General features: G+C 32.3%; 104 protein-coding genes and 3 pseudogenes (2 of these 107 running past the window's edge). 32 read left to right on the forward strand and 75 right to left on the reverse strand.

What is annotated here, in order from left to right; translation table 11 throughout:
• From JG554_RS10340 to fakB1, 15 genes are all read right to left on the reverse strand, one after another.
• Positions 1-1,443, reverse strand: partial view of a tetratricopeptide repeat protein gene (locus JG554_RS10340; RefSeq protein ID WP_046207437.1) — the 5' portion only. Its footprint begins 6 nt before the window's first position; 1,443 of the gene's 1,449 nt are visible here — the first part of the coding sequence; the start codon lies at positions 1,441-1,443; its stop codon lies beyond the left edge, outside the window.
• A 23-nt stretch (positions 1,444-1,466) separates the two neighbouring features.
• A complete protein-coding gene (locus tag JG554_RS10345) occupies positions 1,467-1,943 on the reverse strand; it encodes an acyltransferase (RefSeq protein WP_064209499.1) in 477 nt (158 codons plus the stop codon).
• 9 nt (positions 1,944-1,952) lie between these two features.
• Positions 1,953-2,789: a prolipoprotein diacylglyceryl transferase gene (gene lgt / locus JG554_RS10350; RefSeq protein ID WP_107360127.1), complete on the reverse strand. Its 837-nt coding sequence runs from the start codon at positions 2,787-2,789 to the stop codon at positions 1,953-1,955.
• Positions 2,786-3,724, reverse strand: coding sequence for an HPr(Ser) kinase/phosphatase (gene hprK, locus JG554_RS10355; protein WP_046207434.1), 939 nt, complete (start codon positions 3,722-3,724; stop codon positions 2,786-2,788). Before hprK ends, lgt begins: the two co-directional genes overlap by 4 nt.
• A gap of 336 nt (positions 3,725-4,060) precedes the next feature.
• Entirely contained in the window at positions 4,061-6,898 is a 2,838-nt protein-coding gene (gene uvrA / locus JG554_RS10360) for an excinuclease ABC subunit UvrA (protein WP_070039117.1), read from the reverse strand.
• Positions 6,899-6,903: 5 nt separating this feature from the next.
• Positions 6,904-8,889 (reverse strand): excinuclease ABC subunit UvrB, encoded by a 1,986-nt coding sequence (gene uvrB / locus JG554_RS10365; RefSeq protein ID WP_176745312.1) that lies wholly within the window; start codon positions 8,887-8,889, stop codon positions 6,904-6,906.
• A gap of 308 nt (positions 8,890-9,197) precedes the next feature.
• Positions 9,198-9,428, reverse strand: a complete 231-nt coding sequence (locus JG554_RS10370; RefSeq protein WP_019469490.1) for a CsbA family protein — start codon at positions 9,426-9,428, stop codon at positions 9,198-9,200.
• A 5-nt stretch (positions 9,429-9,433) separates the two neighbouring features.
• The gene (locus tag JG554_RS10375) at positions 9,434-10,075 is read right to left on the reverse strand and encodes a YfbR-like 5'-deoxynucleotidase (protein WP_019469491.1); all 642 of its coding nucleotides are present in this window, start codon (positions 10,073-10,075) and stop codon (positions 9,434-9,436) included.
• Positions 10,076-10,428: 353 nt separating this feature from the next.
• Positions 10,429-11,349 carry a COG3942 and LysM peptidoglycan-binding domain-containing protein gene (locus tag JG554_RS10380; protein WP_107360126.1) on the reverse strand — a complete coding sequence of 307 codons (921 nt, stop codon included), beginning with the start codon at positions 11,347-11,349 and terminating at the stop codon, positions 10,429-10,431.
• 412 nt (positions 11,350-11,761) lie between these two features.
• Positions 11,762-12,887 (reverse strand): peptide chain release factor 2 gene (prfB, locus tag JG554_RS10385; RefSeq protein ID WP_107360125.1). Its coding sequence is split into 2 segments (ribosomal slippage): positions 11,762-12,814 and positions 12,816-12,887, totalling 1,125 coding nucleotides; the frame shifts between segments, so codons are not numbered across the junction.
• Positions 12,888-13,129: 242 nt separating this feature from the next.
• The gene (gene secA / locus JG554_RS10390) at positions 13,130-15,661 is read right to left on the reverse strand and encodes a preprotein translocase subunit SecA (protein ID WP_046207429.1); all 2,532 of its coding nucleotides are present in this window, start codon (positions 15,659-15,661) and stop codon (positions 13,130-13,132) included.
• A 278-nt stretch (positions 15,662-15,939) separates the two neighbouring features.
• Entirely contained in the window at positions 15,940-16,506 is a 567-nt protein-coding gene (gene hpf / locus JG554_RS10395; RefSeq protein WP_046207428.1) for a ribosome hibernation-promoting factor, HPF/YfiA family, read from the reverse strand.
• Positions 16,507-16,572: 66 nt separating this feature from the next.
• Positions 16,573-17,133: a ComF family protein gene (locus tag JG554_RS10400; RefSeq protein ID WP_238394763.1), complete on the reverse strand. Its 561-nt coding sequence runs from the start codon at positions 17,131-17,133 to the stop codon at positions 16,573-16,575.
• Between the two features lie 110 nt (positions 17,134-17,243).
• Positions 17,244-18,512 carry a DEAD/DEAH box helicase family protein gene (locus tag JG554_RS10405; protein WP_107360124.1) on the reverse strand — a complete coding sequence of 423 codons (1,269 nt, stop codon included), beginning with the start codon at positions 18,510-18,512 and terminating at the stop codon, positions 17,244-17,246.
• A 255-nt stretch (positions 18,513-18,767) separates the two neighbouring features.
• Positions 18,768-19,631 carry a fatty acid kinase binding subunit FakB1 gene (fakB1, locus tag JG554_RS10410; protein ID WP_064209507.1) on the reverse strand — a complete coding sequence of 288 codons (864 nt, stop codon included), beginning with the start codon at positions 19,629-19,631 and terminating at the stop codon, positions 18,768-18,770.
• Positions 19,632-19,769: 138 nt separating this feature from the next.
• Between fakB1 and JG554_RS10415 the strand changes: the two genes are divergently transcribed.
• Positions 19,770-20,411 (forward strand): YigZ family protein, encoded by a 642-nt coding sequence (locus tag JG554_RS10415; RefSeq protein ID WP_046207424.1) that lies wholly within the window; start codon positions 19,770-19,772, stop codon positions 20,409-20,411.
• Positions 20,412-20,624: 213 nt separating this feature from the next.
• On the opposite strand, the gene JG554_RS10420 is transcribed toward JG554_RS10415, so the two are convergent.
• Positions 20,625-21,683 carry a glycosyltransferase family 4 protein gene (locus tag JG554_RS10420; RefSeq protein ID WP_070039105.1) on the reverse strand — a complete coding sequence of 353 codons (1,059 nt, stop codon included), beginning with the start codon at positions 21,681-21,683 and terminating at the stop codon, positions 20,625-20,627.
• 408 nt (positions 21,684-22,091) lie between these two features.
• On the opposite strand from JG554_RS10420, the gene gdpS reads away from it, so the two are divergent.
• From gdpS to pepT, 4 genes are all read left to right on the forward strand, one after another.
• A complete protein-coding gene (gene gdpS, locus JG554_RS10425; protein WP_046207422.1) occupies positions 22,092-23,162 on the forward strand; it encodes a GGDEF domain-containing protein GdpS in 1,071 nt (356 codons plus the stop codon).
• Between the two features lie 367 nt (positions 23,163-23,529).
• Entirely contained in the window at positions 23,530-24,291 is a 762-nt protein-coding gene (locus JG554_RS10430; RefSeq protein WP_046207421.1) for a threonine/serine exporter family protein, read from the forward strand.
• A 14-nt stretch (positions 24,292-24,305) separates the two neighbouring features.
• Positions 24,306-24,806, forward strand: coding sequence for a threonine/serine exporter family protein (locus JG554_RS10435; protein WP_046207420.1), 501 nt, complete (start codon positions 24,306-24,308; stop codon positions 24,804-24,806).
• A gap of 11 nt (positions 24,807-24,817) precedes the next feature.
• Complete coding sequence (gene pepT, locus JG554_RS10440) at positions 24,818-26,056, forward strand: peptidase T (RefSeq protein WP_046207419.1); 1,239 nt, start codon at positions 24,818-24,820, stop codon at positions 26,054-26,056.
• 143 nt (positions 26,057-26,199) lie between these two features.
• On the opposite strand, the gene JG554_RS10445 is transcribed toward pepT, so the two are convergent.
• The 4 genes from JG554_RS10445 to JG554_RS10460 all read right to left on the reverse strand — a co-directional run bounded on the left by JG554_RS10445 (position 26,200) and on the right by JG554_RS10460 (position 29,234).
• Complete coding sequence (locus tag JG554_RS10445) at positions 26,200-26,358, reverse strand: hypothetical protein (RefSeq protein ID WP_157948033.1); 159 nt, start codon at positions 26,356-26,358, stop codon at positions 26,200-26,202.
• Positions 26,359-26,512: 154 nt separating this feature from the next.
• Positions 26,513-27,637, reverse strand: a complete 1,125-nt coding sequence (locus JG554_RS10450) for a glycerate kinase (protein ID WP_203265299.1) — start codon at positions 27,635-27,637, stop codon at positions 26,513-26,515.
• Positions 27,638-27,872: 235 nt separating this feature from the next.
• The gene (gene ytxJ, locus JG554_RS10455; protein WP_019469507.1) at positions 27,873-28,193 is read right to left on the reverse strand and encodes a bacillithiol system redox-active protein YtxJ; all 321 of its coding nucleotides are present in this window, start codon (positions 28,191-28,193) and stop codon (positions 27,873-27,875) included.
• A 153-nt stretch (positions 28,194-28,346) separates the two neighbouring features.
• Positions 28,347-29,234 (reverse strand): EMYY motif lipoprotein, encoded by an 888-nt coding sequence (locus tag JG554_RS10460; protein ID WP_203265300.1) that lies wholly within the window; start codon positions 29,232-29,234, stop codon positions 28,347-28,349.
• A gap of 127 nt (positions 29,235-29,361) precedes the next feature.
• Here JG554_RS10460 and JG554_RS10465 point away from each other — a divergent pair, with 127 nt between their 5' ends.
• The 3 genes from JG554_RS10465 to JG554_RS10475 all read left to right on the forward strand — a co-directional run bounded on the left by JG554_RS10465 (position 29,362) and on the right by JG554_RS10475 (position 31,279).
• A complete protein-coding gene (locus tag JG554_RS10465; protein ID WP_107360121.1) occupies positions 29,362-29,904 on the forward strand; it encodes a GrpB family protein in 543 nt (180 codons plus the stop codon).
• Between the two features lie 124 nt (positions 29,905-30,028).
• A complete protein-coding gene (gene murB / locus JG554_RS10470) occupies positions 30,029-30,952 on the forward strand; it encodes a UDP-N-acetylmuramate dehydrogenase (protein ID WP_064209514.1) in 924 nt (307 codons plus the stop codon).
• Between the two features lie 12 nt (positions 30,953-30,964).
• On the forward strand, positions 30,965-31,279 hold the full coding sequence (locus tag JG554_RS10475) for a CHY zinc finger protein (protein ID WP_046207414.1): 315 nt from the start codon (positions 30,965-30,967) through the stop codon (positions 31,277-31,279).
• Between the two features lie 128 nt (positions 31,280-31,407).
• On the opposite strand, the gene JG554_RS10480 is transcribed toward JG554_RS10475, so the two are convergent.
• The 5 genes from JG554_RS10480 to JG554_RS10500 form a co-directional block, all read right to left on the reverse strand.
• Complete coding sequence (locus tag JG554_RS10480; protein ID WP_107360120.1) at positions 31,408-31,737, reverse strand: PH domain-containing protein; 330 nt, start codon at positions 31,735-31,737, stop codon at positions 31,408-31,410.
• A 256-nt stretch (positions 31,738-31,993) separates the two neighbouring features.
• Entirely contained in the window at positions 31,994-33,043 is a 1,050-nt protein-coding gene (locus JG554_RS10485; protein WP_046207412.1) for a ferrated catecholamine ABC transporter substrate-binding lipoprotein SstD, read from the reverse strand.
• Positions 33,044-33,149: 106 nt separating this feature from the next.
• Positions 33,150-33,950: an iron ABC transporter ATP-binding protein gene (locus tag JG554_RS10490; RefSeq protein WP_046207411.1), complete on the reverse strand. Its 801-nt coding sequence runs from the start codon at positions 33,948-33,950 to the stop codon at positions 33,150-33,152.
• Positions 33,947-34,906 (reverse strand): iron chelate uptake ABC transporter family permease subunit, encoded by a 960-nt coding sequence (locus JG554_RS10495; RefSeq protein ID WP_107360119.1) that lies wholly within the window; start codon positions 34,904-34,906, stop codon positions 33,947-33,949. Before JG554_RS10495 ends, JG554_RS10490 begins: the two co-directional genes overlap by 4 nt.
• Positions 34,896-35,864, reverse strand: a complete 969-nt coding sequence (locus JG554_RS10500) for an ABC transporter permease (protein ID WP_046207409.1) — start codon at positions 35,862-35,864, stop codon at positions 34,896-34,898. Before JG554_RS10500 ends, JG554_RS10495 begins: the two co-directional genes overlap by 11 nt.
• A 139-nt stretch (positions 35,865-36,003) precedes the next feature.
• Between JG554_RS10500 and JG554_RS13235 the strand changes: the two genes are divergently transcribed.
• Complete coding sequence (locus JG554_RS13235) at positions 36,004-36,159, forward strand: hypothetical protein (RefSeq protein WP_186297061.1); 156 nt, start codon at positions 36,004-36,006, stop codon at positions 36,157-36,159.
• A 170-nt stretch (positions 36,160-36,329) separates the two neighbouring features.
• On the opposite strand, the gene nrdF is transcribed toward JG554_RS13235, so the two are convergent.
• The 3 genes from nrdF to nrdI form a co-directional block, all read right to left on the reverse strand.
• On the reverse strand, positions 36,330-37,298 hold the full coding sequence (gene nrdF / locus JG554_RS10505) for a class 1b ribonucleoside-diphosphate reductase subunit beta (protein ID WP_019469517.1): 969 nt from the start codon (positions 37,296-37,298) through the stop codon (positions 36,330-36,332).
• Positions 37,299-37,536: 238 nt separating this feature from the next.
• Complete coding sequence (gene nrdE, locus JG554_RS10510; RefSeq protein WP_107360118.1) at positions 37,537-39,642, reverse strand: class 1b ribonucleoside-diphosphate reductase subunit alpha; 2,106 nt, start codon at positions 39,640-39,642, stop codon at positions 37,537-37,539.
• The gene (nrdI, locus tag JG554_RS10515) at positions 39,605-40,003 is read right to left on the reverse strand and encodes a class Ib ribonucleoside-diphosphate reductase assembly flavoprotein NrdI (protein WP_046207407.1); all 399 of its coding nucleotides are present in this window, start codon (positions 40,001-40,003) and stop codon (positions 39,605-39,607) included. The genes nrdE and nrdI overlap by 38 nt, the downstream gene beginning before the upstream one ends.
• A 710-nt stretch (positions 40,004-40,713) precedes the next feature.
• Between nrdI and JG554_RS10520 the strand changes: the two genes are divergently transcribed.
• The 5 genes from JG554_RS10520 to JG554_RS10540 all read left to right on the forward strand — a co-directional run bounded on the left by JG554_RS10520 (position 40,714) and on the right by JG554_RS10540 (position 46,741).
• A complete protein-coding gene (locus tag JG554_RS10520; RefSeq protein WP_046207406.1) occupies positions 40,714-41,601 on the forward strand; it encodes a DMT family transporter in 888 nt (295 codons plus the stop codon).
• Between the two features lie 13 nt (positions 41,602-41,614).
• Positions 41,615-42,115, forward strand: coding sequence for a preQ(1) synthase (gene queF / locus JG554_RS10525; protein ID WP_046207405.1), 501 nt, complete (start codon positions 41,615-41,617; stop codon positions 42,113-42,115).
• Positions 42,116-42,297: 182 nt separating this feature from the next.
• The gene (locus JG554_RS10530; RefSeq protein WP_064209518.1) at positions 42,298-43,812 is read left to right on the forward strand and encodes a peptide MFS transporter; all 1,515 of its coding nucleotides are present in this window, start codon (positions 42,298-42,300) and stop codon (positions 43,810-43,812) included.
• 260 nt (positions 43,813-44,072) lie between these two features.
• Positions 44,073-45,581 carry a peptide MFS transporter gene (locus JG554_RS10535; protein ID WP_070039070.1) on the forward strand — a complete coding sequence of 503 codons (1,509 nt, stop codon included), beginning with the start codon at positions 44,073-44,075 and terminating at the stop codon, positions 45,579-45,581.
• 206 nt (positions 45,582-45,787) lie between these two features.
• Complete coding sequence (locus JG554_RS10540; RefSeq protein WP_073343207.1) at positions 45,788-46,741, forward strand: diacylglycerol/lipid kinase family protein; 954 nt, start codon at positions 45,788-45,790, stop codon at positions 46,739-46,741.
• A 238-nt stretch (positions 46,742-46,979) separates the two neighbouring features.
• Here JG554_RS10540 and JG554_RS10545 read toward each other — a convergent pair whose 3' ends face one another.
• From JG554_RS10545 to JG554_RS10570, 6 genes are all read right to left on the reverse strand, one after another.
• Positions 46,980-47,528 (reverse strand): 5' nucleotidase, NT5C type, encoded by a 549-nt coding sequence (locus JG554_RS10545; protein ID WP_046207401.1) that lies wholly within the window; start codon positions 47,526-47,528, stop codon positions 46,980-46,982.
• A 230-nt stretch (positions 47,529-47,758) separates the two neighbouring features.
• Positions 47,759-48,814: a histidinol-phosphate transaminase gene (gene hisC, locus JG554_RS10550; protein ID WP_107360117.1), complete on the reverse strand. Its 1,056-nt coding sequence runs from the start codon at positions 48,812-48,814 to the stop codon at positions 47,759-47,761.
• Positions 48,815-49,001: 187 nt separating this feature from the next.
• Complete coding sequence (locus JG554_RS10555; RefSeq protein ID WP_046207399.1) at positions 49,002-50,516, reverse strand: ABC transporter permease/substrate-binding protein; 1,515 nt, start codon at positions 50,514-50,516, stop codon at positions 49,002-49,004.
• Entirely contained in the window at positions 50,513-51,475 is a 963-nt protein-coding gene (locus JG554_RS10560; protein ID WP_107360116.1) for an ABC transporter ATP-binding protein, read from the reverse strand. Before JG554_RS10560 ends, JG554_RS10555 begins: the two co-directional genes overlap by 4 nt.
• A 287-nt stretch (positions 51,476-51,762) precedes the next feature.
• The gene (recQ, locus tag JG554_RS10565; protein WP_046207397.1) at positions 51,763-53,541 is read right to left on the reverse strand and encodes a DNA helicase RecQ; all 1,779 of its coding nucleotides are present in this window, start codon (positions 53,539-53,541) and stop codon (positions 51,763-51,765) included.
• Positions 53,542-53,554: 13 nt separating this feature from the next.
• Complete coding sequence (locus JG554_RS10570; RefSeq protein WP_107360115.1) at positions 53,555-55,435, reverse strand: ABC-F family ATP-binding cassette domain-containing protein; 1,881 nt, start codon at positions 55,433-55,435, stop codon at positions 53,555-53,557.
• Positions 55,436-55,547: 112 nt separating this feature from the next.
• Between JG554_RS10570 and JG554_RS10575 the strand changes: the two genes are divergently transcribed.
• Entirely contained in the window at positions 55,548-56,366 is an 819-nt protein-coding gene (locus tag JG554_RS10575) for a ZIP family metal transporter (protein ID WP_203265301.1), read from the forward strand.
• Positions 56,367-56,887: 521 nt separating this feature from the next.
• Here JG554_RS10575 and ltaS read toward each other — a convergent pair.
• The 7 genes and pseudogenes from ltaS to JG554_RS10610 form a co-directional block, all read right to left on the reverse strand.
• On the reverse strand, positions 56,888-58,828 hold the full coding sequence (gene ltaS / locus JG554_RS10580; RefSeq protein WP_046207394.1) for a polyglycerol-phosphate lipoteichoic acid synthase LtaS: 1,941 nt from the start codon (positions 58,826-58,828) through the stop codon (positions 56,888-56,890).
• A 1,081-nt stretch (positions 58,829-59,909) separates the two neighbouring features.
• The gene (locus JG554_RS10585) at positions 59,910-60,914 is read right to left on the reverse strand and encodes a 5-oxoprolinase subunit C family protein (protein ID WP_046207393.1); all 1,005 of its coding nucleotides are present in this window, start codon (positions 60,912-60,914) and stop codon (positions 59,910-59,912) included.
• Positions 60,902-61,609 carry a 5-oxoprolinase subunit B family protein gene (locus JG554_RS10590; protein ID WP_046207392.1) on the reverse strand — a complete coding sequence of 236 codons (708 nt, stop codon included), beginning with the start codon at positions 61,607-61,609 and terminating at the stop codon, positions 60,902-60,904. The genes JG554_RS10585 and JG554_RS10590 overlap by 13 nt, the downstream gene beginning before the upstream one ends.
• 22 nt (positions 61,610-61,631) lie before the next feature.
• Entirely contained in the window at positions 61,632-61,835 is a 204-nt protein-coding gene (locus JG554_RS10595) for a hypothetical protein (RefSeq protein ID WP_071562148.1), read from the reverse strand.
• A gap of 197 nt (positions 61,836-62,032) precedes the next feature.
• Positions 62,033-62,641, reverse strand: coding sequence for an aminotransferase class IV (locus JG554_RS10600; RefSeq protein ID WP_107360212.1), 609 nt, complete (start codon positions 62,639-62,641; stop codon positions 62,033-62,035).
• A complete protein-coding gene (locus tag JG554_RS10605; protein ID WP_107360213.1) occupies positions 62,641-63,780 on the reverse strand; it encodes a chorismate-binding protein in 1,140 nt (379 codons plus the stop codon). Before JG554_RS10605 ends, JG554_RS10600 begins: the two co-directional genes overlap by 1 nt.
• A pseudogene (locus JG554_RS10610) lies at positions 63,764-64,358 on the reverse strand (anthranilate synthase component II). Before JG554_RS10610 ends, JG554_RS10605 begins: the two are co-directional and overlap by 17 nt.
• A 250-nt stretch (positions 64,359-64,608) precedes the next feature.
• Between JG554_RS10610 and queC the strand changes: the two are divergent.
• The 5 genes from queC (at position 64,609) to JG554_RS10635 (ending at position 67,570) form a co-directional block, all read left to right on the forward strand.
• Positions 64,609-65,280: a 7-cyano-7-deazaguanine synthase QueC gene (gene queC, locus JG554_RS10615; protein WP_046207388.1), complete on the forward strand. Its 672-nt coding sequence runs from the start codon at positions 64,609-64,611 to the stop codon at positions 65,278-65,280.
• 1 nt (position 65,281) lies between these two features.
• Entirely contained in the window at positions 65,282-65,707 is a 426-nt protein-coding gene (gene queD, locus JG554_RS10620) for a 6-carboxytetrahydropterin synthase QueD (protein ID WP_046207387.1), read from the forward strand.
• Entirely contained in the window at positions 65,700-66,416 is a 717-nt protein-coding gene (queE, locus tag JG554_RS10625; RefSeq protein ID WP_046207386.1) for a 7-carboxy-7-deazaguanine synthase QueE, read from the forward strand. The genes queD and queE overlap by 8 nt, the downstream gene beginning before the upstream one ends.
• 242 nt (positions 66,417-66,658) lie before the next feature.
• On the forward strand, positions 66,659-67,252 hold the full coding sequence (locus JG554_RS10630) for a hypothetical protein (protein ID WP_070039048.1): 594 nt from the start codon (positions 66,659-66,661) through the stop codon (positions 67,250-67,252).
• A 63-nt stretch (positions 67,253-67,315) separates the two neighbouring features.
• Positions 67,316-67,570, forward strand: coding sequence for a GlsB/YeaQ/YmgE family stress response membrane protein (locus JG554_RS10635; protein WP_046207384.1), 255 nt, complete (start codon positions 67,316-67,318; stop codon positions 67,568-67,570).
• 539 nt (positions 67,571-68,109) lie between these two features.
• Here JG554_RS10635 and JG554_RS10640 read toward each other — a convergent pair.
• The 7 genes from JG554_RS10640 to JG554_RS10670 form a co-directional block, all read right to left on the reverse strand.
• The gene (locus tag JG554_RS10640) at positions 68,110-69,210 is read right to left on the reverse strand and encodes a glycosyltransferase family 2 protein (RefSeq protein WP_107360215.1); all 1,101 of its coding nucleotides are present in this window, start codon (positions 69,208-69,210) and stop codon (positions 68,110-68,112) included.
• 526 nt (positions 69,211-69,736) lie between these two features.
• A complete protein-coding gene (locus tag JG554_RS10645) occupies positions 69,737-70,576 on the reverse strand; it encodes an aldo/keto reductase (RefSeq protein ID WP_064209531.1) in 840 nt (279 codons plus the stop codon).
• A gap of 256 nt (positions 70,577-70,832) precedes the next feature.
• Positions 70,833-72,185, reverse strand: a complete 1,353-nt coding sequence (locus JG554_RS10650; RefSeq protein WP_046207381.1) for a hemolysin family protein — start codon at positions 72,183-72,185, stop codon at positions 70,833-70,835.
• A 298-nt stretch (positions 72,186-72,483) separates the two neighbouring features.
• Positions 72,484-73,644: an N-acetylglucosamine-6-phosphate deacetylase gene (gene nagA, locus JG554_RS10655; protein ID WP_070657636.1), complete on the reverse strand. Its 1,161-nt coding sequence runs from the start codon at positions 73,642-73,644 to the stop codon at positions 72,484-72,486.
• Positions 73,645-73,814: 170 nt separating this feature from the next.
• A complete protein-coding gene (locus tag JG554_RS10660; protein WP_073343251.1) occupies positions 73,815-75,752 on the reverse strand; it encodes a PTS fructose transporter subunit IIABC in 1,938 nt (645 codons plus the stop codon).
• A gap of 1 nt (position 75,753) precedes the next feature.
• A complete protein-coding gene (gene pfkB / locus JG554_RS10665; RefSeq protein ID WP_046207378.1) occupies positions 75,754-76,677 on the reverse strand; it encodes a 1-phosphofructokinase in 924 nt (307 codons plus the stop codon).
• Entirely contained in the window at positions 76,674-77,432 is a 759-nt protein-coding gene (locus JG554_RS10670) for a DeoR/GlpR family DNA-binding transcription regulator (protein ID WP_046207377.1), read from the reverse strand. The genes pfkB and JG554_RS10670 overlap by 4 nt, the downstream gene beginning before the upstream one ends.
• A gap of 964 nt (positions 77,433-78,396) precedes the next feature.
• Here JG554_RS10670 and dfrG point away from each other — a divergent pair.
• Positions 78,397-78,894, forward strand: a complete 498-nt coding sequence (gene dfrG, locus JG554_RS10675; RefSeq protein ID WP_000868795.1) for a trimethoprim-resistant dihydrofolate reductase DfrG — start codon at positions 78,397-78,399, stop codon at positions 78,892-78,894.
• A gap of 71 nt (positions 78,895-78,965) precedes the next feature.
• Here dfrG and JG554_RS10680 read toward each other — a convergent pair whose 3' ends face one another.
• The 6 genes from JG554_RS10680 to norA form a co-directional block, all read right to left on the reverse strand.
• Positions 78,966-80,918, reverse strand: coding sequence for a hypothetical protein (locus JG554_RS10680; RefSeq protein WP_000163792.1), 1,953 nt, complete (start codon positions 80,916-80,918; stop codon positions 78,966-78,968).
• A gap of 6 nt (positions 80,919-80,924) precedes the next feature.
• Positions 80,925-81,161, reverse strand: coding sequence for a hypothetical protein (locus JG554_RS10685; RefSeq protein ID WP_001159903.1), 237 nt, complete (start codon positions 81,159-81,161; stop codon positions 80,925-80,927).
• A gap of 351 nt (positions 81,162-81,512) precedes the next feature.
• The gene (ybaK, locus tag JG554_RS10690) at positions 81,513-81,992 is read right to left on the reverse strand and encodes a Cys-tRNA(Pro) deacylase (protein WP_107360216.1); all 480 of its coding nucleotides are present in this window, start codon (positions 81,990-81,992) and stop codon (positions 81,513-81,515) included.
• A 75-nt stretch (positions 81,993-82,067) separates the two neighbouring features.
• Positions 82,068-82,940, reverse strand: coding sequence for a UTP--glucose-1-phosphate uridylyltransferase GalU (gene galU / locus JG554_RS10695; RefSeq protein WP_064209537.1), 873 nt, complete (start codon positions 82,938-82,940; stop codon positions 82,068-82,070).
• Positions 82,941-83,104: 164 nt separating this feature from the next.
• Positions 83,105-83,767, reverse strand: coding sequence for a hypothetical protein (locus JG554_RS10700; RefSeq protein ID WP_238394764.1), 663 nt, complete (start codon positions 83,765-83,767; stop codon positions 83,105-83,107).
• A gap of 515 nt (positions 83,768-84,282) precedes the next feature.
• Positions 84,283-85,443 carry a multidrug efflux MFS transporter NorA gene (norA, locus tag JG554_RS10705; RefSeq protein WP_046207372.1) on the reverse strand — a complete coding sequence of 387 codons (1,161 nt, stop codon included), beginning with the start codon at positions 85,441-85,443 and terminating at the stop codon, positions 84,283-84,285.
• 205 nt (positions 85,444-85,648) lie between these two features.
• Here norA and JG554_RS10710 point away from each other — a divergent pair, with 205 nt between their 5' ends.
• The 3 genes from JG554_RS10710 (at position 85,649) to JG554_RS13240 (ending at position 87,741) form a co-directional block, all read left to right on the forward strand.
• The gene (locus JG554_RS10710) at positions 85,649-86,068 is read left to right on the forward strand and encodes a PPC domain-containing DNA-binding protein (RefSeq protein WP_107360218.1); all 420 of its coding nucleotides are present in this window, start codon (positions 85,649-85,651) and stop codon (positions 86,066-86,068) included.
• Positions 86,069-86,803: 735 nt separating this feature from the next.
• Complete coding sequence (locus tag JG554_RS10715; RefSeq protein ID WP_081254279.1) at positions 86,804-87,469, forward strand: DUF1361 domain-containing protein; 666 nt, start codon at positions 86,804-86,806, stop codon at positions 87,467-87,469.
• Positions 87,466-87,741 carry a hypothetical protein gene (locus tag JG554_RS13240; protein ID WP_070657624.1) on the forward strand — a complete coding sequence of 92 codons (276 nt, stop codon included), beginning with the start codon at positions 87,466-87,468 and terminating at the stop codon, positions 87,739-87,741. The genes JG554_RS10715 and JG554_RS13240 overlap by 4 nt, the downstream gene beginning before the upstream one ends.
• Positions 87,742-87,817: 76 nt before the next feature.
• Here the strand turns inward: JG554_RS13240 and mdh are convergent, their stop codons facing one another.
• The 5 genes from mdh to JG554_RS10740 form a co-directional block, all read right to left on the reverse strand.
• Complete coding sequence (gene mdh / locus JG554_RS10720) at positions 87,818-88,756, reverse strand: malate dehydrogenase (protein ID WP_107360219.1); 939 nt, start codon at positions 88,754-88,756, stop codon at positions 87,818-87,820.
• 239 nt (positions 88,757-88,995) lie between these two features.
• Positions 88,996-89,613 carry a DedA family protein gene (locus tag JG554_RS10725; protein WP_107360220.1) on the reverse strand — a complete coding sequence of 206 codons (618 nt, stop codon included), beginning with the start codon at positions 89,611-89,613 and terminating at the stop codon, positions 88,996-88,998.
• 43 nt (positions 89,614-89,656) lie between these two features.
• Entirely contained in the window at positions 89,657-89,956 is a 300-nt protein-coding gene (locus tag JG554_RS10730) for a hypothetical protein (RefSeq protein ID WP_064209544.1), read from the reverse strand.
• 25 nt (positions 89,957-89,981) lie between these two features.
• Positions 89,982-90,890 (reverse strand): aldo/keto reductase, encoded by a 909-nt coding sequence (locus tag JG554_RS10735; RefSeq protein ID WP_046207366.1) that lies wholly within the window; start codon positions 90,888-90,890, stop codon positions 89,982-89,984.
• A 37-nt stretch (positions 90,891-90,927) separates the two neighbouring features.
• Positions 90,928-91,854 (reverse strand): CobW family GTP-binding protein, encoded by a 927-nt coding sequence (locus JG554_RS10740; RefSeq protein WP_070657618.1) that lies wholly within the window; start codon positions 91,852-91,854, stop codon positions 90,928-90,930.
• 226 nt (positions 91,855-92,080) lie between these two features.
• Between JG554_RS10740 and JG554_RS10745 the strand changes: the two genes are divergently transcribed.
• Entirely contained in the window at positions 92,081-92,524 is a 444-nt protein-coding gene (locus JG554_RS10745) for a global transcriptional regulator MgrA (RefSeq protein ID WP_046207364.1), read from the forward strand.
• A 307-nt stretch (positions 92,525-92,831) separates the two neighbouring features.
• Here the strand turns inward: JG554_RS10745 and cydC are convergent, their stop codons facing one another.
• Positions 92,832-94,508, reverse strand: a complete 1,677-nt coding sequence (gene cydC, locus JG554_RS10750; RefSeq protein ID WP_107360221.1) for a thiol reductant ABC exporter subunit CydC — start codon at positions 94,506-94,508, stop codon at positions 92,832-92,834.
• Positions 94,505-96,130, reverse strand: a complete 1,626-nt coding sequence (locus JG554_RS10755; protein WP_203265302.1) for an ABC transporter ATP-binding protein/permease — start codon at positions 96,128-96,130, stop codon at positions 94,505-94,507. Before JG554_RS10755 ends, cydC begins: the two co-directional genes overlap by 4 nt.
• 387 nt (positions 96,131-96,517) lie before the next feature.
• Between JG554_RS10755 and JG554_RS10760 the strand changes: the two genes are divergently transcribed.
• The 4 genes and pseudogenes from JG554_RS10760 (at position 96,518) to JG554_RS10775 (ending at position 99,293) form a co-directional block, all read left to right on the forward strand.
• The gene (locus tag JG554_RS10760; RefSeq protein ID WP_107360223.1) at positions 96,518-97,393 is read left to right on the forward strand and encodes an undecaprenyl-diphosphate phosphatase; all 876 of its coding nucleotides are present in this window, start codon (positions 96,518-96,520) and stop codon (positions 97,391-97,393) included.
• A 160-nt stretch (positions 97,394-97,553) separates the two neighbouring features.
• Positions 97,554-98,253: pseudogene (locus JG554_RS10765) on the forward strand (hypothetical protein).
• 5 nt (positions 98,254-98,258) lie between these two features.
• Positions 98,259-98,723: a YaiI/YqxD family protein gene (locus JG554_RS10770; protein WP_107360224.1), complete on the forward strand. Its 465-nt coding sequence runs from the start codon at positions 98,259-98,261 to the stop codon at positions 98,721-98,723.
• A 3-nt stretch (positions 98,724-98,726) separates the two neighbouring features.
• Positions 98,727-99,293 (forward strand): LOG family protein, encoded by a 567-nt coding sequence (locus tag JG554_RS10775; protein ID WP_046207358.1) that lies wholly within the window; start codon positions 98,727-98,729, stop codon positions 99,291-99,293.
• A 59-nt stretch (positions 99,294-99,352) separates the two neighbouring features.
• Here the strand turns inward: JG554_RS10775 and JG554_RS10780 are convergent, their stop codons facing one another.
• A complete protein-coding gene (locus JG554_RS10780) occupies positions 99,353-99,970 on the reverse strand; it encodes a LysE/ArgO family amino acid transporter (RefSeq protein ID WP_064209551.1) in 618 nt (205 codons plus the stop codon).
• Between the two features lie 305 nt (positions 99,971-100,275).
• On the opposite strand from JG554_RS10780, the pseudogene JG554_RS10785 reads away from it, so the two are divergent.
• Positions 100,276-101,706 (forward strand): annotated as a pseudogene (locus JG554_RS10785) (aminotransferase-like domain-containing protein).
• A 202-nt stretch (positions 101,707-101,908) separates the two neighbouring features.
• Here JG554_RS10785 and JG554_RS10790 read toward each other — a convergent pair.
• The 4 genes from JG554_RS10790 to JG554_RS10805 form a co-directional block, all read right to left on the reverse strand.
• Complete coding sequence (locus JG554_RS10790) at positions 101,909-102,463, reverse strand: GNAT family N-acetyltransferase (RefSeq protein WP_064209553.1); 555 nt, start codon at positions 102,461-102,463, stop codon at positions 101,909-101,911.
• A gap of 94 nt (positions 102,464-102,557) precedes the next feature.
• The gene (locus tag JG554_RS10795) at positions 102,558-102,854 is read right to left on the reverse strand and encodes a hypothetical protein (protein WP_046207354.1); all 297 of its coding nucleotides are present in this window, start codon (positions 102,852-102,854) and stop codon (positions 102,558-102,560) included.
• A gap of 250 nt (positions 102,855-103,104) precedes the next feature.
• A complete protein-coding gene (locus JG554_RS10800; protein ID WP_046207353.1) occupies positions 103,105-103,317 on the reverse strand; it encodes an SA0632 family lipoprotein in 213 nt (70 codons plus the stop codon).
• Between the two features lie 53 nt (positions 103,318-103,370).
• Positions 103,371-103,832: a GNAT family N-acetyltransferase gene (locus tag JG554_RS10805; RefSeq protein WP_107360324.1), complete on the reverse strand. Its 462-nt coding sequence runs from the start codon at positions 103,830-103,832 to the stop codon at positions 103,371-103,373.
• Between the two features lie 98 nt (positions 103,833-103,930).
• Here JG554_RS10805 and JG554_RS10810 point away from each other — a divergent pair, with 98 nt between their 5' ends.
• Positions 103,931-104,614, forward strand: a complete 684-nt coding sequence (locus JG554_RS10810) for a DUF1129 family protein (protein WP_046207554.1) — start codon at positions 103,931-103,933, stop codon at positions 104,612-104,614.
• Between the two features lie 76 nt (positions 104,615-104,690).
• Here the strand turns inward: JG554_RS10810 and JG554_RS10815 are convergent, their stop codons facing one another.
• From JG554_RS10815 to JG554_RS10835, 5 genes are all read right to left on the reverse strand, one after another.
• On the reverse strand, positions 104,691-105,851 hold the full coding sequence (locus tag JG554_RS10815; RefSeq protein ID WP_046207351.1) for an MFS transporter: 1,161 nt from the start codon (positions 105,849-105,851) through the stop codon (positions 104,691-104,693).
• A 158-nt stretch (positions 105,852-106,009) separates the two neighbouring features.
• Positions 106,010-106,498 carry a DUF456 domain-containing protein gene (locus JG554_RS10820; protein ID WP_107360323.1) on the reverse strand — a complete coding sequence of 163 codons (489 nt, stop codon included), beginning with the start codon at positions 106,496-106,498 and terminating at the stop codon, positions 106,010-106,012.
• Positions 106,499-106,504: 6 nt separating this feature from the next.
• Positions 106,505-107,713: a sugar efflux transporter gene (locus JG554_RS10825; protein WP_046207349.1), complete on the reverse strand. Its 1,209-nt coding sequence runs from the start codon at positions 107,711-107,713 to the stop codon at positions 106,505-106,507.
• Positions 107,714-107,801: 88 nt separating this feature from the next.
• Positions 107,802-108,656: a LysR family transcriptional regulator gene (locus tag JG554_RS10830; RefSeq protein ID WP_046207348.1), complete on the reverse strand. Its 855-nt coding sequence runs from the start codon at positions 108,654-108,656 to the stop codon at positions 107,802-107,804.
• Between the two features lie 170 nt (positions 108,657-108,826).
• On the reverse strand, positions 108,827-109,543 hold the full coding sequence (locus JG554_RS10835; protein WP_064209555.1) for a ribonuclease FAU-1 family protein: 717 nt from the start codon (positions 109,541-109,543) through the stop codon (positions 108,827-108,829).
• Positions 109,544-109,753: 210 nt separating this feature from the next.
• Here JG554_RS10835 and JG554_RS10840 point away from each other — a divergent pair, with 210 nt between their 5' ends.
• On the forward strand, positions 109,754-110,866 hold the full coding sequence (locus JG554_RS10840; protein WP_064209556.1) for a 5-methyltetrahydropteroyltriglutamate--homocysteine S-methyltransferase: 1,113 nt from the start codon (positions 109,754-109,756) through the stop codon (positions 110,864-110,866).
• Positions 110,867-110,934: 68 nt separating this feature from the next.
• Here the strand turns inward: JG554_RS10840 and JG554_RS10845 are convergent, their stop codons facing one another.
• The 4 genes from JG554_RS10845 to JG554_RS10860 all read right to left on the reverse strand — a co-directional run.
• Entirely contained in the window at positions 110,935-111,438 is a 504-nt protein-coding gene (locus tag JG554_RS10845; protein ID WP_064209557.1) for a cupin domain-containing protein, read from the reverse strand.
• A gap of 1 nt (position 111,439) precedes the next feature.
• Positions 111,440-112,156, reverse strand: a complete 717-nt coding sequence (locus JG554_RS10850; RefSeq protein ID WP_046207344.1) for a YebC/PmpR family DNA-binding transcriptional regulator — start codon at positions 112,154-112,156, stop codon at positions 111,440-111,442.
• An 823-nt stretch (positions 112,157-112,979) separates the two neighbouring features.
• Positions 112,980-113,303, reverse strand: coding sequence for a transcriptional regulator, SarA/Rot family (locus JG554_RS10855; protein ID WP_274380051.1), 324 nt, complete (start codon positions 113,301-113,303; stop codon positions 112,980-112,982).
• Positions 113,304-113,500: 197 nt separating this feature from the next.
• Positions 113,501-115,343, reverse strand: partial view of a helix-turn-helix transcriptional regulator gene (locus JG554_RS10860; protein WP_107360326.1) — the 3' portion only. 308 nt of this gene lie beyond the right edge of the window; 1,843 of the gene's 2,151 nt are visible here — the last part of the coding sequence; its start codon lies beyond the right edge, outside the window; the stop codon is at positions 113,501-113,503.

A 115,343-nucleotide genomic window follows, 5' to 3' on the forward strand; every position in this document is an offset into this window, starting at 1 on the left:
GCTTACCAAATAATCTATCGTTTTATTCAAACGATAAGCTGTTATATCAAACCATTCCAATACTTGTTGCTTCGTAATCTTAGCATCCATACTACGATAATACATATAAACAAAAGCTGCCACATAATCATCTACATATGTTAAATCTGCTTGTTCTGCTATAATTGCCTCTGCTTTATCAATCCATACAATAAATAATTCTGCGTTATTTTTCAAATATTCAATATTATACAACATTAACATGCCTCTATGAATGAAATCTAACTTATTTAACTGTAAACCTTGAATAAGATAAGTTAAATATAGTTTTTCATAATCATTCATATCTTCTAAGACAGCCCATATATCTTGTGTGAGTAGTACTTCACGACCCTTTAATTGATTTAACAAGAAAATCCCGTATAACCTATGATGACTATCATCACTTAATAATAGTGGTAACACTTGCTCGTTAAAGTACGACTTGCTTTGTTCAATGACCCAAGGTGCATAACCTACATCTACCTTAGATATTTCTTGTAACTTGGACCAAAAAAATTTGCTATCTTCAATATGATTGAGATGATAATGATTATGGCTCAACGCATTATACATTTGTATAGAAAGAAATTTCCCTTTTCTATAAAGAGGTTGTAACAATTTTTGGGAAGCTTCATATTGTTTTAAATAACATAGGACAATACCTAATTTGAATGATTCATCATCATTCATAGGTACAACTTTACTTAAAATATTTAAATACCGTTGATACTTTTCTTGTTCATTAGTGTTATACAATAATAATGTGTAATGGCAAAGCGCATGTACATCGGTATTGTCCTCATTAAGCAAACGTTCAAACATTACTTTAGCAGTATCATATTCATTGAGATAAAGGTAACACATAGCTAATAAATTTCTAACCACTCGATGATCTTGAATCGCTTCATTTTGATTCAAAATAAAATTTCTTGCTTCAGGTAGTCTACCTTGTGAGAATAAATATTGAAAAATGAGTTGAACAGCAAATAATTGACATTCAATCTCAATCTTTTCTTCTGAGTTATAAGTAACTTCAAACATTTCTTCTAGCTCTTCTTGGTAATCATCATCTTCTGCTAAAATGACGTAATTCATTCCAAATAAAAAGGCTTTATTTGCTTCATTTAGTGTAATATTCAGTTGACTGAGTTGATAGTAACTATCCATGACTGATTCTTGCTTTGCAATCATTTCATAAAAAATATGTTCTGCTCTATTGTTATAACCAAGATGTGCGAGACACTCTGATAATTTTACTTTAATTTCAAAAACATCAAATTCCTGGGGTGACATTTCAAGCACTTTTTCATAGTATTCTGCTGCCTTTTTATAATCTTGTTGTTGATATTTTTGGTCCGCTAATTTCCTATAAAAAGGACTGTCAAGCTTCATTGAAATAATTTTATTGTTGTTTTGCGCCATCCATGTTCACCTCCTGTATTTAGTCATTGTTTCAGTTGCATTGGATTTCCGTACGCCAATGTGTGATTTGGGATATCTCTAGATACTACAGTACCAGCACCAACTTTCACATAATCCCCAATTTTTACACCAGGCAAAATGGTTACATTGGCTCCGATTAACGTATGATTTCCAATATCAACATGCCCTGTTCGAAATTCATCTACTAAAAATTCATGCGTCAAAATAGTTGTATTATAACCTATGACACAGTTTTCACCAATCGTGATATATTCAGGATGCAATAAATCAGGTACGACTTTAAATGCAAATGCACTATGTCTACCTATATTCATATTTAATAAATTGCGATACATCCAATGCTTTAATTTCACATTAGGTAAGTAGCGACAAACTTCAACAATCACTGTTTGCTTAAACATTTTGACGCGGCTTATATAACGATACATATGCCACAACGGATTTTCACCGTCAACTTTTAACTTTTTTAAGTCACGCATTATATTCTATCACTTCACCTTTTGCTTTGACCATGTTAAAGGGCCAACATCTTTATATCGTGGTGCATTATATTTCAATCTTCTAACTATCATAAGGACAATTCCAGCAACTATAAGCACGACAGACATCAGTTGAGCAACACGTATATCTCCAGTGAGCATTAAACTATCTGTGCGCAAACCTTCTACAAAGAATCTACCTATAGAATACCAGATAAGATATAGTGCGAAAGTATCACCTATACGTAAGTGTTTTCTTAATGAGATTAATATAACAAATCCTAGAATATCCCATATAGATTCGTATAAAAACGTCGGTTGGTAGTATTGGCCATCAATATACATATTGTCAATAATAAAGTCCGGTATATGGATATTTTCTAAAAATGATTTAGACACAGGACCACCATGGGCTTCATGATTCATAAAGTTACCCCATCGACCAATACCTTGTCCTAAAATCAAACTTGGCGCAATCACATCACCAATTTGAAATGGATTGATATTTTTTTGTTTACACACGAAAATACCTGTGATAAAACCACCAATTAGACCACCGTGGATAGCGATACCACCATACCAAATCATTGGTATTTCTACTGGATGTTGTGCATAGTATGGCCATTGAAAAATAACAAAATAGATTCTGGCTGCGATAAAACCAAAAATCGCACTCCAAAAGATGATATCAATCAATATATCTTTATCAAAACCTATGCGTTTAACACTTTCTTGAGCGATAAAATATCCTAATAGTATACCTACGGCGATGATAATGCCATACCAATGAACCGAAATAGGACCAAGCTCAAATGCGATTGGATCAATATAATTCAATAACATCATTGATTCTCCTTATTGTTGCTACCGTTACGCATAATTTCAGCATTTAAGCGTTCATTGAATTCTTCTGCAGTGTTAATGCCCATAATATTAAGTCTGTAGTTCATGGCTGCAACTTCAATAATCACTGCTACGTTACGACCTGGTCTAACCGGTATCGTCTTTTTAGTAATCTCAGTATCTAAGATGCGCAATGTTTCCTCATTCAAGCCAACACGGTCATACAATTTATCTTTATGCCAATTTTCCAAATGAATATTTAAACGTAAACGCTTTTCAGTCAAAATGGAACCTGCACCAAACAGTGTCATGACATTAATAATACCTAACCCTCTAATTTCTAATAAATGCTCTATTAATTTAGGTGGCCTACCAATCAATTCATCTTTACTTATTTCTCTAATTTCTACGTTGTCATCCGCGACAAGTCTGTGACCACGCTTGATTAATTCAAGTGCTGTTTCACTTTTACCAATACCTGAGTCTCCTGTTATAAGCACACCGACACCATACACATCTACCAACACACCGTGCAATGAAGTTGTTCTTGCCAGCTCATGTTCTAAGAAAGTCGTTAAACGACTCATTAATTGCGTTGTTGCAACTGTTGATGTGATAAGCGGTGTATCAAACTCTTTAGCTGATGCTACAAGCTCTTCTGGCGGTTCTAAATCTCTTGTCACAATAATGGCTGGTGTTTCTGGCCGGCATAATTTTTTCATACGTCCTTTGCGCTCTTCATCAGGTAGTAGGTTATAAAATGACAACTCTGTTGTCCCTAACAATTGAATGCGGTCGGATGCATAGTGAGAAAAATATCCAGCCATTTCTAATCCTGGTCTTGATATATCTGTGTTTTTTATTTGTTTATTTAAGCCTGACTCTCCAGCTATAAGCTCAAGGTTAAAGCGTTCAATTAAACTCTTTGTTGTTAACATAGGTTCACCTCTATTAATATTTCTCCTGAAATTACATATGTCATTATCATATCAAAAAGGACTGATAATCTATATAAAAAAGTACAGAAGTCCAAAATAAATCCCATCGTAAACATCATACCTTATATTATTTATGAATGAAATTACTGTTACTGATTTAAACATTTAATTTATTTTAAATCATTTTAAATTATTGCGTTGACCACCCAACATGTCTAAATAAATTAAAATATTAGGTATCAAAAAATACTCCATACATTCTGACATATGATGATGTCTACTTGTATGGAGTAACTAATATTTTATATGTTATTACAAAGTTTATTCAATATAACGTTATGCTTGAACAGTATCTCTTTCTAAAACTGGTTTTAAATATTGACCAGTATAGCTGCCCTTCACTTTTGCGATATCTTCTGGTGTGCCTGTTGCAACAATTGTGCCACCACCATCACCGCCTTCTGGACCTAAATCAATAATGTGATCAGCCATTTTTATAACGTCTAAATTGTGCTCAATGATAACAACTGTGTCACCATTATCAACCAATTTATTTAGTACTTTTAATAATCGACTAATATCATCAACATGCAAACCAGTGGTTGGTTCATCTAGGATATAGATAGAACGACCTGTAGAGCGTTTATGCAATTCTGAAGCAAGTTTAACACGTTGTGCTTCACCACCAGATAATGTCGTAGCCGGTTGTCCTAAAGTAACATAACCTAAACCAACATCAACTAATGTTTTCAATTTACGATGTATTTTAGGCACATTTTCAAAAAAGTTTGTTGCTTCTTCGGCAGTCATAGCCAAGACATCTGCAATGTTTTGACCTTTGTATGTTACTTCAAGCGTTTCACGATTGTATCTAGTACCACCACAAACTTCACAAGGCACATAAACATCTGGTAAAAAGTGCATTTCTATTTTAATGATACCGTCACCTTTACACGCTTCACAACGACCACCTTTAACATTAAAACTAAAGCGACCTTTAGAATAACCTCTCACTTTTGCTTCATTCGTTTGTGCAAAAATATCTCGTATATTATCAAAAACACCAGTATAGGTTGCTGGATTAGAACGTGGGGTTCTACCAATCGGCGATTGATCAATATCAATAATACGATCAAGTTGGTCTATACCGTTAATTTCATCATAATCTCCTGGTTTGACTTTAGATTTATTAATCTTCTTAGCTAATGACTTATACAATACTTCATTGACTAATGTACTTTTACCAGAACCAGACACACCTGTAACAACATTCATCGTTGAAAGCGGAAAGTCTACACTAACATCTTTCAAATTATTACTTCGTGCACCTTTAACACTAATCTTTCTATCCGTAACTTCACGACGTGATTCTGGCACCTCAATTTTTTTCTTACCACTCAAATATTGACCTGTTAATGAATTTGTATTTGCCATAACTTGTTTAGGCGTACCACTAGCAACAATTTCACCACCGTGTTCACCAGCACCTGGTCCTACGTCTACTAAGTAATCTGCAGCACGCATCGTATCATCATCATGTTCAACAACGATTAAAGTGTTACCTAGATCGCGCATTTCTTTTAATGTGCTAATTAACCGATCATTATCACGTTGATGCAAGCCTATAGAAGGTTCATCTAAAACATATAATACACCAGAAAGCCTAGAACCAATCTGAGTTGCCAAACGTATGCGTTGCGCCTCACCACCTGATAAAGAGCCAGATGCACGATTTAAGGTTAAGTACTCTAAACCTACGTTATATAAAAATTCTAATCTCGAATTAATCTCTTTTAGAATTTGATTGGCAATTTTTCTGTCTTGTTCTGACAATGTGATATGTTCATAGTTATATAATGCATCTTTAATTGAACGTTCTACTACTTCACCAATGTTTTTCCCATCCACATATACTGATAAGGCTTCACGGCTTAATCGTTTACCGTGGCAAGTTTCACAAGTGAGTTCTGTCATGTATTTGCTCATCATTTCTCTTACAAGTTCTGAAGGAGAATCATGATAACGTCTATTGATATTATTAATCACACCTTCAAACGCCATTGTACGTTTTCTCGTTTGGCCATTTCGTTGCTTGAATGTAAATTCAATTTCTTTATCTTTGGAACCATAAAGAATAATATCCTTTTGACGTTCAGTTAATTTTTTGAATGGTTTGTCCATATTTATTTTATAGACTTCACAAACACGATTTAATAATGTTGGATAAAAGTCTGAACTTGATGATTCCCAGGCAACGATTGCACCTTCATTCAATGATTTTTCTTTATCAGGAACGACTAAGTCTAAATCGACCATCAGTTTTTGTCCTAAACCATCACAAGTTGGACAAGCACCGAATGGGCTGTTAAAGCTAAACATTCGTGGTTCTAATTCTCCGATTGAGAATCCGCAAATGGGACAAGCATGATTTTCGGAAAATTTTAACTCATCGCCACCAATAATATCTACGATTAAGTTACCTTCAGCTAATTGCAACGCCGTTTCTATAGAATCTGCTAGACGTGTTTCAATACCTTCTTTGATTACAAGGCGATCTATGACAACTTCTATCGTATGATTCTTATTTTTATCTAAATTCGGCACTTCATTAACATCAGTAATTTCGCCATCAACACGCACACGTACATATCCCTTTTTACTAATATCATCAATTAATTTTTCGTGCGCACCTTTTCTATGAGTTACTACAGGCGCCAGTAATTGAATCTTACTACGCTCTTCAAGTTGTAAAACTTGATCGACCATTTGTTGCACAGTTTGAGATTCAATTTCGATACCATGATTTGGGCAAAATGGCTTCCCAACACGCGCATATAACAGACGAATATAATCATAAATTTCAGTAACTGTTGCAACTGTAGATCTTGGGTTTTTACTCGTTGTTTTTTGGTCTATTGAAATCGCAGGAGATAAACCTTCAATCGTATCGACATCTGGCTTGTCCATTTGTCCTAAAAACTGTCTTGCATAAGCACTTAATGACTCTACATATCTACGTTGACCTTCTGCATAAATCGTATCAAAAGCCAATGAAGATTTGCCTGATCCAGATAAACCTGTCATAACTATAAGTTTATTTTTAGGTATTTCAATATCAACATCTTTTAAATTATGGGCACGTGCCCCTTTAACTACAATGGATGGTTGTTTCATTTTCGTCACCCTTCTGCTTTTAATTCAAACAACATATCTCTGAGTTCAGTTGCTTTTTCAAAGTCTAAGTCTTTAGCTGCTTGCTTCATTTCTTTTTCTATATTATCAATCGTTTTCTCACGCTCTTTTTTCGTCATTTTCTTAGGTACTTCCGTACGTTTTGCTTCGTTTGTTTCATCTGTTTCAACAGTAGCACTGATTACATCATGAATTTTTTTGTTAATAGTAGTTGGTGTAATATTATACTTTTCATTATATGCTTGTTGAATCGATCTACGACGCTCTGTTTCATCAAGTGCATAGCGCATTGAATCCGTAATTTTATCACCATACATAATCACTTCACCACCACTATTACGGGCTGCACGACCTACTGTTTGGACAAGTGATCTCTGAGAGCGTAAGAAACCTTCTTTATCTGCATCTAAAATAACGACTAGTGATACTTCTGGTATATCAATACCCTCTCTTAATAAGTTAATACCAACGATCACATCGTAGGTACCCACACGTAAATCTCGAATAATTTCAATTCGCTCTAAAGTTTTAATTTCTGAATGTAAATAATTCACTTTAATTCCTGCTTCTTTCATATACGTGGTTAAGTCTTCACTCATCTTTTTAGTCAATGTCGTTACTAAAACACGTTCATTTCGTTCAATACGCGTTTGTATTTCGCCAAGCAGATCATCAATTTGATTTTCTGTAGGTCTCACTTCAATTTTAGGATCTAATAATCCTGTTGGACGAATGATTTGCTCCACCATTTCATCTGTATGTTCTAATTCATAAGGTCCTGGTGTAGCAGATACATATACGAGTTGTTTCGTTTTTTCTTCAAATTCTTCAAATTTTAACGGTCTATTGTCTAAAGCACTTGGTAGCCTAAATCCATGATCCACAAGCACTTGTTTACGCGCACGGTCACCATTATACATACCTCTAATTTGTGGTAATGTCACATGTGACTCATCAATCATCACAAGCCAGTCATCTCCAAAATAATCAAGCAATGTATAAGGCGTGGAACCCATGGGTCTAAGTGTCAAATGTACAGAATAATTTTCAATACCTGAACAAAATCCCATCTCTCTCATCATTTCCAAATCATAATTCGTTCTTTGTTCTAAGCGCTGAGCTTCAAGCAATTTATTCTCAGAACGCAATTCTGATAATCGTTCTTCAAGTTCATTTTCAATACGTTGGATGGCAGATTTCATTTTTTCTTCTCGTGTAACGAAGTGAGAAGCTGGGAAAATAGCAAAATGATCGCGCTCTCTCAACACTTCTCCAGTTAAGTAATTAACCTCACGTATTCTATCTATTTCATCTCCGAAAAATTCAACGCGAATACACATTTCTTCACGAGAGGCAGGAAATATTTCTACAACATCTCCTCTAACTCGGAACGTACCACGTCTGAAATCTATATCATTTCTTGTGTATTGCACATCTACTAATTTTTTAAGTAACTCGCTTCTGTCCATTTCCATACCTACACGAACACTAACCACTAAGTCCCGATATTCTTCTGGATTACCTAAACCATAGATACAGCTCACACTAGCTATGATAATAACGTCATCTCTTTCAAATAGTGCACTTGTCGCAGAGTGACGCAATTGGTCAATTTCATCATTAATTGACGCATCTTTTTCAATAAATGTGTCAGTTGATGGTACATACGCCTCTGGTTGATAATAATCGTAGTAACTGACAAAATACTCGACTCTATTTTCAGGAAAGAATTCTTTAAATTCACTATATAATTGTCCTGCTAACGTTTTGTTATGGGCGATGATTAAAGTCGGTTTACCAACTTGTTGAATCACATTACTCATTGTAAATGTCTTACCTGTACCCGTAGCTCCAAGTAAAGTCTGATGTCTCTTACCCGCATTCACACCATCTACAATTTGTCGAATCGCTTCAGGTTGATCCCCTTTAGGATCAAAATTCGATTGTAATTTAAATGGGTAGTGTTCCATAATGACACATGCCTCCTATTATATTTCTATCCGTTCGAACATAGTTTAAATATCTCATTTAATACGCGACTTACTATAGTGGCTGTAACTATATTTTACTTAAGTATACTATTAACAGTTTACATTTTAACAGATTTATTACCTTTAATACAAACATTTGTTCGCAAAAATGATATTTCACTAAATAAAAACAAACACAGTATAATACCATGTTTGTTTGCGTTCATAAATTTTTATTCAGATAAAATGAAGTTAAATAATTATATATCTTTCATCATGCTATTACAATTAAGTTGCTTAACGCTTAATACTTAATCATCTTCTTTTTTATGGAGTTCTAGTTGGTCAATAATTAAGTAACCTGCTAATAGCGAAGCAACGTCTATAAAAATAATCCATTCATCATGAAAAAATCCTTTTTCAATTGAAGTACCTATTAAAATCAAAGTTAAAATCGTACCTACCCATTTACTTCTAGTCAGTACGCTAAACAATACGACAAGTATGCATGGAAAAAAAGATGCAAGTATATACCAGATCATTCATGTCACCCGTTCCTATTATTTAAAATAGACATCGTTGTTTCTCGTAATTCCGATTTCGGTATAAATCTCTCTGTAAGCATTTCAGGAATAATATTTTCTATAAAATCTTGTACTGAATTCAAATGATCAAATTGCATGATTGTTTCTAATGACATTTCGTATATTTCAAAAAATAGTGGTTCAGGATTACGTTTTTGAATTTCACCAAATGTTTCATATAACAAATCAATTTTATCAGCAACTGATAAGATTTGACCTTCTAACGAATCGTCTTTTCCTTCTTGCAGTCGCTCTCGGTATATGGATTGATATTGCTCTGGTATTTCTTCGTTTATAAAATGATCTACCATTTCTTCTTCTACTTGTGAGAATAATTTTTTTAATTCTCCACTCGCATATTTGACTGGCGTTTTAATATCCCCTGTAAAAATTTCGGCGAAATCATGGTTTAAGGCTTTTTCGTATAAGCTTTTCCAATCTACTTTATTGCCGTGATATTCTTCTACTGTACCTAAATACTGAGCAATTTTAGTCACTTTAAAAGAATGTGCAGCAACATTATGCTCAAAATATTTAAATTTCCCAGGCAATCGTATTAATTTTTCTAAGTCTGATAAACGTTTAAAATATTGATGTACTCCCATGATAGCGCCTCCTCATTTATTTAATGATTGATTATACTTGATTTTATAATATCATTCCATATGTAAAATGTCTTTTTAATGCCGTTAAATATCATCAAATCGTTCTAATTTTAAAATATAACTTACTTTTTTGTCTTTCAAGTTTTACTCATTTTACAAAATTCAAAAATAATAAGACTGTAATAAATTTTAGTGAAAAGTATATTAAGTGTGAAAAATACTGACTCTGAGGCGTTTAGACTGTATGCAGGACCTTTAAGATAATAAGCCCGAGACATGTTTATGTCCCGGGCTATACATTAAGAATATTGTTACAATTTCAGATGAAACTGCTAGATATAAGTTTTTATTTTTTAATGAATATAATTATATTGTCCTGAATTGTAAATCGTTCTATAGGATTTTTGTCCCAAGCCTTGCATGTTCATCTCTGAAACTAAAATGGAGCCATCACTGTTTTGACGTTCTACAATCCCTACATGACCATAATTTCCAGCGCTACTCTGTAAAATAGCACCTACTTCAGGTGTAGCATTAACCACATAACCATTTTGACGCGCAGCCGATGCCCAGTTATTAGCATTGCCCCATAAATTGCCTATAGATTTACCAAGTTGTTGACGTCTATCAAAAGCATAGTATGTACACTGCCCCCAGGCATAATAATTCTGCCCACCGGCTACATAGTGTTTTGATTGATAGCTATTATTGTGAAGGTTGTGACTATTTGAAGTGGTATTGCGCGCATCAACACTGTTATTTGACCAAGATTGCTGCTTTACTGGTATATAATCGTTCGCTAATCTTGTGAAAGCATTACTGTTTTCAGTTGTCACCACTGTTGTGAATGGATCATTATTCGAGTCACTTTGTACGTATGCACTCTGTAGTTGGTTGTCTAAATGTGACGATCCTTTTTCAGAAACTGCAATGAGTTGCCCAGGATAAATTGTTTCAGTAATGAATGGATTTAATTGATAAAGTTCATTTAAACTGAGGTGATGTTTATTCGCAATACTTTGAAGTGTATCGCCTTCTTTAACTTCTACAATATCTTCGTCAGGTAATACAAGCGTTTGCCCAACCTTAACCGACTGCACAAATTCCATATGATTCAATGATTGTATCGTATGAGTCGTTGTTGCGAATGCATGCGCTATATTTGATAAATCCGTATCTTCTTTCACTGTATGTACTTGATCAGCTGACGCTAGACCATTCATTCCAAAAAACAGTGCTGCAGAAGTTACAGAAAAAGTTAAGCCTTTCTTCATGATGTATTTCAATCCTTTGCTGTCTAATTTTATTCAATATTTAATCAATCATAATATAGCATATTCTCTGAATACTTTTACCCTTGTTATCGTTTTGTAATGCAAAAGATATTTTTGAATGAATCCCCTTTTAACGCTTTAATCATAGCTTTCTTATCTTTATCACAATAGTTTTAATCACCTTTGAATATCTGTTAACTTTAACTGTAATATTTAAGTTTGTATTTTACATATAAGTAGTAGTTTATCTAAAAATTACTGAAATAAATTAAGCAGTCGTTTCGTATGAACGTGTCAGTCTTGCCTACTTTATACTGCTATAAAAAATATGAGTAAGTTAGAAAACAATAAGTTATACATTGGTTTCTAGCTCACTCATAAAGTTATGAATAATAATTGTTCTATTTAAGTATTAATCTTTTTCTGAATGATTCAGATTCATTTGCTTGCGTAGATAAGCTTCGATAAACGGTCCTAAATCACCATCCATGACTGCATCGACTTTACCGGTTTCTTCGTTTGTTCTATGATCTTTAACCATTGCATATGGATGGAATACATAAGATCTAATTTGACTTCCCCAACCGATTTCTTTTTGTTCTCCACGGATTTCGGCCATTTCTTGTTCTTGTTCCTCAATTTTTAATTGATATAGTTTAGACTTCAATGTTTTCATTGCAGCCTCTCTGTTTTTGATCTGTGAACGTTCATTCTGGTTATTTACCACAATACCTGTTGGATGATGGGTAATTCTAATAGCAGATTCGGTTTTATTGATATGTTGACCACCTGCGCCCGAAGCTCTAAATGTATCAACAGTAATATCATCAGGATTGATTTCTACTTCTATTTCAGTGTTATTAAATTGTGGTATGACATCACATGAAGCAAAAGATGTATGTCGACGACCAGATGAATCAAACGGTGATATGCGTACGAGTCGATGTACACCTTTCTCGGCTTTTAAAAAACCATATGCATTATGACCTTTCACAATCATTGTTACACTTTTTACGCCCGCTTCATCTCCAGGTAAATAGTCTGCGATTTCAACTTTAAAGCCTTTTTGCTCACAGTAGCGTTGATACATTCTCAACAACATATTTGTCCAATCTTGTGATTCAGTACCACCTGCACCAGGATGCAATTCAATAATTGCATCATTCGCGTCATAAGGCCCATCTAACAATAATTGTAGTTCAAATTGGTTTAATTCGTTTTGAAAATGAGTGACGCTCGCTTCTAAATCGTCTTTCATCGACGTATCGTCTTCTTCTAACAATAATTCTCGTGTCGTTTCCATATCTTCTATATTTGCTTCTAAATCTCTGTACGCATTGACAACAGATTTTAAAGCATTATTTTTATCTATTACGTCTTGCGCTTTATCTTGATTATCCCAAAACGAAGGATCCGCCATCATTTCTTCGTATTCTTGTATGTTTGTCTCTTTTTCTTCTAAGTCAAAGAGACCCCCTAAGTTGTTCTAACTTTTCTTTATAAGCATCTAAATTACGCTTAATTTCAGATAATTCCATTATGCATCTCTCCTAAATTTTTCGAATGAAGTATAATTACTAAATTAATTACTAGACTATCATACATATGATACAAAATATAAACTGTTAATTTCAACTTAAGCACCAAATCGCTGCTAGCTTATGTTAAAAAAACATCTTTCACAGTTAAACGCTACAATTTAACTGTAAAAGATGCCTGACATATAAAAATAATTCAAATAGTGAAATCCTGTCTCACATGTGTATCATATTAGATAAACTTAAGCGCCATGACAGTTTTTATACTTCTTACCACTACCGCAAGGACATGGGTCATTTCTACCTATATGTTCATCTTTAACATAAGGCTCTGCTTTCGCTTTTTCTTTTCCATCTTCTGCTGATACATGCTCAGCTTTACCAAAATCAGTTGTCTTATCACGTTCTACGTCATCTTCAACGGAAATCACTGATTTTAGAATATATTTACTTACGTCTTCTTCAATGTTTTGCATCATAGTATCAAATAATTGGTGACCTTCATTTTGATAGTCACGTAGTGGATTTTGTTGTCCATACGAACGTAAGTGAATACCTTGACGCAATTGATCCATTGTATCGATATGGTCTGTCCAATGTGTGTCAATAGAGCGAAGTAAAATCATACGTTCAAATTCATCAAACTGACTACCAATTTTTTCTTTTTGCTCTTTTAATGCTATTTCTATTTTTGACCATACAACCTCAAAAATATCATCATTATCTTTTCCATTAATATCTTCAACTTTTAATTCACCTTCATTCAAGAAGACGTCTTCTACATAGTTGATGAATGGTTCATAGTCTGGATCGTCATCTTCTTCATTTACATAATATTGAATACTTCTTTCTAATGTAGAGCGTAGCATTGCGTTAATTAATTCGCTACTTTCATCGCTGTCAATAATATCATTACGTTCACTATAGATAATTTCACGTTGTTTACGCAGTACATCATCATACTCAAGGACACGTTTACGAGCGTCAAAGTTATTACCTTCAACACGTTTTTGAGCTGATTCAACAGCACGAGAAACCATTTTAGATTCAATTGGTGTTGAATCATCCATACCCAATCGATTCATCATATTTTGTAAACGTTCCGAACCAAAGCGCACCATTAACTCATCTTGTAACGATAGATAGAAACGGCTATCACCTTTGTCACCTTGACGACCTGAACGACCACGTAATTGGTCATCTATACGACGTGATTCATGGCGCTCCGTACCAATTACTGCTAAACCACCAATTTCTTCAACACCATCACCTAATTTGATATCCGTACCACGGCCAGCCATGTTGGTAGCTATTGTCACTGCACCGCGTTGGCCAGCACTTGCGATAATGTCCGCTTCACGTTCGTGATTTTTCGCATTTAAGACATCATGACGTACGCCATGTTTTTTCAATAAGTTAGAAATATATTCACTTGTTTCAACGGCAACAGTCCCTAATAAGACTGGTTGACCTTGTTTGTGCTTTTGAATGACATCTTCTACAACTGCATCAAATTTACCTTTTTGACTGATATAAATTAAATCTGGCTTATCAATACGTTGTACTGGTCTGTTCGTAGGAATTTGTGTAACTGTCATATTGTAAATATTTCTAAATTCTTCTTCTTCTGTTTTTGCAGTACCTGTCATACCAGATAATTTATTATACATTCTGAAGTAGTTTTGGAATGTAATTGAAGCCATTGTTTTGGATTCGTTTTGAATTTTCACACCTTCTTTAGCTTCAATCGCTTGGTGCAATCCTTCTGAAAAACGACGTCCAGGCATTGTACGTCCTGTAAATTGGTCAACAATCAATACTTCGCCGTTGTTCACCATATAATCTACGTCTCTTTGTAACGTAACATGCGCACGTAACGCTGTATTAATATGACTGATGATATCAACATTTTTCACGTCGTAAAGGTTATCAATTTTAAACATACGCTCTGCTTTATCAATACCTTGTTCTGTTAATTGCACAGCTTTTGTCTTTTCATCATAATTATAATCATCTTCGTTTTTAAGCATTTTAGCAAAAACATTTGCTTGCGTATAAAGTGACGTTGACTTCTCCGCCTCTCCTGAAATAATAAGCGGCGTACGTGCTTCATCAATTAAGATTGAATCTACTTCATCAATAATCGCAAAATTAAGTGGTCTCATCACGCGTTCTTCTGCATAATTCACCATGTTATCACGTAAGTAGTCAAATCCTAATTCGTTGTTGGTACTATAAGTAATATCACATGCGTAAGCTTCTCTTTTCTCTGCAGTAGTTTTACTATTTAAGTTCAAACCAACACTTAATCCAAGAAATTCATATAATTCTGCCATTTCTTCACTCTGTACACTAGATAAATATTCATTGACTGTAATAACATGTACACCGCGTCCTGTTAACGCATTTAAATAAACTGGCATTGTCGCCGTTAACGTTTTACCTTCACCAGTTCTCATTTCAGAAATGTCGCCACCATGAATGGCTATACCACCCATAACTTGCACTTTATAAGGAATCATGTTGAACACACGTTTTGACCCTTCTCTTACCAATGCAAAGGCTTCTGGTAAAATATCATCTAAAATTTTATTTTGCTTTTTAATATCGTCTTCTGCTTGAACTTGCGCTTGAAAATTTTTTGTCTTTTCTTTAATTTCTTCATCAGTTAATATCGACATATCCTCTTCTAGTGCAAGGACTTTGTCGGCTAATTTACCAAGGCGTTTTATTTCTCTTTTATTGCCATCTGCAATTTTTGATAAAAAACCCATTCTGTTCGCTCCTTTAGCTATATAACTCTTAGTTTACAACAATTTATAATATCATTTATAAGCCTAAATTTACACTTATTACGTTTATCGTGCCATCTATACTATATTTACTTACATGCTTTTGAATACAAATTATAATATTGACTCATTTAAAATATACACAACATACATGTTCACTTTCAAATTATTACATAATAACACAGCAAAAAATGAGCGTCCATGATTTCACTCAATCATGGACGCTACTACTTTATAAATATGATACTAATTTAATTAAATTATTCAGTTGTTTCAATTAGTCCATATTTGCCATCTTTTCTTTTATAAACTATGCTCGTACCATCTGTTTCACGATCTGTAAAAATGAAAAAATCATGGCCCAATAAATCCATTTGCAATACTGCTTCTTCAGAATCCATAGGTTTTAAACTGAAATTTTTTGAACGAATAATCTCAATTTCACTATCATTGTCATCATTTTGAAGATTTTCTGCTTCTTGTTCTTCAGGTAATGATGCAAAAGCTTCTTGTTCGTCATTTTTTCTATTTTTACGATTTACACGCGTTTTATATTTTCTAACTTGTCTTTCCAATTTGCTATTAATTAAATCAATACCAGCGTATAAATCATCATGACGTTCTTCCGCTCTTAGCGTAACATTTTTCAATGGAATAGTTACTTCTATTTTAGTTGCTGAGTTTTGGTACGTTTTAACTTTAACGTGTGCAGTTGCATTTGGCACATTGTTAAAGTAACGTTCTAATTTACCAATTTTCTCCTCAATATAGTTGCGAATCGCATCAGTAATAGTGAGGTTCTCTCCGTGAATTTCAAATCTGATCATAGTAATCGACTCCTTTAAAACCTCTATATTGGTAATAGTGCTTATTTCTATAATACCACGAATAACCTAGCGTGCAAACGTAAACACATCGAATTTTCTGATTTTTCTATCAAGTAATAGCTGTGCCGCATTATGAACCGTTAAGCCCGTAGTATAAATGTCATCGATCAATAAAATACATTTTCCTTTTAAATCCACACTTTGTTCCATTACAAAAGGATTGGGTCGTTGCATACGTTTTTGTTTACTTAATTCTGATTGTTTAATATGTGAGTGTGTGGCAAGCAGACAATGATACTTAACTTTTTGTATGTCTAATATTAGTTGTACGGGGTTAAATGTTCTTTCTTTATCTCTAAATAAAGGAGACGGTATGGAGATAATGTAATCATATTTGTAATGAGGCAATTTAACTTTTTCTGCTATTATTTCTGCGATTGCAACATCTCTTTGAAATTTATATTGTTGAATCATTTCTTTTACAATACCGTCATATCCGTAATAACAATACAATTTATTCATTAATTTAAACTTCGAAGCTAACTCGGCACAATCCGAACATAATATTTCAGTTTCATTGCGTAACTTCAAACATGTTGCACATCGATTCGTCGTCTTTAATTTCATTACCTCCCAGAGATGATTGCAATCATCGCACAATTTTGAAGCCTTTTTGTAAAACGTAAATGCATTTAAAGTTTCTGAATAATAGATGTGACAATATAAACATTTCGTAGTCAATCTATCCACCCTCTTTTTTGTGCAAGTTGATTCATTTTCCTTATCTGATATTGAGCTTTAATCATAGATAGTGTGATCCCTTCATGCATACAAAATACACTTCCTGTAGGTGCTTCTGCTTTTCTTCCAACTCTTCCTGATATTTGAATGATGGCACTCGTTTCAAACTGATGACTGTTTATGATTACAACATCGAGTTTTGCCATAGTAAAGCCTCTTTCTAAAATGGTAGTGGTGAAAACAACGGTATGTTCCCCGTTTCTCAAACGTTTCACCTTATCAAAACGAAATACATCATTGCTGTAGACATATGTTAAAGATGGAATTTCAGCTTTATATAACTGATACAGTTGTTTCATTAAAGTAATATTGTTAAAAAAGACTAGCGTATATCGTCGTTGATTGACTTGATGCTGTAAAAATCGTAATAATTTATATTGCTTTTTATTGGGATTGATTCTAAGGAATTTAAATTGAGGCACGGGTAAAGGATGTCTATGAAAACGCGCAGGTAATTGAATAATTTCTAAATTGCTAATTTGTTTCATTAAAGCTTTTGTTGGTGTGGCAGTCATTAATATATGACAGTGCTTTAACTTCGAGGCATGCTGCAATGCTTGTATTAACGTTGGTTCTGTAGGTAAAGGAAAGGCATCTACTTCATCTACAATTATCACATCAAAATGTTGTTTGAAACGATAGAGTTGATGAATTGTGGCGATAACAAAATGGCCATTATACTGTTGCTGTGATGATTGGTGCAATACATCTATTTTTTCTTCGTGAAAAGCTGCTTTAATCCTCATGCTGACTTCTAAAACAACATCAACTCGAGGAGATACAATTGCGACATTATAACCGTGGTTCCGCGCAAATTTAATTCCTTCAAATATCATCTCAGTTTTACCTGCACCTGTGACTGCATGGAGCAATAGTGAACGAAAGCCTGCAATCGCTGATACAATTTTGTCAGATGCAAATTGTTGTTGTTCTGATAATTTGAATGGTAATTGATAATGACAAGGTGTCATTACATGCTGACTTTCTATGATATAGATTTCAGTTATATTATCCATTCTACCCATATTGATACAATTTCTACAGTAGACAATCTCCTTATCTAACACTGTTGATAGATATTTGTAAAAATGCGTTTGTCGGCGTGAGTGACATTGAGCACATGTCCAATAGCCATTATCTAATACCACACCTTTCGTTGTTTGCTTTATACGTTCATCTGTTAATAAGGATTTATCATTAATCATTCTTCCATAATATTTAATTGTATGTTTCCTCCAAACCAAAAAGCGAGTCAAAAATTAAATTTCACTTTAATTTCAAAGACCCGCCATAAAATAAATGATTTATTTGTTATTCGTACAGTAATTTAAATGCTAAACAACTCATTTGTCATATTATGGTTGGCATCGATGACTGAACGAAGTGTTGGTTTCACTATACATCTCTTGCAAAAATACTACTTTTCTTAAAAATGATAATAAGACTTTTGAATCTATAATTTAGTCTATACGAATAGATCTACCAGTGAAACCTAAGCCCATACCGCCTGGTCCTAAATGAGCTGCGACCACAGGGCCTAAATTTGAACGGTGTACTTTATATTGTGGATAGTTTTTTTGTAATTCATTGTACAGCCAGTCTGTATCCTCTTGAACATCTCCACCTATAACTAATAACGTAACCTCTTCATAATCTTTAACGATATCAATCACTTTATTGATAATTTCTTTAAGCGCACGTTTTTTAGTGCGTATTTTTTCATCTGGCAAAATTAAACCGTCTTCAAACCTTAAGACTGGTTTCATTTTTAACATCGTACCAATCCACGCTTGGGCTCCTGTAATACGACCACTTTTTTGCAAGTTTTTTAAATCGTCTACCATCAATCTCGCACCAGTGACTTCTCGCATTGCTTCAAGCTCTTTAATAATAGCGTTCGGTGTTTCATTTTGTTCAATTAATTCAATTGCTCGTAATACGAAACTCCCCATTGCCATAGCTGAAATTTTCGAATCAAACGTATGAACATTAATACCTTCAACCATTTCACCCGCTTGTGTAGCTGTTTGATAAGTACCACTGATACCTGAAGAAAGGAAAACGCCTATGACATCCGTATAGCCTTCATCACGTAATTGTTCGTATTTAGTTACAAATTCACCGATTGCCGGCTGACTTGTCGTAGGAATTGTTTTAGATGCTTTCATTCTTTCGTAGAATTCATTTGCTGAAATAGATGCATTTTCTTCAAAATTTTCACCGTTATCAAAAGTTACACTTAGTGGGGCAATATTTATATTATATTTATCAATTAATGTTTGAGATAGATAACTCGTTGAATCTGTTAATACAGCAATTTTCATCATAATCCTCCTCAATTATACTCACAACTATGATACATTATTTTATATTAAAAGAAAATTTATTTTTACATTAAACTTGAATTCAGAACCGTGTATAATAATAGGTATTGATCGAAACTATGACTGGAGTGTTTAAATATGGATGAATCAATCATAACAATAAAGCAAGAACATATGATAGAAAATGTAATTAGCAAATCACGCTTTATTGCCCATATCAAACCTGTTGAATCTGAAGCAGACGCTAAAGACTTTATCAACTTGGTAAAATCAGAACATCGTGAAGCGACACATAATTGTTCAGCCTATACAGTTGGAGCACAGATGAATATTCAAAAAGCAAATGATGACGGAGAGCCAAGTGGAACTGCAGGCGTACCAATGCTTGAAATATTAAAAAAACTAGAAGTTCACAATGTTTGTGTCGTAGTTACGCGTTATTTCGGTGGTATAAAATTGGGCGGCGGTGGTTTAATAAGAGCATATAGTGGTGCTGTGAGAGATGTTATTTATGAAGTAGGACGTGTTGCTTTGCGTTCAGCAATACCAACTACAATCACTATCGATTATGATCTTACAGGTAAATTTGAATATGAATTAGCACAAACATCATTCTTCTTACGAAACACAACCTACACAGACAAAGTGAGTTATCAAATAGACGTGGTAGAAGCGGAGTATGACGATTTTATTGCTTTTCTAAATAAAATCACTTCTGGTAACTATGATTTAGATGAGCAAGCTATCATTAAGCTACCTTTTGACATACCAACAAACTGAACCATTTCCATTTCAGTTTATGACCTTTCAAAAATGCATAACTGTCATACAATTATCAGCTAAACATAAACTTACCGCTATACATTGATGCATGTGATGAATGTATAATTTGAAAAATTAAGTATTATCAGTCGTGACTTTGTAAATCATTGTTAATCATATAAAATTAGAACCTGAGATATTCATATCTCAGGTTCTAATTAGGTAGTTTATCTATTCATCTTCTTTATGTCGCTCTTTATTTTCAATTAATTTTAAGAGCGGTCTATAATCATCATCGATTAATCCTGTAAATTCAACAATGAGTTCAATCGTAATGAGTATGAGCACAAGCATCATGAGTACACCCCATGGTTGTGATAAATACAAAATAATACTTGAAAGACTAAATAACAACGCGATTGAATATATTAGTATTACTGTTTGACGATGTGAATAACCTAATTCTAGTAATTTATGGTGTAAATGCGATTTATCCGCTTGCATAATACGTTGCCCTTTTTTCACACGTCGTATCATAGCAAATAAAGTATCTATGAACGGTACTGCTAAAATAACAATCGGGAAAAATAAAGACACAAACGTAATATTTTTGAAACCTAAAAGCGAAAGAAAACCAACAATAAAACCAACAAGCAATGCGCCGCTATCACCTAAAAATATTTTAGCCGGATGAAAATTAAAACATAAGAAACCTAATAGCGCACCGATAAGCACACTACAGATCATTATGATAAATATATTTGCCTGTAATATTGCGATGAACCCAATAGTCATCAGAGCGATAGTTGCTACACCAGATGCCAAACCATCCAATCCATCAATTAAGTTAATCGCATTGGTAATCGCTACAATCCATATCACAGTAATCGGAACACCTAAAATACCAAAATGTATTGTCGGTCCAATCGGTAATGAGATGAAATCTATGGTTACGCCGTAGTAAACGACAACCAGAGCTGCAATCACTTGTCCTAATAATTTTAAGATTGGCGTTAAATCATAGATATCATCTATTAACCCTACTAAGTAGATTAATACTGCTCCAATGACAAGTGGCTTCACCTCTGTTTCAATTGGATGCCCTAACCAAATCCCCAATAAAAAGGAAAGTAGTATCACAGTACCTCCTAAGACAGAAGTTGGTTTTTTATGTACTTTCCTAAAATTAGGTTGGTCAACGACGCCCAATTTATGGGAAACCTTTATGACAATGGGAGTAAGTATTAAACTGACAATCATTGAAAAAATGATTAATAATAACGTATACATCAGTTCACCTTCATTAATTTAAGTCTTTATAATTTTGAATTTGAGTTTAAAGTCTCTATAAATATTCTAAATATGAAATCATATTTGGTTATGGATATACACTTGTATATTTTCAAAACATAGTTTACTTGATATATGTATCGAAAATTCTATAAATGATTCAATTAAGTCTATAATACACGATGTACTTTTAGTAATACAAATAGTAATGTAATCATTAGCAGAGTTCAACGCTGAAATTCACTTTCTTTTTTATAGAATAATCAATTTATATATTTTACAATCACTCAAATAAGTATTTTAACATGAATTTTAAACGAATGTTATTAATTTCTAAATATCAATGATGACAAAATGTAACTTTTCACTTACAATGACTAAGTGTTTATTTAAAGGAGCGTAAGAAAAATGTTTGAAGCTATTATTTATAATATTGCGGTCACTGTCGCAGGAATTTATTTATTCCACCGATTACAGTACTCTGAAAATAAAAATATGGTGTTTTCAAAAGAATACGTCACGATTTTAATGACCATTGTAGCATTATTATTATCTGTTAAACCTGTCCCTATCTTTAATGAGTATGTCCTCTATTTATCTTTTGTGCCGATTTTATTTTTAGGTAGATATACAAATATGGTTTATACAGTTTTAGCAGCGTTTATCGTATCTTTAGTTAATGTATTAATTGGTGATTATACGATTATAACTGCAATGATTTTAATTGTAATAGCCATCATTGTTGGAGCAATAGGTCCATTTTTAAAACAAAATGATATTATCTCATTACAAATACTCAACTTAATTACGCTAGTCATATTTGTCATCTTATCATTGATTAGTCCGTATTATGAATTTAAAGAAGTACTATATATGATACCGTTATCGTTCGTTTTAACCATCACTTCTTCGATTACATTCGTAGATATTTGGCATTTCTTCTCATTAGTAAATCGCTATGAGAATGAAGATAGATTTGATTATTTGACTGGTTTAGGCAATGTTAAAGAATTCGATAGACATTTGAATGAAACTACACGCATTGCAGAAGAAAATGATGAAAGCTTAGGTTTACTACTCATTGATATTGATGGTTTTAAAGATGTTAACGACATGTATTCACATGATTCAGGCGATGCTGTATTACGACAAATCGCACAATTATTAAAAAACTATGTGCCTGAACAATTTAGCATTTACCGTAATGGTGGTGAAGAGTTTTCTGTAGTATTATATGACTACACACTAGACCAATGTGTTAAGTTAAGTGAAAGTATCCGTAAAGGCGTTGAACAATCTACTTTCCATTTACCAAACAAAGAAATGATTAAATTATCAGTCTCTATTGGTGTCGGATACCTAACTAAAGATGATTATAAATCTCAACGTACCGTCTTTAAAGTTGCAGATGATATGTTGCATATGGCTAAAAATGAAGGTCGTAATCAAGTGATGTTTAACCCTATAGTTAAATTATAACTAAATAAATGTATTTTCAAAGCTTGGGATAATTTAAATTATATATCTCAAGCTTTTTAATTTATATCATGGAACGGTCTATTCAAATATGGCGAATTCAACATAATCCATAACAAATCACTTTTGAAAGTAACGTGCTTAAATCTTTAGTGTACACATGCAAATATGCTTAAGCTATAACAACTCATATGCATGACTTCAATATTTTTTATAATTAAACATATCATTTATAAATTTAAGTTTGTTACAATATAGGTGGTTAATGATAATAACAATCTGTACTGAAATAAATACTATTGAAAGTTACCTTCGTACACGGTAAACTTTCTATTGATTGATTTACGAAAAATTTAGGAGGTGCCCAGCTATGTCTGATTCGATCACTATCATTGATGAAGATAAAGTGATTGACGTTGTGCTCATCGCAGGCAGAATATTGCTTGAAAGTGGCGCTGAAACTTATCGCGTTGAAGATACGATGAATAGAATTTCAGCAAGTTTTGGCCTAGATGATACATATAGTTTTGTAACATCTACAGCGATTATATTTTCACTCAATAACCGTACAAATACAAGACTTATCCGTATACGTGAGCGTACGACTGATCTAGAAAAAATTGCATTAACAAATAGTTTATCTAGAAAGATTTCTAGTAATCAATTAAGTATAGATGAAGCAAAATCTGAACTCATACATTTACATCATGCATCACTACAGTTTTCATCTATCACTAAATTTTTTGCTGCCGCCATAGCTTGTGGCTTCTTCTTATTTATGTTTGGTGGAGTTATGAATGACTTCTTTTTTGCAATTCTTGCAGGAGCTGGGGCATTTTTAACTTTTGACTTTGTTCAACGTTATATACAAATAAAGTTCTTTTCAGAATTTATTAGTGCTGCAGTTGTGATTACGATAGCAGCTTCATTTTCAAAATTAGGTATGGCAGCAAACCAAGATATTATTACTATTGCAGGTGTCATGCCATTAGTTCCTGGTATTTTAATTACAAATGCTATTCGTGACCTTATGGCAGGAGAACTCATCGCTGGTATGTCTCGCGGTGTCGAAGCGGCACTGACATCATTTGCTATAGGCGCTGGTGTTGCAATCGTATTATTAATATTTTAAAAAGGAGTGCTCAAATGGTCATTGGCTACTATGTCTTACAGTTTATTATTAGTTATTTAGCAACGATGCTATTTTCTGTTATTTTTAATGCACCTCGACGTCTCCTTTTAGCTTGTGGTTTCGTTGGTGCTATGGGATGGATTATTTATAAAGTAACCCTTGATTTAGAATTAGGCAAAGTTATGGCTTCATTTCTAGGGAGTTTTATATTAGCAATTATGAGTCATACCATGAGTAGACGTTATAAAAGACCAGTCATCATCTTTATTGTGCCTGGCATTATTCCGCTTGTCCCTGGAGGACTTGCGTATGAAGCAACACGTTACTTAGTGAGTAACCAATATACACATGCCGTCAATACATTTCTCGAAGTAACACTTATTTCGGGCGCAATTGCTTTTGGTATTCTGTGTGCAGAGATTATTTATTATATTTATACACGCATAAAACAACATATTGGTAAAATGAATGGTAAAATATATAAGAAATCATATAATATGAATAACAGAGCATAAGGGGTGTTTTTATGAAAAATGATATTATTGAACGACTTACGCGATATGTCAAAATTGATACACAATCTGATCCACTTTCAAATTCAACACCTTCCACTAAAAAGCAGTGGGATTTATTGGATTTATTGAATGATGAATTAACTGATTTGGGTTTAGAAACTGATGTTGATGAAAATGGCTATTTATTTGCAACATTAGAAAGTAATGTAGACGAAGTTATCCCGACTGTCGGTTTTTTAGCACATGTTGATACTTCACCTGATTTCAATGCCACAAATGTCAATCCACAAATCATTGAGCGTTATGATGGGAAACCAATTCAGCTTGGTGATACAAATCGAGTTTTAAGCCAAGATGTCTTTCCTGCAATGAAACAAGTAGAAGGACATACTTTAATGATCACAGATGGTACTTCGCTATTAGGAGCAGATGACAAAGCTGGCGTCGTTGAAATTATGGAAGCTTTAAAACATTTGACATCGCATCCAGAAATCAAACATGGTCGTATCAGAGTAGCTTTTACACCGGATGAAGAAATCGGTAAAGGGCCACATGCATTTGATGTCGAACGTTTTAATGCTGACTTTGCATATACAATGGATGGTAGTCAATTTGGTGAGTTACAATACGAAAGTTTTAACGCTGCAGAAGCAACTGTAACTTGTCATGGTGTGAATGTTCATCCAGGTTCCGCAAAAGATGCGATGGTCAACGCTGTACTTTTAGGCCAGCAATTCAATGCACTTTTACCACAAAATGAGGTGCCTGAACGTACAGAAGGTTATGAAGGTTTTTATCATTTAATGAAATTTGATGGTGATGTTGAGAAAGCAAAGCTTTACTATATTATTCGTGATCATGATAAACATGAGTTTGATTTACGTAAAAAACGTTTAGTAGAAATTAAAAATGATATCAATAGTCATTTTGAAGATGAACCCATTGAAGTTGAAATAAACGATCAGTATTACAATATGGGAGAAAAAATCAAACCTATGCCACATGTTATAGATATTCCTAAACGTGTCTTTGACAAATTAGATATCCCAGCTAATACTGAACCAATCCGTGGTGGTACAGATGGTTCACAACTTTCATTTATGGGAATGCCAACCCCTAACATTTTTACTGGCTGTGATAATTTCCATGGTCCTTTCGAATATGCATCTATTGATGTCATGGAAAAAGCGATTGAGGTTATAGTTGGTATCGCCCAAGAAGTAGTAGTAACTTATCAAAATAATAAATAATATCGGTACCATATAGAGCGCTAGCTCAGGTAATCCTTAATATTGCCGCTCAATTTATTGCGTTATTAAGGCTTATGCTTGAGCTAGCTTATGTAATCACTTTTTATTTGCCAGGGTGGAACGACGAAATCTTTTTAATATAATCAGATTTCTGTTCCATCCTCTTTTTTAAATTTATGTTTTATCATTTTGGTTATGCATACATTTCTAGTCCACGTTCCCATACCTTTTGCAATGTTATGCTTGCTTAAACCTACAATGCCTTCAGGTGTCATCGTTATAATGGTGCTATTTTTCATCATCTCCAAACGCTATTAAAAAAACCGTCAATTTCTATTGTAAATCTACAGAAATTGGCGGTTTTACTTGGTACAAGATGTTCAGGGCACTTTTGCCGATGTTTAATTAGTAATTTTATCGTTCTAGCACATCAATAGACAACGATGCATGCTTGTTTTATTGATTAACATCAAATTGTGTTTTCAATAACTTAATCGCTTGAACCGTATAATGTCTAATTTGAATGCCCATTTTAAAATCTGTAAAGGATTGCGGCATTTCGATAAATGTATTAAACATTGCTGTTACACCCATCGATTCAAACAAATCAAATTTATCATCAGTAGCACAAATGGCAATCGACGGTTTATTATATTTTGTAGCTAACTCAGCTAAGCGAACGGTCGTCGTTTCTAAAATTTGATCTTGTTCGTTCACACCTTCACCAAATATTATTAAATCTGCTTGTTGAATTAATGATTCTAAATGTGTAATCTGATCCACTAGTTCATGACTTGTCATAATCTCAGCATCATATAAGCCGTTTAACACTGCAGCTATACCTCCACCAGCGCCACCTCTTTGAATAGGCCCTAGTGCAGTTTTCAATTCAGCTTTAAACATCTCACTTAAATACCAAATTAAATTATCTACCTCAGCCGCTTCTTGATGCGAAATTTGGTAATTTTCATATGTTTGCATAATTTCACTATTTTTACCATATAATTTACTATCAAAATCTGACATAAGTTGAATTCTCATATCTTTCAATTTTGGATTAACTTTAGAAACATCTATACGTCTAATATATTTTAGTACACGACTGCCTTGCGTAACATCGATTTCTTGCGCTTCGTCATCATAAAATTTAGCTCCGAGTGCTTGAAGCATACCAGCACCACCGTCAAAACTACCAATAGCACCTAACGAAATAATTAAATGTTCAGCACCATTTTCTATTGCATCAAGTATAATTTCACCTAAACCATAACTTGTTCTTTCTATAATTGGTCGTTGCCCTTTTAAAAATAGATTGCCTTCAATAATTGTCATGCCATTATCTGTAATACCATAAACTGCTTCTACTTCATTCATATCTGCATCATGGGCAACCACTCTGTATTTGGTACCTGATTGCCATAAAAAGACAGAATCCATCAATTCATGCCGACCATTAAACAACGGTACTTGTACGATATCCGCTTTCTCTATTTGGCTAGCAACCGCTTCTTCTACATACCGATTGGCTTGATAACTAGATATAATACCATTAAATTCATCCATCGCTACTAATACTTTCATTTTGTCACCTCTAATATTCATATTACCTTACATTTTTCATAGCTTTATTTTTAAATTGACGCGAATACCACGCCTGATAAAATGATCAATATTCAATTACCGTGGATTTATGACTAATTCAACTTTATATTATACATGCCAAAACACAATTTTTCACATTATAAGAAACGCTTGCTAAACCTTTTAATATAACTTAAAGCTTAACAAGCGTTTCTTTTTTTAAATATTTATTTTTTTACTCTTCAGCGCCTGCCAAAGATTTCACATTAATATGATCGTGACTTGCATTCCAAATCGCTTGTCCCTTCACAAAATAAAATGCTTGTGGCGATTCATGTTTTACATTCGTTTTTTCTTCTATATAATCTGATAAAGCTCTTTCTTGTTGTACGATTAAATAATAACCATCCATATCTCTTTCATATAAAAATTTGTTAAATTGATCAATAGCATTGGCTGAAATAGGACATGTTTCACTATGCTTCAGCACAAATACATATTTATTTTCTTCTAAAACTTGCTCAAACTGGTCAATCGAACTCAGCTTTATAGCCATTCTATTCACCTCTAAAAATATTTAACACACCACATTGTATCTAAAAGTGTGAAATTCCAATGATATTCACATATCATTGTTTCCAATTATACACAATTACCTTTTTATTGTTAACAGTTTATTACAAATCTCATAACTTAATTGAATAATTTATTATTGATATTTACCTTTTATTTCGGCATACTTTTTATTAAAATCCTTATCATATTGTTTTAAATCTTTACTTTCTTTCGGTAATTGATTGATGTCTATTTTAGCTATTGCTTCACCAATTTCAATTGTCTCTTCTCTTGTTTCATAGTAATTTTGTAAGCTGTAGTACATCTCAATCGTATTTTTACGCGCATCATTCACATAACCATCTGTAATTTCTGCCTTGTTTAAGTCTTTAATTTGTTTTTTTATTAATGGCATAATTTGATTTTCAATGGCTTGTTGCTCTGATTTAGCACTTCTAGCATTTGATTCTTTTTCCGCTGTATTTTTTAAATCTTTATTATTTTGTTCTAACTTCTCTTTAAAGCCTTTAACACTTTCACCCGCATTATTAGCTTTTTTCATATTTTCTTCTACTTGTGATCTATTCTTTTCGAAAAGTTTTGTATAATCTAAAATATCTTCATTTGCTTTAACTGACTGATTGTATAAATTAACAAATGTTTTAAGTTCATCAATCGCAGCTTTTTTCTTTTTGATTGATGTTAAATATTTAGATTTTAATTCCTTGGTTTCTTCGGACTGTGCTGGCAGATTTTTTGTAGCTTTCTCATATGCTTCAAATTTAGGTGTTAACCTGCTATTCAAATTGTTTTGCAATTGATTAAATTCTTTTTTGTTTTTATCAGTCATATCTGTTTTACTTAAATCATTAATGTTTTCTAAATCAATAGAATCCATTTCTTTATTGAACGCCTTTTCTTTTTGCTTTACATCATTTAAAGTGCTATCGAAATCTTTAAATTCGTTGGCACTTTCATGTCCGCAAGCAACAATTACGACAGCAAAACAAACTAATAAAACAAAGCACATTAATTTTTTCATTTCTGCACTCCTTATCATTACGTATTATACAGAAACTTATTTAACTTGAAAATAATATATGATATATTATTCCAGAATTTATAGTTTAACAATTTATTTTGATCATTTAAAGGAGTGATTTATTTCAATGTATTCGGATGTTCAACCTTTTATCAAAGAAGATGTTCAGCAAGCTTTTATTAAACAATATAAGATGCTACGTCATAAATTATTGACTCTTTTAGATACACCAGTAAAAACAACACATCATATTGGAGGGACTAGCCACTTCAACTACCCTACCGAACCTATTTTAGATGTATTAGTAGGGGTAGATGATTTACATGATATCACTGCTTTAGATGAAAAAAGACTAAATTATCAAGGTTTTTATAGACTTCATCATCCATATCACAAAAAAGTAGTTATGGCTCAATTTAATAATCTCATTGATTTAAAACAAATTGCTCGATTACATATTGTTCAAATAGACTCACAACTTTATAATGATTATCTGAAGACAAATTATTATTTAACAATCAATGCATCTTCAGCAACTCACTTCGGAAAACAAAAGTACAATTTAGCAACTGATACAGCGCCAATTCGTGAATACGAAAATCAGAAACAATTACTTTTTAAACAACTACTCCGTGAAATTAATAAAGATTTATCGAACACACATCACTAACGTTTAATCATTAAAAGAATAAATAAACTGAATCGTTTTCAATAAAGCGATACACTGTTTAGCAAACAAGTTAAATCATTGGTATAATATATAAATGAATTCAACAGGAAAGGATGTTCTATAATTGCATAAAGATGACATCTTAAAAGAATTAGAAGCAATAGTTCCAAAAGATATTATAAAAGTTGACGAACCACTAAAACGCTATACATACACTGAAACGGGTGGTCAAGCAGATTATTACTTATCTCCAACGCAAAATGAGCATGTACAAGCTATCGTCCATTTTGCTTACACAAACGATATCCCCGTCACATATTTAGGGAATGGTTCAAACATTATTATCCGAGAGGGTGGAATTAGAGGCATTGTCATCAGTTTACTTCAGTTAGATTATATTGATGTTTCAGATGATGCAATCATCTCAGGAAGTGGTGCTGCAATTATTGATGTATCACGTACTGCACGAGACAATGCACTAACTGGATTAGAGTTTGCCTGTGGTATCCCAGGGTCAATTGGCGGTGCTGTATTTATGAATGCGGGGGCTTATGGTGGTGAAGTCAAAGATTGTATCGATTATGCCCTTTGCGTTAATGAAAAAGGAGACTTAATCACACTGACAAACAAAGAGCTTGAGTTAGATTATCGTAATAGTATCGTTCAAAAAGAACACTTAGTTGTATTAGAAGCTGCATTTACATTAACGCCTGGCAATCTACAAGATATCCAAGAAAAAATGGATGATTTGACTGAAAGAAGGGAAACAAAACAGCCACTAGAATATCCATCTTGTGGCAGCGTCTTTCAACGACCACCAGGCCATTTTGCTGGTAAATTAATACAAGATTCAAATCTACAAGGCTATCGTATAGGTGGCGTAGAAGTATCAAAGAAACATGCAGGTTTTATGGTAAACGTAGATAAAGGTACTGCAACTGATTACGAAGATTTAATACATCACGTACAAAAAACAGTTAAAGCTAAATTTGATGTTGAACTTCATCCAGAAGTTAGAATCATCGGTGAGCATCCTATTGAACGTTAGGAGTGTTATAAGATGCCAAAAATATATGGTGCAACTGTAGATAGCGAGACACGTTGTACACACTACCATACACCATTAGATGTAATAGCAATTAAATTCAAATGCTGTAATAAATATTATCCATGTTATAAATGTCATAATGAAGACACCTCTCATCCAATACAAAGATGGGAAACTGAAGCGTTTAATACAAAAGCAATTTTATGTGGTGTATGTAAACATGAAATGACAATCAATGCATATATGTTGATTGAAGCTTGTCCAAACTGTGATGCCCATTTTAATAATCGCTGTAAATATCATTACAGCACGTACTTTTCTATATAATTGGCGTTTAACAATAAGAGCGAGACAGAAATTTATTTTTCTAATTTCTGTCTCGCTCTTTGATATATTCAAATATCGTAAATCCATCCTAAACATGGTAAAGGCACGTTCTCTCAAACACTATCTTTTTATTGAATGTTTATTTTGCCCTTTACAAATTGTACAAACGCTTCTGCATCACCTTTTTGTATATCTTTCATCGGCATTGGTCCAATATTAAATGTGAAATGAATGCGACCGTCTTCGTATGTAATTTTCTCTACTTCATCATAACCTATACTTCTATAATAGAATTCCCCATTCATATCTACATTTAAAATAATGCGTTCGTTTGTAGCAATAAACGCACCTTCAAATTCTGTAGAACCTTGTACAGAATACTCTATCGTACCCAATACACTGGGACCTTTCTTTTCTGTTGGAAATAAATCATTTGGGTTCACATTATCTAAAATCATTTTTATGTCACCTTCTTTTACTATTTTTATTCATTATACAAGTTTTCAACTCAATTTATTACTTAAGTGCTCAATGTCATTTTAGTACTGAGCCAAACAAAAAACAATTGAGACTAATCAAGCGCATCCCTGTCACATTTATTAACAACCGGTAAGCAAGACTATACCATATTAAAAAAGCAGTGAATTCACGTTTAAAGTGATTTTCACTGCTTTTAGTATACGTTATTAAGACAATCCCCACTTATGCCTATTACTATTTTTTATCTATTGCTTTCTCAACTTCTTCAATTTGTTTAATTGCAGTTGTTGTTGAACCACTTGAGAAGTACCAAAGTTTTGGATCCAATTCATATACTTTATTATGTTTAATCGCATCAACATCTTTGATGACATCATTGCTCAATGCTTTTTTAGCAGTAGATTTACCTGCTACAGCTTGTCCGCGGTCCATCGCAAAAATAATACCAGGATTTTTTTCTGCAACATATTCATTTGTAACATTTTGTCCATGATTACTTTCTTTAATTTCTTTATCTGCTGGTGTAAAGCCCATTGTATTAAATATCATAGAACCAAAACGTTCACCTGGACCAAATGTTGATAATTCACCTTCATTTACTAATAAATATAACGCTTTTTGATCTTTTAAATCTTTTGTTTTTTCTTTTATACCTGCGATTTTATCGTCTAATTTTTTATTAAGAGACTTAACTTCATCTTCTTTTTGATAAATTTTACCTATTTTTTCAGCGTTTGCTTTAAGCGACTTAACTTCATCTTTATTATCTACGCCTATGTAAACAACTTTAGCATCTGGTGCTGCTTTTTTAAATTCATCCAAGTTTTTTTGGTTAGCTGTACGTCCAGATATGAATATTACCTCAGGTTTTGCTTCTGCAACTTTGTCAAAATTCACTTCTTTCAAACTACCAGTATTTAAATATTTATCACTTTTAAATTCACTTAAGAAATCTGGTAATGATTTAGCATCTTCACCTTTAGGAAGTGCTTTAACTTTATCTTCAAGTCCTAACTCTTTTAATGTATCTAATGCACCATAATCAAAGACAACTGCATTTTTAGGATTTACTGGAACATCAACTGATTCTTTTACAGATTTTGCGTCACTGCCATCACGCTTTTCGCCATTAGCTTTATAATTATTTTCTATCTTAACTGTTTTATTTGATTCATTATTATCTGATTTTGTGTCAGATGACTTTTTGTCGTCTGAACCTCCATTATTACATGCTACTAATAAAAACATTAAACCTATAACCATAAATAAAGCAAATTTCTTCATATGTTTAATCCTCCTGGAATAATAAAGTTAATCACCATTTCAATATGCCTTTTAAAATGAACAACGTTGCAGTTGCATCACTCCCTTCATTAACAACCATTTCATTTTAGACTGATTGTAATATCGATAGTTCATACTCTGCTGTTTCTTCATCAAAATATACACAAATACGTTGTCCGCGAATGTCTTCAATTTTAACGTCCATATCATATAGTGTCTTAAGCGTATCTTCTTGTATAACTTCATCTTTAGTACTTGCTTTGACCATTTCTCCATCTTTCAATGCAATGATGTCATCTGAATAGCACGAAGCAAAATTAATATCATGAATGACAACAACAATAGTTTTATTGAGGGATTTAGCGAGTTGACGTAATGTTTTCATAATTTGAACTGAATGTTTCATGTCTAAATTATTTAATGGTTCATCAAGCAAAATATACTCTGTGTCCTGTGCTATCGTCATAGCTACGTATGCACGTTGTCGTTGACCACCTGACAATGTTTTTAAGTAACGATGTCTAATTTCTTTAAGATTCAATAACTCAAGTGCATACTCAACTTGCGCTCGATCCGCCTCATTTAAGCGTCCTTTTGAATATGGAAATCTTCCAAAATTAACAAGTTGCTCCACAGTAATATTTAACTCAGTATGATTGGCCTGTTTCAAAATAGATAATTTTTTAGATAACTCATTACTTTTATATTCAGATATAGCTTTCCCCTCAATCTCAATAGTTCCTTTATCGAAATCAATCAAGCGTGTGATTGCTGATAATAAGGTACTCTTACCAGCGCCGTTTGGACCTATCATTGAAGTTAAACGCCCTTTACTGATTTCTACATTAATGTCATTTAAAATCGTTTTATCTTGAATCGTTTTAGTCAATCCTTGAACACGTATCAATTCGCATGTCTCCTTTTAATTAATAGATAGATAAAGTACGTTCCACCTACTAAGTCTATAATGATACTCACTTGCGTCGTCGCTTCAAATAAATTTTCCACTACACTCTGTGCAATAAATAAACTCAACCAACTTAAACAAATCGTTGCCGGTAATATATATTTATGTTCATAGGTTTTCATCAATTCGTGTGCTAGATTAACTGTTAACAATCCTAAAAATGTAATTGGACCTACCAATGAAGTAGAGATGGATACTAATATCGCAACAAGTATAAGTAATAATCTTGTAACCATTTTATAAGACAAACCTAAATTAATTGCTTGGTCTTTGCCTAATAAAAGTACATCTAAATACGGTATCGCAATCACTGTAATAAGGATTAATATCATTAATATAACTCCGCACAGCATCACCAATTTACTATTGGAAGCATCAAAATTGGCAAACATTGAACTCTGAACTGCCAAAAAGTCTTCAGGATTAATAATCAGTTCTAAAAATCCAGTGATACTTCTGAAGAAAGTGCCTAAAATAACTCCTATGAGTAAAATAAAGTATATTGACACATCACCAATTCTAAAGATACCTTGAAATAGTAATAGTGAAAATACAACCATTACTAACAGTGAAGTAGCAAAACTTAAATATATATTAGTAACAAATGCAGACTGTACACCAAACACAAATACTAGCAATACTTTCACAAACATATATACAGCATCAAGCCCCATAATCGACGGTGTTAACAAACGATTCGTTGTAATTGCCTGAAAAATGACTACTGAAGCTGCAATTGCTCCACCTACCAATAGCATAAGCACTAATTTTCTAAAACGGCTGATAAACTGGTATCTAAAAATTTCGAAATCAATACCGATGAAAAGATAAATTAAAGCAACACATAAAGTGATAGCGATTAATATCATTAACTTTGATTTAGCACTAATCTGCATAATTATGTCTTCCTTTCATCAATAAGATTAAGAAAATAATCGTGCCAAAGACACCAATTGTTAAACCAATATTTATTTCATATGGATAGACAATAATCCTACCAATTATGTCAGAAAACATAACAAATACTGCCCCTAACATTGCTGTATGAGGCAATGCTTGTTTTAAATGATCACCTCTAAAAATTGACACAATATTCGGAACAATGAGGCCTAAAAATGGTAATGTCCCCACTGTAACAACTACAAGCGCTGTTATAGTTGCAGTGATAAATAAACCAATATTTATTATTTTTTCATAGTTAACGCCTAAGTTATTACTAAAATCTTTCCCCATCCCTGCAATCGTGAAATGATTAGCAAATATATATGTAAGTATTAATAAAGGAATGCTTAAGTATAATATTTCATATCTACCACTCGTAATGATAGCAAAATTTCCGTTAAGCCAGTTGCCTACACTTTGTACAGTATTCGTTCTTAGAGCAAGAAATGTCGCTAAGCTAGACACAATACCACCAAGCATAATACCTAAAAGTGGAATAAAAATAACATCTGTGAATCGTATGTACTGTACTAATTTAACAAATAAGAATGTGCCACCGATGCTTAATATTACTGCAAATATTAATTTAATAATAATATTCTCTTGTGGAAAAAATATCATTGATATTAAAATACCTAACTTGGCCCATTCCATTGTCCCTGCTGTCGTTGGACTCACAAATTTATTTTGCATCATCTGCTGCATAATAAGTCCAGAAAGCGCTAAAGTACTGCCAGAGATTAAGATACTTATAGTTCTGGGGATCCTACTAGACACGATGATATTTATTTGTTCATGCGTTAAATGAAAAATATCAGTAATCGATACTTTACTAACGCCTATAAATAAAGAAAGGATAGTTAAAAAGAATAAAATAATAGCTAAGACAACGCCATTTAGTAAAAATTTCATAGTGAGTAATTAATCCTTTCATAAACGCTATATCGTATTGAATGTGATAATCATTATCAATACCTATAAATTAAATTTTATCATCTTTGCAAGTAAATTCAATAGCAATAATAGAGATTATCAAAACAATTCTCCATTTATGTTAAAAATATCTAAATTAGAAACTAATACCTTTAATCAAGTACTTTCATTTTATACTCAAGTATTTATAGAAATTTTTGTCGTTTCACTTGAATCACTCATTCAACTATTACGTAAGACAAAATTAGTGTTCGAATTAGTTGTATTGGCATAAAATTTGTAAATTGTAGTACATCGAACGAAACTTATACAAATTAAAAAAACGTCAATTTCTATATAATTTTAATAGAAACTGACGTTTTTTGGTGATTAAAAATTGCTTATATTTGAGACATCTGCAATCACTAAATTTTATATTATTATGATAGTTGAAATGGTCGCAATTTAGTCTTCAAAAATAAAATCTTCATCTTGTAATGCTTCAACGTTTAGCGCTAATGTATAACCATCGCCTTTAACAGAGAAGAAATCATGATTTTTTGTAGATGTATCTAGCGCATTTTCGATAATTGGATTAAATTCTCTCTCTTCAAAGTAAGGATCAAATCCAAGGTTTGATAATGCTTTGTTACCATTATATCTTACATAGTTAAGCACATCTTCAGTTAAACCGATATCATCATATAAAGATTGTGTATAAGAAACTTCGTTTTTATATAATTCATCTAATAGTTTATACATTTCTTGGTCTGCTTGTTGTTTTTCACTTTCAGACAATTCATTTCGTAAACTTTGCGCATCCATCCCAGTAAACACACCATGAATAGATTCATCTAATAAAATTTTACGAATGATTTCTCCTGAGGTTGTCATTTTACCTTGCCCAGCTAAATATAATGGGTAATAGAAACCAGAATAGAATAAAAATGTTTCTAGAAAAACACTTGATACACGTGCGATATATTGATCATAAATCGATGCTTCTTTACCCCATAATTTATGATAATTATTTACAATTTTATCCGATTTAAATTTCAAATGTGGCTCTTCTAGGACCCATTTATCTAATAAGTAGTTTGTTTCGCTAGATGGTAATAAAGTTGTAAAGATGTGAGAATAACTTTTAGCATGAATTTGTTCCATCATCGCCATAAAGGAATAAACCGCTTTTTTACGTAAATCTGTAGTATGTAACATGATTAATGGCATGCCATCATCTGCTTGGTGTGTATCCAGACCAGTTAAACCTGCTAATGCTTTTTTAAATGCATTTTTTTCTTCATCGGATAATGTTTTCCAACTTGCAATATCTTTTGAAACTTTAAATTCAGTTTCTACCCACATTTGCGAAATATTTTGTCGCCAAAACATATTTGTCATATCTTCTTGAGTATTCCAATTGACTGCTTTCATTTAGATAATTCCCCTATCTAGTAAATATTTATTTGAATTATAAAACACAGAAAGTGGGACAGAAATCTAAATATATCTTTAGATTTACTATCCCTCTGCATAAGTGACTCTATTTCTATAATGTTGATACACTTTAATTTAAATCATGTTCACTTAATGCATTACCTTTTTGTTTTTAAAACATATGCGATATTTCAAGATTCATATTTCCTTGTTCATTAAATTAGATAGCCTCGTTTTATATTGCACAACTCGTACATTCTTCAACACTTAATAATTTATTTCTAGTGTAATATAAAGATTTCAACCCTTTATGATGTGCATAAACATATAATCTAGATAATTCACGTGTTGATATCTCTGAGTTTACATAAAGAATTGTAGAAATACCTTGATCCACATGTGTTTGGATCGTAGCAATTAAATCGATTAATTTCATTTGATCAGTATTGAATGCAGATTTGTAGTACCACATTGTTTCTGGTGATAAGAATGGCATTGGATAAAACGTTTCTGCATTACCGTAAGTACGGCGCTCAATTTGGTCAACTATCGGCATAACTGAACTTGTCGCATTTTGAACATAAGAAATACTTTGTGTTGGTGCAATCGCTAAACGATATGCGTGGAATAAGCCGTGAGTTTCAACTTCTTTTTGTAATGCTTTCCAATCTTCAAGTGTAGGAATTTCTAAACCTTCAAATAATTTACGTACTTTTTCATATTTTGGTGCAAACGTTTGCGAAGTGTAAAACTCAAAATATTTCCCATTCGCATAATCTGATTTATCAAAGTCTTTAAATGTTTCTTGTCTATCTTTTGCAATTTCCATGGATCTTTCAATTGAATAATAGTTCATCATCATGAAGAATATGTTAGCAAAATCTTTTGCTTCTTCAGATTCATAACCAATTTTATTTTTAGCTAGATAACCATGTAGATTCATAACGCCTAATCCAACTGAATGTAATTCACTATTAGCTTTTCTAACACCTGGCGCATTTTGTATATTTGCTTCATCACTGACCACTGTCAATGCATCCATGCCTGTGTGCACTGAATCTTTAAATTTTCCAGATTCCATAACATTAACAATATTTAAAGATCCTAAGTTACAAGATATATCACGTTTTATTTCGTCTTCGATACCATAATCGTTAATAATAGACGTTTCTTGTAATTGGAAGATTTCTGTACATAAGTTACTCATTTTAATTTGACCAATATTAGAGTTAGGATGTACTTTATTCGCATTATCTTTAAACATTAGATAAGGATAACCAGATTGCAGTTGTGTTTGTGCAATCATATTTAGCATTTCACGAGCGTCTTTTTTCTTTTTATCAACATTTGGATTGGCTACTAAACTTTCGTAGTATTCATCTAAATTAATGTCATCTAACGTTACACCATATTCATTATAAACTGTATGTGGTGCGAACATATAAAAGTCTTTACCTTCTTTTGCCAGTTCAAAGAATTTTGAAGGTACAATTAAACCAGTAGAAATAGTTGATAATCGCAAATCTTCATCCGCGTTAACTTTTTTAGTATCTAAAAATTCTTCTACATCATAATGGAAAATATTTAAGTACACTGCACCAGCCCCAGGACGTTGTCCTAATTGGTCAGCATAGCTAAATCCACCTTCAAGAGATTTAGCAACAGGTAATACACCTTTTGCCACGCCTTTAATACCTTTAATCGCTTCTCCTCTAGCACGCAATTTAGATAAGTTGATAGCAACACCGCCACCAATTTTACTTAACTGTTTCGCTGTAGAATCTATAAAATTGATTGAATTTAAACTGTCGTCTACTTCAAGTAAGAAACATGATACAAGCTCACCACGACGCGCACGCCCAGCATTTAAAAACGTTGGCGTTGCTGGTTGGTAACGTTGTTCAATCATAGCTGAGATAAGTTGTCTAGCTGTCGGTTTATGACCATTTGCTAGATATAGTGCAACAATCACAACATGTTGCTTATAATCTTCTAAGAACTGTGTTTTATCGTTTGTCTTCAACGCATAGTCTTTAAAGAATTTACTTGCTGACATATAACTGGCAAAACGAAAGTCAATACTTTTAGCATAATCTGTAATTTCTTGTAAATCCGCTTCTGAATATTTTTCAAAAACGTCAAAATAAAAATCGTTATCCACGAGATAATGTAAGCGTTCAATTTCAGTATCAAAATAGATTGTCTTATCTTGAATCTCTTCTAAATAAACTGCTAGCGCTTCTTGATCCTTTTCCAAATTAAAGAAACCATTATCTTTTCTTTTTGTAACCTCATTGTTTAATTCAATATGATTGTATTTCTTCTCGTCCATAATCTTCATTGAAATTTCCCACCTTATCTTTAAATTCATCTATATCATCTGCAGTGCCCTGTACTTCAAACTTCAATAATAATGGAACTTGGTAACGTTCCGAAATTGATCGTCCAGCTTTTGCGAAATTTTGTCCCCAATTACGGTTTCCGCTAGCTGCAACAGCTTTTAATAAATCATCATTTACTTCTAAAAACGCTTGAACTGGTTGGGGTACCTCACCAAATCCTATTGTCCCAGTGACCAAAACGAATGGCTCCTCAATTCTCTCTGAACAATTATTTTGCGTGATTTCCATAACATTTGTCAGTTCGGTTTTTTTTATAAATCTGCGCACATTGCCGGAAAACGAAAAATATACCACTTTCATTGGCTCACCTTCTTTCTAATAGAAATACGTAAGTTGGAAAATCAAAAATTGTAAGGCTTTCGAGGTGTTGCTTTTGAATGTATTAAATGATTGAAATAACCACTATATATAGTAACTTGTAATTCTATAAGTAGGTATGTAAAAACTCAACATTTAAGTATTAATGCCTTATTTGTCATTATTTAAAGCCTGAAACTGTGTGATTTTACTTAAAATTTGATTTATTATAAATAAATTGACCACGTATCAAAACACAATATATAGTGTTTCGTCCTGGCCATTAATACTATATTATGTGTTTCATTATACATAACTCATCGCCTTATTAAAAGTCTTTAATTTATGTCAAAACAATGAAAACAGTATGAAAATGGCACCAATTCAACCTTAAACTCAATTTTAAATTTTTAAAAAATATTTTTTCGACTTTTAGAGGCTCAATGCTTGCTTTTTTTAATTTCTCTTTAAAGCTTGATATATCTGGATTATCTAGCCATAGGCCTTATATATTGCGCTTCATATATTATATTTTAGAACTAATTGCTATACTTAATTACTTTTAAAATTTCTTAATGAAACACTACATAAACAGAACGTTTGTTCGTATTTATACTTTAATATATTTCCCTTTTAAATTCAAGCATATATACATTTTCTAAATAACTATGCTAATATAGATACGTTAAAATTTTAAAATTGAGGCGATATATGTGAATCCAAAAATAAAAGGTATTATTGCTATTCTAATTTCTGCAGTTGGTTTTAGCTTTATGTCTGTTTTTTTTAGATTAGCTGGAGATCTCCCTGTCTTTCAAAAATCATTGGCAAGAAATCTAGTGGCAATGTTTATTCCTTTGTATTTTATATTTAAGTACAAACAACCACTTTTTGGTAAATTGAGTAGCCAGCCTTTATTAATATCTCGTTCTGCGCTTGGCTTAATTGGCGTATTATTAAATATATATGCCATCGACCATATGATTCTTAGTGACGCAGATACATTAATGAAATTAAATCCTTTTTGGACGATACTACTTAGTTTGATTTTCTTAAATGAAAAAGTACGCAATTACCAATTTATTGCTATGATCGTAGCCATTTTTGGTATGTTATTCGTTGTGAAACCTGAGTTTTCTTCTTCTATGATTCCAGCGATTGGCGGATTACTATCAGGTATCTTCGCGGCAAGTGCCTATACTTGTGTTAGAGCATTAAGTAGCAAAGAGGCACCATATACGATTGTTTTTTATTTTTCTTTCTTCTCTATAATAGCACTCATTCCATTTACGATATTTACATTCGAACCAATGTCTGTCATGCAAGTTGTTTATTTAATCGGTGCTGGCTTAGCTGCGGCTGCTGGTCAAATAGGTATTACCTTAGCCTATAGTTTTGCCCCAGCTAAAGATATTTCAATATTTACGTACGCATCTATTATATTCACCGCGCTATTTGGTTTTATTTTATTTGGTGAGTCACCAGATTTCTATGCAATTCTAGGTTATATCATTATCATTGGTGCAAGCTATTATATGTTTGAAAAAGCAAGACGCCAACCGTTAACCGTTCAGAAAAAGGAACAAAAATCTAAATATTAAAGGAGCAATTACGATGTCTGAAGGACGTAAACATGAAGATTTAAAAGATATTACTTTACTAGGAAACCAAAATAATAAATATGATTTTGATTATCGACCAGATGTATTAGAATCATTTGATAATAAACACCCGGGCCGTGATTATTTTGTTAAATTCAATTGTCCTGAGTTTACATCTTTATGCCCTATTACGGGTCAACCTGATTTTGCTACTATTTATATTTCGTATATTCCAAATATTAAAATGGTAGAATCTAAATCATTAAAATTGTATTTATTTAGCTTTAGAAATCATGGCGATTTTCATGAGGACTGTATGAATATTATTATGAATGATCTCATCGACTTAATGGATCCACATTATATAGAAGTTTGGGGCAAATTCACACCTCGTGGTGGTATATCTATTGATCCTTATACAAACTATGGTCGCCCTGACAGTAAATATGAAAAAATGGCAGAACATCGTTTAATGAATCATGATCTCTATCCAGAAAAAATAGATAATCGTTAATACAATAGGATAAACAAAAACCAAAAGTTGTTAAGTCTCGTTCGATAAAGGCTTAACAGCTTTTTTTATTAAAATATTTTATTTTTGTATTTTTGAATGTATTTTATATTAAATCAATTCATACTTGTTAAATTATGAGATACAGTATAAAATATATCCAACCGTTAAAGGGGAGGGAAATTATGAAAAGATCGAATTATACGCATGAAGAAATTATGAAAGACATCCCAAACAAAGGTTTCTTTGGGCATCCAAAAGGACTAAGCACTTTATTCTTCACTGAATTTTGGGAGAGATTCAGTTATTATGGTATGAAAGCCATTTTAATTTTTTACTTATATTATGCCGTGGCTGATGGAGGCTTTGGATTGCCGCAAAGTGTTGCCATGCAAATTGTCGCAATCTACGGTACTTTAATTTATATGTCAGGTATCATCGGAGGATGGATTGCAGATAGAATCACTGGTACACAAGATGCAGTTTTCTATGGTGGATTCCTCATTATGATTGGACATATTTTACTTTCGTTACCAAACAATTTAACACTTGTACTAATTGCACTTGGTGTTATTATCGCTGGTACAGGGTTATTAAAACCAAATATTTCTACAACTGTAGGAGAATTATACGAACGTAACGATGTTAGAAGAGATGCAGCTTTTACGTTATTCTATATGGGAATTAATTTAGGTAGTATATTTGCACCACTACTTACAGGCTATCTACAAACAAGAATCAGTTTCCACGCAGGTTTCTTAGCAGCAGCAATCGGTATGTTCTGTGGATTAGTCGTTTATATTTTAAAACGTAAAAAATATCTTGGTCTTGCAGGTCGTAATGTGCCAAATCCATTAACAAAACCAGAAATCAAAAAATTCACTTTAATCACTGTTGGCGTCATTGTTTTATTTTTAATCTATTTATTTATTTTACATTTAAATAATGCACTTACATTAGGAAACTTTAGTCTTTTAATCACAATTTTAGGAATCGTACTACCTATATACATATTTATTAATATGATTGTGAGCAAAGATGTTACAAAAGATGAACGTTCACGAGTATACAGTTACGTACCTTTATATATCACATCTGTGGCATTTTGGATGATTCAAGAGCAAGGTTCAACGATACTTGCGACGTTTGCAGATACAAAAACTCAATTAGAAATGAAAACATTAACCAATGGTTTAATTGATTTTTCAATTCCTGCTTCTTGGGCACAATCATTAAATCCAGTATTCATTGTGATACTTGCACCAGTATTTGCAACTTTATGGATGAAACTAGGAAAACATAATCCACCAACAGTTCATAAATTTGCTTTTGGAGCTATCATTGCAGGCCTTTCATATTTAGTGATGATTATTCCGTTAGCCTCAGGAAATGAGTTGATTAATCCTCTATGGCTTGTACTAAGCTTCTTATTAATATCAATTGGTGAATTGTGTATATCACCTGTTGGTTTATCAACAACTACAAAACTTGCACCACTGACATTTACTGCACGTATGATGAGTTTATGGATGTTAAGTAACGCAACTGCACAGGGTCTTAATGCCCAACTTGTTGTTGTATATACAAAAATGAATCAAAGCGATTACTTCATGTACTCAGGATTAGTAGCAGTCGTTATTGGGGTTATACTCTTAATCATTTCACCAAAAGTAAAACGTGCGATGAAAGGTGTATATTAATTGCTTAAATTATGATATTTCTAAGTGAGCAATATAGAAATCTTTGAAATCAGATTTCTATATTGCTTTTTTTGTATAATAATACACTGCCACCCATTTAAATATAAATAAATAAAGATTTATGCTTATATAAATTGAAAATAAATCAGAATATTTCGAATATTGTTGTTTTAAGAATATTATTGAAATTTAATTTAATTAAGCGTAAAATCATTTTTATACATTCTTATAGGGAGTATGAAAGGACGGGGAATGTTTTTATGCAAAATCAAGATAAAGCCCATGAACAAGCGGTTCAATCCATCCCACAAAAAGGATTTTTTGGACACCCTAAAGGGCTAGGCGTATTATTCTTTGTTGAATTTTGGGAGAGGTTCAGCTATTACGGTATGCGTGCCTTACTCATTTTCTACATGTATTTCGCTATTAAAGATGGTGGACTCGGCATGGATAAAAGTACTGCGCAGTCAATTATGGCAGTATACGGGGCACTGATATACATGACATCTGTACTCGGCGGATGGATTTCCGATAGAATTACAGGGACACGCGGAGCAACGTTTTACGGTGGTGTTCTAATCATTATTGGACATATCTTCTTAAGTTTACCTTTAGATATCATAGGATTATTTATTTCTATGTTCTTTATTATTGTAGGTTCTGGTTTAATGAAGCCAAGCATTTCAAATATTGTTGGTAGATTATATCCCGATAGAGATACACGAATAGATGCTGGTTTTGTTATATTCTATATGTCGGTTAACTTAGGCGGATTAATTTCACCTATTATTCTAGATCGCTTTGTACATACAGGTAACTTCCACGGCGGGTTCTTAATCGCTGCCATTGGTATGGCGCTTGGACTTGTTTGGTATATATTTTTCAATAAAAGAAATTTAGGTCAAATTGGTACAAAACCAACTAACCCATTGAATAAGAGCGAGAAGAAAAAATATGGTATTTTATTTGCTGCAATCATTGTAATCATTGCAGTTGTATTATTAATTACCGGCTTAACAGGCACATTATCATTTAATTTAGTTAGTACAACAGTACTTATACTAGGGATTGCCTTACCAATCGTATATTTCACAATTATGATTCGAAGTAAAGAAGTCACAGATGATGAACGCTCAAGAGTAATCGCATTTATACCGCTATTTATACTTGGCGTCATTTTCTGGTCTATTCAAGAACAAGGTGCTAACGTTCTTAATCTCTTTGCATTTGAAAGCAGTGACATGAAATTAAATCTATTTGGGTGGAAAACAGATTTCGGCCCTACACTCTTCCAGTCGATAAATCCATTATTTATTGTATTGTTAGCGCCAGTGGTTTCACTGATTTGGGCCAAAATGGCTCGACGTCAACCAAGCATAGCAACAAAATTTGTTCTAGGCGCAATATTAGCAGGTGCTTCTTACATAATGATTGGCTCTATTGGACATTCAGCTGGCGGAGCAGACATTAGTGTAAACTGGGTTATTTTGTCTTATATTATTTGTGTTATCGGTGAACTCTGTTTATCACCTACAGGTAACAGTGCAGCAGTTAAACTCGCACCAAAAGCTTTCAACACACAAATGATGAGTTTATGGTTATTAACAAATGCTTGTGCGCAAGCTATAAATGGTACTTTAGTGAAGCTCATTGAGCCTCTGGGACACAAAAATTATTTCCTATTTTTAGGAAGTATTGCAATTGTAGTTAGTTTGATTGTTTTAGCATTTGTACCAAAAATCGTCAAAGGTATGCGTGGCATTAAATAGCATACGTATCAACCCCACTTCTCACTTTATTGAGTAAGTGGGGTTTTTCATGCGCTAAAGGTCAGATAAACATTATCCTAATCATCCTTGCGAAAAATTGTCACAGCAAAAAATTTTAAAATGAAGTAAATGACACCAACTTTTCCTATATAATTATAACTATGGAAATGTGGGTAAAGTGAATAAGCAACAAAATTTAAAAGAATATGGTGAAAAAATTGGAAAATACTAAATTCAAACACGGTGTCTTATTTTATCATGAATATAGTGGTATTAAAGATATATATCGAGGACTTGGAGATGTGGCAGCTTCCTTAACTACATTTTGTAAACATCTGTCGCTCCAACTAAGTGAAGACGAAGGTGATATTATAAGATTTTGTCAGAAGATTAAAGACCAAAGTTATAGTGACGATGTAGATATCATTTTCCTCCTTGGTGGCGATGGTACTGTCAATGAATTAATCAATGGCATAATGCAACATGAATTGAATATCCCTATTGGTATTATTCCAGGTGGCACATTTAATGATTTTGTTAAAACATTAAACCTGAGTCCACGTCATAAAATAGCCAGTCAACAACTTATTCAATCAGAGTTACAGTCTTATGATGTTATGAAAATCAATGATCAATACGCACTAAACTTTGCTGGATTGGGGCTCATTGTTCAAAATGCAGAAAATGTTCAAAACGGCAATAAGGACATCTTCGGCAAATTGAGTTACGTAGGATCTACGGTTAAAACTTTGCTTAATCCGGAGCATTTTGATTATCAATTAACCGTTGACGGTAAAGTTATTGATGGTAATACTGCAATGCTCGTTGTTGCTAATGGGTCATTTATAGGAGGCAGTCGCATACCTTTAACAGACCTTTCACCTAGTGATGGTTATCTGAATTTATTTATTTTTAAAGAACACAGTTCGAGTGTATTGAGTGATATATTTAAACAAAGAGATAGCATGAACTGGAACCATATGACAAACGGTATTCAGCATTTATTATCTAAAGATATCAAAATAGAGACCACACCGGAAATGAAGGTGGACATCGACGGAGAAATTGCATTAAAAACACCTATCCATATTGAAGTCATACCTAAAGCAATACAAATTTTAACGTTACCTGAAAATACGCCTGATAATGAATATGAATAAATACACTATATATAATGTTTACTAAATAAAATCTTATTAAAAAGGACTAATTCACGTACACAATGGATTAGTCCTTTTGATATAGCGTTTAGAAATGTTTACTCTCTTAAAGTATAGATAGGTACACTTGAACTTATCGCCCGCTCACTCATGGATTTTCAAGATTCTGCACATTTTAAGTATAGCATCATTAAAATTACATATTTAAACACACAAAGACACGTTCATGTCATTAAATTTATATATCGTAATCACGGTCACCTAAGAAATACTTTTCAACATCATACCAGTCATCTACACGTGTAAAACGATCATCGTTTACATTATGAGACGCAGTATACATGATTGGCTTACCTGTAAATATAGCTAACTGACGAGGGTTGTCATCTATGAGATAGTCTGCATTTACGATATCTTTACGCCCACAAAAAACAAAGTGCTGTGGATCTAAAAATGGAAAATACTCTCTTAACCATTCATATTTATCATGAAATGATGTAGGAACATCCATTGCAGCAGTAGCAATATAAACATCATAGTATTCAGTTAATTTTTTCACAACTTCTTGAGCATGTGCCATCACTTTTAATTTTTTGAAAAAACCTGGTTCGCGTAAAATTTCATGCAATAAGCCATCATGTTCGGGCATTGCGTGACGTAATTTTTTACCGTCCAGCATATCATAGGTTATACCTAAATCTGTACGTTTGTTCACATCTTCAATCAGTGCACCTACTGTATCAGCAAGTACTTCGTCCATATCAATAGCAATTGATTTTCTAGTCATCTCATACTCTACTCCCTTTTAAGTTCTCATTCACTAACAATGATCACGCATGATTACATTAATCATCTGACAACATGACCCTGTTTATCATTATTAGTATAGCAAAAAACGTTCAATGAAACCAAAATTGTACATAAGCCTATCATAATATACTATATAAATTAAATATTTTCGTTATATAGTTCAAGCTTTATACATTTTAATTTATTGAACGTTATAAATGATGTTTGTTATAAATCAAAGTTATTTAATACTTCGATCATTTTATCATTTTGCTCAGGGAAGCCAATCGTAATTCTGACACCATTCGGAAATTCTCTTGTAATGCACCCCTGTTTTAACAATGCTTCATACAATTCATGAGGTCGTGACGTATTCACAAAAATGAAGTTCGTTTGGCTTGGATTTAATTTATGACTACTAACTGAATCAAAGAATTTTGCTCTTTCTCGAGCATTTTTTTCACGAATAGAATCTAAATACGCTTGATCTTCTAATGCAGCAAGTGCAGCGTGTTCTGATAACCGTCCTACATTAAATGGTGGTCGTATAATATTCCACTTTTCAATTGCTTCTTGAGCAGCGACCACATATCCAATACGCATACCTGCTAATCCATATGCTTTAGAGAACGTTCTAAGTAAAAAAGCATTGGAAAATTGCTCTTGTAGTGCTAATGAATTTGGAAAGTCTTCAGCTGTCACGAATTCAACATAAGCTTCATCTATAATTACTGGTATTTCTTGAGGCACACGTGACAAGAAACGTTGCAATTCATCATGTGTAAAATATGTGCCAGTAGGATTATTAGGGTTACATAGCCATACAAGTTTAGTGTTATCATCAACTTCAGAAAGTATGCCTTCTAAATCAAACCCACCATCTTTTAGTGGTACCTGAACAACATCTGCTGCTTCTACTATGGCATTATGATAATATTGACCAAAAGTCATTTCACTTGTAACAATTTTATCTCCTTCAGTTAAAACAGCACGTGAAATCATTAATATCACTTCATCTAATCCTGCACCGAACAAAATACGTGCTGGATCAACATTCAAATGCTCACTTATTGCTTCTTTAATTAACGGAGAACCCGTTTCAGGATAAAATTGCAATTCATCTAAATGCTGCGTGATTGCGTCTTTCACTTTAGGTGACGGTCCATATAAATTTTCATTAGAAGCTAATTTATAAAGTTCACCTTCAATCCCGTATTGTTCTTTTAGTGCTCTTGGTGATAAGCCTGGTTGATATGCTGATAATTGTTCTATTTGTTTTTTCATTGTTGATTCGGGCCTCCTTAAATTTACAGAAATTTCAAAACTTAGTAACCATTATATACCCTATTTCCATTGAAAATCAATGTAACTTTTTTTGAAGTGAGAATTTAATCAAATATAAATACGAGTTCAACTTAATGTGTGCTTTAACATAGTAAAACACATTGTTAAACTCGTATTGTCTTATGAATTAATCAATTAAATTATGTTTTTCTAAATAGTTTTTAGCTACCTCATAAGGATCTTGTTTTTTCACTGTAACTTCATAATTCATTTGTTGCATATCTTCATCAGATATCTTACCTGCTAATTTGTTAAGTGGTGCTTTGATTTCAGGATGTTCCTTTAAATATGATGTTTTAAACATAGGTGCACCTTGATATGGTGGGAATACCTTTTTATCATCTTCTAAAACAACCATATCGTATTGTTTTAATTCGGCATCTGTTGAATATGCGTCAATTAAGTTAATATCTCCGCTTTCAACTGCTTGATATCTTAATTTCGGCTCCATCGTCTTAACTTCTCCAAAATCTAAATCATATGCTTTTTTAACAGCTGGATAACCATCACCACGATCATTAAACTCTAATGTGAAACCTGGCTTAATTTGGTCACTTACTTTGTTTAAGTCACCTATCGTTTTAAGGTTATGTTTTTTCGCAAAATCTTTTTTAACTGCCAATGAATAAGTATTGTTATATTTCATTGGTTTTAACATAGTCATATCGTATTTATCTTCTAAACTTGATTTTGCTTGTTGATATACCTTATTTTCTTGTTTAGATTTCAAATCTTCCTTTGTTAACTCTCCAAGTACAGTACCTGTAAACTCAAGGTAGCCATCTATATCGTCAGATTTCAAAGCATTAAATAGGAATGAAGTTTTCCCCATGCCGTCTTTAACATCTACTGTATCATCTGTTTCTTCTTCAATTAAAATTTTATACATATTTGTAATTACAGATGGTTCTGACCCAAGTTTACCTGCTAATGTAATTTTATCTCCTTTTTGAGCAAACATTGGTCCAATAATCACTAATAGCAGAATTATAATAATTGCACCTAGAGAAATAAGTAACTTTTTATAGGACAGCTTTTGCATATACCGTAAAACTAAATCAAAAAGAATTGCTAATAAAGCTGCGGGAATCGCTCCAATAATGATCAATGATGTGTCATTTCTATCTATACCTAAAAGAATCAAATCACCAAGACCACCAGCACCAATTAAAGCTGCTAATGTAGCAGTCCCTATAATCAATACCATAGCTGTTCTAACACCTGCCATAATTACTGGCATAGCTATGGGTAATTCCACTTTCGTTAATCTTCTTCCTGGCTTCATACCGATACCCTTAGCTGCCTCAATTAATGAGCTATCCACTTCATTGATACCAGTGTATGTATTTCTTAATATCGGTAATAATGCATACACTACTAACGCAATCACTGCTGGTACCTTACCAATACCAAACAGTGGTATCATCAAACCAAGCAATGCTAATGATGGTATTGTCTGTAGTACTGCCGCAATATTCATCACAATTTCAGAAATCTTACGTGTCTTCGTGAGCAAAATACCTAATGGTACTCCAATTATTGCAGCAATGAGCAATGCAATAAATGATATTTGGATATGCTCAAATATCGTAGTTAACAATTGTCCCTTTCGATCTGAAAGTGTATTTATTAATTCATTCATCTTTGACCACCCCCTATATGCTCGGATAGATATTTAAACATATCTTCGCGTTTAAGCACATGTTGAGTAGCAGTCGATTCATCATTAATAATGATAGCATCATGATTAGCTAAATCACTATAAATGTTTTTAATAGAGACGTCGCTGTTAACAATAGGATAGCCTTTGGTAGCTGCTTGTTCATCAATCGTTAATTCTCCAATAAGTTCTGATAGTTTAATATCTTTTTCTATTTTAAGTGATTTATCCCCAACAAATTGTTTTACAAAATCACTTTTAGGATGATTAACCATATTTTCAGGTGTATCTATTTGCTCTACATGTCCTTTGTTTAATAGACAAATTCTGTCAGCAAGTTTCATAGCTTCTTGTATATCATGTGTTACAAAAACGATTGTTTTCTTTATTTTTTGCTGTAATGCTATTAAATCATCTTGTAGTTTTTCTCGACTGATTGGATCTAATGCACTGAAAGGTTCGTCCATCAATATAACTGGTGGGTCTGCGGCTAATGCACGCACCACACCAACACGTTGTTGTTGCCCACCTGATAGTTCATCTGGTTTTCTATCTTTAAAAAGTTCTGGCTCTAAGCCAACCATATTTAACAACTCATCTATACGTTCATCAATATCCACGTCTTTCCATTTTTTCATTTGTGGTACTTGTGCAATATTTTCTTTTATTGTTAAATGTGGAAATAATGCAATTTGTTGCAAGACATAACCAATATCCCAACGCATTTCATATACTGGATAGTCACTAATTGGTTTACCTTTAAAATAAATAAATCCCTCTGTTAATGAAATTAAACGATTAATCATTTTTAATGTCGTTGTTTTACCACAACCTGAAGGTCCGATTAAAACAAAAAACTCACCTTCTTTTATATTAAAGCTAAGATCATCTACAGCCTTTTTATCCCCATAACGTTTGATTACATTTTTAAATTCTATCAATTTTTCACCCTCACTCTTTTCATTGCCTTTACTATCACTTTAAAAAATTCACATAGTTAACACATAACCGATTAATGTATCATTTAACCCTTATGAACATAGTTAGATAAAACAAAAACGAAGTTAATTGAAACCGATCAATATCACTATTACATTTGTACTTGTATAGTATATTAATAGTTGTCAAATTAACTTCGTATTTATCGCAATTATTTCAATGTAAAATACTAATACCGTTAAAATTAAGTATATGAGATTATATATTCTAAAAACAATTATTTGCTCAACTAAATTTGAGCTTTATAAGATTGTATTGTTTCTAAAAATATTGGACAGTAGTGTTTTAATTTATAACTTCCAACACCATCAATTAAGATCATATCTTGCTTTGATTCTGGTTTTCTCTTGGCAAATTCTTCCAAAGTAAAATCTGAAAAAATACTTACTGGTGGAATAGTTAATTTTTCACTTAATTGTTTACGCACGGCAACTAATTCATCAAATAAGGCACGGTCTACGCCTTCTACGGTATTGATGTTAACTTTTTCTTTTGATTTACGTTTAAATGGTGTTGTATAAATTGAAATTTGATTATTTAGCAATTCCTTTACAGATACATCGCAAATCAATATTTCATCATGCTCATTTAAAAATCCTTTAAATCGCAATTCATCCATAAGATGACTGAGTTCAGATGTCGTATAGTTTTTCATAATGCCATGTGTGGACAATTGATTATAATCACAATAGCGAATATAATCAGAGTCTTCACCCCTTAAAACTTGAATAATAACACTATAACTTTCTTGCTGTTTCATACGTGCAATACAACTTACGATCATTTTCGCTTCGTTCGTCATGTCATATGTTTTATTTTCTCTAACACAATTACTACATTGCTCACACTCTTCTAGTTTTTCATTGGGTTCAAAATAATGTACGAGTGTTGCTTCTAGACACTTTTTAGTTTTCGTATATAGTAGCATTTTATTCAATTTTTCACCCATTTTTTCTTTGTAATCATCGTCTGCTTTTGAAGATGAAATAAAATATTGGTGTAAACCAATGTCTCTATCACTGAATAAAAGGATGCAATCACTTTTCAGTCCATCACGACCTGCACGACCCGCTTCTTGATAATACGATTCTAAATCACCAGGCATGTTATAGTGAATCACAAAGCGCACATTAGATTTATCAATCCCCATACCGAATGCATTCGTTGCAACTACGACACGCACACGATCATATACAAAATCATTTTGAGCTGCTTCCCGCTCTTTATTGGATAAACCAGCATGATATATTGTGCTGCTAATTTTATTGTTTTCTAATGCTTCATGTAGTTCTTCTACTTGTTTACGTGTCGAACAATATATAATGCCTGCTTCTTTTTGATGATCTTTAACATATTCTAATACGAACTTTTGACGCTGATACGTTGGATTAACTTGAAATATTAAATTTCGTCGTTTCGTACTTGTTTTGATTTCATCGTGTTTATCGATGTTTAAGCGATCCATAATATCTTTTTGTACTTCGATTGTTGCTGTTGCTGTTAATGCTACAATTGAAAAATCTTGTGGTAGTGCAAAAACTTTATGGATGACTTCCTGATAACTTGGTCTAAAATCATGTCCCCATTTTGAAATACAATGGGCTTCATCAAACGCAACTAAGTGTATATCTAACTGCTGTAATAAGCGCATAAAATTGGCATTATCAAAACGTTCTGGTGCAACATATAAAAATTGGATTTCCCCACTTTTCAGTTGTGTTTGAATATCTTTTTGTTGCTTTTGTGTCAAACTACTATTTAAATATGCTGCGCGAATCCCCATGGCCTTCAATTGATCAACTTGATCTTTCATAAGTGAAATTAATGGGCTGATTACGATTGTGGTACCACCTAGCATTAATCCCGGCACTTGATAACAAATTGATTTTCCCCCACCAGTTGGTAAAACGCCAAGCACATTACGATGATCCATTACTTTAGTTATTATTTCTTTTTGACCTGGACGGAATGTGTCATAGCCAAAATAATGTGATAATGTTGCTTCCATGTTATATAATCCCTCATTGTTCTTTTAATTCTTCAAGCTCGCTCCATCTTGTTATATCATCTTCATACAACGTATTAAGATTTTGTTGTTCTTCATTTAATTCTTTGACTTTAGCGTAATCAGAACTTGCTTCAACCATTTCTTGTTCGATCTCTTCTAATCTATGTTCGGTTGTTTCAATACGCGCAATAATTGTTTCATATTCTTGTTTTTCTTTATATGATAGACCCTTTTTCTTTTTCTTTGCATATGTTGGTTTCACTTTTGATTGTTGCTTTTCTTGCATTTGGCGTTTATCTATCTCTTTTTTATATGCTTCATAGTCATCAAAACTTCCTATAATACGTTCTAATTTGCCATCATGAATATACCAATATTCTTGAGCAACTTTATTTAAAAAATATCTATCATGACTCACCGTGATGACTGTACCACCAAAAGTAGCGATATAATCTTCTAAAATGGTTAAAGTTTCTGTATCCAAGTCATTCGTCGGTTCATCTAATAATAGAACATTAGGTTGATGTACTAATAATTTTAATAGATACAATCTTTTTTGTTCTCCACCAGATAATTTATACACCTTTTTTCCATGCGTTGCACTAGGGAATAAAAAGCGTTCTAACAACTGTGTAACAGAAACAGCAGTTCCATCTTTTTCTTTAGCTACTTCACTTTCTTCACGCAAGTAATCGATCATTCTGATGTCTCGATCTAAGCGCGCTTCAGTCTGTCTGAAGTAAGCAATTTTAACAGTTTGACCAACTTTCAATGCCCCTTCGAACGCTTGGTCATCACCATTCAAAATATTCAATAATGTTGTTTTACCGGCACCATTTGGTCCAACGATACCAATTTGTTGTCCATTTTGTATAATTTCTGTGATGTGTTCAAATAATACCTTATCGCCGATGCGTTTTGACACGTTATCAAGTTCAAAAACTTGTTTACCTAAACGTGAATATGCAAGATTTAAAGAGGCTTTATCTTGTTGTTGCTGATTTTTTACATCATGTTCTAAATCTTTAAATCTATTTTTTCGTGCTTGTTGTTTAGTAGAACGTGCTTTAACTCCTGCACGCATCCAAGCTAATTCTTGTTTATATAATGCACGTTGTTTCGCTTGTTGTTTTTGCTCTACGACTTCATTTTCAGCGCGTTGTGCGATGTAATCTTCATAATTACCGGGATAAGTAGTTAATTTCCCACGATCTAATTCAATAATGCGAGATGATACTTCATTTAAAAAATAACGATCATGAGTTACGAACAGCACTGTATGTGGATACTGTTTAACATAATTAATTAGCCAACTAATTGACTCAAAATCTAAATGGTTCGTAGGTTCATCCAAGAGTAATAAATCTGGTTGCTCTATAAGTGTTTTAGCAAGACCAACTCGTTTTTGTTGGCCACCCGAAAGTTCTCTCACTTTTTTAGTCGTATCATTGATGCCTAGCTTTGATAAAATAGTTTTGATTTCAGCACTATAATCCCAAGCTTGATATGTATCCATTGCTTCTTGTGCTTGCATCATCTGTTGAAAATCTGTCTCATTCTGTGTCTCACTATATTTTGTTACAGCAGCTTCATATGAACGTATCACTTGAAGTGTCTTTGTCTCTGACGTTAATACCGCTTCAAAAACCGTTAAATTTTCTTCAAATTCTTGCTTTTGAGACGAATAACGTATGCGATATGCATTAGGATGTGAAACCTCTGCCTCGAAGTCTTCATCCAAACCAGCGATTACCTTTAACAAAGTACTTTTGCCTGTACCATTAATACCTACAAGACCTATTTTTTCTCCTTCAGAAATAGACAGATGCAAATCATCAAAAATGATTTTATCGGCATATGATTTATGTAAATGTTCAATTTTGTAGGCTTCCATCGTCCAACATCCTTTTTAATATCGAAAATTATAATTAATTCTGTTAAACTTAATTTCAGTTCTATATATTATACACCTTTTTGAACTCAAATGATACAAGGGAGCGTAGCTTATGTCAGATTTTTTTCAAGACTTACCTCCTTTTATCCAAGCACTCATCGCCGGTATCATCACTTGGTTGTTGACTGCATTAGGGGCTGCTGCAGTTTTTATATTTAAAAGAGTTAATGATAAAATACTGAACTCAATGCAAGGTTTTGCTGCAGGCATAATGATTGCTGCCAGTTTCTGGTCTCTATTACAACCATCTATTGATTATGGTTCAGGTTCATCTATTGCATCGTTACCAGCAGCAATAGGTTTTTTATTGGGCGGTTTTTTTATACGCGCGTTAGATTTAATTATCCCACACATTCACCCAAACACCCAAGACACTAACCAATACCAAGAAGGTGTAGGAACAAAAAAACTCAATAAAAATACATTACTTGTATTGGCTATTACACTCCATAACATACCAGAGGGGCTTTCTATTGGTGTAGCATTTGGTGGTGTAGTAGCCGGTAATGGACAAGCCACTTTCTTAGGCGCACTTGGTTTGGCAATTGGTATCGGGATTCAAAATATTCCCGAAGGTGCTGCGCTTTCTATGCCTATCAGAGCAGCTGGGGCTTCAAGATGGAAAGCTTTTAATTATGGTCAAGCATCTGCAATTGTTGAGCCCATATTTGCTACTATAGGTGCTGCTGCAGTACTGTTCATTACACCTATGTTACCATACGCACTCGCCTTTGCCGCTGGAGCGATGATATTTGTAGTTGTAGAAGAACTTATACCAGACTCTCAAGCTAGTAATAATACTGATTTAGCAACATTAAGTTTAATGCTAGGTTTTACTATCATGATGATTTTAGACGTTGCACTTGGATAAAAGGTAAAAGAAAAAGAAATAACTTGAATCCATTTTTTAAATAAAAAAATGATGAAGCTGAGACAATGGTCTCAAGTTCAAAACAAAGAGTTTGGGGTAAATACAAGAAAAATAGCACTCAGATGATTTAATTCAATTCATCTGAGTGCTTCTATTTTTTCAATACTTCATATTGGTGATTCACTTTCTTAGGGGAACAGCTTCAGCCTGTAGTCTTCAGCTTCTCCTATTCACTCAAGCGTCTCGCCAAAATACGTCACATTTGTCCAAGAACTAAATGTCTCAAACAATCTCATTTTGAGAATGGGGATTTATGTTCTAGCCTTTTTAGCTTTCTTTTTTATAATGTGCATGTTTGCTCTGGATATGTACTAATCTGCTATCCTACCCTGCTTAAAGTTCACTCATATTAAATAATTCAATACAATCATCATGCGCATCATAAAATACCATTCAATACACTTACATATATAAAAAAGCCCTAATCCATTTTAAATAATGGATTAGGGCTAAAGTATTAATTATTTTTTCTCTTGTCCTTGTGGACCTGTTTCATATTTATAGTTTGATGGTTTCACTTTATCAAAGTCAGGGTTATCATAAAATCTCAATAAATCACCATTTAGGACGTCATCACTCATTTGCAAGTCTTTTTCAGCTTGTTGTTTGCGTTTATCAAAATCGCTTGGTTTTTCTGTAACTGGCTCATTATTTTTATTATCATATATTCTACCATTTACATATTTGTAATCTTTCGTTACAAAGTCACCATTTCTAAACGGTACTGTGTCATTATGATCTTTTGACAATAAGTCTGTACCCATCATGAGATAATTTTTAGTATCAATACCCATTAAATGTAGTAATGTTGGCATTACATCTGCTTGTCCAGCATAAGTTTTATCAACAGTACCTTCTTTACCAGGTATTTTCAACCAGAAGCCTGTTCGGTTTAAATCTGTAAACTTAGCTGGTGTAATGTCTTCACCTAATAATTTTTCCATCGCTTTATTATGGTTTTCAGAAATACCATAATGGTCACCATAAATCATAATAACGGAATCATCATAGATACCTTTTTTCTTCAATTCATTTACAAACTGTTCTAACGATTCGTCTAAATATCTCGCTGTCTGAACATAACCGTCAACTGTTGAATCACCAGTATTTGGTTTATCAATTGATGCATCTTCTGGAGATAATGTAAACGGATAATGGTTTGTTAGCGTTATTAAGTGACTATAGAAAGGTTCTTTTTCCTTCGCTAAATAGTCAGCTGATTCATCAAAGAATTCTTTATCTTTCAGACCTAAGTTCTCTTGGTTTTCTTCTGACATATCAAAATATGTTGCATCATAAAACTTATCTACACCAAAATGTTTGTATACTTGGTCACGGTTCCAGAAAGTTTTATAATCACCGTGCATTACGCTAGATGTGTATCCTTGTTGTTGATGCATAATAGCTGGCAATGATTGGTACGTGTTATCCCCTTTAAGTGAGAATGCCGAACCTTGTGGTAAACCATATAAACTGTTATCCATAGTGAATTCTGAGTCTGAAGTTTTACCTTGTCCTGTCTGGTGGAAGAAGTTCGGATAATATCTAAAATCTTCATTACCAGAAGAAAGTTTATTTAAGAATGGTGTAACTTCCTCGCCATTTACTTTTTTGTTTATCAAGAAAGTTTGGAAACTTTCTAAGTGTATTTTAATCACATTTTTTTTCTTTGCTGCACCGAAATATTCTGGGTTTGGTTGTGTTTGTTTTTGTTTCGTATAATTTAAAACTTTTGTCAAATCATCTTCATTTGCTAACGCTTTTTGTTGATTATTTTGAATCGTTTTTACACCATCATAAACTGTGAAGTTATATGGACCTAAGTATTTCACTAAATATTTATGATCGAATGTACGCGTTAATAATTCTGGACGATCAGATTCTGCAAAAGCTAGGTTTAAGAAGAATAATGCAACAGACGCTGCCATGATTACTGGAACAAACTTCTTGCTAAACACACGCTTATCTAACCATTTTTGTTTGAAGATTAATACAAATAAATAAATGATTGTATCGATAAAGTAAACAAAGTCATACCATTTAAATGAAGCTGATACAGCGCCACCCATTGATTCAACATTTCCTACTTGATTTAATGTACTAAAAGTCAAGAAATCAGAGAAGAATCTGAAATATACAACATTTGCGTATAATAAGAAGGTTAAAATAAAACCTCCTATAAAGATAAACCAAAATGCTTTCTTACCTTTGAAGAATAAGAAAATACTCAATACTAATGCAATTAAGCTATATGGATTCATTAATAAAATTAAATTTTGAACTAACCCTTTAACACCTAAAGAAAAGTCAACATAGTATGAAAAATACGTTTTAGCAGTAACTGTTATAACAGTTAAAATAAAAAACGCAAAAAGAGTTAGTTTCTTTTTGTGTAGACTCATGTCTGTTCCCCCGATATAAATTAATAAAAGTTTGTGCTAATACCTAGCTAGATTAAATGCTTTGTACCCGTTGTTAGCGCGTAAATGATAATTTCTACCAACATCTTTATCGTTATTTGCGAAAGTTAAAATTTAAGTTAAAAAACACGGTAACTCCTGTATTTTCTTTTAAAACACATCTTTTTTTCTTATGTCACTAATTTATTTTTATAAAGTAGCAATTTTTTATTTTCATTGAATTTTATTTGTTCTTTTGTGAAAAATTATATTTGTTGTAATGTAAATTATGTTAATGCGTTTTGTTATGTTTTACATCGTTTTTACACTGCGTTCACTCTGTAATATCATTGTAATAAAACGATTATAGTTCAATTAATAAATATAAAGCAATTCTTGACTAATATCAAGTAAAAACACACTTTTTTTAATTTAAAAAGCTGATTTAACCGTTTTATGAAGGTATCATTAACCTATTATGAATACGCGATTAAAATAAGGTTAAAATTTAAATTTCCTTTATAATTATACTTGTTCTATTTAATAAATTAATCAGGCCTTGGACCTATTTAAATAAAGGTTAAATTATACAGAATGACTTAAGTAATTACTAAATCTTATCATATTCGACATTCATGCTGTTGATAATAAATACGAAAGACCAAAAGTAAATCTACGAAATAATTGCTATAGCTGAACGCTTTTCGAATAATCATTGTCCATGTATTGTATACATTAATTTAGAACTATATTTTACTTAAGTATTTGTCGAAAGCAACAGACATATTATAAAAATCATCCAACATAAAAAAGCAGCTTGAGATATAAATCTATAGAAACTCAAGTAATAACTCAATGAGCTAACTATAAATAAAACAATATTGAAAAAGACAATTTCTATAATATTTCAATAGAAATTGCCTTTTTTACTCGTCCAAGACACTTTTATTTGTTCTAAGATTCTTTAGCTCAAAAGCGTCTTAATATAATAATGTTTTATAGATTAACTGATTATTAATTTTAAATGCTAATGCTCGTAACATTTTGCTATACACACATACACTTCATTCTCTAATCGTGTACATTATTTTAACATTTCTAATTGCATTCTATACTCGATACCATGAAACAGTTGATTTAACCAATTAGTATATTTTATTAAGTTCTTTTCTGCAGTTTCAACATCTATAAATTGAAATTTCAATTTAGTACCAGGATGTTTTTGACCTAACTTAGTTAAATGGTAACTGGCAATTGTCCCTATTTGTGGATAGCTCCCTAACGTGTAATGATCATTTAACAAAATAATTGGCGTACCATCTCTCTTAACTTGAATTGTTCCTATTTGTACAGATTGATGTGCGGGCATATCTTCATAAAATGCTTTAACAGGTTGGCCTTCGACATACATACCTACCCTATTCGCTTTACTTGTCACTTTATATTCCCCGTAAGTAAAACGATTTAAAGCATTTTGATTAAAATCTTCTGTTCCTTTATTTTTAATGACATGAAATACATCTGACATGTAATTAAATGAAAGCGCATAGCCATCTATGCCCCAGTCAGTCTGATGTGTATGTTCAAGATTTTCAAAAAGTTTATGGTGACGTTCTGTATAATCACGTTTCATATTGATTTCGTCACCTTTTTCTAGTTTGCGCCCATGAAAACCACCAAGTTTAGACATAAAATCAGTTGAAGTAGAACCCAACCATTCATCTAGCTCGAATCCTCCACCAACGGCTAAATAGACTCTTGATGTCCGTGAAGTTTCTGTAAACTCGAGTACATCACCTTTTTCCATTAAATAAAGTTTATTGGGTAAAACTTTTAAATTAGCAGTTTTAGCTTTAAAACTGCCACCACTTAATGCAATTAAAGTAGGTTCAGTAAAACGAATACTTGCCATTCTATTGGTCATTTCTAAAGTAGCTTCATGTTTATCGTTGGCTACTAATCGATTTGCAATTTCATGTGATAATGGATCTAAAGCACCACTAGGGATTACACCATTGTGCTCATAACCGATACGCCCAAAATCTTGAAAACTTGAGAACAATCCTTCATTTTCTATTATGATTGACATGGTTTAAATCCTCCTAAATCCAATGCATCCTCTGACACAGCTTGAAATTGCACATTATCCCCTAATTTTAAAGTTGTAAAATCTGTTTGATGTGGATTAAATAATTCTACTGGTGTGTAGCCTATCACTAGCCAATCACCATAAGTATCAATTGTAGTAATGCCAGTTTTCTTACCTTCTATAATCACTGATCCTGCAGGAATAAATGCTTTTTTGCCACCTGTGTGATTGACAAACAAGCGTTTATCCATCCCTGTTAAATACGGAAATCCTGGAGAATAGCCCATCATTGATACGAAAAAATTCGAATTTGTATGTAATTTTACAAATTTGTCGAAATCCATTTTATAATATTTTAGCAAGGATGCTAAATCTGGTCCAAAGTCTCCACCATATACTACAGGTATTTGAATGGGTGAGGGTGTTTCTTCTACATGTTTTATCTCTAATTGAACAGATTGCAAAAGTGCTTTCATATATAAAAAAGGTGATTTTATATTGTGATGTTTAATCATATCTCTAGCATCATAACAAATCATCATATCCGACTCTGTTGGTACAATTTCTGTAATAAAAGGATAATTTTTATTAATAAGATATGTTTTTAATGCGAGTAAATCATCAGTTAAATCTTTGGAAACTTCCTTTTCTATAGAAACCACAATTGCTTGGTCACCTTGACTATATATCTTCATAAATTCACCTCATCTATTGTGTCTATCGATAAAATACATTTAATATTTGTATTAAGTAGCGTATTAATTCTTTAACTAAACCATAGATAAATATAAATTGAATAGCACATGAAATAGTGATGACTAACTTAGTAATATAATATTTATGGTGATTCATTAAATAGGTTACATACCATTTTGTAAGGCCAATTAGCGTAATAATTAATAAAATCCAAATCCATATCATTATTTTGCCTCGCTTGCTGACATTAGATTTTTAAGACGCATATAACTTTGTTTAACTTACTTCATAACTTACAGTTAAACTATATCTATGTGTAGCATATTTGATACATTCAATTATGGATATCAAACACTATCGCAATAACGTTTTATCACAATTATTAGAATTAAAATTTATATTTTTCTTATACTTTCTATATTCTATAGATTTATTGCAACATCGGCAACCTCTCTTAAACTATTTATCAGAAAAACTTGAATTTGATTTTGCCTTAACTTTTGCTTAAATGTTGCCAAACTATAATCTTTTTCTATTAATTCACCTTCATCTATTAATTCTTGTCTCTTACATCCTTTTAAAAAATCATCATTAAATACTGGCGTATAATAATGATCTCCTTCTTTGATCATAATATTTCCAATATCAAATTCTAATATTTTTCCTGATTCGTCATAAAGTAAAATGAGGTCAGTTTCATGATTATGTGCTAAATGATCTCTACTTGTCGTTTTATTCGTAAGTATGCGTTTATCTTGAATTTGAGTTAATGGTACAATTTTTGCCGTAAAGCTATCTTTTTGAGGTAATTCAGCAACTTCATATTTAAAAACGCCATTTGGATATAAAATAATTTTCACTCTATAGGTCCCTGTAAAATAGTGGTTTTTAATTTCAGAAATCGTTTTATGCCATTGATCATCTTCAAATGTTATTTGGAATTGATTTGCTGAATGTTTTATCCTGTCATAATGATATCTCAACCTTGAAAATTTGCCTGAGTCTAATCGTAATGTTTCAAATAACTGCATTATAATCTCTCCAAAATTTTAGTCTTATCGATGAATTCTTGCACTTCAGATTCTGGGTTGGAATCAATGGTAATACCTGCACCAACCCCGTATACAGCTTTCCCATTAATATATTGAATCGTACGAATAGGTACATTGAAAATAGCTTTCCCATCAGGTAACAATAAACCAATAGTTCCGCAATAGCCATTTCTTGGTGTTTGCTCTAATTGTTTAATATATTTCATTGTGTTTACTTTCGGCGCGCCGGTAATTGAACCACAAGGGAAAATAGCTTCTAATACTTGCACTAAACTCACATGGTTTGCTAACTGCCCAGTAACCATAGATGTCATTTGATACACCGTTTGATACCTTTCAATATGAAACGGTTGATATACTTTAACTGTGCCAGTGTTGGCTACTCTACTTATATCATTCCGTAATAAATCAACAATCATGACATTTTCTGCTCTATCTTTGGTAGAGTTTCTAAGTTTTTCAAAATGTGCCTTATCTTCTAATTCTGTTTCTCCTCTGGCTATTGTTCCTTTCATCGGCTTACTTAATACAATATTGGATTGATTTTTAAATGGGCCAAATTGAAAAAATAGCTCTGGGGATAATGATGCTATTTGAACTTCTTTTGTATCAATCAGAGCAGAATAATGACCATGATTTCCGCCCTGAAGTACATGATAAAGTTCAGAAATCGGCCCTTTTACGTCATCACTCAATCTGGTTGTATAATTAACTTGGTATGTATTACCTTCTACAATCGCTTTTTGCACTTGTTTAATATGATCAATCATGCGCGCATGTCTATATTGAAATTTAAAATTATATTTACGCTGATATGCCAAAGCTTGTTCATTTAAGTCATCGTGTACTGATTCAAATACATATGCAGCAGCATACACAAATATACCTTTAGGCGTTATCGTTGCTAACTGATTATTAAAATAACTTGCCGCTTCATATGGTAAGTATAACGCCACATATTTACCTTTACTTTGATGTAATTCAGCAAATCGAATGACTTCTCCAACGTCCTGCATTTGATATGCTATTTTTTTACTCAAACATTCTTTAAATAGATATTGATACGTTTCGGTTTGTGTTTCATTTATATAATATTGGTAATTAAATTTTACTTGCATGATGCGCCTCCACACTTTCAATAAATAATTTAATTTGTTCGATACCATATTCACTCAAAAACGATTCAGGATGATATTGGACACCATAAATAGCACATTCTCGGTGCTCACAGGCCATAATTATTCCTTTATCATTGGTTGCTGTGACATTTAGCTCAACAGGAAATGTATGTATGTCTGCCATTAATGAATGATAACGCATTACATTAAATGATTTTGGTAAATCTTTGAAAATACCTTTGCCCGTGTGGGTAATTGAAGTTGTATGGCCATGGATAGGCTTATGATTCTTTACAATACGTCCCCCAAAATAAGTAATAATTTGTTGGAATCCCAAGCATACCCCTAAAATTGGTACATTATTCATAAATTGTGTGATGACTTCATTTAAAATCGGATAATCTGACGGCGTTCCTGGTCCTGGCGATATGATAATCGCCAATGGGTTTCATATCGATGAGCTTGTCTATATCAATCTCATCCACATCAACCACTTTGATTGTCCCTGTATAACATTGTTTGAGATAGTCCACGATATTATACGTAAATGAGTCTTTATTATCGATTACAAGTAACATTGAATCACCTCATTTGTAGTTATATATTATTCTAATATAGTTATTATCCCAAATCTCAACTTGATTTTACAGCTTAAATGTATTATTCTAGTCACGGTATAAATGTAACAGAGGTTTCTAGCTGACACCCTCTATAAAAAACTAGACACTTGAACGACGTCTATCTTTTTATAGAGATAGGCGTTTTTTTATGGCGTCATCAGTTTTATATGGCAAAGCTAGCACGATATTTTAAGGAGTGTAAACTATAATGACACAACAGCCATTAAACAATAATAAAGCCATCGTAGTATTTAGCGGTGGCCAAGATAGTACAACCTGTTTATTTTGGGCAAAAAAACATTTTGATGAAGTTGTCTTAGTAACTTTTGAATATGGACAAAGGCACGATACAGAAATTCAGGTTGCAAAACAAATCGCTCAAGAACAAGCAGTCGAGCACCATATACTTGACATGTCCCTATTATCTCAACTCACTCCTAACGCATTGACACAACATGATATGGATATAAACGAAGGAGATAGTGGTATGCCAAACACGTTTGTGCCTGCACGTAACTTGCTGTTCTTATCTTTTGCTGGCGCCCTAGCATATCAGACAAATACTAAACATATTATCACGGGTGTATGTGAAACAGACTTTTCTGGCTACCCTGATTGTCGAGATAGCTTTATTAAGTCAATGAACGTTACACTTTCCCTCTCTATGGATAAAGATTTCGTTATTCACACGCCGTTAATGTGGCTGGATAAAAAACAAACGTGGGCTTTAAGCGATGAACTCGGTGTATTAGAATACGTTCGAAAGCGAACGTTAACTTGTTATAACGGGATTATTGGCGAAGGATGTGGCGAATGTCCTGCCTGTAAACTACGCGCACGCGGTCTTAATGCTTATCTAGAAGAAAAAGGAGCGAATTAATATGTTCCAACAAAATTACCCTAGTGTTAACCACAATTACCAATTTGAACTTAATAAGGATTTTAATTTTTCAGCCGCACATTATATTCCAAGTGAAGACGCTGGAAAATGCATGCGTACGCATGGACATACTTACTTTGTCAACTTAACAATCGGTGGAGATACCGTAGACCATAATGGGTTTTTAGTGAACTTTAGTGAATTGAAACAACTCGTACACGGTCAATTTGACCATCAATTATTAAATGAGTTACCTCAATTTGAGGGTAAAAGTCCTTCAACTGAAATTGTGGCACAAACAATATATGAGATGGTTCAGTCTTCATTAAACCAAAGGCCAAACAAACCACAATGCTTGCAAGTTTACGTCAGAGAAACACCAACAAGTTATGTCATATATCGACCAAAGGAGCCTAACCATGAGTAAAATACCTGTGCTTGAAATTTTTGGTCCAACGATACAAGGTGAAGGTCGTGTCATCGGCCGCAAAACCATGTTTGTACGTACAGCCGGATGTGATTACCGTTGCAGTTGGTGTGACTCTAGTTTTACATGGGATGGCAGTGCAAAAGAAGAAATACGCATGATGGATGCTACAGAAATTTATGCGCAATTATATGACATTGCAGGTGAATCATTTAATCACGTAACAATTTCAGGAGGCAATCCAGCTTTAATAAAAGGCATTCAAACATTAGTCGATTTATTCGAAGACAAAGGCATACAAAGCGCCCTAGAAACACAAGGCAGTAAATTCCAACCATGGATGACACAAATTGATGATTTAACAATTAGTCCAAAACCACCTAGCTCAATGATGAAACCAAATTTACCTATTTTAGATGATGTTATTGCTAAATGTAAGCCAGAAACACTCAATCTTAAAGTAGTTATTTTCAATGATGAGGACTTTGAATTTGCCAAAATGATTCATCATAGATATCCTAACGTGCCATTTTATTTACAAGTTGGGAATCCATACCTAGACGGAGAATATGTTGAATCTCACACAGAAAAGTTACTTTCATTATATGAAACCCTTGTGAATCGTGTCATGGATAGTAGCGATATGAATAATGTATATGTATTACCTCAATTACATACTTTACTTTGGAGTAATAAAAAAGGTGTTTAAATTGAGTCAATGAACCGGTTCGTTGTATAATGCTCTTTGTCTATACAATAAACCGGTTTTTACTTTGTACATAAAACATAGCAATGATTGTCACTGTAAATATAATTATTTAAAATAATAACAATTTTACAATATGTCAGATAATGACTTATAATTTTTTAAAACATCAACTGTTATTAAATGATTAAATCTAACTTAATTGATATAATGTTGCAGTGAAGTATCTAGGTTAGGAGAGCAACATGCTAATAAATATAATCATAAATATAGCTACGGTAGCAATCATACTCGGTATTGATTTATATCGTCAGAATTTCAAACAACTTAAGTTTAGCTCTATACTTTTATCAATAACCATTAATAGTATCATTAATTTAGTCCTTGTTGGTAAATACGATTACATAACATTTTATACTTGCACCCATTTAATTATTTGGACATTGTTGCAATTGTATCTCAATAAAAAAACAAAAACATATGTCATAACTGATCAAAAATTTATTGGTTTTATTTTAACGATTATCATGAGTACATCTTTAATCCTTTCATACGATACAAGTAAAGATTCTTACTATATGTCCATTCCATATTTAGCTCCAGCTATTTTTCTCATAGGTGCAACTTTATTGTTCTATAGTACATTCCAAACACATGAAAAAGAACAAATTAAAATCTTGAATCGTATTCGCAAACCAGTAGTGATTGGCCAAATTATTATTGTATTATCTTTTACAATCATGCCTTTATTAACACCTTATTGGTATGCCTTTATAATTGTACATTTATTATTCTTACTTTTTTTATTATGGCAGAATATATTTTTTTCAAAAAAATGATTAGCAAATTATATTTTGTGGTATGTAATAATTGATTATGATATTTAAAAAGGAGGTATACTTATGTTTGGATTTATTATTATGTTAATTGTCGGCGGTTTAATCGGCTGGATTGCTGGTGGTATCGTCGGTAAAGATATCCCTGGAGGTATTTTAGGAAATATCATTGCTGGTATCGTAGGTTCTGCACTAGGTTCATGGATATTAGGTGATTGGGGTTGGCATTTAGGCGGTATCGCTATCTTCCCTGCACTAATTGGAACAATTATTCTTGTTGCCCTTGCATCATTTATATTGGGAAAATTACGTAAAAAATAAATGGTTTGTTAATTTTTTAGTTTTAAAAGAAATTCCTGAAACTTAATGTCATAGTTTCTATATCGTCAGAAGATGACTAAATAGCGAAAGCACTCAGGAATACTAAAATCTCAACCAAAAATAAGCGTCAATTTCTATTGAGTTACTTTAGAAATTGACGTTTTTTGTTTTTTAAAGTGTTATTATCATGAGGGTTTATGATCTATCTTTTTTAAAATGTCATTCGTATCATCTTTAGTTGTTATTTTAACTTTGTGTGTACGGGCTCAACAATAACCTAAAATCTAAAACAACCTTTATAAAACTAAACATTACTTCTGTATCAAAATTTCTTTGACTATAACATTTTTATTTTTGCTTTTAAGAGTATTTAACTAATTTGGCTCTTATACAATTTTGTAATGTGATAATGCTTTAGATTGATATGCCGAAAGACACAGGCTCAAATCACCTCCTCGGACAACTATGCACAATTAAACTCAATTTTTTAATAAACGAAACCCCCAGACTACGCTTTTAGCATAACCTGAGGGCAGTGATTATCTATGTTTAACAAGTGTTTTATTCTTTTCAGTTTTAACCTTATGAGAGGGTACATAAAAATGTTCTTCTCTATTTATACTGTTTTTATTTTGTTCTTCCGCTTCTTCTGGATATTCAGACATTTCTAATTCAGAGTCCAACCCTTTTGTTTTGTCTACCGGCTTTAAATTAGATACTTGAACAATATATTTTGGTCGCTGTTTTACTTCATAATATATCCTACCGATATATTCGCCTACAATACCGATTGAAATCAGTTGGATACCTCCAAGTAATAAAATAGCTGCAATTGTTGAAAAGTACCCTGGTGTTTTCACACCATTAATCATAATATTTCCAAAACTAAATATAATATAAAGTAGACTCACAAAAAATACAATTAGTCCTAAATAAATCATAGCGCGTAATGGTTTATTATTAAATGAGATCAAGCCATCTATACCATAGTTCAATAATTTACCAAATGACCATTTCGATGTACCTTCTTCTCTTTCAACATTTTCATAAGTAAAAACTTTAGTATTATAGCCAATCCATTCATATAACCCTTTTGAAAAACGATTATATTCATTTAACGATGTTAATGAGTGTAACGCGCGTTGACTAAGCAATCTAAAATCTCCAACACCGTCTTCTAGTTTAATATCCTCGACAAAATGATTAATCACTTTGTAATAGCATTGCGTTAAAAATTTTCTTGAACGTTTTTCACCTGTTCTATCTCGTTTTGCGACGACTTGATCATAGCCATCCAAATAACTATCTATCATCTGTGGTATAAGCTCTGGCGGGTGCTGTAAATCAGCATCAATCATCACAGCAGCATCACATTCCACACTGTGTTGGAAACCGGCAATCATTGCTGATTCCTTACCAAAATTCCTACTAAATGAAATATATTTTACATGTTCATCCTGTGCTGCCATTTCTTGAATATAATTAATCGTTTTATCTTGACTACCATCATCTACAAATAGCAAATCATAGTTATAGTGACGGTTAAGACTATCTTCATCTAATATTTCAGTTAACTTGTGATATGTTTTTAATATTACTTCACCTTCGTTATAACATGGCACTATAACTCTTATATGCATAATAAACACCTTCATTTCAATTACTTCAATTTTACTTTACCAATATTTACAGTTATTTCGCCATTCTTTTCATTTAGGTTTACACAATTTTTATATTTCCTTAATAATCAATTATAAAACTTACACTCTTTTAAAAAATTTTGAAATAGATAATACCGATAATTCGTGTCATTAAGAAACACTAAAATTTAGTTTTTATATTTTCATGATAATGTAGAGCATATATACATATAAATATTGTTCAATATCTTTTTTATAAAAAGTTGTAACATTGTCCATTTAGTTTATCAACTATTTGTCAGAAAAGGAAATAAAACATATATTCGTAAAATTAAAAAAGTAGGATAGAGAAACAAGTGTCATGAACACTATGCTCTATCCTACGTTATTTAAAATATTTAACGTTCACCTTTTTTTGAAGAAACTACTAAAAAATAAGCCTTGATTTTGCAACTACTTCTCCATTTTCAGCTATTTTTCGCTTCAAATTTTTATAAACAAAGCTAAATTTTGCTATTTTAGATCATTACTTTAAATCGCCTATACGCACTTTATCAGGATCTTTACCTTGGCGCGCATCTCGATTTAGATTATCAATCTCAGCAATATCCGTTAATTCTAAACTAAAATCAAAAATATCATAATTTTCTTTAATACGTTTAGGTGTTTTAGACTTTGGTATAATTAAACGGTTATGTGCTAAATGCCAACGCAACACGATTTGTGCAGGTGTTTTACTATAACGTTCGGCAATATCAACAAGGATAGGATGTTCAAGTAAACCTTGGTTTCTCATGAGTGGCATCCAAGCTGTCACTGCAATATCATGCTTATCACAAAAATCTTGTAGCTCATGCTGATTGAAATAAGGGTGTACCTCCACTTGGTTCACAGCAGGCGTAATTTCTGTCTCTGCCATCAATTTTTCTAAATGATGTTGTTTAAAGTTACATACCCCAATGGCACGGATTCGACCATCTCTATATAATTTTTCCATCGCTTTATACGTTTCAATAAAAAGTCCATCTTCCTCACATGGCCAATGTATTAAAAATAAATCTAGATAATCAGTACCTAAATTCTCTATAGATTTTGTAAAAAATTCAATTGTTTTATCATATCCTTGATAATCATTCCATATCTTTGATGTAATAAATAATTCAGAACGTGGTACATCAGATTTTTTTAAAGCATTGCCTAATGCAATTTCATTTTTATAAAAGTAAGCTGTATCAAAAGCACGGTAACCAATATCTAAAGCGCTAGATACAGCATTTTCCATTTCCTCATCAGTGATTTTATACACACCTAAACCAACTTTTGGCATAGGATAACCATTATTTAAATAATATGTATCTTCTAACATACACTTATCCTCCTCATTTTTAATATCAATATATTTTCAATTTTACATAAAAACACGTTATGCATTTAGCTTTTCTATAAAGATAATTATAAAAAAAACTGGAACATTCAATGATGTCCCAGTTTTTGCAATACCTACTTATATTTTATCATACAAGTAATATGCGAGTGGTGCAAAACATATGTTGATATCTTGTCAGCAAATGATGATTACTATGCTAAAAATTTCAACATTGCTAGTGCATCATACTCATAGCTTAATTATCATTGCTTTCTTCGTCTTCATCTTCTTCTGGAGTTGGACGTGTTTCATGATATTCAAATTCTAAGATAACATTGATAATTTGATGATTATCCACTTCTGATATAATCCAACGATCATATTGTGTATCTACATAATCATTGGGTTGTAAATTAGTATTATGTGCCTGTAACCAGCCACCAATTGTATCTATATCTTCAGAATCTTCAAATTCAATACCAAATTGATCATTTAAATCATCTAATAACACTCTACCGTTAATTTGGTATTTATTATCACTTAGTCTTACAACATCATTGACTTCATCATCATCAAACTCATCACGAATTTCACCGACGATTTCTTCTAAGATATCTTCCATCGTTAAAATACCTGCAGTACCACCATATTCATCGATAATCAAGCTAATGTGAACATGTTCACGCTGCATTCTAATAAGCGCATCACTAATCCTAGTTGTTTCAGAAATCATTGGTAAATCATGGATATAGTTACTTGCTTTCATCGGTTTACCAGAAGCATACTCTGTTAAAAATTCTTTTACATTAATAAACCCTTTAACATGGTCTTTATCGCCATCTTCTGTAATTGGGTAACGTGTGAATTGATGTTCCTTAATCGTTTCTAATAGTTCATCTACATTAAACGGTTCATTTAATGTAACCATTTGTGTACGCGGTACCATGATATCCTTGGCATGTCTTTCATCAAATGAAAAAATATTTTGCATATATGCTAATTCTGTTTGATTAATTTCTCCACCATTATAACTATTATTTATAATAATTTTTATTTCTTCTTCTGACATAGCATCATTATTTGCATCAGGATCCACACCAAACATACGAATAATCATTCTTGCTGAACCATTCATTAACCAAATTAATGGTTTCATTACAAATCCGAAATAATATAGCGGTCTAGCGTAAACCAATGCTAATTTTTCAGTATATTGGATAGCAAGTGTTTTTGGTGCTAACTCACCCAAAACAACATGTAGATATGTCACAATGATAAATGCTACGATAAATGAAATAGTTGTCGTCAGTGCTTCAGGTAAATGGATTAATTCAAATAATGGGTGTAGCAACTTGTTAAATGTTGGTTCACCTAACCAACCTAATCCTAAAGATGTCACTGTAATACCCAATTGACATGCTGATAAGTAATAGTCTAGGTTTTTAATCATTTTTTTAACAACACGTGCACTACCATTGCCTTCTGTTGCAAGTTGTTCAATCCTAGTAGTACGTACCTTTACTAATGCAAATTCTGAGCCTACGAAGACTGTAGTTAATGCTATTAAAAAAAAGAATATTACTAAATTTATTATGGTCACTGTTTCCAATTAGTTCCCTATTTCTAGGGATTCACCTCCAAATTTTGTGTCACAATAGGTGACTGCTTATAAAATATGATTTGATTGCTTAAGTTTGTTTTATATGCTAAATCCTTCCCATTGTAACACCTCCCTAAAAATACGCATTTCTTTTATTTTATCACAATACTTATTTCGAAAGTAATTTATACAAATTAAAATTTTATATTCACCTAATGTACCATTTAAACGCAAAATCACCTTCACGTCAACTTTCTAAATTTTACATCTTTTGTTCTGAAAATGTTTATATACTTTAAAATAATGCTTATTTTATAAAATGATGGATTTCACCATTTTTAATTGTTGTCTGAACTTCAATATCATCGTTTACAATGACAATATCAGCATCTTTACCTGTTTTTAGACTACCTTTTTTATCGTCAATGTTCAAAGCAATGGCCTGATTTAAGCTCGTAACACGCCATAGATTATCTAGTGTATCACCTGTAAATTTAATAAGATTATTCAAACCAGTATTCATTTTTAAAATACTTCCCGCTAATGCTCCTGAAGCTAAACGTGCTTCTGAGCCTCTCACGATGACATTTTGACCTCCTAAATCATATTCTCCATCCGGCATTCCTTTTGCTCTCATAGCATCTGTAATTAAATAGAAATGTTCATTGCCTTTTTGCTTATATGCAATATTTACAGCAGCTGGATGTGAATGAATCCCATCGACGATAACTTCAGTGTTTAATTTTTCATTAATCCACGCAGCACCGAATAGCCCTGGTTCTCTATGTTCAAACGGGGTACCTGCATTATATAAATGCGTAACATGTTTGGCACCGTTTTCCACCGCTTCATTGCTCTCATCAAATGTCGCAACAGTATGTCCAATTGAAAATATAATTTGATCTTTAAAAGTTGCCAACGTTTCTTTAGCACCATCGACTTCAGGTGCAAATGTGACGACTTTGATGTGATTATTCGCTATATTTTGGAAGTATTTTAATTTTTCTACTGAAGGTCGTTGGACATAACCAGGATTTTGTGCCCCTACCTTATGCTCAGAAATAAACGGACCTTCTAAATGGATACCCACAATTTCAGCTGTATTTTTCGTATCTTGTTGTGTTTGATATGTAGCAATATTTTTAAGTGCCTTTGTTATATTTTCATCTGATTGTGTCATTGTAGTTGCTAAATAACTCGTTGTGCCTTCAGATAGCAATGATTCTGATAAATGTTTTAAGCCCGTCATCGATGCATCCATCGCATCTTCCCCATAGCCACCATGCATATGAATATCAATAAAACCAGGTAGAATATGATGCCCTTGTGCATCGATCGTTTGTAAATCACCTTCATACTTCCCAACACCTAAACCAGCAATTTTACCAGATTTAATGATGATATAACCGCAATCAATGGTTTCAGTTTCAGTATATATTCGTCCATTTTCAATTACATATTCAACCATTTATATTACCTTCTTTTCAATTATTTTAGGTTAAAATTTTCTTAAATCACTTATATTTTATTTTACCAAATTCAACGCTTATATTATATTCAAAAGCAAATAATTAAAAAAACCAGAAGTTTCACTCAATCATGAGTTTCTTCTGGTTTTCATTATGAACCTTTACAATTTTAATCATTCATCGCTTCTGAACTTTGTATCTCATCTTTAGTTAATTTTGGTTTTAACATACCATAAATAACTGCTGCTATGATAGCTCCGATAATGATTGCTATCAATGATTGTAATACGTGACTAAAGTCTGTTCCTAATATAACAATAATACCACCATGTGGTGCTTGAATGGATGACCCTAAGCCTAATGCAATTGCACCTGCTACACCTGAACCCACCATCATAGACGGGATTACACGAATAGGGTCAGCTGCGGCAAAAGGAATTGCGCCTTCAGTAATGAAGGATAGCCCCATCACGTAGTTTGGAACAATAGAACCTTTTTGTTCTTTTGTGAATTTTTTACGGAACAGTAACATTGCTGTGGCAATAGCAATCGGTGGCACCATACCGCCAATCATCGCTGCTGTAATTGGTGCTGCATTACCTTCTGTCAATGCAGCTACAGCGAATACGTAAGCTGCTTTATTAAATGGACCTCCCATATCAATCGCCATCATCGCACCAATAACAAGACCCAATAGCATAATGTTAGTACCTGATAAACTTTGTAATCCATTCAGCAATAAATTATTTAACCAAGATGCTGGAGGATTTAAAACATAAATCATCAGTAAACCTGTTATAGAAACAGAGAATACCGGGAAAATTAAAGTTGGTTTTAAACCTTCTAGAGATTGTGGCATACCATTTGTTAATTTTTTGATGCCTAATGTTAAATAACCTGCTAAGAAACCTGCAAGAATGCCGCCGATAAAGCCAGAATCACCTGTACTAGCTAACAAACCACCAACCAAACCAGCAGCAAAACCTGGTTTGTCTGCAATACTGCGTGCAATATAACCAGCAAGTATAGGTATAATTAGCATAAAGGCGCTCTTGTTACCTATATTCCACAATTGTTCTGCGAACGCATTGTAATCTGAACTTTTTGGATCAAATGAGTTTGCACCAAACAAGAACACAATAGCCATTAAAATACCACCAGCTATAACAAGTGGTAGCATATTAGAAACACCGTTCATCAAATGTTTATAAATTGTCTTACCGACACCTTGCTTTTCATTACTTTCTGATTGTGCCTTACTTGAATCAGCACTCGCTACAAACGGTTTACGAGAAGTATCTTGAGCCATATTTATTAATTCTTCTGGGCGTTTAATTCCGTCAGCTACTGGTACTTCAACAACATTCTTACCATTAAAACGCGCTGTTTCAACATGCACATCTGCCGCTACAATAACGCCAGTTGCACGTTCGATATCTTCATTTGTGAGATGATTCTTTATACCGCCAGATCCATTTGTTTCTACTTTTATTTTAACGCCCATTTTTTCAGCTTGCTTTTTCAAAGCATCGCGAGCCATATAAGTATGTGCTATGCCCGTTGGACAAGCAGTAACCGCTAATATATAGGGTTCATTTGTGTCAGCTGAAGAGACAGAACTTTCGGTTTCTTCTTCTACTTCTTCTGTAGCTTCATCATCAGCTTTATCAATGATTTGTAACACTTCTTGTGGAGACGTTGCATTTAGTAAATCTTCTCGCACTTTATCATCCATTAAAATACCTGATAGTTTTGCTAATGCATCTAAATGTGTTTGTGCGCCACCTTCTGGAGCAGCAATCATAAAGAACAGATGTGCCGGTTGCATATCTAAACTTTGATAATCCACACCCGCTTTAGATTTACCAAAGGCGATAGCAGGCGTATCTACCGCAGCTACTTTAGCATGTGGTATCGCAATACCTTCTCCAATACCTGTGGTACTTTGCGCTTCACGATTATAAATAGCTTCTTTAAAAACTGATACATCGTTTAATTTGTTTGCTTTATCTAGTTGATTCACTAATTCATCTATGACACCATTCTTATCAGTTGATGAAAGATCCATAGCTATTGTCTCTTGAGTTAATAACTCTGTAATTCTCATCTCATTCACTCCCTTTTAGCGTCGTAATTGTCACATGTTCTTTAATATCTTCAATAGCTTTGTATGAGGCTAAATCATCGTTAAAAGCAGTCGCTGTCCCCGCAGAAACCGCTTGTTTAAACGCGTTTTCAATCGTCAATCCTGTTTCAAGACCAGCTATCATGCCTGCAACAGTGCTATCACCGGAACCAACTGTATTGACAACTTGACCGTGAGGTACTGACGCTTTCAAACTATGTTTATGATCAACGTAAATTGCGCCCTCACCACCAAGTGACACAATCACAGATGATGCTCCTTGTTTCATAATTTCTTGTGCGTAATAGATAACGTCTTCGTCAGAATTGATTGATGTATCAAACATCACTTCTAATTCATGTTTGTTCGGTTTAATAAATAGTGGGTTGTATTTTAATACGGATTCCACTAAATCTTTTTCAGCATCTACGACTAATCGAGCACCTGTTTGTTTTATGATTTTTGCAATTTGTTCATAAGCATCTTTAGGGACGCTTTTCGGTATACTTCCTGCCACAACTACTATATCTTTTTTTGAAGTTTGTTTAAGTTGTCTGAGTAGATTTTCAAATTGTGTTTGAGAAATATTTGGACCTGGTGCATTTATTTCTGTTTCATCACCAGTTTTCAGTTTTACATTAATCCGCGTATCTTCATCTATCTCTATAAAATCAGTTTGAATACCTGCTTTTTTTAAAGTGTCATCTATAAATTGACCTGGAAATCCACCTGCAAATCCTAAGGCTGTTGAAGGGACATTCAATGTTTTCAATACCCTTGAAACATTGATACCCTTACCTCCAGCAAATTTAAAAGTTTCTGTCGCTCTGTTTAATCCATTTAATTCAAAATCATCAGCAAACATGATGTAATCAATAGAGGGATTAAAAGTTACCGTATAAATCATCGTGTACCTCCAATAAATGTATAATGTTCAGTATATTGCTTAAATATGTCACTCTCTTTTACTTTTTTAGAAGTAACAATGCTAACTTGTGTTTCGACAGGCACATGTGCAAAATACACCTTGTCGTATTTATCATGATCAGCTAAAACATACGCTTTCGAACCTAAATATATCGCGTGTTTTTTAATAATTGCTTCTTGCTCGTCTGGTGTAGTTAAACCATATTTTAAATCAATACCGTTCATACCAAGGAATACTTTATCAAAACGATAGCTTTTCAACGTTTCAAGTGCGCTAGCACCTACTGTCGCATATGTTGTCGATTTAATTTCTCCACCTAAAATAAATGTACGTATACCATGTTTAATTAACTCTTCGACATGCGTCAAACCACTTGTTACTACAATGATATTTTGTGCATCAATATAAGGAATCATCTCAAGTGTAGTTGAACCAGCATCTATAAAAATACATTCATTGTCTTCTATTTCTAGTGCTGCTAATCGAGCAATTTCTTGTTTTTCCTTTAAATTTGTACCGCGTTTATCTGCCAAATTAGGTTCTAAAATAGATGATTCATTAAGCATTGCCCCACCGTGTACTCTTTTCAACTTCCCAATTTTTTGTAATTTGGATAAATCTCGGCGAATTGTAGAAGCACTACATCCAGTTCGATCTATTAATTCTTGCAAGGTTAAAAAATCTTTTTTTGACAATTCAGTCAATATGAGCTCCTGGCGCTTTTCTGTAATCATCCCTTCACCTCATTTCATTTTCATTATAATGGTTGCGCTTTCTTTTTTCAATCATTTATTGTCAAAAACAATCAAAAACAATCATATAAAGCTAATAAAATTTGATGATTGACCCTTTTATAAATAATTATGCTCCATAACTATGTATTAATAACCATTTTGAGTATCTTGATAATACATCTCATTACGTTATAATGCACAATGTATAACACAATCTTTTTTATTCCACATATTTCTTACGAGGAGTGCCGTGAAGTTATGCAAAAATCATCTATTGTAAAATGGGAAAGACGAATCAGAATTAGTACCGCAATTATCTTTGCTATTTTAATGATGCTCAATATATACATAAGTGAAAAATTCAAAACTGATTTTGTGTTTTTTCAAACTTTGATAATATATATTTTGTTGTTTTTTCAAATGGCGTTTAACCTGTTACAATTTATTAGTCAAACATCCGACAAATATATACGAATGACCATGATTTTACTCTATACATATGCATATATTAGTAACTTTATCGTACTACTTATATTACTTTTACTCCCAATAGAATCTATGTTTGTTCTAACGATGGCTCTCACATTTTTTACATTGAGCCTTACGTTTTTAATGATTGTAGAACGTCAATTTAAAAAACGCATAAAAAAAAGAGTGCAAAATTCGAATAAAGATTCAAATCATTAATACTAAGTAGTTCAGTTTTGGAGTACAAAATGACAAAATGTACTTCAAAATGGACTACTTTTTTCATTTTAACTTACATACCAAATTACATACAAAATGATTTATAAAATGCAATTGAAAATGATAATTGAATGAAAATTTGTGATTTTGTGGTATTATGATAATATAACTTATAGAAAAAATTGCTTATTCAACTAACGGGCAGGATAATGAGAAAAGGTTTTTTGATAGAAATAAGAAATTAGATGGTAAATTAGTTAAAAAGGCTGTGTTATAAATGAAAGTTTCTTTGATTGCTGCGATGGATAAGAATAGAGTGATTGGCAAAGAGAATGACATTCCTTGGAGGATTCCCAAGGACTGGGAATATGTTAAAAATACTACAAAGGGACATCCGATAATATTAGGTAGGAAGAACCTTGAATCAATCGGAAGAGCCTTACCTGACAGAAGAAATATTATTCTGACGAGAGATAAGGGGTTTACCTTTAATGGTTGTGAAATTGTTCATTCAATAGAAGATGTTTTTGAGTTATGTAAAAACGAAGAAGAAATTTTTATTTTCGGAGGAGAACAGATTTATAATTTGTTTTTCCCTTATGTTGAGAAAATGTACATCACAAAAATACATCATGAATTCGAAGGAGATACTTTTTTTCCAGAAGTGAATTATGAGGAATGGAATGAGGTATTTGCCCAAAAAGGGATAAAGAATGATAAAAATCCGTATAACTACTATTTTCATGTATATGAAAGAAAAAACTTATTGAGTTAACGGGTGCGTTAATTGAAGAAGAACAGTAAAGATAAAGCACAAGAGCTTGGGATTACTCCAAGCTCTTTTTGTCATTTGAAATAAATTATATCTTTCCAATCAAATTGTTTATCTGTAATCCCTAATCTTTGAGCAGGTGTCAAAACCTTTTTATCCGCTGATTTAAAAGGGCGACAAAAGTTGTAGTAAGTTCTTAGAATTGTAATCGCAAATTGAGCATACTTCGGATTGAAGTTAGCGTAAATATAGCTCTTCTTATCACCACGAGCTGTTGTTAATGGTCTTTCAAGAGATGATATATAACGTCTTATCTGTTGAATAAAGCTATTGGTCGAATGGTCATTAACATTTAATAGCATCTTTGCGATTTCGTTTGGTTCCAGAGCAGATAAATCCGTTCTACAATCAACTGAATAAAATCCTTTATCCTTAGTGGCTAATGGATGTTTGATAGGGTTATCGGCATATTTGCGATATCTTTCTCCATCTTTACTAATAGCCTCTTCGTGGAATTGATGACTTGTTAGTAATTCAGTTAGATAATGAGATGCCAAAGTCCGTAGAAACTTTGTTTTGAATCCTCTGATATCTCCCCAATCGAGCAGTTCTGCTTTTGCTTGTCCGAATTCTTTTAAGCATTGTTTTCTGCTTTTCGTCTTGTTAACTTGGCAAATAAAATGATGTGCATCGCTCAACCTTAATTCTTTCGTGAATACTCTATAAAAGGCGTTTCTAATAGAGAAGTCATCATCACTAATCATTCGCCATTCGTCGGCATTAACCATTTGTTTAATTAACCAATAGTGAGCAGTTGTAGTATAAGGAGCATCAACATTTAAACCATCGACAAATCTACTCCTATTAGTAATTTTCCCTAATTCGTGAAGATAAGCATTCCTATTTTCGCTATCGTTAGCGGATGGTTCTTGTGGATAATAAGACCAATCTAACCTATCATTTTTACGACTAAAAGTATTGAGATGGTCTTCTTTGAATTTTCTTGTATCTTCATTTAATTCATCCATTGAAATATTCCAATCATAGGCAACATCAGAACGGAACACATATCTTGATAAGACCTCAGCAGATACAACTATATACGTTTGCATATTAAGGTCTTCAAACCCCGTATATTTCTTTGAACCTTGTCCTTTCTTACGGACGTTATTTAGGTAGTAGTGCATCTTGTCCGTATTAAGCCACATCTCGTTAAATTTCTTTGTTTGAAGGGGTTGTGTCTCATATCGTTCTAAAAACTCCAAACAACGCCTATACAGCCACTCCAGCTTATGATAGTAGGTTCCAACTCCAATTCCTAAAATATCACAAGTACGACTGACTGAAACCCTTCCAACAACCATCTTAGCGAACATTGGAAGAATGGTGTTCTTTTGTTGGTGATAAGTAGTGGTTTCTTCTCTTTTTGGTAGAACATTAGTGAACTTCTTACACGCCTTACATTGATAGCGTTGAGATTTGCCCCTACTTTTCCCCCTTTTGTAAAATTGCTTCGGCTCATTGAATGGGGTTGATTCTTCTTCCGAGCAGCCTTCTTTATGAAATTGATAATCTGGCTCAACATCTTGGATGCTATTGATTTCTATAAGGCGTTTAATTTCTTCAACAACAGACCAATTAGATAAAGGGGTTACTGTACAGTTTTGCGATACACCTCTGCCAATAGGATTGTCATTGCAGTACATACCTTTATGACCTTTATCTTTGGAACTACCAGTCATTTTATATCGACTTGGTTTCCCTTTTACATCTTTGAATTTGTGCTGTTCTTTCCCAAAATTACAACAAAACGGATTGATGCAGTAATTATATTGAATGGGATATTCAGAACCGTTCCATTTAAAAGACGTTGGCAAGAACAACATTTTGTTATACCTTGTTGCAAATCGTTTTGGAGTTAATAAATCATATTGTTTAGCCCTATCTTTTAATTCTTCGTTTGAAATCGGAATTTTAACATCTACAATTTCATCTTCCTTCGTGGCTAATCTTTTAAGCTTGGTCATTGTCTATCAACCCACTCTATCTTTGATACCCATTTTTTCAACAATCCGCTTATTACTTCGCTTGTTGGCAATCCATTCAATAAACTTCTTATCGTCTAAAATGTTCAATAAGAATTCATCCACTGCTTCGCTTTCAGTACGCTCTGCATATTCAGCGTATTGCTTAACTATCACCCTTACTTGCTCTGATATTTCCCAATCCACAGACTTAGCGTTCTTATTTTTTGGCTCAAGAAATTGCATAGGAAAATGCACCCCTTTTTGCTTAGTAAATTGTAACCATTTTAACACACCAATTTGCATTCCTACAATAATTATTTCACGTTCGCATTTTTATATACATTTTAACTTACATTTTGTGGTGTAAATTAACAACAAACGTTGATTTAACAATAAAAAACGAGTATCAAATTCAGTTGCAATTTGATACTCATTTAGGTTTACATTTTCACTTTTTGTACTCCAAAACTGAACTACTTACATTAATACACTCAATTTTATAAAATTACAAAAAATATTTAATTACTTATTGCCTGCTAAATAATCACGAAATGGAATCATGCCTATTTCGTGATTTTATTTATTTTTGCGTTGTTAATGATGAGTGACGTGCATCACTTTTGCATTGGTGACTTCAACCAAATCATCTACTGCCATTTCAATCTGTATCCCGCGCGCTCCGCCACTAATATAAAGTGAATCTATACTTGTTGCTTGCTCATCAACAACGGTTTCAAATTGCTTTTTCATGCCAATCGGTGAACAACCACCTCTTATATAGCCTGTTACTTTTTTAAGATCATCTAAAGGCATTAATTGCAGTTTCTTTTCATTTACCGCATGTGCCGCCGCTTTCATATCTAATGTGTTACTTACCGGAATAATAAACACAAAATGATGATGATCACTATTTTCTAAAACAAGTGTTTTATAAACATACTTATCCTCTATGCCTACTTTATTTGCTACTTCAGTACCATCTATATGTTCATCTGAAATTTCATAAATATTGACACTATAGTTTATCTTTTGACGATCTAACATTCGCATAGCATTCGTTTTCTTTTGCTTCATTTCGATACCTCATATGATTAAAATGTTTCATGTATATCAAAATATTTTCTATCTATAAAATAACTTGATCACAAATCATTCATCCAGATTAAGTTGCTTAATAAATTGCGTTAACGCCACTTTCATTTCTTGGTCTTTTAAAGCGAATTCGATTGTAGTTTTAACGAAACCTAATTTTTCACCAACATCATAACGCTCACCTTCAAAATCATAGGCATAGACTTGGCTTTCCTTATTCATTCTTTCAATAGCGTCTGTCAGTTGAATCTCCCCACCAGCACCTTTACCTTGATTTGCTAAATATTCAAAAATATCAGGTGTTAACACATAACGCCCCATAATTGCTAGATTTGAAGGTGCAGTTCCTTGTTTTGGTTTTTCTACAAATTGATTCACTTCATATTGACGTCCGCTTTTACTTAATGGGTCAATAATACCGTAACGATGCGTATCGTTTTCATCCACTTCTTGAACACCGATTACGGATTTACCAGTTTCTTCATATGTATTCATCAATTGTTTGATGGCTGGCTGTGTAGATTCAACAATATCATCACCTAATAATACGGCAAAAGGTTCATCCCCAATAAATTGACGCGCTGAATAAATCGCATGTCCTAAGCCTTTCTGTTCTTTTTGTCTTACATAAAAAATATTAGCAAGTTCGGTAGAGTAATTCACTTTTTCTAATAAATCAGTTTTTCCTTTTTCTTCTAAAATCATTTCTAATTCTTTTTGATTATCAAAATGATCTTCAATTGCTCGTTTATGTTTACCAGTCACAATTATAATGTCTTCAATACCAGCACGAGCCGCTTCCTCAACAATGTATTGAATCGTTGGTTTATCTAAAATTGGTAGCATTTCTTTTGGCATAGCTTTTGTTGCCGGAAGAAATCTTGTACCTAATCCTGCTGCAGGTATAATTGCTTTTTTTATTTTTTTCAAAACATTCATCCTTTTCAATTTTTAATAATTTAATATTCATCAAAATATAAATCAGTTTAGTCTTAATATAAGAATAACATCGATACATTTAACTTTATACTTTTTTATGATACTAAAAAACATTCAACTTCAATAGTATCTAAAAGTTGAATGTTTTTATTTCCCTATTTTAATGCAGGTTGACGTATGACATCACCCAATTTATTCACAATAACTTTATATTCTTTGTTTGCAGCCGCATCATAAAATGTATAAGACATACCTTGCTTTGAAGCTTGAACTTTTTTCAAGGTAGCATTATTTCCTAGTGCATCTTTTGCATATTTTTGAGCAATTACTTCTGATTCATGAGGCGATATTCTCGGTTTGTCTTGGTCTTGATGTTTTTGAACTTGATAAGCATCATCAAATATTCTTGCCTCATTATTTTGATCTACAGTGACTCTATAATATGTTTTGGGATGTTGCTTATTTTCGAAAGTAAAAATATAGTAATAAGTTCCCTCACATGTACTATCAATACCATAGTCATTATATTCATTTTCAGAATGGTTATCATTGTCTACCATTTTTTTCGCTTTATTTAGCGCTTCTGAAAATTGAGGCAAATTGATTTCTCCAGCCTCTTTATCATTCAAATCATGCGTTGCTAATTTTGCTATCGGCTCATGGTTTTTTGCATTATATGGCTTTTCTTTTTGCGCGTCATGCTTTTTATCGTTCGGCACGTTTGATTCGAAGTCTGTTTTTTCCGCGCTTGCTTTGGATTGAACAGTATTATTAGTATCGGAATAACTCGATATCGTTTCATGTACTTTGGCTAGCACTTGTTGATTAGTAACTAATACTAATAAAAATATGAAGCAGCATGTTAATAGAAAAGCCAATATTGATAATAGTAAATTCTTCAACTTTATCCCCTTAATCATCTCTCTTTAATAATCACAACAACATATTATCACAAATATTTAACAAAAAACTTATATAGACTACAATTTAAAACAATTGTAATTTCTGTAACATGAATATTACGTATGCAACTTAATTTAATATTCGTGTCATATTTGAAATTATAAATGAATAAATACAGCCCCTTTTAAACCAATTAGGAGTATTAACATAACAAATCAACATATTTCTAAAGTTTGAATTGCTTTATTTTTCAAATTAAAAAGGAGTAAGATATGAAATTAAATTGGTAACTCCAATCTCATATCTTACTCCTTTAATATTAGTTTATTTGTGAGAAATCTAAATTATCTTTTATAGAATAGTGACTTATTTTCCCATGTCATATATAGCATTTCGTTTTAAGCATCGTAACTTGTCTGCGTTATTAATTTTATGATTTTTTTAGACGATTTCGAATTGATTTCTCAATAAATATTACTATCATACCAATAAACATTACTAATATTGCCATATAAAGTGGGAATTCAAAGTTAATATCGTATAATGTACCAGCTACTAATGGTCCTATAAAATTCCCCATGCTTGTGAAGGTCGAGTTTAATCCACCAGCAAATCCTTGGCGATTTCCAGCAATATTAGAAAAATAATTCGTAATTGCTGGTCGAATCATATCAAATCCAATAAATACTATAAAACTAATAATCATAATTGACCAGTAATTATGCATAAATGTCAACGCAAGTAATATAATTGCTGAATAAAGTAATGCATAAGTAATGAAAGTAAGTTCTTCAAAGTATTTCATAAACTTATCAAAGAAAAACACTTGGAATATCGCACCAAAAATGCCTCCACCAGTAATTGCAAAGGAGATATCTATAGGTGAATAGTGTGCTTTATCAGCTGTATATAAAGGGAATAATGTTTCGAACGCCGACAAACCAAATGCGAGTACAAGTGTTAAAATAACTGGAGTGAGAAACACTTTCCAATTTATTTTAGACAATAATTCAGGTTGATAATGTGTAAAACCATCTTGCGTTTCGTTTTTTGGATTTTTAATTAAAGTGATAGATAATATAAGTGCTATCACACCACTAGTACCAGCCACATAAAACGGTAATCTATGTGAAACTTCTGCTAGTAATCCACCTAAACCAGGCCCTAAAATGAAACCTGAATTAATGATTGCAGACATATAACCAAAATTCTTCGCTTTATCTCTTCCGATAGAAATATCAGCAATCATCCCTGTAACACCAGGCATAACCATTCCAGCACTAAACCCACCTAATATTCTAGAAACGATTAGTAGAGAAAACGTGTGGCTTGCGGCAAATAAAAATTCTGAAATCGCAAAAAGTGCAAGCCCAATACAAATAATTAATTTTTTACCTAATTTATCTGCAAGCGTACCACCAAATGGTGAAATAATCATTTGTGCGAGTGCAAAGACCGCAACAAGAATTCCTAGGTCACTACCTTTTAAACCTAAATCTTTTAAGTATACGGGTAACACTGGTACAACCAAACCGATACCTAAAAAGACTAAAAAGATATTAAAATATAAAATATAAAATTGTTTATTCACGTTTCTCACTCCATTCTTATACACATTTTTTAATCATCTTGTTTTGAATCGTTAATTTAGAGGAATGCACAATATTAGAACATTCTATAACATTTTCCTATAGAAAAACAATAGAAAAACTTACATTTTCAAACACTATTATACATCTCATAAATAATTAATTGTATAATGATATTAACGTATTAATTTGAATGGAGGTTTTCAAATGGTATATCAAGTAGATGGCAATACTATCGTATTAGTTCTAGAGCAAGGTGAAGATATTGTTGAAGCTGTAACGGATATTGCTCGTGAGCAAAACGGTAAATTTGGAACGGTTAGTGGTATTGGAGCTTGTGACGACGTAGAATTAAATTTCTATAATTTAGAAACTAAAACCTATGAAAAAAAGGAAATTAAAGAACCTTTAGAATTAATTAGCCTGTTAGGTAATATTTCTCATATTGATGAAAAGCCGTTTGCACATTTACATGCAACTTTTGGTACTAACCAATATGAAACATTAAGCGGTCATTTAACAAAAGCAGTTGTATCTGCTACTGCAGAAATCGTCATTACAATGACAAACCTAGATATAAATCGTAAACACAATGCAGACATAGGCTTGAATTTATTAGACTTGTAAATTGTGGTGTCTATTTAACAATAATGAATCATTAGTCCATAAAAACATTTACTGTGTTTAACTTCAAAAAATACAATTTATATATAGGCTAGGAATTATTTGTATACATTTAAACTATCTTAATCAAAACACATGAACATTATTTGCTCTTGCTAAAGCATAAACGTTAATTTCTATTGAAATTATATAGAAATTAACGTTTTTTCTGTATATACATTCTTTTAATATTGCCAACTAGCACACTTCAATTATTTTTGTACTAACATTTATCGATTACCATTTTGAAACGTCTTGACGCTCTGAGTTTGAATTTGTGAGAAATTACAACTCCAAATCATACTAATAAGCTTTAAAAGTAAACAACCTCATTGCTCAAAAACGGAAAATTTAAAAATAATGTATATTAACTCAAATGCTTTATATTTACTTTGTTTTGAAAATAGCTATTTATGTATAACTTGTTTTTATTTTTAAAACGTTTTCAATAGGTTCGAATTATGTTTATAATTGAAATTTTCGTTTATAAATTGTATTATGAAAAATCACATTCGTAATTTTGTATTGCTGTTTCCTTGATATTGAGCTTTTTGAGGGGATTTTGATTTGCTATTTAAAAATTAAACTGCTTGTCATTAACTAAACTTAATCAATGAGAATATTAAAAATACATTTTCAAACAAAGTCGTATTTTTAACATTAGCTAAAACTGTACCCCCTAAAAATAATTATATGATCATGTGTGTTTATCACATATATAAATCTAAAAGGAAAGTAGGTGTAAGTATCGCCCCACGTTACATTGCTAGAACAATATTTTTAATTTTAATGATTATATCTATTTTCTTTAACCAATTTTATCAATTTATGACACTCAATCTATTTTTAGCATATATTCCATTTGAATTGTGCTTACTATTAAATTTATTTAAACCGAAATATAAATATGAATGGCCATTATTTATCGTTTTTGTACTTATATTTTTATGCATGGTACCCAATACACTATATATGGTTACTGATTTAATACATTTAAATCAATTTACTTTTAATTTTTATCAAGGGCTAATCATCGTTGAATGGATGTATTTTACTTTTTTAGTTGCCGGTGTCTTATTAGCCTTATATTTATTAATTTTAATGTTTGTAGAAATGGAAAATTTTACAACGCATCGTTGGTTAAATAGAATCATTGTATTAATAATGATGTTTTTAAATGGCTTAGGTATTTATATCGGACGGTTCTTGCGTTTGCATTCTGTTTATATTATCAATGAACCACTTCGAATTTACAGAGAAGTCATCAATCATTTAGATTTTGATGCTTTCCTATTTGTCATATTACTGGTATTGCTTCAAGTTTTAATTTATACATTTGCGAAAGGAGTACAACATACAAAATGACTTTTAATATTTTAATTTTACTTATTGTACTCATCGTATTTCAGCTAATTATTGGACATTTACTCCATGACATAGGCTTTTCATACACAAAAAGCATTCTACTCATGTGTTTACCACTAGGTATCGGTTTATTTTATTTGCAATTATTCTATTACGAACGTAAATATCCTGATTGGCATGTTTCTATTAAAACAAAGTTAAGGTTAAAGTATATGTATATTTTAACTTTTCTTGAGTACGTTGCGGTGTATATTTGTATTTTCAGGATGTAATCACAAATTTAATTATATAACGAAACACCCACAGCAGACTTATTAGCCATGTTGTGGGTGTTTCTTTTTAAAAAAGTTATTTATTTTTTAGCGATTGTTTTACTTGTTGAACAGCATTTGCTGAAATTTGTAATTGTTTTAATTCTTCAACAGAAAGCTCGAGTTCTAAGATACGTTCTATACCATTTTCTCCTAATATTGTAGGGACACCTAAGCAAATATCAGAAAAACCATATTCATTCTCTAAATATGCTATAGAGGGTAATAAGCGTTGTTGATCTTTTAAAATTGCTTCCAACATCGTATACACTGCTGAAGCTGGCGCATAATAGGCAGAACCAGTACCTAATAATTCTACTATTTCAGCACCACCTTTTCGAGTACGTTCAATAATTTGGTTAATAGTAGTTTCATCTAATAATTTAGTCAATGGTACACCATTAACATTTGTAGCATTAACTAACGGAAGCATGGTATCTCCATGACCACCTAGTACTAATCCTTTAATATCTTTAATCGAAACGCCTAAAGCTTCCGCTATAAATGTTTGATATCTTGCAGTATCTAAAATACCCGACTGTCCAAGAACGCGTTCTTTAGAGAAACCTGATGCTTTTAAGACCGAATAGGTCATTGCATCAACCGGATTAGTGAGCACTATTATTTTACATTCAGGAGAATATTTAACAATTTCTTTGGTAACATCTTCCATTACTTGTTCATTTATTTTAACCAAATCATCTCTGCTCATTCCAGGCTTGCGTGGCACCCCAGCAGTAATCACAACAATATCCGAGTCTTTTGTATCAGCATAGTCTACTGAGCCTGAAACATTTACATCAAAGCCATAAATTGGACTACTTTGTAATATATCCAGTGCTTTACCTTTAACCTGTCCTTCATTTTTAGGTTGATCAATTAATACTACATCTGCTAATTCATGTTTAGCTATAATAAAAGCTAATGTAGATCCTGTATTGCCAGCACCTATAATAGAAACCTTTTGTTTTGTCATAATATCATCCCCTTATAATGATAGATAAGTGAATTGTCTTAGTATGCTTGAATTACATTTCTCAATTTATTGCGTTAGTGGGACTTATGCATGAATCTCAATCCTAGTCAACTTTGGCAAAGTGTGCACATACAATCAATTTGAATAAATTTAAGTACTATCTCACACCATAAGATGTTAATAAGTAAACCATTCTTTAGTAGCTACTAAAATATTGTTCGAATTCGCAAAGCTTATGCTTAATTTTGCTTATGCTTTCGTTGACGTTTCAACCACTTCCAAATAATAAAAATAACTAAAATAATAAGTACGATATAAATCATTTTAGAGTAAATATCCATATAGTGCACAATCACATGCCAATTGCTACCAACTGTTTGTCCTAAATAAATTAAAACGATATTCCAAATCAATGTACCAATTGTTGTAAATAATAAAAACAAAGGCATATTCATGCGTGTTAAACCAGCAGGAATTGAAATTAAACTTCTTAAAAGAGGTACAAATCTACAGAAAAATATCGTCCAATAACCGTATCGCTCGAACCAATGCAGTGTTTTATCTAAATCACATCTTTTTACTCGTATTATTTTTCCATAACGATCTACAATTTTATATAAATTTCTTTCTCCTATCCAAGCACCTATGCCATAAAGAGCAATCGCTCCAACAATAGATCCTACAGTTGATGTAAGTGTTACACCAATAAAACTCAAGTTTGAGTGTGTAGTCATAAAACCACCAAACGTTAAGATGATTTCAGAAGGTATAGGAGGGAAGATATTTTCTAAAAATATCAGAAAAGCAATTCCCCAGTAACCAAATTGTTCCATAAAATGAGTGATCCATTGCTCCATGTATGCCCTCCTACTACTTATTTAGATCAAGTAATATTGTACATTATAGTAAATTATTTGATTTAGCATATAAATACATCGTCATTCCAAATAGTGCTAATGACATTAAGGTTAAGATAATTGCTAAGACCATCACACGTTTATAATGCTTTATAAATGCCACAAACAATATCCCACCATTGTATAAAAAGAACAAACCAAACAATGCCATCATGACATTTATGTCAGGATATATTATGTTTAATAAAGCAATTACTATTGCAAAACCTAAAAAAGGAAAGTTAATAAAATTGCGTTGAAATCTAAACTGATCTCTATGATGTTGTTCATTCTGAATACTCATGCTCTACGCTCCTTCTAATTATAATCTAAGGAATATCATGACCTAAGGAAGCTGTATAAATATCAAACCATTCTTGGTCAGTTAACGTTATTGTCATACCTTGTAATGCTTCATCAATACGATTAATCTTTTGCGTGCCTAACACCGGCATAATTGACGCTGGATGTTTTTTTAACCAAGACATTATAATTGCAGTTGTCGTAACGTTATACTTTTGTGCCAATGGAGATATAATCGCTGTGATTCTTGCTGATTTTTCGTCTTCAAGATCAAACAGTTTCCCTCCAGCCAACGGACTCCATGACATAATTTTAACATCATCTTTGTACATATAGTTAATGGTTCCATCTTCAATCGCATCTAATGTATAAGGAGAAACTTCTAATTGATTTAAAGTAATATGTAATTTATCACAAACTAAGCATTTACTTAATAAATCATACTGAGATTTGTTAAAATTTGACACACCGAACGATTTGATTTTCCCTTCTTTAACTAAAGATTTAACAGCTTCAGTGATTTCGTGAGGATCCATCAACGGAGATGGTCTATGAATCAATAATGAATCTAACTGTTCTACTTGTAATTGTTTAAGCGAACGTTCCACAGTTTCTCTGATATGTTTTTTACTGTGATCGTATCGATGTCCATTTGCTGTCGCCAAATGCTCTGATGGCAATACAATGCCACATTTAGAAACGATTTCAAGATGCTCACGTAGATTAGGTGATAATTTAAGCGCTTCTCCAAAAATCCCTTCACAACTATAATCACCGTATATATCTGCATGATCCATTGTAGTAATTCCACGCTCGACTAATTCATTAATATAGTAATTTAATTGTTGTGGTGTCCAATCCCAATCTTTTGCTCTCCAAAACCCTTGTATTACATTTGAAAAGGATACATGTTGGTTAATTTTCACTCTTTCCATAATGAATCAAACCCCTTCTTCATTACATTAATTTAAATTAGGTAAATTGTAGCATATCTAATTGATTTCGTAGTTGATTTATATCTAATTGTTCACCAATCATAACAATCGTTAAGGGTACTTCTTTATCAATCGTTTGATAATCTGGTAATCCAAACGCATATTGAAATTCATAAATATCGTTGGGCATATCTTTAAATTTTACATATCCCTTTAATCTTAGAACATTATCTGGCAACCGTAAAATAAATTGATAAAATAATTGTCTATGAATAGGTCCAGAAAAATGATAATGTAGACGATTTATCCCATAATGATGTACATGGTTATTTATATTCATTTGGTTTCCATTTTCAACCAGAGCAATTTGATTCATATCCATATCTGCATATGTAGTAAAATATTTGGATGCTGTTGGATTAATTTTGCGGATTGCTTCATCAAGCTCATGTGTATGATTATCAATGAGATCCATTTTGTTCATCACTATGTCATGGCATACAGATAATTGTTCTTCCATCAATTGAATTGTATGGTTTGTATATTGAAAACGATTTAAGAAGCGAGGCCCATCCACCAAGCCTACTACTGTGGGTTGAGCGACTTGTTCAATAATTTCAGGATCCTGGCATGCTGCAATAATTTCAATTGGATGTGCTAAACCTGTCGCCTCAATTATTATATGGCGCATTGCACTTTTGCTTAGAAAATGTTTTAATTGTTTTATTAAATCTAGTTGCAAATCACAACATACGCAACCATTTAATATTGACGCAACCTCAATATCATCGCTAATAGCATAGCTATCTATATCTAAATTACCGTATTCGTTTACGATTACACTTGGGTTTTCATTGTTTTTTTGTAAATATTTTACATATTTACTAAGAAAAGTTGTTTTACCACTCCCTAAAAATCCTGTGATAATCGTAATTCGGGTTTTTTGATTGTTAATATTTTTCATATACTCACTCATTTCATAAATAAAAATGTTTGCGTAAAACTTTAATTATTCTTATAATTAACCTTTCACTTGATAAAATGTTGACTTTCTTCTAAACTTTATACATACTTTATTTTAGCATGGCACAGTGTGAAAGTATGCTTGAGGAAGTGTTACACAACAATAGACGGATTCAAATCCGATAACAGAAAGAACAAAACGGATAGAATGTCTGGAGGAGAACTTTATGTCTGAACCACTTAATTTAAAGGATCAATTATGTTTCAGTTTGTATAATGCTCAAAGACAAGTAAATCGCTACTACTCTAACAATGTCTTTAAAAAATACAAATTGACATATCCACAGTTTTTAGTTTTAACAATCTTATGGGCTGACTCACCTGTTAATGTGAAAAAAGTCGTAACTGAATTAGCACTTGATACAGGTACTGTATCTCCATTACTAAAAAGAATGGAGCAAGTTGATTTAATTAAACGTGAACGTTCTGAAGTAGATCAACGTGAAGTGTTTATCCACTTAACAGATAAAAGTGAAGCAATTCGACCTGAATTGGACACAGCATGTCAAGATGTGGCAGTTGCATCTTCACTTAGCGCAGAAGAAAACAAAGAACTAAATCGATTACTTTCAAAAGTAATTAATGCCTTTACAGAAGAAAAAGCAAAATAATGCTAAATTCTAAATATTAAGGTTAAACAATATGAAATTGATTAATTAAATATATTGATTTAAAGCTAGAGTTTAGGACATTATTGATTTGTCCTAGGCTCTAGTTTATTTTAAAGCCCCACTTCTCAATTTATTGAGTTAGTGGGGCTTATGCATGAGCTACAGCTCAGGTACTCCTTTATTCCACTTCCCAACTTGTTGGGTTAGTGGGGCTTATGCATGAGCTACAGCTCAGGTTTTCGCTTTAAATCTTTAACATTTTCCATTTACAAATCAAGTACTTATATTGCTGTCTTTTGTTAAAAAGTCACACTTGATTTAACGTGACCATTTGATATAAATAGCCTTTATTTGATAGTAACGATTGGTAATCTCCTTGTTCTATGATTTTACCGTCAACCATAACCACGATTTTATCAAATTTTGGTAGTAATCGTAAATCATGTGTTGCCACGATTAGTGTTTGAGATTGCTTGTGAATTTCATCCATCACATGATTCGTATGATAAATATCTAACGCTGTTGTAGGCTCGTCCAACACCCAAATCGGAGCTTCTTTCAATAATAATCTTGCAATACCCATTCGTTGAATCTCACCGCCAGACAGTGTATTACCTGAAAGTGTGATGTGTCTATCTAATTCAATGTGCGATAAACCTAGTGTATCAAAAACTTCTTTGATTACTGCATCATCTTTATCAGTAAATAAATTATCACGTACTGTACCATCAAATAACTGTTGTGACTGTAACAGAGCATTAATCGAACTGTATTTATTTGAATCTAAAAGGGTTGTAATATCTTGATTATTTATTAAAACCACACCATTTTCACTTTGATAAAGTCCCAATATTAACTGTAATAAGGTACTCTTACCTGAGCCAGAAGGTCCAATAATTGCTACATGTTCACCTTCATGCACCCGTAATTTCAATTCTTTTAAAGTGTAATTCGATTGATTCCAATATTTAAAATCAACATTTTTAACTTCTACGAAAGGTTGATGCACATCACTTTCTAGTGATAGTGGTTGATTGCCTTGTTGCATTGGGTGAGCAATAACTTCATTAATATTGCTCAATGCTTCATCCGTCTCGGCTTTATAATAAGCCACATTACTCATAGGGATTGCTTGTTCGAATAATGTTAACATCATCAAAACAATACTTGTTAAGTAAACAACATCTAATTGTTGATTTTGCACTTGTATAACACCTAAATATAAAGTTGCAAATAAAGCAATCATTGAAACCAGATTCAAACTATATTCATATAATGATAAGAATCGTTGCTCTTTTGCTTGTGCTTGTTCATACTGATTCAATTGATTTAACACCCGATGTTGATAATATGCTGTTTGGTCAAATCTTGCAAGTTCTTGATACCCTTCTTTATAATCGTAAAATTGATTTAAAAATTGGTCTTGTACACGATTAACATCTCTTTTTAATAATTGTGCTTTTTTCGCGCTTAACCAAGGGATTAAAACCAATGTTATCAACATACTTAAAAAGATGATAATTGCATGAACAAATGAAAAGTAAAACGTCACAACCATTGCAATCATCGCCGTTAAACCAATGACTACTGGCGGATAATAAACTCTTAAATAAATATTTTGTAGTGCTTCTACGCTACCAACCATGCGTCCAAGTAAATCACTTGATTTAAATTTTCTATACACATCTGGCACGACAGGTATAATATGTTTGAAGAATTGTACTCTCACATTTCTCAACATAGTAAATGTGGCTCTGTGAGACAATAATCTTTCAATATATCTTGCAACAGCACGTATAAACCCAAACATTTTAACAGAAACAATTAAAACCATTAATGCAAACAATGGTGCCCCTAATGCACTTTGCGTCACCATATAACCACTCAAGAAAAACATGCTTAATGCAGTTAAACTGCCCAATATACCTACAATAATAGATAAAACCAAATCTTTATCTACCTTAAATTGAATATGTGGTCTCAACAAAAGTCACCACCTTTATACGCATTTTGCTCGATTACTTTTATAGCTTCAACGGAACCTTCATTAATTTTTATACGTCTATCTGCATTTTTTATTGTATGTTCTCTATGTGCGATGGTGATGATCGTCGTATTTTCAAACTTTCTGTTTATCACAGATTGAATGACATGCTCTGTTTGTACATCTAATCCCGTAGCAGGCTCATCGAATATCAGTACATCAGGTTGTAATAATAATAACCGTGACAGTTCAATTCTTCGCATCTGCCCTCCAGATAGCATCTCTCCACCTTCACCAATCCAAGTATCAATACCATTTTCTAACGCATTGACAACATGTTTTAAGTTAACATCGTCAAGCGCTTCTAAAATTTTATCTTTTTCAATTTTTTGGAACATTGTCATATTATCTCTTATAGACGCATTAAAAATATAGGGATGCTGACTCAAAAAACCAATTTTTAACTGTTGTTTATAAATAACAGAACCATATTGCGGTTTAAAATGTTGTGCTATAACTTGAGCTAAAGTAGATTTTCCAGCTCCACTATTTCCAATTAATGCAATATGTTCCCCTTCATAAATACTAATGTTGATATCTTCCAAAGCATGTTGCTGTGCATCATTGTATTTATAATATATATGCTCAAGCTGTATTAATGGCTTTTGATAACTATTCGTTTGCACTTGTGGTTTCACATAACCTTCTTGTCGATCTAATAAATCGAAGACAACATCACTTGAGCCTTCACTTTGCTTTCCAGTATGAAAAGATTGACCTAAATCTTTAATAGCATTATAAAATTCCGGTGCTAATATAATTGCTATGGCTGCTGTTTTAAAATCTATACTATTAAATAATATTAATCCTAACCCCGCTTCTAAAGCAACAAGGCCAATTCCAAGCATACTGATAAACTCTAACATCAAACCTGATAAAAAAGCACTTCTTAAAATACGCATTGTTAAATTTCGAAAAGTCGTACTTTCTTCATATAAAGATTGTTCTGTAGCTTCTGTTTTATTAAATAGTTTGAGAGTAATCAAACCCTTTATTTTATTTAAAAATTGTTGACTAAATTGATTTAAATAAGTCATTTTATCTTTTGACTCATCACGTGTTTTCAACCCAAAAATGATATAAAACATTGGTATAAATGGTGCTGTAACAATCATGATTAAAGCCGTGTTTAAATGTATGAAACACATTGCAATAATGATAAATAGTGGTATCATCATAGACTTAAAAACTTGAGGAAAGTAACTATTAAAGAATGGTGCTATACCATCTATATTTTCAGTCAATGTATTAATTTGAACACCAATAGGTTCTGAAGATTTATTTAAAATCAATTGACGTCGTAAATCATATTTAACGCGAGAAGACATACGATTACCTATCATTTGATTTATTGAGTTAAATGTCGCTCTTGCTAATAAAACAATTAATGTCACTAGTAGTAAAATTAACAAATCTTGATGTGTATGACGTAACATTGCATTTAAAATTTCTGCAATAGCAATGTTCTGAATGACTACAGTAATCGCTAATATTGTACTGATTACAAACATTAATATCGGATAAATTTTATATTTCATCGCTAAACTTGTTAATCTTTTCACAAATATCACCTGGTTCATATTATAAATGGAATGTATTAAAATGAAATGAATTGGCTCAAAAATTAATACATTTTTATTTACTTAATTCATATTTTTGCCATAATTATAATCAAATGATTGAATGCTTTAAATTCAAAAGAAAAAAGCAAACTTTTTATAATTATATAATTAATAAATTATAAATAAAAATTTGCAAAAAGAAGTTTGACTTTCTGAATAAAATTTACAATAATTTATCTTTTATCTCATTTAACTGAAGTAAGTACTTTTTCTCTCAGTCTTTAGTCCAAAATCTTATTTATCTATGGCACTTTATAATTTTAATGTGCTATTATTATAAAATGAAAATGAATAAACTATAATCCATATTATGAAAGTAGGTTAATTATGATATTGCTTGAATTGATAAAAGGAATCATTCTAGGAATTGTCGAAGGATTAACTGAGTTTGCACCTGTATCTTCTACTGGACATATGATTCTTGTAGATGATATGTGGTTAAAATCAACTCAATTTTTAGGTTCAGAATCTGCGTTTACCTTTAAAATTGTAATTCAACTCGGTTCTGTATTCGCAGGTGCCTGGGTATTCCGTGAACGTTATTTTGAAATGTTACATATAGGGAAATATAGATCTGAACCTATCGATGGCATCGGTCAAAAACCTAAACGCTTAAACTTACTACATATTATCGTTGGTATGATTCCAGCAGGTATACTTGGTTTAATGTTTGATGATGTTATTGAAAAATATTTATTTAGTGTCCCAACAGTCATGATTGGATTATTTATCGGTGCAATATATATGATTATTGCAGATATATACAGTAAAAAAGTTACGAATCCACAAACTGTAGACCAAATTAATTATTTCCAAGCTTTTGTAATTGGTTTATCCCAAGCTATCGCTATGTGGCCTGGTTTCAGTAGATCTGGTTCTACAATTTCTACAGGTGTGCTCATGAAAATGAACCATAAATCTGCTTCTGATTTCACATTTATTATGGCAGTTCCTGTAATGTTAGCAGCAAGTGGTTTATCTCTAGTCAAAAACTTTGAATATATTCATTTAAATCACATCGGTTTTTACTTCCTAGGGTTTATCACAGCATTTATCGTTGGTTTAATTGCCATTAAAACATTCTTATTCTTAATTAGTAAAATAAAATTGATTCCATTTGCTATTTATAGAATTGTATTAGTCATTATTATTGCAATCCTTTACTTTGGTTTTGGTATAGGTCAAGGAATCAGTGGACAATAAAACAGTTAGAGGCTGAGACAAGTAATTTGTCCAGCCTCTTCTTAAATTTCATGTCTAAAATTGCAGAAATAATTTCCATGAAAGTACGTGTATTTACCGTTTATTATGATGTATTATGGGGTAATAAGTAGATAGTATAAAATTATTGGAGGCAACGAGTATGGACAAAAAGCAATTAATTAAAACAATCATCACAGTAGCGCCTGTGTTTTTAGTACCGTTAATCGTTGAACGTAAACGTATTAAAGATCATCCAGATGTTAAAAAAGCTAGTGATGCAACTGCTAAAGCTTCAAAAACCGTAGCAAACAAATCTGTTCAAATTAAAGATACAGTAGTAGATAAATCTGCAAATGCAAAAGATTATGTTATTGATAAAAAACATAATATGGATCAAAAACGTGAATTAAAACGTATTGCTAAAGAACATGATCCTGCTTACATTGAGAAAAAAGGCGAAAAACTTGAAAAAGAGAATCGTAAAGAAGCAGACAAAATGAAGAAGAAATTACAAAAAATATTGATAAACGCCACAATGAAGAAGAAAAAAACGTCAAGATAATGAAAAACAACGCATTCAATCTATGAAAAAATCTAATAAACATATGGAAAAAGTTGGCATGACACCAGGAAAATTAGACAAAGAGACAGAACAAAAAGGCGAAAAACTTGAAAAAGAAAATCGCAAAGAAATAAATAAATTCAATAAAAAATTACAAAAAAATATTGATAAACGTCATAAAGAAGAAGACAAAGCTCGCGAAAAAAATAAAAAAGACCGTTTAGCGGAGTTCAAAAAATACAAAAATTATGTTGCTAAAAGCATTGTAAAGCAAAACAATGAAGAAAAAGGTAAATAATTATTATGACTCAAGTCATCATTGATGGAGATGCTTGTCCTGTTACCAATTCTGTTGTTGAATTGACAAAAGGGACAAGCATCTTTGTTACCATTGTCCGAAGCTTTAGTCATTTTTCTTCAAAAATGCAACCTGATCACGTCAATGTCATTTATGTTGATGATGGCCCGGATGCAGTCGACTATAAAATTGTTAAAATCACGCGATCAGAAGATATTGTAATAACACAGGATTATGGACTTGCAAGTTTATTATTAAACAAAGCTAAAGTTGTGATGCACCATAAAGGATTTATATTTGATCAAAATAATATCAACACTTTGTTAGAACAACGACATGCGAATGCACAATTTCGAAAAAGTGGCGGGCGCACTAAAGGCCCATCTGCTTTTACAACAGATGACATTGCGATATTTGAACAAAAATTTTTGTCTATAATTAATGATGTGTCATTATTTACGGAGGAATAAAGTATGAAAAAAATTGCTGTTTATTGCGGTGCTAGTAAAGGTAAAGATGAATCTTACATGAAACAAGCTTACCAATTAGGCACTTATATGGCTAAACATAACTATGAATTAGTATTTGGTGCTGGTTCTGTTGGAATTATGGGAGCTATTCAAGATGGCGTATTAGATCACGGAGGTAGTGCTATTGGCGTGATGCCAAATATGTTAAATGAACGAGAAATTACTAGTACGAGACTAAGCGAACTCATTTTAGTTGATTCTATGCATGAAAGAAAAAACAAAATGGCAGAATTAGCAGATGCGTTTGTCATGGCTCCAGGAGGCGCTGGTTCTTTAGAAGAATTCTTTGAAATGTATAGTTGGTCGCAAATCGGTATTCATGAAAAACCAATCGCTATCTATAATATCAACGGCTTTTTTGAGCCTTTGCAAACATTGATTGACCATATGATTCATGAAGGCTTTATCGATAAAAAATATCAATCGCTGGCACCACTGTGTAACAATCCTGAAGCACTGTTCGAAGCGATTCATAATTATGAACCATTAGGTATTAGAAGTTACGACTAAATTTTAAAAGCAGAGATATGTGTGCACTACAAATGCCACTACCTCTGCTTTTCTTATGCTTAAAATAGTATTGCCAGTAATTGTTTTAATATTATTAATGCAACAATCACAATAATTATTGCTGAAAATTTATTTAATATTAAAATATATTTGCCTCTTTTATCAATATTACCTACGACTTTACCTGCAATTGCCAAAAATATAAACCAGATCCAAGAAACAGCAATTGTCGTCATCGTAAAAACCATTTTATCCACGCCTTCATATATTGCTGCATTCGTTCCTATAACACCAATAGTATCCATAATTGCATGAGGATTTAATAATGAGACTGACATGGCAAATCCAATTTGCTTTCGCGCGGACATTGATTGATAACGTTCAAGCGTTTGTGGTTTTTCATGCCATAATGACCAAGCCATGTAACTAAGAAAGATAAAGCCGACACAATAAATTACGATTTGTAACATCGGTAGTGATAGTAATAAGACTGACACCCCTAATACAGCTAATACTATTAATAATGTATCACATAACCCTGCAGCTATAATTACTGGTATAGTCTTAATTAATTGTTTTTGGTTTGCTCCTTGGTTAAATACAAATACATTTTGTGCGCCTAAAGGTAAGATTAAACCCAAAGCTAAAAACAAACCATGAATCATTGGTTGCAACATATTATCTCCTCTTTCTTCAAAACTAAATTATCATTAAACCGTACCAGTTTTCACTCAAACTTAACTAACGCAAAAATATGATATTCATAATAAATAAGAATTATTTATCATTATGTATTTATTGACGCATGATACGTGTGCAGTCAATAAATGAATGAATCCTATACACTAACCATAAGCATTAAATATTCAAATATGAGTTATGACCATTTTTCTATATATAATCATGATACAATATATTTAATTGATTTTTACCAACCAGTTATAATTTTAAAAACCCACCAATTACTTAAAGGAGATTTAGCATGTTCATGCCAAAATATAAAGCAATTATTGATGATATACTTTCGAAGATTAAAAATGGTGATTTAGAAGCAGGTATGAAATTACCTTCTCAGAGAAATTTGGCAGCTCAATATCGCGTCAATCGTTCAACTATTATTCAGTCTTTAGAAATACTACAAAGTTATGGAATTTTAGAAAGCAAAGCACGTAAAGGGTTATACGTTTCGAAAAGTAATTGGAATACTTATATTAATCATAATATGAATTGGCATGACTACATTAAAAATGGCGCTTCTAAAAATAATCAATACTTTATACAACGAATTAACGAATTAGAATTCGATGCGCATATCTTACGTTTAAGTACTGGTGAACTCAGTCCACAATTAATCCCAAACAAGCAATTTCAAGATATTTTTTCAAAACAAACGACTACTGCACTTAAAACTAATTATGAACACCCCTTAGGTAATTTAAATTTAAGAAAAGCAATTGTAAATCATGTTAAAAAATTGGGGATTGAATGTGATGAAGCAAACATTTGCGTCACTTCAGGTGCATTGCAAGGATTAAAACTCATCGCTGATGGTTTACTGATTCCAAATTCAAAGATAATTATAGAAACGCCCTCATATATAAATTCTGTGCATACATGGCATAACATTCGAGCAGATCTTAGGTTTTTGACAATATCTAAAATCAAACAACAAATTAACACTATTTTCAATGCTAAAACACTATATAAAAATAGCATTTTTTATTGTATACCGACTTTACATAACCCTACACAACACGCATATACGCAAACAGAAAAATATAAATTAATTCAACAATGCCAAAAAACAGGAATCCCTATAGTAGAAGATGACGTTTATGGCGACTTGTGGTTCGAAGGAGATCGTCCTCAACCTTTAAAGTCATTAGAAGAGAATGATAATATCCTATATATTAGTAGTTTATCTAAAACAGTAAGTCCTGGTTTAAGGGTAGGATGGATTATAGGTAAACCATCAGTTGTTATGCACTTAGCGGATTTGAAAATGCAAAATGATTATGGTGCCAGTTCATTATCACAATTTATCGCAACTGAATGGCTAAATAACCCTTTATACCATGAACAACATGTAAATTATTTAAAACAAGCACTTATAGAGAGACGTGATAAATTTTTAGCATCTTTAAATCAACATTTTTAAGATTTAGGTACTTGGTCCATACCTAAAGGTTCTTATTATATTTGGTTCAAATTAAATGTACCAATAAACATGAAAGAACTGTTCGATTTAGCGATACAAAATCAAATTTTAATTAATCCAGGCGAAATTTATGATAAAAACGCACAATATCATATAAGATTTTCTTATTCCTATATAAACATTGAAGATATAGAATTCGCATTACAAAAATTAAGCCAACTTATTAAAAAACTAACATCAAGCAAAACACTTTAAAACACAATCACCATACCGCTTTTATGTCATGCTGACGCCTAGGGAAATGATATGAATGAGAGACTAATGGCTTGAATCACATTCCCAGGCAGGCATGGACGATACAAAATCATAGTAAACAAAAAGACTAATCCATATATTAAAAATTGGATTAGTCTTTTTCATAAGAATAGGATTTATACCCCATTACTTATTTACAATTTTATTTTGCTTGTTTTGTTAAATCTTTATAATATCTAACATGTCTTTTAAGTGGATGATACTTACTTAATTCTGGATATTCAAAGAAATCATATAGTTTCATACCTATTTTTTCCATAACCTTACGTGAAGGTTCATTATTTTCTGAAGTAAATGCATAGACCTCGTTAATCCCCTGCTGTTTTGCATATTCGAGTACCGCTTCTGCACCTTCAGTAGCGAAACCATTCCCCCACACTTCGGGGATCAAACGCCAACCGATTTCATAGAATGGTAGCTCATCAAACGTATACTTGCTGGCTTTAGGTACATAGTTCAATCCGATAAAACCAAGCCATCCATTTGTTTCTTTTAATTCAACAGCAAAAAGGCCTATATCATGATTGATAATAATATCATTCATCTTTTTCATATCATGTTCTGAACGTCGAAAACTTAATAAACTTGGAAAATATCTACGGACTTGGTGATTCGCGTTCATCTGCTGAAATGGAAGTAAATCTTCTGCTTGCCAGTCCCGTAACCTTAAACGCTCAGTTTCTATATAAACTGTCATACTGTTACACCTCTAAACTGGAAATTAAATTTCTATAGAAAATAACGCGTTATGATTATTCTCATACCGCGCTATCACATGGATTAAACATTGCTTATGCTCTTGAAATATAGCTAATCAATTCAACGTTTACAGCTACTTCTTTCAACCGACCACGTTCACTTTTGGGCGCCGTAAATGTTGCATCTATGAAATCATTTTTATGATTTAATTTGTAAGTAGCTACAAATGTATCTGTATCAGATTCAAAATTGGGTAAATGTGCAATAACACGTTTAATTTCACCAGTCGAATCTTTGATTTCTCTACCAGTAATACTTTCAATTTCTCTACCTAATTCTGGGAGCGTAATTGAACGCCCTTCTAATAATACAAAATCTTTTTCATGCATCGTTATTCCCTCTTTCTCCTAATGAAAAATGATTATTTATAAACTGCATATAATAAATGATTCATTATAAAGTCACACTTAATATAAAGTAATACTAAACAACTGACTCATAATTTCAAATCTATTTTTTAGAAACTTTTATATTCATTACGTTAATGATACCCATTATAACAATTTGTAAAACGATAGTACAATAATTTCCTGGGAAATATTGCATGAAATCCATTTGTAACGCAATTAGTATAGAAGCTTATGTTTCAGCATTAACATCTTTTTCCAAATTCTTCGACTTATCTTTCAGTTTATCTTTCTCTTTTTCTAAGTCTTCTTTTTGTTTTTTCAAATCTTTATTTTGTTTTTCCAATTTATCAATATCTTTCTCTAACGTTGCTTTTTCATCATTTTTCCCACATGCAGTCAATAAGACAGTGGATGCTAGTATGAGTGCTAAACATTTCTTCATGTAAGAACTCCTTTTGTTAATTTCATAATAATAATATAATTTTATCATTATTTTTACTCATCTTCATCATTTATTCTTAATCTTTTATTCATAGTCACCGTACTTATATAGTATCCAAGTTTAAAATTCAAATTTTTCATGGCATGGTTGTGATTGACTACCGTACTTTCAATTTCTGAAGCACCCCTCCTATATGCCCATATTTCAACCTCTTTTTTTAATGCTTTCGCGATACCTTGATTTCGATTGTCTTCCGAAACATACATCATTTCAATAATAACCTTTTGATATTGCTTTATATATCTTGCCCAAATAAAAGCAATCATTTGTTGGTCTTGTATTTCGGTAATCACAACATCAGTATTGGCTAATAATCCATTTTCAATCATTTCTTTGCGTAATGCAACAGAAATAGTAGTGTTTTGATAATGCTCATACTGTTGGTTAAGTTGTTGTTCATGAATTTCCGCAATTTCATTTAAATATTGTTGATGTGATTGTTTTAAATACTCCATTATTACTCCTTTGAAAGTGTTATTGATTTATAATACTATTTTCGTCATAATTAGCATTATAAATATATTTTATACATAAGAAGGAATGCCAAATGCCAATGAAATCTACTGATAAATTAATGCGTGAAAACAATGTGAAAGCATTACGCTTAAATAATACAGACAGAGATACGTTTGAAAACTACATGACTTATGTCAGAGCTGATTTGAGTGTCAACCCACATGATTCTGAAAAAATGTTAAACCGTGTTTTAAATCAGTTATTAGAAGCTGAAAAGGATGGCACATTAGCAATGGAATTCTTTGATCACGATCCTAAAGCCCATGCCAAAAGAGAACTTAGACGTTTACCAAATGAAACAATAAGAAACATTTTCAAATACATTATGCGTCATATTATGCTTTTTGTGGGTATTTTTTGTTTTCTCAAAGGGTTTGCTGGATTTTTTATTGGTGCAAAACGACTATATTTATATACTTTCCCGCTTACTTTAATCGTAGGTATTGCTATCATATTTTTCTTTATTTGGATGTTATTTAAAACTGTACAAATACGTTGTTTTAATACATCACACTTATCTTGGTTATTAACATATCTCGTTTTACTTTTATCTGTATGTGGAATATTTTATGTCTTTTTCATTCCACAGATGTTTTTAACTGTAGGCCCTTATTTATTAATTAGCAATTGGACTTTTATTATCATTTCATTTATATTCATTCCAATCGCATTATATATCGATCATCATTTTACTAATAAAAACACCAATGCTTCATTATAAATACTATTAAAAAACACGTTAGCACAAGCTTCTAAAATTCGAGAAGTGGCTGACGTGTTTTTAGTTTATGTTTCACCTATGTTGTTATATTTTCTTTCTTTTCTATTGCAATATTGATAAATAAGAAAATAAGACCAATCACTGTTAGTATCGGCGCAATTAAACTTAACGATGCAACTGGTAAATTTGTTACCACGACACCTCCGATAAATGCACCCAAAGCATTACCTAAATTAAATGCTGATTGGTTAAGTGTACTCGCAAGTGTTGGTGCATCTTGTGAAATTAACGTACTTTTATATTGTAGTGACGGACTCATACTGAAACCGATGAGACCGAAAAAGAAAATACCTGCTACCATTAATAACCCATTCATTTGCACAAAGTATAATAAAATGAAATATAAAATAAATACACTAAATATTATTTTTAATGCCTTATTTAAATTCCAATCTGCAAGCTTTCCACCTACAACATTACCTAATGTGACTCCAATACCAAATATAATCAATAAATATGAGATTAAATTTTCTTGTACATGTGACACATCAATGAGCACTGTTGATATATAAGTAAAGTAAGCAAATACACTACTAAATCCGAATAATGTAACAGCTAAGGTTAACCATAAACGTTTTTCTTTTAAAATTTTCAGTTCATTTAATACAGATGATTTAACTGTTTCTTTTTTCATCGGTACAAATATGATAATACCTATTAATGCTAAAGCTCCGATGACTGATATAATAATAAATGTCATTGGCCAACCAAAGTTTTGTCCGATTAAAGTTCCAAACGGCACGCCTAAAATATTACTCATGCTTAAGCCCATAAACATTAATGCCATCGCACTCGCACGCTTTTCTGGCTTAACCATACTCGCTGCTAATATTGAACCTATACCAAAAAATGAACCGTGAGCTAATGAAGTAATAATTCGACTCGTCATCATAAAGCCATAATTCGGGCTAAATGAGGCTGCAATATTTCCTACAATAAATATCGCCATTAATGCCAACAATAAATATTTTCTATTCCATTTAATTGTTAACATCACAATGATAGGCCCACCGATAGCTACACCTAAAGCATAACCTGTAATCAGTTGCCCTGCTTGGCTTACACTGACATCAAAATCTCTAGCAATGTTTGGCAATAATCCCATAATTACAAACTCTGTCATTCCGATTGCAAAAGCACCGATTGCAAGCATCCATATAGCAATTGGATATTTCATTTAAGACTCCCTTCCTTTTCCACTTTTTAACACATGTGAGTGATTATACTAAAGTAGTAATTACGAAAACAAGAAGATTGCTTAAATTTCACTTTATTTATGCTATAAGTGCGCTCACCATGATTGTACACCGTTTGTAATATCTTTCATCATATTGATTAATTGATTAATAATGCATCTATGAAAAACCAAACAACCATAATAATCATTATTATCGCTTGAGCGATGGAACTTGCTAAAAATGCTATTACTGAGCCAAAACTTGCCTTTAAAGCTTTAGAAAAATTCGGCTCTTGTATAAATTCAACTACTAACACAGCTATAAATGGAATAATAATTATTCCAAATGGTGGAAAGACAAAACAGCCTACAATAACACCAATCAACGCTGCATACTCACTTAATTTTGATCCGCCGAACTTGCTGACAAAATATTTATTCATAATGAAATCTGCAATAATGATAAATATTGTGAACAATGCCATCGATACATAAAATATCCAAGACAGATGATGATTGTCAAATCCGAATTGATAAATTAAGAAACCAATCCATAATACAAGTACTGACGGTATGATTGGCTTTATTAAACCAATAAACGCTAAAATAAATGATGCTATAATGCATAACCATAAAATCAATGTCATTTCTATCTACTCCATACTTTCTTCTGTAAATTTTTGTTCTTTTGTAAAATATATTAAAATCATACCTAAAAATATTGAACCTGCAGAAACAAAGAACACATTACCTAAGCCTACCCAGTGACTCATTATACCACCGAGAAGATTACCACATAATTGTCCGATAACCATCGCATTCGCAAATAATGTAGATGCATAACCAGGAAAATCAGGTAAAATATCTTGGAAGTAACTAATCCCTAATCCAAGTAAAATAGCTAGAAAAATAGCTAGAAACACCTGTCCTATTATCATCATGATCAGACTATTAAATACGCCAATACTAAAATAAAATAATCCTCCGAATAATCCCCCAAGTATCAATAGCGTACGTGTCGACAATTTAGCAGATAAAATGCCTAGTATGACCATGAAAGGTACTTCAAGTCCTGCACAAATACTAGCTAGCACACCTACTCGACTTTCTGGTTCTTTCAAAAAGTTCGTCACATACAATGGCATATTCAACGTGTACATCCATTGTCCTATATGTAATAAAATAAAAGCTAAAAAGGGTACAAATAAGACCTTGTCACGCAACATATTAGGTGCCGCCGCTTCAACATGTGTACTATCTGCTACTGTATGCTTTGTTTGAATATCTTTAAAGAAAAAAACTTGTAATAATAGTGTGAATAATATGATTGTTATCGTTCCGCCAAATAAACCCGCATATCCTTTAAAACTGAGTAACAATGCACCAATAAGTGGACCGAACAAGAAACCAAATGAAAACATTGAACGTAATACAGCGTTAGCAAATTTCGCTCTGTCCTTTGATGTAGAAGTATTGATTGATTCTCTTGCTGACGCATACATTTGAGGCATGGCTGGGGCAAAACAACCTTGGAAAATGGCATACATTACTATAAAAACCCAGATTTCATGAATGTAAAAATAAATTGAAAAGCTGACTGCCCCCATAAAAAGTGCAGTAATAATAATTGTCTTTCTGTTGATACTATGTGTATCAGAAAAGCGTGCTACAATTGTATTCATTGTAAATTGGCTAATTGCAGCTAATGCTAATAGCAACCCATATTGGCTAGAAGTCATACCTAAATCATTTGTAGCAAATAATACCAGATACGGTACAGTAATGGCGATGCCCATACCTAACATCATCATATTAACGACAAATAATTTGTAATTTTTTATATGTAACAATTCACTAAACATTTAGCGTCCTCTATTCCTATTAAATTCATATAACTCTTCATAAAGTTATATTTATCAATGAACCAAAATATTCAATTATCTAAAATTGTTATTCCACGTATTCCATTATTAAATTAATAAATGAATCAACTTGCGGCAACTGTAACATGCTTGGATCATAGCTCAAATAAGTAGAACGAATCAGCGGTTTATCGTCTATATCTACGCGTTGAAACGCAAACTGTTCCCTATCTAAGTGTTTCATCATGATTTCCGGCAATATGGTCACGCCAACGCCATTTAATAACATTTCTTTACATGTCGCCACTTGATCAACCGTAATCATCGCATGATAATCTTGACCAATTTGGCTGCCATACCATTCTTTAATTTGATTAATGTATATAGGATCAGCCTGAAATTCGATAAACGGCATCTTTTCTACTTCATCATTACGATTTTTAGGATGTATAAAATAATGTTCGTCATTAAATAAATGCGTGTTGCTTAAATTCATCATTTTATTCCCACGAATAATCATCACATGGTAATCTCTATGATTAGCTTTAATTTGTTCACTCGACCCTACTTGAACTTGGATTTCTACATTTGGAAATTGTCGTGTATACAAATTCAATACTACCGGCAACAACGTTTGCCCTATTAAGGATGAACAACCAATAGAAATCGTACCATTTACTTCACCGATATGTGCTTGCATCTTATCTAAAAACAGACGCTCTCTATTCAACATATCACGTGCATGTTCAATAATCATCATGCCTTCAGTCGTCGTTATTAATTGTTTTTTTGTACGAATGAATATGTCGACGCCAAATGCATTTTCTATCGCTTTTAATCGTTGTGTTACTGCTGGTTGAGAGATGTATAAAATTTCCGCTGCTTTTCTGAGCGTTTTCGTCTCATCTAATGTAGTTAACAAGCGATAATCGTCAATCTTCATAATTATCCCCCTATTTTTTACAAATACTAAATATCTTTATTTATGGTGGCCTTACTTTTATTTACATTGCGCTAATAAATTACTTTTAATACGCTTCAATTCTCGCAGTGTTTACTATAACATGGTTAACGCTTGACTAATATAGGGAATTTTTTATAACAATTTCAAGATTATTGAGATGCATTAGAATCTTTTATCTTACTTTGATGTGATTTGCTATTATCTTGATTAGAATGATTATGATGCTTATTGTAATTTTTTATTGGCTTATGTTTAGCCTCATTGTACACAACGTTTTTATGCTTTTTGCCTTTAAATTTATGTTTATTAAAAGAGGATTGCTTTTGAGATTTCGACTTTTGTTTTATTTTATGGAAACAATACATAATTTTATTCTGCATAGTTGTAAAATCTGTATCAATTTTAATCATTAACTGATGCGCGATAATATAAGCTTCGTGATATTGCTTCTTGGTTATTTGGCCTTGGTTTAACGCGCGTAACAAATCGTCTTCATCAACAAGTTCGTATTCTCCATTAGGTAATGCTAATACGTCCAAGCATAAATCAATCGTACGTGCATTTCCTTTTTGCGTAACGTTTTTAATATTTATGTCAAAGTAATATTCTAATGGATTGCCATTGTCGTCTAACATCACTGTGATACTATAACGTTTTTTTTCAGGTAATATTTGTAACCACTGATAGTTATCATCAGCCACAACAATATTTTGTCCTACGACCGATACTTCTAGAGGTTCACGTACCTTTTTCATCGTTACTAACCCAATAATACCTTTAAATTTGTTATTATTCACTTTGACTTCCGTATATTCTCGGTCAATGATGCGACGCCAGTGACGTTTATCAATATATTTTACTTTCACTGCCACCAACTCCTTGTCATTATTATATAAAACTGAACCTTACATGTCATCTTATGTTTGTTACATTTAAATTTTTAATTAATAGCGAGTAAATAATTATGTTTATTGTACTATATTTCATAGTGTAAAAGCGAAATTGACAATTGTTGAGAAGTTTGTTAAATTTTTAATATATTTTTCAGAAAATTCTTTAAAAAGGGAGATAGCCATATGTCAACGTCACAAAGACCATTTAGAGCAGATCACGTAGGAAGTTTACTACGTCCACAACGTTTAAAAGATGCACGTAAAGATTATCAAAATAACGTTATTAATGCTCAAACATTAAAAAATATAGAAGATGAGGAAATTGAACGCATCATAGATAAACAACTAGAAATTGGCTTACATAGTATTACTGATGGTGAATTCCGCAGAAGTTGGTGGCATTTTGATTTCTTAGAAAACTTAGATGGTGTTGAAGGTTACACATCAGAGCGTGGTTTAACATTTGAAGGTGTAGAAACTAGAAATCACAACGTCAAGGTGGTTGATAAAGTTACATTTAACCCAAATCATCCCCATTTTGAACACTTTAAATTTTTATATGAAAAGGTAAATGGCCGTGCAACGGCAAAAGTTTCTATTCCAAGTCCAAATCAATTGTTCCATCCTAATATTTTAAACGAAGATATTTATCCTGATATCAATGATTTTGCGCATGATGTAGCAAAAGCTTATCACGATAGTTTACTAAAATTCTATGATCTCGGTGCACGTTATATACAACTAGATGATGTGTATTGGGCAAATTTAACATCAGGAACACAAAACACACGTGGGCGTGATAGAAGTGAATCTGAAAAAGAAGTTGCACGTCAACTCGCTTATAAAGTTATCAATGAAGCAATCAGTGGTTTACCAGAAGATTTATTGATCACAACACATATTTGTCGTGGAAATTATCAATCTACGTGGGCTATTTCTGGTGGTTATGAACCAATCGCTCCATATCTATTTAAAGAACAATTAGATGGTTTCTTCTTAGAATATGATGATAATCGCTCAGGTGATTTCGAACCTTTAAGATTTTTCCCAGAAGATCGTTCATTTGCAGTGTTGGGATTATTCACATCAAAAAATGGTGAATTAGAAGATAAAACCACTATTTTAAAACGTATAAAAGAAGCACAAAACTATATAGATTTAGAACAAATTTGTCTAAGTCCACAATGTGGCTTTGCTTCTACTGAAGAAGGCAATAAATTAACTGAAGAAGAACAGTGGAAAAAGTTAGCTTATATTGTTGAAATTGCTAATGAAGTTTTTGGTACATCAAAATAATATTTAAAAAACTCGTATTACTTTCACAACTGTTTTAACGAGAAAGTAATACGAGTTTTCCTTTATATTTAACTATTAATGTCGATTATTGATAAAGCGTAACGATCATTAATGTGTTTTAAGGCTGGATATGTTTCGTTTAGCCACTCTTTACTCAATAACTCAAAATGTTTAAATTCAAATGCTGGATGACACATGCAACCAACAAGCGCATAACCAGCACAGCCTTCAATAGACGATGCAAAAATTGTGCCCTTTGGAACAACATGTTGCAATACATCACCGCTTTCGATGTTGGGGCCAACTGTTACTTTTTGATAATTGCCATCAGGGTATATCATGTGAACAGTCAAAGAATCTCCTGCATGATAATACCAGATTTCATCAGCATCTATTCGATGAAAATGTGATATATTATCGTGCGTTAAAAGAAAGTATATGCTCGAATAAGCCGATCTTTGATTTGAGCTAGTCGGTACCGCTTTGATAGTCTCTTTATAATAGCCACCTTCTGGATGCGGATGTAATTGTAATTGGTCAATCCATTTTTGTACTTCTTGATTTTTATTCATGCTATTTCAAATCCACGTTATGGAATACATTCTGAACATCTTCTAATTCTTCTAATGCATCAATTAATTGTTCAAATGTTTCCTGATCTTCTGCTGATAACTCAATATCTGACTGTGGTAACATTTCAAATTCCGCTACTTTAAATGTTTCAACACCTGATGCACGTAATGCATCTTGCACTTGGGCAAATTGATCAGGCTCAGCATATACAATGGTTAAACCATCTTCATCAATGACATCTTTAACATCTATCTCTTGTTCCATTAAGCTTTCCAAGACATCATCCGCTGACTTGTCTTCAACACCAAATACTGCAGTGTGTTCAAACATATAAGCAACAGATCCAGAAACTCCCATATTACCTCCATTTTTACCAAATGCAGCACGAACATCAGATGCAGTTCTATTTACATTATCAGTAAGCGCATCTACGATTATCATAGAGCCATTCGGGCCAAACCCTTCATATCGCAACTCATCATAATTTTCTTCGCCGCCACCTTTAGCTTTTTCAATAGCTCTATCTATAATATGGTTTGGTACAGAATATGTTTTTGCTCTTTCTAGAGTTAACCTTAATGCTTGGTTTGATACTGGATCGGGCTCACCAGATTTAGCCGCTACATAAATTTCTTTACCAAATTTAGCATAAATTCTACTCGTATTCTTATCTTTTTGGGCCTTTTTCTCTTTAATATTATTCCACTTACGTCCCATAATGTCATCTCACTTTCTAATTAAATGCGTATGTCAGTACATCATATTATACAATATTTTTATTATATCACATAGACTAACCTACTACTTTGCTTGTATTTTTTATTACGTCTCTCGAAATATCTATACCCTTTGGCAACTTATTAGTTTGTATCAAACATTGATCGTTTGTCACATAGAGTATCATCCATATAGAATGAATTAGCCCCTTTTAACATTATACATCGGTAATTTTAAGATATGAAAACCGCTTCTTTGAGTACTTAAATACATATTAAAAGAGATTTTAAAACATATAAAGAACCACTTCCCAACTTGTTGGGTTAGTGGTTCTTATGCATGAGCTAAAGCTCAGGTAATCCTTATTGCACTTCCCAACTTGTTGGGTTAGTGGTTCTTATGCATGAGCTAAAGCTCAGGTAATCCTTATTGCACTTCCCAACTTGTTGGGTTAGTGGTTCTTATGCATGAGCTAAAGCTCAGGTAATCCTTATTGCACTTCCCAACTTGTTGGGTTAGTGGTTCTTATGCATGAGCTAAAGCTCAGGTAATCCTTATTGCCACTTCCCAACTTATTGGGTTAGTGGTTCTTATGCATGAGCTAAAGCTCAGGTAATCTTTAATGCCACTTTCCAACTTGTTGGGTTAGTGGTTCTTATGCATGAGCTAAAGCTCAGGTAATCCTTATTAGAGGAGACGACGAAATCTATTTAATAAAATTAAATTTCTGTCCTACTTTCGTCACGAAGTATCATTATACTATTTAATATTTGTAACTGATTAAAGCTTTATTGTCATTATGTAAACATGAATTTTTAATATTTTAGTCTACCTGTGTTTCAATTTCATCTAACAAAGTGTGATACTTCCTATCATTTTCTTCAGTCATCGATAAATAAACTTTTCTCTCATCTTTTGTCGAACGTAATTTGCTTACACGATCTTGGTTAATTAATCGTCGAATTGATGCCAACACTTTTGTTCGACTCAAATCGAGTTCAGTCGTCGCAATTTTTAAAAATGGCTGCATCAGCATGTTTTGCTGTTGACAATTTTGTTGTATTATTTCCAAAATAGCAATGTCATTCATTGTTAGTTTATATTTACTTTCTATATAAGACATTACTTTATTATATTTTTTATAAATTTTTAATAACTGCGCCTTTTTTCATCATTCATTGTTGCTACACCTCCAAATGCTAGTAAGCAATACAATTTCATTATCTCTAAAAAAGTAACTCTGTCTTTATCATTTATTTTTATAGCTTTGTCATTATTACGAACAGCAGTAAATTGAATATCACAAAACATGTTAAATTAATTATATAATTTAGGATTAAGCATTTATTTATAAATATCAATAATGTGTACAGTATTATGATCAATTGCTACGCTTAAAGATTTGTCGTTAAATGAATGTTCGAAAACATTTATGCGTGGCTGATTATATGATTCAATTTTTTCTATAAATATATCAGACCATTGATATTTCTCGCGCAAATTGCAAGGTATCACACAATTGATATTTCCATGCGCATTATTATATGTCTCTTTAAAAATCAAATATTTTTTTCTTAACTTCAAATCTTTGAAATTGATATTAACCGACATTTTTGTTGTATAGTGCTTTGAAAATTCATTTTCCATAATTTGCCAATCACTGATATAAACGCTAATTTTATCCTCTTGATCAATAATAGTATAAAAATCATGTTCATAAACTTTATAACGTGTTTTTTCTATTAAACGATGAAACATAGTTCCTACCAATGTACGGAAACCACTTTTATCATATAAGTATAACGCCTCATTACCGTTCATTTGCTGTATCAAATCTACACCTATACCCGAAAAATGCTTTAATATTCTTTTAAACACACCGACTAACAATGGCGGACTTTCAATAATATTCATTGACTCGTCATGCAATAAAAAATTATTTCTTACATTTAATAAAAAATAATACCTATCCTCCAAACACATTTCTGCCATGATTTTCCTTATATAATTAAATTTAAAAATTTCTTTCGTCAACAGCATTTCATGTGATTCATTAAAATATGGCACCGATAACTTTTGATTATCTACAAAATAGTAATCAAAACCAATTCTCTTTAATTGTACTTCCATCATTTTAAAAGCATCTGGTTCATTAAATAAACGAGTAATATCAATACCAAATTTTACATTCTCTCTAAATTGTTTAATTTTGATAATGTTCCGGTATATCTCTTTTATTGACATTGTACTTAAATCAAAACAATAGCTTATCTTTTTTAATAAATCTCTGTTTAAGTTTGTGCTAGTTTGCAAATAAGCCGCGTAGGGTTTGCAAATCTGATTCAAATATATTTCAACATCTTGACTTTCGTAGATTTGAAGTACCAAATTAGCATTGTTTGATATGATAAAGTCAAAAGCTTTATATGTTTTTTGTTCAGAAATGTATTGTTGAATATCTTTTACGTTGATATTGCAATAAATATAAATCTGTTCCTCATTTTCAAACAAATAACTCATTTTAGAATCAGTATACAATTGGTATAACTCTGCTATTGTGTAAATTTGAATAATCATGGATGAATTACGATTATCCAAAAAATGATCAGTACAAATACTAATTTCATTGTTTTGTACATAACTATCTTCTAATTTTGCAGTAAGTTGAGCCTTTACTTGATCTTTAAATGTGTCATTCAATGTTTCATAAGGAAAATATAAATACTTATTGTATTTTGAGAGTTTACGATATTGATTAGGTGTGTAACCGTAATATTGTTTGAATTTTTTACTGTAAAGTGCTGCACTACTAAAACCGTATAAATCAGATATTTCTCCAATGGTATGTTGACTATCCAATAGCTCTTTCATAGATGCCGCCAATTTTAATGTATCCACATAAGTTTTAAAATTCATATCTAGCTTACTATAAAATTGACTAGATATATTTGATTGTGAAATAAATATATGGTCAGCAATTGACTTTAATGTTAATGGTTGCTTCAAATTACGATTTACATAATCAAGTATTTCTCCAGTAATACCAAAGTATGCGTGATCAGTTTGTTGGGATAAATAATCCGAATCTACTTTAGCTTCATTAGCAATAATTTCAACAATTTTGACCATGTAATTTTCATAAATATCATAACTTAAAGTATCGTTCAAATAGTGTTTCGTCAGCTCA

It is taken from the genome of Staphylococcus sp. 11-B-312, assembly GCF_016743055.1.
Taxonomy (GTDB): Bacteria; Bacillota; Bacilli; order Staphylococcales; family Staphylococcaceae; genus Staphylococcus; species Staphylococcus ureilyticus.

Bases quoted from the DNA above. Each gene is read 5' to 3' on its own strand.
- JG554_RS10820 (WP_107360323.1), bottom strand. From the start codon at position 106,498: ATGACATTGATTTTATGGTTATGCATTATAGCATCATTTATTTTAGCG.
- JG554_RS10375 (WP_019469491.1), bottom strand. From the start codon at position 10,075: ATGGGAGTACATCAATATTTTAAACGTTTATCAGACTTAGAAAAATTA.
- JG554_RS10840 (WP_064209556.1), top strand. From the start codon at position 109,754: ATGTCAACGTCACAAAGACCATTTAGAGCAGATCACGTAGGAAGTTTA.
- JG554_RS10810 (WP_046207554.1), top strand. From the start codon at position 103,931: ATGAAATCTACTGATAAATTAATGCGTGAAAACAATGTGAAAGCATTA.
- JG554_RS10500 (WP_046207409.1), bottom strand. From the start codon at position 35,864: ATGAAATTTTTACTAAATGGCGTTGTCTTAGCTATTATTTTATTCTTT.
- JG554_RS10735 (WP_046207366.1), bottom strand. From the start codon at position 90,890: ATGGAAAGAGTGAAAATTAACCAACATGTATCCTTTTCAAATGTAATA.
- JG554_RS10475 (WP_046207414.1), top strand. From the start codon at position 30,965: ATGCCAAAAATATATGGTGCAACTGTAGATAGCGAGACACGTTGTACA.
- JG554_RS10465 (WP_107360121.1), top strand. From the start codon at position 29,362: ATGTATTCGGATGTTCAACCTTTTATCAAAGAAGATGTTCAGCAAGCT.
- JG554_RS10345 (WP_064209499.1), bottom strand. From the start codon at position 1,943: ATGCGTGACTTAAAAAAGTTAAAAGTTGACGGTGAAAATCCGTTGTGG.
- dfrG (WP_000868795.1), top strand. From the start codon at position 78,397: ATGAAAGTTTCTTTGATTGCTGCGATGGATAAGAATAGAGTGATTGGC.
- JG554_RS10460 (WP_203265300.1), bottom strand. From the start codon at position 29,234: ATGAAAAAATTAATGTGCTTTGTTTTATTAGTTTGTTTTGCTGTCGTA.
- JG554_RS10405 (WP_107360124.1), bottom strand. From the start codon at position 18,512: ATGATTAATGATAAATCCTTATTAACAGATGAACGTATAAAGCAAACA.
- JG554_RS13235 (WP_186297061.1), top strand. From the start codon at position 36,004: ATGTTAAAAATATCTAAATTAGAAACTAATACCTTTAATCAAGTACTT.
- JG554_RS10485 (WP_046207412.1), bottom strand. From the start codon at position 33,043: ATGAAGAAATTTGCTTTATTTATGGTTATAGGTTTAATGTTTTTATTA.
- uvrA (WP_070039117.1), bottom strand. From the start codon at position 6,898: ATGAAACAACCATCCATTGTAGTTAAAGGGGCACGTGCCCATAATTTA.
- nagA (WP_070657636.1), bottom strand. From the start codon at position 73,644: ATGGTTGAATATGTAATTGAAAATGGACGAATATATACTGAAACTGAA.
- hpf (WP_046207428.1), bottom strand. From the start codon at position 16,506: ATGATCAGATTTGAAATTCACGGAGAGAACCTCACTATTACTGATGCG.
- JG554_RS10640 (WP_107360215.1), bottom strand. From the start codon at position 69,210: ATGCATATAAGAGTTATAGTGCCATGTTATAACGAAGGTGAAGTAATA.
- secA (WP_046207429.1), bottom strand. From the start codon at position 15,661: ATGGGTTTTTTATCAAAAATTGCAGATGGCAATAAAAGAGAAATAAAA.
- queD (WP_046207387.1), top strand. From the start codon at position 65,282: ATGTTCCAACAAAATTACCCTAGTGTTAACCACAATTACCAATTTGAA.
- JG554_RS10830 (WP_046207348.1), bottom strand. From the start codon at position 108,656: ATGAAGATTGACGATTATCGCTTGTTAACTACATTAGATGAGACGAAA.
- JG554_RS10660 (WP_073343251.1), bottom strand. From the start codon at position 75,752: ATGAGAATTACAGAGTTATTAACTCAAGAGACAATAGCTATGGATCTT.
- JG554_RS10435 (WP_046207420.1), top strand. From the start codon at position 24,306: ATGGTCATTGGCTACTATGTCTTACAGTTTATTATTAGTTATTTAGCA.
- ltaS (WP_046207394.1), bottom strand. From the start codon at position 58,828: ATGAGTCTACACAAAAAGAAACTAACTCTTTTTGCGTTTTTTATTTTA.
- JG554_RS10595 (WP_071562148.1), bottom strand. From the start codon at position 61,835: ATGATATGGATTTGGATTTTATTAATTATTACGCTAATTGGCCTTACA.
- nrdF (WP_019469517.1), bottom strand. From the start codon at position 37,298: ATGAAAGCAGTCAATTGGAATACTCAAGAAGATATGACAAATATGTTT.
- JG554_RS10805 (WP_107360324.1), bottom strand. From the start codon at position 103,832: ATGGAGTATTTAAAACAATCACATCAACAATATTTAAATGAAATTGCG.
- ytxJ (WP_019469507.1), bottom strand. From the start codon at position 28,193: ATGGCTATAAAGCTGAGTTCGATTGACCAGTTTGAGCAAGTTTTAGAA.
- JG554_RS10370 (WP_019469490.1), bottom strand. From the start codon at position 9,428: ATGATCTGGTATATACTTGCATCTTTTTTTCCATGCATACTTGTCGTA.
- JG554_RS10715 (WP_081254279.1), top strand. From the start codon at position 86,804: ATGTGTGTTTATCACATATATAAATCTAAAAGGAAAGTAGGTGTAAGT.
- nrdI (WP_046207407.1), bottom strand. From the start codon at position 40,003: ATGAAAGTGGTATATTTTTCGTTTTCCGGCAATGTGCGCAGATTTATA.
- JG554_RS10645 (WP_064209531.1), bottom strand. From the start codon at position 70,576: ATGTTAGAAGATACATATTATTTAAATAATGGTTATCCTATGCCAAAA.
- JG554_RS13240 (WP_070657624.1), top strand. From the start codon at position 87,466: ATGACTTTTAATATTTTAATTTTACTTATTGTACTCATCGTATTTCAG.
- JG554_RS10450 (WP_203265299.1), bottom strand. From the start codon at position 27,637: ATGAAAGTATTAGTAGCGATGGATGAATTTAATGGTATTATATCTAGT.
- JG554_RS10825 (WP_046207349.1), bottom strand. From the start codon at position 107,713: ATGTTTAGTGAATTGTTACATATAAAAAATTACAAATTATTTGTCGTT.
- JG554_RS10530 (WP_064209518.1), top strand. From the start codon at position 42,298: ATGAAAAGATCGAATTATACGCATGAAGAAATTATGAAAGACATCCCA.
- JG554_RS10745 (WP_046207364.1), top strand. From the start codon at position 92,081: ATGTCTGAACCACTTAATTTAAAGGATCAATTATGTTTCAGTTTGTAT.
- JG554_RS10605 (WP_107360213.1), bottom strand. From the start codon at position 63,780: ATGCAAGTAAAATTTAATTACCAATATTATATAAATGAAACACAAACC.
- JG554_RS10415 (WP_046207424.1), top strand. From the start codon at position 19,770: ATGGATGAATCAATCATAACAATAAAGCAAGAACATATGATAGAAAAT.
- JG554_RS10680 (WP_000163792.1), bottom strand. From the start codon at position 80,918: ATGACCAAGCTTAAAAGATTAGCCACGAAGGAAGATGAAATTGTAGAT.
- JG554_RS10535 (WP_070039070.1), top strand. From the start codon at position 44,073: ATGCAAAATCAAGATAAAGCCCATGAACAAGCGGTTCAATCCATCCCA.
- queC (WP_046207388.1), top strand. From the start codon at position 64,609: ATGACACAACAGCCATTAAACAATAATAAAGCCATCGTAGTATTTAGC.
- JG554_RS10545 (WP_046207401.1), bottom strand. From the start codon at position 47,528: ATGACTAGAAAATCAATTGCTATTGATATGGACGAAGTACTTGCTGAT.
- JG554_RS10815 (WP_046207351.1), bottom strand. From the start codon at position 105,851: ATGAAATATCCAATTGCTATATGGATGCTTGCAATCGGTGCTTTTGCA.
- JG554_RS10730 (WP_064209544.1), bottom strand. From the start codon at position 89,956: ATGAGTATTCAGAATGAACAACATCATAGAGATCAGTTTAGATTTCAA.
- recQ (WP_046207397.1), bottom strand. From the start codon at position 53,541: ATGGAAGCAACATTATCACATTATTTTGGCTATGACACATTCCGTCCA.
- JG554_RS10685 (WP_001159903.1), bottom strand. From the start codon at position 81,161: ATGCAATTTCTTGAGCCAAAAAATAAGAACGCTAAGTCTGTGGATTGG.
- JG554_RS10570 (WP_107360115.1), bottom strand. From the start codon at position 55,435: ATGGAAGCCTACAAAATTGAACATTTACATAAATCATATGCCGATAAA.
- JG554_RS10590 (WP_046207392.1), bottom strand. From the start codon at position 61,609: ATGAAGATATATAGTCAAGGTGACCAAGCAATTGTGGTTTCTATAGAA.
- JG554_RS10585 (WP_046207393.1), bottom strand. From the start codon at position 60,914: ATGTCAATCATAATAGAAAATGAAGGATTGTTCTCAAGTTTTCAAGAT.
- JG554_RS10635 (WP_046207384.1), top strand. From the start codon at position 67,316: ATGTTTGGATTTATTATTATGTTAATTGTCGGCGGTTTAATCGGCTGG.
- JG554_RS10775 (WP_046207358.1), top strand. From the start codon at position 98,727: ATGAAAAAAATTGCTGTTTATTGCGGTGCTAGTAAAGGTAAAGATGAA.
- fakB1 (WP_064209507.1), bottom strand. From the start codon at position 19,631: ATGAAAATTGCTGTATTAACAGATTCAACGAGTTATCTATCTCAAACA.
- JG554_RS10670 (WP_046207377.1), bottom strand. From the start codon at position 77,432: ATGATTACAGAAAAGCGCCAGGAGCTCATATTGACTGAATTGTCAAAA.
- pepT (WP_046207419.1), top strand. From the start codon at position 24,818: ATGAAAAATGATATTATTGAACGACTTACGCGATATGTCAAAATTGAT.
- ybaK (WP_107360216.1), bottom strand. From the start codon at position 81,992: ATGAAGCAAAAGAAAACGAATGCTATGCGAATGTTAGATCGTCAAAAG.
- JG554_RS10800 (WP_046207353.1), bottom strand. From the start codon at position 103,317: ATGAAGAAATGTTTAGCACTCATACTAGCATCCACTGTCTTATTGACT.
- JG554_RS10420 (WP_070039105.1), bottom strand. From the start codon at position 21,683: ATGTATACGTTATTATTAATCATTTTTTCAATGATTGTCAGTTTAATA.
- JG554_RS10630 (WP_070039048.1), top strand. From the start codon at position 66,659: ATGCTAATAAATATAATCATAAATATAGCTACGGTAGCAATCATACTC.
- JG554_RS10445 (WP_157948033.1), bottom strand. From the start codon at position 26,358: ATGATGAAAAATAGCACCATTATAACGATGACACCTGAAGGCATTGTA.
- hisC (WP_107360117.1), bottom strand. From the start codon at position 48,814: ATGAAAAAACAAATAGAACAATTATCAGCATATCAACCAGGCTTATCA.
- mdh (WP_107360219.1), bottom strand. From the start codon at position 88,756: ATGACAAAACAAAAGGTTTCTATTATAGGTGCTGGCAATACAGGATCT.
- queE (WP_046207386.1), top strand. From the start codon at position 65,700: ATGAGTAAAATACCTGTGCTTGAAATTTTTGGTCCAACGATACAAGGT.
- queF (WP_046207405.1), top strand. From the start codon at position 41,615: ATGTCTGAAGGACGTAAACATGAAGATTTAAAAGATATTACTTTACTA.
- JG554_RS10400 (WP_238394763.1), bottom strand. From the start codon at position 17,133: ATGAAATTAAAGACGACGAATCGATGTGCAACATGTTTGAAGTTACGC.
- JG554_RS10430 (WP_046207421.1), top strand. From the start codon at position 23,530: ATGTCTGATTCGATCACTATCATTGATGAAGATAAAGTGATTGACGTT.
- JG554_RS10540 (WP_073343207.1), top strand. From the start codon at position 45,788: ATGGTGAAAAAATTGGAAAATACTAAATTCAAACACGGTGTCTTATTT.
- JG554_RS10740 (WP_070657618.1), bottom strand. From the start codon at position 91,854: ATGAAAAATATTAACAATCAAAAAACCCGAATTACGATTATCACAGGA.
- JG554_RS10760 (WP_107360223.1), top strand. From the start codon at position 96,518: ATGATATTGCTTGAATTGATAAAAGGAATCATTCTAGGAATTGTCGAA.
- JG554_RS10710 (WP_107360218.1), top strand. From the start codon at position 85,649: ATGGTATATCAAGTAGATGGCAATACTATCGTATTAGTTCTAGAGCAA.
- gdpS (WP_046207422.1), top strand. From the start codon at position 22,092: ATGTTTGAAGCTATTATTTATAATATTGCGGTCACTGTCGCAGGAATT.
- JG554_RS10600 (WP_107360212.1), bottom strand. From the start codon at position 62,641: ATGCAGTTATTTGAAACATTACGATTAGACTCAGGCAAATTTTCAAGG.
- JG554_RS10480 (WP_107360120.1), bottom strand. From the start codon at position 31,737: ATGATTTTAGATAATGTGAACCCAAATGATTTATTTCCAACAGAAAAG.
- JG554_RS10725 (WP_107360220.1), bottom strand. From the start codon at position 89,613: ATGGAGCAATGGATCACTCATTTTATGGAACAATTTGGTTACTGGGGA.
- JG554_RS10575 (WP_203265301.1), top strand. From the start codon at position 55,548: ATGTCAGATTTTTTTCAAGACTTACCTCCTTTTATCCAAGCACTCATC.
- JG554_RS10495 (WP_107360119.1), bottom strand. From the start codon at position 34,906: ATGCAGATTAGTGCTAAATCAAAGTTAATGATATTAATCGCTATCACT.
- pfkB (WP_046207378.1), bottom strand. From the start codon at position 76,677: ATGATTTATACGGTAACTTTTAATCCCTCTATTGATTACATCATGTTT.
- JG554_RS10845 (WP_064209557.1), bottom strand. From the start codon at position 111,438: ATGAATAAAAATCAAGAAGTACAAAAATGGATTGACCAATTACAATTA.
- nrdE (WP_107360118.1), bottom strand. From the start codon at position 39,642: ATGAAGATTATGGACGAGAAGAAATACAATCATATTGAATTAAACAAT.
- JG554_RS10850 (WP_046207344.1), bottom strand. From the start codon at position 112,156: ATGGGACGTAAGTGGAATAATATTAAAGAGAAAAAGGCCCAAAAAGAT.
- JG554_RS10555 (WP_046207399.1), bottom strand. From the start codon at position 50,516: ATGAATGAATTAATAAATACACTTTCAGATCGAAAGGGACAATTGTTA.
- JG554_RS10770 (WP_107360224.1), top strand. From the start codon at position 98,259: ATGACTCAAGTCATCATTGATGGAGATGCTTGTCCTGTTACCAATTCT.
- JG554_RS10790 (WP_064209553.1), bottom strand. From the start codon at position 102,463: ATGACAGTTTATATAGAAACTGAGCGTTTAAGGTTACGGGACTGGCAA.
- JG554_RS10795 (WP_046207354.1), bottom strand. From the start codon at position 102,854: ATGCATGAAAAAGATTTTGTATTATTAGAAGGGCGTTCAATTACGCTC.
- lgt (WP_107360127.1), bottom strand. From the start codon at position 2,789: ATGATGTTATTGAATTATATTGATCCAATCGCATTTGAGCTTGGTCCT.
- JG554_RS10380 (WP_107360126.1), bottom strand. From the start codon at position 11,349: ATGAAGAAAGGCTTAACTTTTTCTGTAACTTCTGCAGCACTGTTTTTT.
- JG554_RS10780 (WP_064209551.1), bottom strand. From the start codon at position 99,970: ATGTTGCAACCAATGATTCATGGTTTGTTTTTAGCTTTGGGTTTAATC.
- hprK (WP_046207434.1), bottom strand. From the start codon at position 3,724: ATGTTAACAACAAAGAGTTTAATTGAACGCTTTAACCTTGAGCTTATA.